Below are 115343 nucleotides of genomic sequence, written 5' to 3' on the forward strand. Positions count from 1 at the left end.
CGAACGAGGAACTCGCGAAATTCACCGAGGCGACCGGCATTCCGGTGGGCAACACGCAGGCGGGCGTCGGAGTGCTGCCGTGGGACTCGAAGTACTCGCTGGGCGCGATTGGCTCCACGGGCACGACGGCGGCCAACGCCCTGGCAGCGGAAGCCGACCTCGTCATCGGGATCGGCACCCGCTACGAGGACTTCACCACCGCGTCCCGCACGGCGTTCCAGAACCCGGACGTGAAGTTCATCAACATCAACGTCGCCCCGATCGACGCGTACAAGCACGGAACTACACTCCCGATCGTGGCCGATGCCCGCAAGGCCCTGGTCAAGCTCAACACGGCTTTGGGCGGCTACCGCGCCGGCGCGGACCTGGAACAGCAGGTGGCGGCGGAGAAGAAGCGCTGGAACGCCATCGTGGACGAGGCATTCGACACCCGGCACACCCCGCTGCCGGCGCAGAACGAGATCATCGGTGCCACCAACCGGGCCATGGACGCCCAGGACGTGGTCATCTGCGCCGCGGGTTCCCTGCCCGGTGACCTGCACAAGATGTGGCGCGTCCGCGACCCGTTCGGTTACCACGTCGAGTACGCGTACTCCTGCATGGGCTACGAGATCCCGGGCGGGCTGGGCGTGAAGCGCGCAACCCTGGATGAGGCCAATCTGAAGGCCGCCGCAGGCGGCGACGACGGCAAGGTGCGCGACGTCGTCGTGATGGTGGGGGACGGCTCCTACCTGATGATGCACACCGAGCTGGTCACCGCCGTCGCCGAGGGCATCAAGCTGATCGTGGTGCTCATCCAGAACCACGGCTACGCCTCCATCGGCTCGCTGTCCGAATCGCTGGGCTCGCAGCGCTTCGGCACCCAGTACCGGGTCCTGGACAAGGACAAGCACAGCTTCGACGAGGGCGACAAGCTGCCGATCGACCTGGCCACCAACGCCGAGTCCCTCGGCGCTAAGGTCATCAGGATCGAACCGGGCGAGAAAGTAATCGCCGAACTCGAACAGGCTATCCGGGACGCCAAGGCCGCGCCGGAAGGCACCGGCCCGATCGTGATCCACGTCGAATCCGACCCGCTGCTGGACGCGCCGAGCTCCGAATCCTGGTGGGACGTGCCCGTCTCCCAGGTCGCCGAACTGGACTCCACTAAGCAGGCCTTCCAGACCTACATCGACCACAAGTCCCGCCAGCGCAAGCTGCTGGGCTGACCTCCCGGGCAAACTTCAGCTACAGAGCAAGGAATCATAGATGACAACGTCAACGTCGACTGCCACCACCACTATCAACCACTTCATCAACGGCGCAGAGACCCCCGGCGAGGGCGACCGCACCCAGCCCGTGTACAACCCGGCCACCGGGCAGGTCACCGGGGAGCTGCGCCTGGCCAACAGGTCAGACCTGGAAACCGCCGTTGCCGCGGCGAAGAAGGCCGCGGAGAAGTGGGGCGATATTTCCCTCGCCAAGCGCACCGCGGTGCTGTTTAAGTTCCGCGAGCTTGTCGCCGCGCACGTGGACGAGCTCGCCCAGCTGGTGACCGCCGAGCACGGCAAGGTCCTCTCCGATGCGAAGGGCGAGATCGGCCGCGGCCTGGAGGTCATCGAGTTCGCCTGCGGCATCCCGCAGCTGCTCAAGGGTGAATACTCCGACCAGGTCTCCACCGGCATCGACGTGTTCTCCTTCCGCGAACCGCTGGGTGTGGTGGCGGGTATCACCCCGTTCAACTTCCCGGTGATGGTGCCGCTGTGGATGGCCCCGATGGCCATCGCCACGGGCAACGCGTTCATCCTCAAGCCCTCCGAGCGGGACCCCTCCCCGTCGCTGCTGCTGGCCAAACTCTGGAAGGACGCCGGCCTGCCGGACGGTGTGTTCCAGGTCCTGCACGGGGACAAGGAAACCGTGGACGGTTTGCTGACCCACCCGGACGTGGACGGCATCTCCTTCGTCGGGTCCACGCCGATCGCCAAGTACGTCCACGAGACCGCCACCAGGCACGGCAAGCGGGTCCAGGCCCTGGGCGGGGCGAAGAACCACGCGATCGTGCTGCCCGACGCCGACCTGGACAACGCCGCCGACCACCTGGCCGCCGCCGCGTTCGGTTCCGCGGGGCAGCGCTGCATGGCGATCTCGGTGGCCGTCGCCGTCGGGGACGCCGCCGAGCTGCTGGTGAAGAAGGTCGAAGAACGCGCCCTGGCCGTGAAGGTCAACAACGGCACCGTCCCCGGCGCGGAGATGGGCCCGGTCATCACCCCGGCCTCCAAGGACCGCATCCGGAAGATCGTCACCGACGCCGCCGAGTCCGGTGCCGCGCTGGTGGTGGACGGCCGCGACCTGGTGGTCCCCGGACACGAGGAAGGCTTCTGGGTAGGACCCACCGTCCTGGACCACGTGAAGACCGGAATGAGCGCCTACACCGAGGAAATCTTCGGCCCCGTCCTGGTCGTGGTCCGCGTGGACAGCCTGGAAGAGGGCATCAAGCTCATCAACGCCAACCCCTACGGCAACGGCACCGCGATCTTCACCTCCTCCGGCGCCGCGGCCCGGAAGTTCCAGCGCTCCGTCACCGTGGGCATGGTCGGCATCAACGTCCCGCTGCCCGTCCCGGTGGCCTACCACTCCTTCGGCGGCTGGAAGAACTCCCTCTTCGGCGACAAGCACATCTACGGCCCCGAAGGCGTCTCCTTCTACACCCGCGGCAAGGTCATCACCTCCCGCTGGCCCGAAACCCACCACGCCTCCGGCGCCTCCTACAACTTCCCCTCCCACGCCGACGACAGCCACGCCGTTCGCCACGACGGCATCGCCGAAGGACTCCCGGACGAACTGCACGGGGGAGAAGACACCGTTCCTGGACGCGCCGACGACGAATCCGAAGGCCGAGGACGCCGCGACTAATCGCGGTCCAGCGGGCCAGGCAATCGACCCAGTGCACGTCGACAAGAGAAAGACAATGCTGTCATGACTGAAGTAGAGAACAAGCTGATCATCGGCACGGCCCCCGACTCCTGGGGCGTGTGGTTCGCTGACGACCCCAAACAGACGCCTTGGCAGCGCTTCCTCGACGAAGTGGCCGAGTCCGGCTACAAGTGGATCGAGCTGGGCCCGTACGGCTACATGCCCACGGATCCTGCGCGGTTGGCCGAGGAACTGAAGCAGCGCGACCTCAAGGTCTGCGCAGGTACCGTCTTCACCGCCTTCCACCGGGGTGCGGACCAGTACGACATTGCCTGGGAGCCGGCTCGCAAGGTGGCCGAACTGACGGCCGCAATGGGTGGCGAGCACATCGTGGTCATTCCGGCCATGTGGCGCGACGACGTCACTGGAGAGGCGCTGGAGAGCGGCCAGTTGAACGACCGTCAGTGGGCGGATCTTTTCGCTGGCCACAACCGCATGGGCAAGGTCCTCCTCGAGGACTTCGGCCTCAAGCAGCAGTTTCACTCGCACGCTGACTCGCATGTGGGCGCCCAGGAGGACATTGAAACGCTCCTGGCGTCCACGGACCCGCAGTACCTGAACCTCTGCCTGGACACGGGCCATGCGGAATACTGCGGCGCCTCGAGCCTCGAACTGATCAAGAACTACCCTGACCGGATTGGCTACCTGCACCTCAAGCAGATCAACCCAGAGGTGCTGAAGAAGGTCAACGAAGAAAACATGACGTGGGCCGCAGCCAACCTGGCCGGCGTCATGACCGAACCGCCAAGCGGCCTGCCGGACCTGCGTGCCGTCATCGAAGCCGTGGAAGGCCTGAACCGGCCGATCTTCGGCATCGTGGAACAGGACATGTACCCGGTAGCGTTCGATGTGCCTATGCCCATCGCAAAGCGCACGCGCAACTACCTGCTCTCCTGCGGTTCCCGCACCAGAGTTCAGTAACTCGGGCCCACTAGCCAAAGCCGAATTTTCAAAGGACAAAGAAGACCATGACTGAAACACTCCGCGTTGCTGTCATCGGCGCCGGACGTATGGGTGCCGACCACATCAAGCGGCTCCACACCCGCATCCACGGCGCTGAAGTTGCCGCCGTCGTCGATGTTGACCTGGCCCGCGCCCAGGCGGCTATCGAGGGAATTGAAGGCGCCGTGGCGCTGGCAAGCGCCGAAGAAGCCCTCAACAACGGCGACGTGAACGCCGTGCTGATCGCCACCCCGGGTTTCCTGCACGAAGAGATTCTGTACAAGGCCCTTGAGAAGGACATCCCGATCCTCTGCGAGAAGCCGCTGACGCCCGATGCCGAAAGCTCCTGGAAGGTAGTCCAGGCGGAGGTCGCACTGGGACGCAAGCGCATCCAGGTGGGCTTTATGCGCCGCTTCGACGCTGAATACGCATCGCTGGGTTCGGTCATTCGGGACCAAGAACTCGGTGAACTGCTGATGCTGCACCACCAGCACCGCAACCCAAGCACGCCGGCCGGCTTCACCAACGAGATGCTGATCAACGACTCGGTGGTACACGAATTCGATGCCATCCGCTTCTTCACCGGTGAGGAAATCACGTCCGTCCAGGTCCGTCTGGGCAAGCCGACCAGGAACGCTCCCGAAGGCCAGCACGATCCGCAGCACGTCCTGATCGAGACCGAATCCGGGGTCCTTGCCGACGTCGAGATCTACGTGAACGCCAAATTCGGCTACGAGGTGGCCACGCAGGCCAGCTTCGAGGACGGAATCGTTAGCATCGGCGGCGACGGCGGTCCGTACGTCCGTTCGGCAGGCCGTTGGGGCGGAAAGGTCACTCCCGGCTTCGAGGAACGTTTCGGCGCGGCTTACGACGTGGAAGTCCAGGCATGGGTGGATGCTGCCCGTCGCGGCGAGATTGGCGGCCCGACCGCGTGGGACGGCTACGCCACCGCAGCCTGCTGCGAGGCCGGCGTCGAAGCCCAGAAGTCGGGCGAGAAGGTCAAGGTCCAGTTGAATTCCAAGCCGGAACTCTACGCCTAGGAGCCTCCAAATGAAGATTGCCCTGGATCCCACACCGTTCCACCACAGCCACAGCCTCCTGGAATTTCCCCGCGTGGCTGCGGACCTCGGCTACAAATACCTGCAGATGACTCCGCATGCGGACTTCATCCCGTTCTTCAACCACCCGAAAGCTGACGACGAGCTGGTCGGCCAGCTGAAGAAGGCATGCAAGGACGCCGACGTCGAGATTGCATCGGTGCTCCCTGTGCTGCGCTGGTCCGGGCCCGACGAGGATGCCCGCGAAGCTGCAGTCCGCTACTGGAAGCGTGCCATCCAGATCACCGTTGACCTCGGCGTGAAGACCATGAACACCGAGTTCAGCGGTCGGCCGGAGAAGGCGGAGGAATCCGAGCGTGCCTTCTACCGCTCCATGGAGGAATTGCTGCCGATCATCGAGCGCGAAGGACTGGATGTCCTGATTGATCCGCACCCGGACGACTTCGTGGAAGACGGCCTGGCCGCGCTCCGTGTGATCCGCGGCGTGAACTCGCCCAACATCGGGATGGTGTACGTTGCCTCGCACACCTACCACATGGGGAACAAGCCACTGGAAATCATGCGGGCTGCAGGCGACAAGCTGCGGCTGGTCCACGTTTCCGACACGATGAACCACCACGCGTCCCATGGCCTGCGCTATATCACCAACCCGCCAGGCAATGCTGTCCGCGTGCATCAGCACCTCAAAATCGGCGACGGCGACGTCAACTGGGACGAATTCTTCGGCGGCCTGCATGAGATTGGCTTCCTGGACAAGGAGAACACCGTGATGGTCTCCAGCGTCTTCGCCGAGAATGAGAATAATGAAGAAGTCTCGCGGTACCAGCTGGAAACCATGAACCAATACATTCGTAAGGTTTCTGCATAACGCAACACCAGATAATGGCCGGCGTCGGGCCCCTATTTCCCAAAAGAAATGTAGGGGCCCAACGTCGGCCGTTTTTTTACATTTGTTCCACCCGGTTTACATTCCGGCCATATCCCTGGGGTAGCGTCGCCTTACGACAAACAACTGAATGGGGGCACTATGCGCAAGGCAGTAATTCCGGTAGCGGGTCTTGGAACCCGGTTTCTCCCGGCCACCAAGGCCACTCCCAAGGAAATGCTGCCGGTGGTGGATAAACCCGCCATCCAATACGTAGTGGAAGAAGCTGTCAGGGCGGGCCTGCGCGACGTACTGATGATTACGGGACGGAACAAGCGTCCGCTCGAAGACCACTTTGACCGTGTGCCGTTTATCGAACAGACACTCGAAGCCAAGGGAGACCACCAGAAGCTCGCGGCGGTTCGGGAGGCTTCTTCCCTGGCAGACATCCACTTTGTGCGACAGGGCGACCCGAAAGGGCTGGGACACGCAGTGCTTCGGGCCCGCAGCCACGTGGGAGACGAACCGTTCGCTGTGCTGCTGGGCGACGACCTGATCCACGAGGAAGATGAAGTCCTCGCCACAATGACCCGCGTCCAGGAGGAGACGGGCGGCTCCGTCGTGGCGCTTATGGAAGTTTCACCGGAGGAAATCAGCGCCTACGGCTGCGCCGACGTCGTTTCCGTAGGGTCGGGCGATTACGTGAAGGTCCAAGGGCTCGTGGAGAAGCCTGAGCCCGGGTCGGCGCCGTCCAATCTGGCAGTGATCGGCCGGTACGTGCTGCACCCAAGGATCTTCGACATCCTGGAGGACACGCCTCCGGGCCGGGGAGGGGAGATCCAACTTACCGACGCGCTACAGGAACTCGCGGCTTCGCAGGGCGAGGGTGCTGGCGTTTACGGCGTCATTTTCCGGGGACGGCGTTTCGATACGGGCGACAAGCTCAGCTACATCAAAGCCGTGATTACCATCGCCCTGGAACGGCCCGAGCTTGGCGACTCGCTACGCGACTGGCTGGACGATGTGAAAGCTCCCGCGCTGTAGCCGCACGTTCGCGAAGCCGGCTAAAAAACTAGGCGGGCTCCGTTGGGGGAGCCCGCCCAGTCATTCGCTTTCTAGCCGGAGAACGGCAAGCGCGCGTCGATCTGCTGTGCGTCCCAGGACTGACGGACCCAGCCATGGTGAGGATCGTCGCTGATGAGCCACTCGCGGACAGGGCCCGGCCCCGCCATAACGTTCAAGTAGTACATGTCGTATCCTGGCGCAGCCATCGCGGGCCCGTGCCAGCCGTAGGGAACCAGCACAACGTCGCCGGTGCGGACTTCCGCGGCGACGTCAATGGGCCGCTCGTCTGAGGCGTAGACGCGTTGGTAACCGATCGCGTCCGCATCGGCCGGGGCACCCGATTCCTCCGCCACGCGTGTCTCGAAGTAGTAGATCTCCTCCAGCTGCGTCTCTCCGTCCTTCTCCTCATCGTGCTTGTGCGGCGGGTAGGACGACCAGTTCCCGGCCGGCGTCAGGACCTCGCACACGATGAAACGGTCTGCCTCCAGGGTGGCTGGGGTACCGAAGTTATGGACCTGTCGCGAGCAGTTGCCCGCGCCGCGCAGCTCCACAGGAGTTTCGGCCGCACTGACCAAGCGGGTTGGGTAGGCCTCCTTGGCCGGAGCCGTCGCGACGGCCACCCTACCGCCGTCGGCGGAGGAAATGGTGACGGCCTTTCCAACGCCGCTGTACAGGACGTCGCTCGGCCCATGGAAAACGGACTGCCGTCCGGCAAGCTGGTGCTTGACGCCGTCGACCTCCACCGTGAAGGCGCCATTGAGCGGCACTACGATCCGCTCTTCGGTTGCTGCCGGGAGTTCGACGGCGGCGCCGGCACTTAGCGTGGCGACCTTCAGCCCCGTGTGGGCCCAGCCGTCAACGGCGAGCGCGGAGTCGGAGGTTCCGAGCGAGATGTCCCAGTCGCCGTCGGCTGCGGTTCCCAAGGGATAGACCCAATTGGCCATAAGTGCTTATTCCTTACTGTTTAGCGACTGTTTAGCGCTATTTCCCTATTGTTTAGCGCTGTACAAGTGTCATTTCGAAGCTGTATTGGTCGGCCCGGTAAACATGCTGGCCAGTTTCCACCAGGCGTCCCGTGTCATCCACAGCGGTGCGTTCCATGGTCACAAGGGCAGAACCCACTTCCGTTTCCAGCAGCGGCGCCTGGTAATCGTTGGCGATCATGGCACCGATCCGCTGGGTAGCGAGGCGGAAATTCACGCCGCCGCGCCGAAGGATGGAGTACATGCCCTCTTGGGAGAGCATGTCCTTGTCCATTTGGATGATGTCGTCCCGGACCCAGTTCTCCATCAGGGCCAGCGGCTTTCCACCCACTTTGCGGAGCCGGGTGAAGTGGTAGACCGTGGCGCCTTCCGGCAGCTGCAGGGCGGTACGGGTGGCCGCATCCGCAGCGACGTGGTCAAAGCTCAGCACTTCTGTGGTGGGCTGCTTGCCGTTGTTGCGGAGGTCGTCGTAAAGGCTGGACAGTTCCAACGGCCGGCGGACCTGGCTGGAAACAACCTGAGTTCCGACGCCGCGTTTCCGGACCAGGAGGCCGCTGCGGACCAGCTCATCCATCGCCTTGCGCATGGTGGGCCGGGACAGGTTGAACTGTGCGGCTAGGTCGATCTCATTGTCCAAACGGCTGCCGGGTTCCAGCAGTCCGCTGTGGATGGCTGCTTCGATGCCCTGGACGACCTGATGATAGAGCGGCACAGGGGAGTTGCGATCGATATTGAGACTGAATTGATTCGCCATGGGCTCTCCCTAGTGCCTGAGGCGGCGTGCGCGGCTGATCGCCGTGGTAATGCCCTCCGCGCCGCCTTTGTCCGCTATTGTACGTTTGATAGGACATACTGCCTTTTTGATCATAGCAGTGCCGCGTGCCCGGTCAAGGGCACCACGCCTCGGGGAAAGACAGAGCCCGACGGCGGAAAGGGCCTGAGTGCCAGAGGTGGCCGCTACATCCGTTCCCGGCACGCGTCGACAAACGCGGCAAACGGTTCCACTCTCTGCGCGGCTGATGGCTGCGCTGCTTCAGGGTGCCACTGCATGGTGACCACCCACCGCTCCGGATCCTCAAGGGCTTCCACGGTGCCGTCGTCCGCGACTGCCGTGACCACCAGGCCTGGCCCGACGTCGTCGACCGCCTGATGGTGGCCCGACGCGACGGTGACGGTGAGGCCGCTGTCCAGCCGGCGCTTATAGAGGCCCGCCATGCGGGACCCTGCGGAAAGTTCGACGTCGTGCCACGCCCAGGTGTCCTTGGTAGCCTGCATGCCTGCCGCGGGTGAGCCCGGCGGGGGGCTCCTGTGCACCACGCTGCTTTGGGGGATGTCCTGGATCAAGGTTCCGCCGTAGAGCACATTGACGAGCTGATGTCCGCGACAAATGCCCAGCAACGGCACGTCCGAGCCGAGCGCCGCACGGGCCACCGCGAGGTCCAGTTCGTCCTGCTTCGGATTGACGTCATAGCAGGTCTCCACAGGCTCCTGGCCGTAGAGCCTCGGATTCAGGTCGCCTCCGCCGGGAAGAAGCACGCCGTCGAGTCCTTTGACGGTGGCCTGAAGCTGCCCGTTGTCCGCCGGACCTCCAAGCGGTACCGGCTCCGCTTCGACATCGCGCACCAGGTCCACAATGGCACTGAACATCCGGTGGGCTTTGCCTACCCGGGCGTCGGCGCCCTCAGGATTGCTGAGCCGGACGGGGATGCCGATCCGGGGAATCGCGGCCATAGGTACATTCTGCCGTGGTGGCTAGTCTTGGTCCATGAATCCGTCCGGCGCACTCAATCCCAGCCCCCGAACCCTCGACGTCGAGAGCGTGGAACATTTCGACAGGCTGGTCGGTGCCGGAGCATGGTCGATGCACGGATGGCATGCCCAGTCGCTGGATCTCCGAGGCCGGACCGCCCAGCTTAATAACCTGGATGCCCAAGGGGCCATTTTTCTCGGCTGCACATTCGACGACGACGCCGTTGAGGACTCGCTGCGCAGCCGTGGGGCGTTGATCTTCCCCAAGCTTAGGGGCATCCCGTTCAACCCTTACCGCGGCAGCCTCTACAGCGCGGCCGAGCTATACACGGACATTCGCGCGAAGGAGTACGAATCCACTCCCGACGCAAGGGTTTACCACTGGAGCATGTTGCCTGGGCAGCGGACAAGCCTGGACGCCACGCTGGCCGCGGCACTACATGATCACGCTATTGGTAATGCCCTCGAGGAGCTCCTTGGGAACGGCTGGGCTGGAGCCCGATTGGTGGGAGTCATGGGTGGGCACGCGGCACCGCGCGACAGCGGCGACTTTGCTGCCGCAGCCTGGCTGGGCAGGCTATTGGCGCTCGCAGGGTTCACGGTGGCCACGGGTGGTGGCCCCGGCTCCATGGAAGCAGCGAATGCAGGGGCCTATCTCAGCGTCCTGCCCGAAACCGAGTTCCGCTCGCAGTTGGTGGAGCTCTCCGCGGTGCCAGGCTTCAGGCCGTCGGTGACTGCCTGGGCGAGGACCGCTGAGCGCGTGGTGGAACGGTACCCGGGCGGGACGGAATCACTGGGAATCCCCACCTGGTTCTATGGGCACGAGCCACCAAACCTCTTTGCCTCGCACATTGCCAAGTACTTCGCCAACTCCGTTCGCGAGGCGATCCTACTGCAGCTGTGCAATGCCGGAACCGTGTTCCTTCCCGGATCGGCGGGAACGGTGCAGGAGATCTTCCAGGACGCGTGCGAGAACTACTACGGTGCGCCGGAAAAGATCACGCCGATGGTTCTGGTGGGGAAGGAGCACTGGCAGCAACGGTATCCGGCGTGGCCCATGCTGCAACGACTTGCCGAAGGGCGGGACATGGCGGACCGCATCTTCCTGGTGGACAGCGTCGAGGAGGCGCTGGAGGTCGTGGCCGGATAAGAGCCGGCTATGAGGTTGAGTACAGCTTGTATCCCTAGTGTGGGGCGCGGCCGCCCAGCCGCTGTGTGACGTTGCGGGCGGCGGCCACGCAAGCTTCGGCCAGGGATTGCAGGGTTTCCGGGGAGACCCGGAAGCGTGGCGCCGGAATGAGCACGGCCGCCACAACGTTGCCGCGGTGGTCGTACACCGGAGAGGCAACGCCAACTTCGTCAAGCGACGTCTCGCCGTAGTTGACCGCCCAGCCCCGCTGGGCAACCTCCCCCAACCGCTGCAGGTATGCGTCCAAACCGGCATCGTCCAGGCCCGGCATACTGATCGCCCCACTGCGAAGGAGGGCCCGCACCCTGTCCGGATCCTCGGCGGCAAGGAACACCTGCACCGATGAGCTGAGCGCCTCACGGTATCGTGCTCCCAGCGGGGCCGTGTGCTTGACCTGATGCCGGCTGGGGATTTGCTCCACGCACATGGACTCGTTGTTGTTCCACACCATCAGCGCGCTGGTTTCCCCGGTCCGTTCACTCAGCTCGCGCAGCACTGGATAGGCGACGCGACGCTCGTCCAGCTCAGCAAGCAGGGGCCCGGCCACAGCGATCAGGCCAAGGCCCAGCCGGTAACGGCGGGTTTCCGGGTCCCTTTCCACAAGGTTTTCCTGCTCAAGGGTAGCGAGGATGCGGGACACACTGCTCTTATGCATCCCGATCCGACCCGCAATCTCGGTGACGCCCAGCAACGGCTCCTCACTGGAGAAGCTCCTGAGGACAGCAATGGCATTCACAATGACGGACGCGCCCTTGGTATCGCCCTGGGCGGCTGGGATGTCTGTGGTTTCTCGGGGAGTCATAGTGCCCACCATCTTTCCTCATGGACGGCCCCAGGTTTGCACCTGTGGCGCCATCCCCTGGGACCCGCCATGGCGGAGGAAGGCCCGACGACGGCCGGCAGCTGAGGTGCCGTCCGCCGTCGGGCCGTTACTGATGACCGCGGCGCTAGGCGCCGATGATGTTGTGTTCCGGGCCGAACGGGAACTTGGTGATGTTCTCGGCTCCGTCTTCACCAACCACCAGGATGTCGTGCTCGCGATAGCCACCCGCGCCGGGCTGGCCGTCCAGCACGGTGATCATCGGTTCCATGGAGACCACCATCCCGGGCTCCAGGACGGTGTCGATGTCCTCGCGCAGTTCGAGTCCGGCCTCGCGGCCGTAGTAGTGGCTCAGGACCCCGAAGGAGTGGCCATATCCGAAGGTGCGGTTGGCGAGCAGGCCGTGGGAGACGTAGATCTCGTTGAGCTCCGCGGCGATGTCCTTGCAGACGGCGCCCGGTTTGATGAGTTCGAGTCCACGTCGGTGCACTTCGACGTTGATGTTCCACAATTCCAGCGAGCGGGCATCCGGTTCGCCGTAGAACAGGGTGCGTTCCAACGCCGTGTAGTAGCCCGAGGTCATGGGGAAGCAGTTCAGCGAGAGGATGTCGTGCTTCTGGATTTTCCGGGTGGTTGCCCAGTTGTGGGCGCCGTCGGTGTTGATGCCGGACTGGAACCAGACCCAGGTGTCGCGGATTTCCGAGTCCGGGAAAGTCCGTGCGATTTCGTGCACCATGGCTTCCGTGCCGATGAGGGCCACTTCGTATTCCGTGATGCCTTCGGCAATGGCGTTGCGGATGGCCTCGCCGCCCAAGTCGCCGATTCGGGCGCCGTGCTTGATGACTTCGATCTCCTCGGCGGATTTGATCATGCGCTGCCGCATGGCCGCCCGGGCAACGTCCACCAATGCCGCGGATTCGAAGGCCGCCTGGATTTTGTTGCGGTTATCCAGCGGGAGGGAGTCGTCCTCGACGCCCAGGCGGCGAACGTTCACGCCCCGGGAGCGCAGGGATTCCTGGATCGCGTGGATGAAGTTGTCCCGCCGCCAGTCGGTGTACACCAGATTGTCCCCGTAGCTGCGGCGCCAGGGCATGCCGGCGTCGATGTTGGCCGTGATGGTGACCGTGTCCTCAGCGGTGACCACCATTGCGTATGGGCGTCCGAAGTAGGTGAAGAGGAAATCGGAGTAGTACTTGATGGAGTGGTAGCTGGTGAGGACAACGGCGTCCAACTGCTTTTCGGCCATGATGCGGCGAATGCCTGCCAGGCGGCGTTCGAACTCGGCGTCGGAGAACGTCAGCGGCAGCTTCTGTCCGTTGTGGAGCACCTTGAGGCGCTCGAGGCGGGAAACGTCTGCGGCTTCGTTCTGGGGAGTTGTGTCGACGACGGTCATGGGGTGTGTTCCTTTCAATGGGTGTTGCGTGGATTCAGTCTTGTTGCAGGGGCTTGCGGGATGTTTCCGCGGTGAACAGGACTGCGACAAGGGAGATCAGGGAGGCCGCCACGAGGTACCAGCCCGGCGCGAGCTTGGACTGCGTGAGGCCGATAAGCAATGTGGCCATAAACGGTGCCGTTCCACCGAAGAGGGCGTTGGAGAGGTTGAAGCTCACTGCAAAGCCGGTGTAGCGGACGGTGGTGGGGAAGATTTCGGCCAGGAAGCTGGGGAGGGTGCCGTCATTGAGCGTGAGCATTCCGCCCAGGAGGACCTGCACTAGGACAATGACGGCGAAGCTTCCGGTGTCCAGCAGCATGAACGCGGGGACCGTCAGCGCCATGAAGAGAATCGACGCCGTGATAAGCATGCGCTTGCGGCCGAACCTGTCCGAGGCAAGGCCCGTCAGGAAGATGAAGCCGATGTAGCTGGCCAGTGCGATGGTGGTGGCCAGGAACGACTCGGCTGCGCCGAAATTGAGTTCTTCGGACAGGTACGTCGGCATGTAGCTGAGGATTACGTAGAAACCGACGGCGTTGAGCAGTACAGCGCCCGCCGCGATGATGAGCTGCTTGCGGTACGTGGTAAACATGGCCAGCGTGGGGACCTTGACCGGTATGTCCTGCTCGGCGAGGGACCGGAACGCCGGGGTGTCCTCAAGTTTTGTCCGAATGTACCGGCCGATCAGGCCCATGGGGGCGGCGAGGAGGAACGGCAGCCGCCAGCCCCAATCGTGCAGCTGTTCGCTGCTCAGCACACTGCTGAGCAGCGCCGCCAACAGCGAACCGAGCAGCAGTCCGGCTGCCGTACTGGCAGGTACGACGGCGGCATAGGCACCACGGCGGTTGGCCGGAGCGTACTCCACCAGGAAGGCGGAGGCTCCGGCATACTCGCCGGCTGCGGAGAAACCTTGGACCACGCGGACCAGCAGCAGCAACAGCGGGGCGAGGAAGCCGATGGTCGCGTAGCCGGGTATCAGGGCAATGCAGAACGTGGCGACCGACATGATGACGATGGAAAGCGACAGTGCTTTCCGGCGGCCCAACCGGTCGCCGAGATGTCCCCAGACGAAACCGCCCAAGGGACGGATAAAGAAGGAGATGGCGAAGACGCCGAAGGTGGCCAGCAGAGCGGTCTGGCGGTCCGACTCAGGGAAGAAGACGGAGGAGATGATTCCGGCCAGGTATCCGTAGACGGCGTAGTCGAACCACTCAACGAAGTTGCCGATGAAGCTGGCCATGATGACCCGGCGCCGGGTGTCCTTGCTGGTGGCCGTCGTCGGATCCGGAGCGATGTGCCTGTCCACGATGCGATCATGCGGCATATGTTCTGGCGCGACGCTGCTGCCATCGACGATATGTGACTCCGCTGCCGAGGTGCCTGCAAGGGCTGAAGGGGAGGAAGTTTCGTTACTCATGGTATCCACCAATGATTCTTAGGGTTGCAAGGAATGCAACATGGTTGCTTCAGATTAGGTGGTGATGCCAGCCACAGTCAATGGTTGTTTTAGAAGCCCGCCCAGGCGCGCGCGAGATGGCATTTGATGGCAATGTTTCGCCGAAACATTGCCATCAAATGCCATCTCGCGAGGGGTGGGGACGGTGGATGGGGCGTGGGAATGGTGGACGGGATGGTGGACCTCGGCCCCGTTGGTAAGTTGAAGCTGCGCTCTAGTTGCATTTAGCACAACTCAGTTGTGATTTTTACTGTACTGTCCGGACGAAATGCCGTTTCGTCTTGCTGGACGAATCTATTGACACTCTGCTGTGACGACTGTCATATTCATTAGTACGCGCCATGCGCACCGCGTTGCATATAACGCAATCGCACGCCGAGGGCAAAACCGAACGCGGTGCACCCCAACGAGCTTCTCGAAAGGGACCTGCCGAGTCAGACCGGTGGGTTCCTCACGATGTACAAGGAGACCTTGCAGCATGACAGAAACCAGCTATGACTACGTCATCGTAGGAGGCGGCAGCGCCGGTTCCGTTCTGGCCAACCGCCTGAGCGCCGACGGAACGCACAGCGTCCTGGTTCTTGAAGCGGGCCGCAGCGACTTCCCGTGGGATCTTTTCATCCAGATGCCCGCGGCCCTCACCTTCCCCAGCGGCAACCCCTTCTATGACTGGCGCTACCAGTCGGATCCCGAGCCGTACATGCACGGACGTCGGATCGCCCACGCCCGCGGCAAGGTCCTTGGTGGCTCGAGTTCCATCAACGGCATGATCTTCCAGCGCGGAAACCCCCTCGACTACGAGCGGTGGGGAGCGGATCCAGGCATGGAAACCTGGGACTTCGCCCACTGCCTTCCCTATTTCAACCGCATGGAGAACGCGCTGGCAGCCGATCCGGACGACGAACTGCGTGGTCACTCGGGTCCGTTGGTGCTCGAGCGAGGCCCGGCCACCAACCCGCTTTTCCAGTCCTTCTTTAGGGCAGCCCAGGAAGCCGGATTCCCCCTGACGGACGACGTCAATGGCTACCGGCAGGAGGGCTTTGCGGCCTTCGACCGCAACGTCCACAAGGGCCAGCGGCTCTCCGCGTCCCGTGCGTACGTTCGCCCCAACTTCGGCCGGCACAACCTTGAGGTCCTCACCCGGGCCTTCGTCACCAAGGTCAAATTCAAGGGCAACGTTGCCACGGGCGTCACTTACCGCCGCAACGGCAAGCTCCACACCGTCAACGCGGGTGAGGTCATTCTTTCCGGCGGCGCCATCAACACCCCGCAACTGCTGCAGCTCTCCGGCGTGGGCGACGCCCAGCACCTGAAGTCCCTCGGCATCAACCCGGTGGTCAACCTGCCCGGCGTCGGCGAGAACCTGCAGGACCACCTCGAGGTGTACATCCAGCACGCCTGCACCCAGCCAGTGTCCATGCAGCCGGCCCTCGACGTCTGGCGCATGCCGTGGATCGGCATGCAATGGCTATTCGGACGCAAGGGACCCGCGGCCACCAACCACTTCGAAGGCGGCGGCTTCGTCCGCTCCAACGAGGACGTGGCCTACCCCAACCTAATGTTCCACTTCCTCCCGGTGGCTGTCCGCTACGACGGCCAGAAGGCCGACGCGAAGCACGGCTACCAGGTGCATATCGGACCCATGTACTCTGACGCCCGCGGCAGCCTCAAGATCAAGTCCACGGATCCCACTGTCCACCCGTCCATGATCTTCAACTACCTCTCCACTGACCAGGACCGCCGCGAATGGGTGGAAGCCATCCATATCGCCCGGGACATCCTCGGCCAGTCCGCCATGGCCCCGTTCAACGGCGGCGAGATCTCTCCCGGCCCCGGTGTCCGGACGGACAAGGAAATCCTCGACTGGGTGGCCGAGGATGCCGAAACCGCACTGCACCCGTCCTGTACCGCCAAGATGGGGCCGGCGTCCGATCCCATGGCCGTGGTCGACCCGCTGGACATGTCCGTGCACGGCACCAAGGGCCTGCGCGTCGTGGACGCCTCCGCGATGCCCTACGTCACCAACGGCAACATCTACGCCCCGGTGATGATGATGGCCGAGCGCGCCTCGGACCTGATCCTTGGCAAGACCCCGCTGGCCGCACAGCACACCGAGTTCTACCGCCACGGAATCTCCCCGCTGGAGAGGGACAACTCAGTGCGCGGCAAGTCCGCAAGCGGCCAGGCAGTAAGGGGCTAAGGCGATGACCATAACGGAAACCGAGACGAAGACCGTCCGCGGCATCTTCATCGACGGTAGTTGGCAGGAAGCCTCCGACGGCGGCACGACAGTCGTGCGCTGTCCGGCGGACGGACGTGAGGTGGCTGTTGTTGCCTCCTCCACCGTCGAGGACGCGGAGCGGGCGATAGCCAGTGCCCGGGCCGCGTTCGACGGCGGCCCGTGGCGCCGGATGACGGACCTCGAACGCGGTGAGGTACTGCTCCGCATCGCCGGGCTGCTTGAGCGGGACAAGGCGATTTACGCCCGGGCCGAGTCGCTGGACACAGGCAAGCGCCTTGTCGAGGCCGAATACGACATTGACGACATCGCCGCGTGCTTCCGCTACTACGGCAAGGTGGCAGGCCTTGATGCCGGCCGGGTCATCGACACGGGCCGGCCGAATGCCATCAGCCGCGTGGTTTACGAACCGCTCGGTGTGTGCAGCCTCATCGCGCCGTGGAACTATCCGCTCCTCCAGGCCGCCTGGAAGGTGGCTCCGGCTCTCGTCGCAGGAAACTCCTTCGTGCTAAAGCCCAGCGAGCTGACGCCGTCGACCTCCATCCTGCTGATGGAAACACTGGCAGAGGCGGGGGTTCCCGCCGGTGTCGCGAACCTGGTCACTGGAAAGGGTTCCAAGGTGGGGCCGGTGCTGAGCTCGGACCCGCGGGTGGACCTCGTCTCCATGACTGGAAGCCTGGCCACTGGACAGACCATCATGGCGGCCGCCGCGGACACGGTGAAGCGCGTCGCGTTTGAGCTCGGCGGAAAGAACCCGAACATCGTCTTCGCGGATGCGGACTGGGACGCCGCCGTCGACAACGCCCTGACCGCAGTCTTCCTGCACTCCGGCCAGGTCTGCTCTGCCGGGGCCCGGCTGGTTGTCGAGGAAGCCATCGCGGAGCGCTTTGTTACCGAGGTAGTGGAACGGGCAAAGAAGATCCGGATGGGCGGCCCCTTTGATCCCGAGGCAGAAACTGGCCCGCTCATTTCGGCCAAGCACCGTGAGCAGGTCCACGCCTACGTCCAGGCCGGCATCGCGGAGGGTGCCGAGCTGCTGTGCGGCGGCTACATCCCCGAGGACGGCGTGCTCGCGGACGGCTTTTTCTACCCGCCCACCGTGCTCGGGAACTGTCGCTCGGGCATGAGCGTGGTGCGTGAGGAGTCCTTCGGTCCGGTGCTGACCGTGGAAACCTTCCGGAGTGAAGCCGAGGCCATCGCAATCGCCAACGACACGGAATACGGCCTGGCGGGGGCGGTCTGGACCGCGGATGCGTCGAAGGCGCAGCGCGTCGCGGGCGCCCTCCGTCACGGGACGGTGTGGATCAACGACTACCACCCGTACGTACCGCAGGCGGAGTGGGGCGGTTTCGGCAAGTCCGGCATTGGCCGTGAACTTGGCAGCGCCGGCCTCAACGAATACCGCGAGGCTAAACACATCTGGCAGAACATCCAGCCTGCGCCCAGCGGCTGGTTTGGCTCTTCAGCGTCGGGCACGACGCACGGCTAGCTCGGGTATTACCGGCTAGGCACTACCAAGGGGGAAAACGGCCGGGTACGCGCACATACCAATGGGTGCGCGTTCCCGTCCGAGGACCACGCCCGCCCCATGGGGGCGGGCCACCATCGTGCTATTCACTTCAGGAGCTCAGATGTTAGAACCCAGAAAGAGTGCTGATTCCAGCGGAATGGACGAGTTTGGCTATGCCCAGACTCTGGACCGCAGCATCGGCAAGTTTGCCAGTTTTGCCGCAGGGGTCAGCTACATCTCCATCCTCACCGGCGTTTTTCAACTGTTCTACTTTGGTTTTTCCACTGCCGGACCGGCCTACGCCTGGTCCTGGCCCATGGTTTTCGTCGGCCAACTTATGGTCGCGCTTTGTTTTGCTGAACTCGCTGGCCGCTACCCGGTGGCCGGCTCCGTCTATAACTGGGCCAAGCGGCTTGCTTCCGGTACCTGGGCCTGGCTGGCGGGATGGCTGCTGCTGATCTCGTCCATTGTGGCGCTCGGGTCAGTTGCCCTGGCGCTGCAGATCACCCTTCCGCAGCTGTGGTCCGGATTCCAGATGGTGGGGGACGGGACCGGGCAGTTCGACTTCGCGATGAACGGGGTCCTGCTGGCCAGCATCATGATCGGCATCTCCACCCTCATCAACGCATTCGGCGTGAAGCTGATGACCATGATCAACAGCATCGGTGTGTTCGTGGAACTGATAGCCGCGGTGTTGCTGATCGTTGCGCTCGTTTGGAATGCCGTGCGCGGCCCTGAAGTCCTGCTCGACACCACGGGCTATGGGGAGGAAAACCCCATGGGCTTCCTGGGAGTATTCCTTATCGCCGCCATGGCCTCTGGCTACGTCATGTACGGCTTCGACACCGCCAGTTCTTTGGGCGAAGAAACCAAGGATCCAAAGCGCACTGCACCGAAGGCCATCATCCGTGCCGTCACGGCGTCCTTCCTCCTGGGCGGGTTGCTCCTGCTGGGTGGCATTCTGGCCGCTCCGGACCTCAGTGACCCCAAGATTGGAGCTGCCGACGGCGGCCTGCAGCACATCGTGCTCTCCGTCCTGGGCGGACCTTTTGGCAAGGCGTTCCTGGTCTGCATTGTTGTGGCCGTGGTGGTCTGCACGCTGGCAGTCCACGCCGCCGCAATCCGCATGATGTTTGCGATGGCCCGGGACAACAACCTCCCGTTCAGCCGCCAGCTCAGCAAAGTGGACCCCGTCCGCCGGACACCCACCGTGGCTGCGATCGTTATTGGTGTCCTGGCCGTTCTCCCGCTCATCGTCAATGTCATGCAGCCGGCCATCTTTACCATCGTGTCCAGCATCAGCATCGTCCTGATCTACCTGTCCTACCTGCTGGTCACGGTGCCGCTTCTCCGTCAACGGTTCCTTAGGAAGTGGCCCATCCGCGACGGCTCCTCCGAGGAGGGCTTCAGCCTGGGCAAATGGGGAGTGCTGGTCAACATCCTCGCCGTCCTGTGGGGCGGGGGCATGACGCTGAACCTGATCTGGCCGCGGCAGGAAATCTACAACTCCGTGCCGCCGTTCGAGTGGTACCTCCAGTGGGGCGGCGTCCTCTTTGTCGGAGCAGTCGCAATTGGCGGGGTCCTGCTTTACCGCCTCAAGATCCGGCACCAGACCGGCGTCCTAGCCGAACATGCGGCATCCGTCGCGGCCCACCAGGCCTCCGGCGATTCCGGAGACTACGGGGACTCCGGAGACTTTGGGCGGGAAACCCATCCGGCCACTGTTTCGGCAACCATCGGGCGGGAAAGCCAGCCCGCCGCCGTCGGGTTTGAAAACCGCGGTGCCGCCGTCGGCCAGGGAAGCCAGCAGCCCGCCGTCGGGACTTCGGAGAAGCCCGGGCGTCATGCACCTGTTCGCTCGGTGGACTGAGAAGGCAGCACCCAAACCGGTCAGCTATGGTGGCAACGGGTGTTGTTGCCGAAGGGCCTTGGGGTCCACGAAAGGAACACAGCAAACATGGTTCACAAAGTTCAAGCGGTCGTCGCCAGGGAGAAGAACGCTCCCGTTACGGTGGAGACCATCCTGGTGCCGGAACCTGGTCCGGGCGAAGCCTTGGTGGACATCCTCACCTGCGGTGTGTGCCATACGGACCTCCACTACAAGCTGGGTGGAATTACAGACGATTTCCCCATCCTGCTGGGTCACGAAGCGACCGGTGTGGTCAGCGCCGTGGGGCCGGACGTCACTGAAGTGGCTCCCGGCGACCGCGTCATCCTGAACTGGCGGGCTGTCTGCGGCCAATGCCGCGCTTGCGCCAAGGGGCAGCCGCAGTACTGCTTCAACACGCACAACGCCACCCAGAAGATGACCCTCGAGGACGGCACCGAGCTGTCGCCGGCGCTGGGTATCGGGGCCTTTGCGGAGAAGACACTGGTGGCCGCCGGGCAGTGCACCAAAGTGGACGACGAGGTGGACCCGGCCGCCGTCGGCCTGCTCGGCTGCGGTGTGATGGCCGGCATCGGTGCGGCAATCAACACTGGTGAGGTCAAGCGTGGCGAGTCCGTGGCCGTGATTGGCTGCGGCGGTGTGGGCATCGCCGCGATCGCCGGCGCCAAGCTGGCCGGCGCCACCACGATCATTGCCGTGGACATTGACGACAACAAGATCGAGATGGCCAAGAACCTCGGTGCCACGCACGGCGTCAACTCCCGCGAGCAGGACCCGGTGGAAGCCATCCGGGCCCTCACCGGCGGCAACGGTGCGGACGTGGTGATTGAAGCCGTGGGACGTCCGGAGACGTACAAGCAGGCCTTCTATGCCAGGGACCTGGCTGGCCGCGTTGTGCTCGTGGGTGTCCCGACGCCGGAGATGAAGCTCGAGCTGCCGCTGCTGGACGTTTTTGGCCGCGGTGGCTCGCTGAAGTCCTCCTGGTACGGCGACTGCCTGCCTTCCCGCGACTTCCCGATGCTGGTGCAGCACTACAAGCAGGGCAACCTGGACCTCGACGCCTTTGTCACCGAACGCATCGGCATCGACCAAGTGGAGGAGGCCTTCGAAAAGATGCACGAAGGCAAGGTCCTCCGCTCCGTTGTGGAGATCGACCCGGCGGTGGTGCAGTAATGGGCGCCACTATTGAAAACCTGGTCACCTCGGGCACATTCTCGCTCGACGGCGGCACCTGGGATGTGGACAACAACGTCTGGATTGTGGGCAATGACGAGGAATGCGTAATTATCGATTCCCCGCACGACGCCGAGGCGATCATCAACCAGGTCCGTGGCCGCAAGGTCCTGGCCATCCTGATGACCCACGCCCACAACGACCACATCGGGGCTGCCCGGGCAGTGGCGGATGCTGTGAATGCTCCCATCTACCTGAACCCCGCAGACCTGGTCCTGTGGGAGCACGTCTACCCGGACACTGCTCCGGATCGCGAACTGGCAGACGGCGACGAGTTCGAAGTGGGCGGGACTACGCTGCGGGCCATTCACACACCGGGACATTCGCCGGGCTCCACATGCTTCTATGTGGAGGAATTGGGCACGGTCTTCACGGGCGACACGCTCTTCAATGGTGGCCCGGGTGCGACGGGGAGGTCCTACAGCGACTACCCGACAATCCTCACGTCCATCCGCGAACGGCTGCTGACTCTGCCGGAGGACACCGTGGTTCGCACCGGACACGGTGAGAACACCACCATTGCGGCAGAGCGGGAAACCCTGGCCCAGTTGGCCAGCTAGGGCGGTTAGTGCGGCCAGTTGGCCGTTACCACCTTCTATTGAATAGAGAACGACGGCGGCACTCCGGATGGGGTGTCGCCGTCATTCTGTGCCCGTACAAGGTCCTTTGGACCTTGGCTTGCGACGCGGCGGAGCCTGTGCAGATCTTGCCGGAATCCTGTGCCAACCTTGCGCCGACGTTGATCCTCCTTGGCGACACTCGAAATGAGTAGTTCAGGGACGGCGGTCTAAGCACCGGGCGTCCCACGGCAGGGGAGCGGCTGGGGGCCGTGCCGGGAGGCGGTGCACACCATGGAAAGAATTCATATCGGGCGAAGGTTGTTGGCCATAGGGTCAAAGACCCGGGCACTCTTCGGATGGGGTGTGCGCATCGTCAAACCCACGCCCCAGCGACACAGGGACCTGCAGTTGGTGGAGCACTCGCGGAGGATCCACGCCCTCGCCAAGGCACTGGCAAAAGCACTGGATGAGTGCCACAGGGCGTCGAGCTGGCCGGGCGACAGGCTGCCCGTCAGCCACGAGGCCGCGGAGAAAGTGGAGCGGCTCACCCGGCGGATCCAGCTCGAGACGGAAGCGTACCTCCGCGTCCAGGCCCGGCTGCTGCCGGCGACATAGCAGTCACGCCTTAGCAGTCACGCCTTAGCAGTCGCGACATCGCAGTCCCGCCGGACTGACGCCACTTCAACTACCGGCCGGCCAGGCGGCTAATCCGGCCTAGTCACGGGCCTAGTCACGGCTGCGGAGTGCAGGCGCGGACCCGCCCGTCCCTTTTACATGGATGCCGCCGGCCAGGATCCACCAATACGGGTCGTTGGCACCCAAACGCCGCCTGAGGATCCGGTGGCCTTGGTCCCTGGCACTAGCGCGGCGGCTCAGCCACCACGCGGCATGCCGGACGAGTGCCCGCCAACCGCCTGCGACGGCCATCAGGATTCCCGTCCGTTTACCCTACGATCGTCCACCAGCCGTCCGTCCACCAATCGAGCCACCCCCAAGGGATTCTCTTCGCGCAGGGCCTCCGGCAGGAGGTGCTGCGGGAAGCCCTGGTAGGCCACGGGGCGGAGGAACCTTTCGATGGCAGCGGTTCCTACCGAGGTGCTGCCGGCTGCCGTTGTGGCGGGGTACGGGCCGCCATGCTGCTGTGCGTACGTCACGGATACGCCCGTTGACCACTGATTCCACAACACCCGGCCTGCCTTGCGGGTTAGCACTTCCACCAGGTCCTCCACGCTGCAGGATTCGGTTCCCTGGATGGTTGCAGTCAGCTGCCCCGCAAAAGTTTCGGCGAGCGCCGGAAGCTGGGACTCGTCGTCGTACGTCACCACTACGGAGGTGGGACCGAAGCACTCGGTTTGGAGCGCGTGCGGTTCGGCGAGGACATCGGCGGCTGTGGTGAGCAGCAGAGTCGGGGAGGGCGGGTCCGCCAAGGGGTCCTTGCCTTGCGCCAGGACGGTGATGCGCGGGTTGGCGGCCAGTTCCTGCAGGACCTCGGTGTAGCCGGACTGGATCCGGTCATTGAGCAGTGGCGCAGCGGACGGCAGCGCGGCTTCCCGCAACGCTTCTACGAGGTCCGAGCCAGCCGGGACCACCAGCGTGCCGGGCTTTGTGCAAAATTGGCCTGCGCCCATGGTGAACGAGCTGATGAAACCCTCAGCAATTTCCTTGCCCCGTTCAGCTGCTGCGCGTTCGGTCACGAAAACGGGATTGTTGCTTCCGAGTTCGCCGAAGAAGGGGATCGGCTGGGGACGTGAGCTAGCGATGTCGAACAGGGCCCGCCCGCCGGGGATGGAGCCGGTGAAGGAACCCGCTTTGACCCTGGGATCGCGGAGCGCGGACGCTCCTGCCGCTGTTCCCGTGATGAGTGCGAAGGTCCCGTCAGGTGCGCCGGCGGCTGCGAGGGCCCGGACTACGACGTCGGCGGTCAGCTTGGACAGCGCGGGGTGGCCGGAGTGGGCCTTCAACAGCACGGGAGAGCCTGCCGCCAAGGCTGAAGCTGTGTCGCCACCGGCAACGGAGAATGCGAAGGGGAAATTACTGGCGGCGAAGACAACCACTGGTCCGAGCGGTATCAGCATGCGCCGAAGGTCCGGTCGCGGCGCTCCCATGGGCCAGTCCGCGTCCGCGTGGTCGATCCTGGCGCCGAGGTAGCTGCCGTCGTGGAGCACTTCGCCGAAGAGGCGCAATTGGAAGCTTGTGCGTTTGAGCTCGCCACGAAGACGCGCTTCGGCGAGTCGAGTTTCGCGTTGGGCAACAGGAACCAGCTGGTCTGCGGCAGTGTCGAGGCCATCCGCGACGGCGTCGAGCAGCTTGGCGCGTTCTGCCGGTTGCAGGGCGGCAAGTGGCGCCGCTGCGGATTGCGCAGCCGCCAGGAGGGTTTCCAGCTCAGCGTCGGTGGTGGGACTTGGGGCGGTGTTACTTGCTGTGGCGGTATGGGTGGTCGCGGTCATTGCGATCTCCTTCCGGGTTGGTGGGGAGTTAGTTCTTTTTCGTTTGGAGGTTCGTTTCCGCAGGCTCTGCGAGGGCAGTCAATTCACCGATGGCAACGGGCGCAGCGAGCGGTCGCTTGGCGGAACCGGCGAGGGACCCGACGCTTGGCGCGGCCCCCTGGTTTCCGGTCCCTTCACCAAGGCAGGCCGTGGCGAAGCCGCAGACGCGGCCTTGGCACCAGCCCATTCCCGCACGGGTGAAGGACTTGAGGCTGCGTGCGTCCCGTGCGTCCAGCAAGTCGCGGGCGTCCGCGATCTGGCCAGCTGTGACTTCCTCGCAGCGGCAGACAGCGGTGTCCGGCGTGAGCCATTCCTGCCAAGACGGCGGAATCGGGTGGGCCTTGTGCATGGCTTGGGCAAATTTCCTGTGCCGCCACATTGTTTTGGAGCTGCTAAGTGCCCTGCCGCGGGCTGCCGCCGTTCCGGCAGCGAGTCCTTCCAATACGGCCAGGGACGCACCGCCGACGCCGGTCACCTCCCCGGCAAGGTAGAGGCCCCGCACGCTGGACTGCTGATGCTCGTCGACGACGCCCACCAGCGAACCGTCCGCATCCAGACGGGTCTCCGCGCCGAGGGACAACGGGAGCTCCATTTGGGGCGTGAAGCCCCAGCCGAAGCCCACCACGTCCACACCCTGGTAAATCCGCTCCGTGCCGGGGCGTACCCGGCCAACCGAATCGACCTTGGCTGTGCGCACGCCGGTCACGTGGTTGGTGCCGAGGACTTCCGTGACGATGCTGCGTTGCCGGTAGGGAATGCGGTGGCGGGCAAAGATTGATGCGTACTCGGCGCCTTCCAAGGCCTTGCCCGGCACTCCCGCCGCGGCACGAAGGTGTGGCAGCCAGGCAGAGCCGGAGGATGACTCGAGCACGGCAAGCACCTGTCCGCCGGCCTCGGCGACACCTGCCGCCACGGGCAACAGAAATGGTCCGGTACCGGCGATGACGAACCGCTTCCCGGGCAGCGCAGCGTTGCCTTTGATAAAGGCTTGGATCCCGCCAGCAGCCATGGCGCCCGGCAGTTCCCAACCAGGGACGGGGAGCTGGCGGTCGTAGCCGCCCGGGCAGAGCACCAAACGAGGCGCGACGACGGTACGGGCGACACTGGAGCCATTGTCCCGCGGGGGAACCCCCGCTACGGTGGGCGTCGTGCGCAGCGTGAAGCCGCCGTCGTAGTTTTGGGCCATCCACACCTGCAGGCCCGGCAAGTAGGTGATCCGGCCGGCGGCCCGGGCGGCATCAAAGCGGCTCCGCAGGTCCACGTAGGTTCGCCAGCCGTGGTGCCCACGGCCATCCGGTTCGGGGACGATCGTCTCCGGCCGGTGTCGCCAGAACTGGCCGCCCGGCTGGGAACCGGCGTCGACGACGGCGACTGCGGCACCGGCCTCGGCAGCTGCGACGGCGGCGGCAAGTCCGGCGGGACCGGCGCCTACCACCGCGACGTCAGCGTTCACGCCGTCGTTGCCAGGGCGGTTGCCGGCCGGGCTCACGCCTGGCCCCTTTCGTTCTGTGGGTAAGTGCCAATGATCTGCATGCCGTCGCAGGCTTCCACCAGGCAGGCGCGCTGGTTCGGCACGTCGTCCACCTCTACCAGGCAGTCGAAGCAGACACCGATGCCGCAGAACAGCCCCCGGGGACGCCCGTTTTTCCTGGTGCTGCGCCACGCCGTGATGCCGTTGGTGGCCAATGCGGCCCCGACGCTCTGGCCTGGTGCAGCCGTGAGGACACGGCCGTCGACCGTCAAGGTTACGGCGTCTTCAGCGCTGCTGGGCGGCGAGGCGTTATGGTGTGCGTTCATGCGGTGGCCTCCTCTGTGTGCTCTGTAACGGTGGTCGACGCACCGCTGAATTCCTCGCCAAAGCGGGCCGGTGCGAAAGGGGTCAGGTCAAGGTCCGGGGACTGGCCAGCCAATGCCTGCGCCAGCAGCTTGCCCGTGCCGGCCGATAGTCCGATGCCCGCCCCTTCATGCCCGGCCGCGTGCCACAATCCGGGAGCACGGTCGTCGTGGCCAATAACCGGCAGGTGGTCCGGGCAATAAGGGCGGAATCCGTGGTAATGCCGGATCGCCTTGATGCGTTCGAGGAACGGGAAAAGCGACACGGCGTTCCGTGCCAATAAGCCCAGGGCCTCAGTGCTCACCGTTCGGTCGAAGCCGACGCGCTCGCGGGTGGAACCGATCAGGATGGTGCCGCTGGGGGTGCCCTCAACTACCGGAGAGGCCTGCAAACCGGCATCGGAGCTGCCCACGTTGTCGATGTATTCTGCGGCATACACCTTGTGGTGGACCATGGGCGGCAGCGGTTCGGTGACCATAACGAAGCCTCGCCTCGGCAGGACGGGGACGCTGACTCCGGCCATGGCGGCGAGTTCTCCGGCCCAGGTGCCCGTGCAGTTCACCACCGCACCGGCCGAGAAGTCTCCCCGCGGCGAGCTGACACCGGTGACGCGGTCGCCGTCGCGCAGGAATCCGGTGACGGGTGCGTCGGCCACGAAGCGGGCACCGGCCTGGCGGGCCAGCCGGACCAGATGAGCCGCCACGAGCATCGGCTGGACCTGGCAGTCCTCCCGGTAACTCGCCCCGCCCAGCGCCTCGGGAGAAATGTGCGGTTCGGCTTCGCGGAGCGCCTCGCGGTCCAGTTCCTCGACGTCGACGCCGTAGCCGGATTGCGCGGACATCACGCGGTGCAGGGAGGCTAGGCTGCTCTCGCGGGAGGCAACGATGATCCCGCCCTTGGCCTCGAACTCCCACAGTTTCTTGTACTCCGCAAGGTCGTTGTGCCAGACGCCGAGGGAGTAGCGGGTCAGTTCCAGTTCGGGGCCCAGTTCCTTGTCCGAAACCAGGATGTTCCCTTCGCAGGACGAAGACGTGCCGCTTGCCGGCAGGCCTTTGTCCAGGACAGTGACCGTGAGGCCCTGCTGCGTGGCGAAATAGGCTGTGGCAGCACCGATCACCCCGGCGCCGATGACCAGCACATCGCTGGCTGGGGTCATGTCTTTTGCTTCCTGTTGGTGGTTTGCGAGCCAGCGGGCGGTGTCTCCTGCTCGCCCGTTGCCCAGAGACCGCGGGCGTGGCCGATGTGGCGGTGCATCAATTCCTCAGCCGCCGGACCGTCACCGGCTTCGATAAGGTCCAGCAGGACGTGGTGCTCCTTGGCCGAATCCGCCAGGCGGTTGCTGTCACTGAGCGCCTTGAGACCGTATAACCGTGTGCGGGTCCGCAGGGATGTTGCCAGCTCCACAAGTTGGGCGTTGCCTGAGTGGCGCAGGAGCTCGGCGTGGAAGTCACGATCCGCGGCAAGGTACGCCGCCAAGTCGCCTTCCCGTGCGGTGTCCACAATGTTGTCCGCCATCCGGCGGAGCACGGCCATGCCCGACGGCGGAACGGTGCCCGCGACGTCGCCCACCACCGGCGGTTCCAGAAGCTGCCGGATTTGGGCGATTTCGTCGAGTTCACGATCGCTCATGGTGGTGATCCGGAAGCCCTTGTTCTTCACCGTTTCCACCAGTCCTTCGCGCGTAAGGTCCATCATTGCCTCGCGCACAGGAGTGGCCGATACGCCGAAGGCCGCCGCCAGCGCCGGAGCCGAATACAGTGTGCCCTCCGTGAGCGTGCCGGCGATGATCGCTGCCCGAAGGGACTCCGTCACGGATTCGCGGAGGCTGTGCTGGCGGCCGAGCGGGGCGATCGGGAGCTGGTTGTTGGTTGGCACGGTGAGCACTCCTTGGCCGGAATTCATGGTCTGGTGCCTCCTTCATACACCAATGCAGCAGTCACAAGGTCCTCCCATGCCATGCCCACGCCCGCGTAAAGGCAGGGCTTGCCGGGGGTACGTTGCAGCTTGCCAGCCACAAGTTCTCGCAGGTTGACCGGACGAATCGCCTCCCATTCTTCGGCGCTCCGGGCGGGGATGAGGTCGCCGGCTTCACGCAAAGCGGACGCACGTCCTTCCACGACTACGTCGCTGCGCCGCACCAGGGTGGCGTCCACTTCGCGCGCGTCGAGGCCGTGCTGGCCGATCGCGGCCACCACCGCGCCGGGGGCGACCAAGCCGCCGTCGAAGAGCGGGGTGCTTGACGACGTCGCGCAAATCACGACATCGGCAGCCGCCAGTTCTTCTTGGGTCCCGTCATCATCCTCCGCCTCAGCGGCGCGGACCACGACTCCCTCTGCGGCGAGCTGCGCGATGAGGTTCTCCACACGGTCCCGCCGCCGGCCAACGACGGCGAGACTCGCCCCGGGGAGCACCGCGCTCGCCGCCCGAAGGTGGTTGACGGCCTGGATGCCGGTACCGAAGACGAGGACCCGCGGGTTCTCCACGGCACCGCCAGGAGCGGCGGCCAGGATGTGCTTGACCGCGAGAAGTGTGGTGGCCGGAGTACGGACCGCTGTGAGTTCATTGCCGTCGATAGTTGCGAGCGGGGCCAGGGTGTCCGAATCGAAGAGGATATAGACGCCCTGGATCTTTTCCAACCCGCGGGAAGGGTTGCCCGGTGCCACAGTCAGGGCCTTGACTCCGCTGTACCGGCGGCCACTGGCGGGCATAAGCAGGAATTCGCCGTCCGGGGCAGGACTGAACAGTCGTCGGCCGTCTTCCTCCGGGTCCACATCGTCAAGGAGGGCGCGCTCCAAAGCGGCCACCGCCGTCGTCCACGGAGCCGCCGAACGCACCCTCGCGGCGCTGAAGAAAGGCAGCTTCACGTTCTCCGCTGTCATAGCAGGAACCCCGTGGGGAACGGGTCGGTGGGATCCAGGAAATACTGTGCAGTTCCGGTTAGCCAAGCTCGTCCCGTTACGGTGGGGATGACCGCCGGACGGCCAGCCACTTTGGTCTCCTCCACCAGGCGGCCGACGAAGCGAGAGCCGATGTACGACTCGTTAATGAAATCGGTGTTGAGCGTGAGTTCTCCCCGGGCATGCAATTGGGCCATGCGCGCACTCGTACCGGTGCCGCAGGGGGAACGGTCGAACCATCCCGGGTGGATCGCCATGGCATGCCGGGAATGCTGCGCCGTGGAACCGGGAGCCTTGAGATAGACGTGGTGGCAGCCGCGGATGTCGTCCCGTTCCGGATGGACCGGCTCATCTTTGGCGTTGATGGCGTCCATGACCGCCAGCCCGGCTTTCAGCAGATCGTCCTTCCGCTTGCGCTCAAAAGGCAGGCCCAAGCTGTCCAAATCCACGATCGCGTAGAAGTTGCCACCGAAGGCAAGGTCATAAGGTACCGTGCCGTGGCCAGGGACCTCTACCGAAGCATCAAGGCGGTCAACGAAGGACGGAACGTTGCGAATGGTGACTGACTCCGCGTGCCCGTCCTTCACTGCCACCTCGGCAATGACCAGCCCGGCCGGCGTGTCCAGCCGGACCGTCGTGACTGGCTCAGTAACCTCCACCATGCCGGTTTCCACCAACACAGTCGCGACGCCGATGGTCCCGTGCCCACACATCGGTAGCAACCCGGACACCTCGATGTACAGGACGCCAAAGTCGGCGTCCGGCCTTGTTGGTGGTTGGAGGATTGCACCGCTCATCGAAGCGTGGCCACGGGGTTCGTACATGAGGAGCGTGCGGATCCAATCGCTGTTCTCCATGAACCATAGTCGCCGCTCAGCCATCGTGGCGCCGGGGATCGTGCCGACGCCGCCCGTGATGACGCGGGTTGGCATGCCTTCGGTGTGCGAGTCCACAGCATGGAATATGCGGCTGGTTCTCATCGAGTGCTCCTTTTCTGATCGGTTGTGTTGGCTGCCGGGGCTGAGTTCGCCGGGGGAGCGGCCCTTAGGTGGGTGGCCCTGGGCGGCTTCGCCGGGCGGGCGGCCGTTGCGTGGGCGTCCGTGGCGGCTTCGCCGGGCGAGCGGCCCTTAGGTGGGTGGCCCTGGGCGGCTTCGCCGGGCGGGCGGCCCTTCGACGTCGCTTAGACACGGTCAAAATGCGCCGTTCCGGTCGCTGAGCGACCTCCTCGGCGCGTTTGACCGCGATGCGCTCCTTTTCGAAGGGCCGACGCCCGGCTTGTTGGTCCCTCACCTTTGGACGACTGGTCAATGGCTGATGGCGGCTTTGCACGTCCGTCACTTTTGATCGTCCTCCTCAGCGCGTTCGGCCGCGATGCGCTCCTTTTCGAAGGGCCGCCCGGCTTGTGGGTCTGTCACCTTTTTGTCGAACGTCAGCGCCCGCATGCTCATCCGTTCACCTTGATCGTCCTCGGTGAGCGGGCCTGGGGGTAGGGGTAATCGTGCGTGACGAGTTCCCCACCGACCCAAGCTCGCCATGGACCATCTTCCTACTTGTAGCCCTTGGCTAGGGCTGCTTCTGTGTCTCGGGTGACTGCTGCTCGGGCTTCGGGGGTGAGGGGGCCTCGGGGTGGGCGGCAGGTGCCTCCTCGGAGACCGACAATATCCATGGACAGTTTGATCGACTGGACGAACTCGGTCTTGCTGTCCCAGCGCAGGAGGGAGTGCAGGTCGCGGTAGATTTCGCGGGCGCGCTCCAAGTCCGCTACGTCGCCGGAAGTCGAAAGACGGTAGAGCTCCAATGTCGATTCCGGGATGGCGTTGGGGTAGCCAGCCACCCAGCCCACGGCTCCGGCCAGGCCCATCTCCACCACTGTGTCGTCGGTGCCGATCAGCAGGTCTACTTCCGGGGCCAGTTCCTTGATCTCGTAGGCCCGGCGGACGTCACCCGTGAACTCCTTGACACCAACAATCAGGCCTTCGCCGTGGAGGCGGGCAATCAGCTGGGGAGTGAGGTCCACCTTGGTGTCGATCGGGTTGTTGTAAGCCACGATCGGCAGCCCGGCGGAGGCGGCAAGGCGGTAGTGTTCCACCACTTCGTCATCGCTGGCGCGGTAGGAGTTCGGGGGCAGCAGCATCAAAGCCGATGCGCCCGCCTCTGCTGCCTGCTCAGCCCACCTTTGTGACTGGAGACCGCCGTAGGCTCCGACGCCGGCCATCACCGTAAAGCCTTCAGGGGAGACTTCGACGGCGGTGCTGATGACGCGGGCGCGTTCCTCCTCGCTCAGGGTCTGGTACTCGCCCAACGAGCCATTCGGTGCCACGCCATCGCAGCCGGCATTCGCCAGGAAACGGACATGCTCGGCAAACGCGTCGTAGTCAATGCTGAGGTCATCCTTGAAGGGCAACGCAGTGGCAACGAGTACGCCATGCCAGGGTTTGCGGGATTCGTTCATCTTGGGGTCCTTTCGGTTGTGGCACACGCGGCGCCGTCATTGCGACCGTGAGGTACCTCACGGCCAATTTACCATGTGACATTGCACAGAGGGGTGGGAGGGGCGGAAAAACTTTTGGTGCGATGGGGTCAGCTTGCGGGAACCACGTACTGCTTCTCGGCTACCTTGCCGAGTCCCTCCGACAGTCCGGCGCCGGTCAGGAGTTTGGTGATGGTGCCGTCCTTGCGCTGGGCAACAATTCCGGCGTCCAGGGCTTCCTTGAGGCTCGTGTTGCCCTTGGTCAGCGGGAAGGCGGCTTCAGGGGCGTTCTTGATGGCGCCGACACGCGGGTCGGGCTTCTCGTTGGCCAGGGCCACCTTGACGCCTGGGATGTCCTTGAACTGAAGTACCTGTACACCGTACGCGTCGACGTCGGCATCCAGCCGTCCGGCGTCGAAATCTGCTTTCAGTTCCACGCTGCTGGGGTAGGTGACCAGGCGATCGCCGAGGATCTTCTTCAGGTCCTCAACCCACAGGTAACCGTCAATGGTTCCCACTTTGTTCATCTTTTCCAGGTCCGCCACCGTGGTGGCGCCGGTCTTGGACGCGATGCCCATGCCGTCCAGGTAGGTGGAAGCTGAGAAGTCCACTGCCTTGAGCCGCTTTTCGGTGGCGTCTATGGTCCCGAGCGCCAAATCGATGTTTCCGCCGGAAATGGACTGGACGGCATCGGCGTAAGTGGCCTGCTGGTAGACGGGAGTGAGGCACTCGTCCTTGGCCACCTTGTTGACGATCTCGATGTCTATGCCGGCCGGCTTGCCGCTGTTGTAGCTGCTGAAGGGTGGAATATCGATGACGCCGACGGTCAGCTTGCCCTGGGAGACCGTCTGAATGCCTTGGTGCTTGGGCGTGCAGCTGGAATTGCTGGCATCCGAGGCGCCGCCGCAAGCAGAGAGTCCGACGGCGATGGCGGCGGCGGCGGTGAGGATGCCGACGCCTTTGAGGCGGTTCGTGTTCATACTTCCTCCTGTGGGAGTTGGGTGTTGGTGTGGTTGGGCGGTTAGGTGTGCCGGGCCATTCGCTTCTCGAAGAAGACTGTGATCCACGTGGCCGGCATTGAGATGACGGCGTAGCAGAGGCCCGCGAGCGTGAAGATCTGGAGGTAATTGAAGTCCTGGCTGCCAATGTTGTAGGCGGATTTCATCAGTTCGGGGACAGCGATGGCATAGGCCAGCGACGTGCCCTGGAACATCTGGATGGCAACGCCCATCAGCCCGGGAATGGCCGAGCGCATGCCCTGGGGGAGCACCACCCTGAAGAACGTGTGATGCTGCGCCAGGCCGAGGGCGCTGGAGGCTTCGAGTTGGCCGCGGGGTACGGACTGGATGCCTGCCCGCATGATCTCGCTGGAGTACGCTGCCGCATTCCAGATCAGCGCCAGGCAGGCGGCCGTGATGCTCTCGAAGGCAATGCCGAACTTTGGCAGGCCGTAATAGAAGAGGTAAAGAATCACCAGCGCAGGAGCTCCGCGGCCGATTTCGACGACGGCCAAGCCCAAGGTGCGGATGGCCAGGTTCTTGGTGGACACCATAAGGCTCAGCAACAGCCCAAGGGGGTAGCCGGCCACGATGGATACCCCGGCAATCAGCAGGCTGACGCCCAGGCCGGACATCATTTGCGGGAGGTAGGCCGCCCACTCTGCGAGCCACGTCATGCGTACACAGCCTTCCTCATGCGGGAGTCGAGTCGACGGGATATGTAAGCCACCGGCAGGCTGAGCGCGATGTAGATGACGCCTACCAGGATGTAGGGCAGGATCCCTTCAACCGTTGGATGCTGGCGGGCGAACGCCTGGGACTGGAAGACCATTTCCGTGACGATGATGGTGGAAGCGATCGAGGAATCTTTGAGCAGCCCGGTCAGGTAGGTAGCGATGGAGGGAGAAACGATCCGGAAGGCCTGCGGCACCATGATGCTGTAGAACGCAGTTCCACGAGTGAGGCCAAGGGCATCCGCCGCTTCACCCTGTCCGCGGGGCACAGCCTGCAGCCCACCGCGGTAGATCTCTGCGAGGTAGGCCACGGACACGACGCCCAGGCCGACAATTGCGGCGCCCACCGGATTGAACTTGAACGTGCCGATCTGGATGCCGAACTTGAGCAGGAACAGCCACACAATGATCGGAACGCCCCGCACAAAGTCGACGAAGAGGCGGGAGGCGAGCCGGATCGGAAGCTTGGGCGACGACAGTCCGACAGCAACGGGAATTGCTCCGACGATGCCGATCGCAAATGCGCTGAGTGTCAGCGTGATCGTCATGGGCAGCCCCTGCAGGACTGCGGAGAGTGCATCCATCTCAGCGCTCCAGCACTGCGCGGAGGAAGCGGCGGGTGCGTGTTTCCTGGGGATCACTCATGATGGCCCGCGGATCGCCCTGCTCGATGATCCGGCAATCGGCCATTACCACCAACGTGTCGGAGACGTCGCGGGCAAACTGCATTTCGTGGGTCACCACGATCATGGTCATTCCGTCGGCCGCGAGCTCCCGCATGACAGCGAGCACCTCGAGCCCCACTTCAGGGTCGAGGGCGGACGTCGGCTCATCGAAGAGCATGATGCCGGGATTGAGCGCCAGGGCCCGTGCGATGGCAATCCGCTGTTGCTGCCCGCCGGAGCACCTCGAGGGGTGCTGGTGCGCCTTGTCCTTCAGCCCCACGCGTTCAAGAAGCTGCATCGAACGCTCATCGGCCTCTTCTTTGCTGCGTCCAAGGACCTTTTGTTGCGGAAAACTGATGTTCTTGAGGGCGGACATGTGCGGGAAAAGGTTGAAGGATTGGAAAACCATGCCCACCGTGCGCCTCAGCGCGGCAAGATCGCGGCTGTTGACGTCTTTACCGGGCTGGATGGTGTGTTGTGCCACCTGGATGGTCCCGGAATCAGGGCGTTCCAAGAGGTTGATGCATCGGAGAAATGTACTCTTTCCGGCGCCGGAAGGCCCGATGAGGGCCGTGACTGTCCCGGGTTCGACATGTAGGGAAACGTCGTCGAGGACGACGTGGTCGCCGTAGCGCTTTGAGATGTTGTCTAGCTTGATGCCCAGACGGGGCGCGAGTTGGCCATCCGCAATTTGTGCAAGGGTCATAGCGATCTTCCATGTATGGAGCGAGGGACCGACGTGGACCGACGGAAACGATCAAAACCAAAAAGTGATCTACGTCATGTGATATGTGCAATGGTACATGTCACTAGAACCCGTGGGAAGACCCAATTTTCTGAAGCCTCACACCGCCGAAGTTCTGAGCCGAACAGCACAGGCGTTGACGCCAACAATGATCAGAATGCCCGCCCACTGAATGGGATTCAGGGCCTGTCCCAGGAAAAAGGCACCGATCAGGGCGGCGTACACGGGATTTACGCTCATCAGGATTCCGAAGAGGTTGGCCGGCACCTTTCGAAGGGCCAACAAATCTGCGACATACGGAATCACCGAGGCCAGGACACCCGCGCCTGCAGCGTACAAAAGGGACAGGGCATCGGGCGCGTGGGTGGCAAAAACGACGACGGCGACCGGCAGGAACAGGGCCGCAGAAACGCCCGTGGCAGCCGCGGTGCCTTGGACTCCGGGGATCCGCCGACCCACTGTGCGGTTGAGGAGAATGTAGCTGGCCCAGCAGAGGGCGGCCACAAGGCCCAAGCCAATTCCGGGGTAGTCAGTCGAGGCGCCGGGCTGGGTAACGCTGATGACTCCGATCCCCGCAGCAATAGCGCAGGTAACACCGGCCCAGCGCTTGAAGCGACTGCCGCCGCCGTCGACGTTTCTGCCCTGCAGAAGCGCGATGGAGAGCGGGCCCAGGAACTCAAGCGTCACCGCAAGTCCGAGGCCCACGCGCTCAATTGCCGCGTACAGTGTGAGGTTCATGGTGCCGAACACCACGGCCAGCAGGATCACCGGCCACAATTGTTGCCGCGTAAAGCTCCGGTACCGGGGGCGCACGACGGGCAGGAGGACTGCGGCGGCGATCAACTGCCGGACGGCAACAACGCCCACCGGACCCATTACGGGAAATGCCAAGGATCCGCTTGCCGCGCCCACCTGATTCGACAGGGAACTGGCCATCAGCGTGGCGACGCCCACCGCTCCATCGGCTTTTTGCTTGCTCATGGAAGAAGTGTGGGACCGTCGGCAGGCGTTCTCACAATGCACGGAACGCGCTATTCATGCAAGAAACGCATGAATAGAATCGCATCGTGAGTATCGAATTGCGGCAGTTGCGCTCCTTCGTTGCCGTGGCGGAAGCCGGCACGTTCACGGATGCCGCAATTGACCTGGGGCTCTCGCAGGCCGCGGTCTCCCGAAGCGTGGCGGGCCTTGAGGCCACGCTTGGCGTTCGACTGATCCATCGCACTACCCGCAGTGTGTCGCTGACGCCGGCAGGGGAGCGGGCCATCGCTTACGCGCGGCGGGCGATTGCCGCCGTCGGGGATCTGGAAAAGGCGGCGCGCGAAGGGGCGGGCACGATTCGCCTCGGTTATGCGTGGTCGGCCTTGGGCGGCCACACCGCCGAGCTGCAGCACCGATGGGAACAGGAATCCACGGACACGGAACTCCTCCTGGTGAAAAGCAATACCCCGACGGCGGGACTCCAGGAAGGTGCCAGCGACATGGCAATCCTGCGGAGGGTGCCGCAGTCCGGCGCCTTGGCATACGAGCAGGTGGGTGTTGAACGACGCTTCTGCGCCATGGCCTCGGATGACGTACTGGCTCGACGGCGGACGGTCACCCTTGCGCAGATCGCCGGCGGAGCCGTGGCTATCGACTCCCGGACGGGCAGTGCCACCGTGGAGCTCTGGCCGGAGGGCGGTCCCCCGGCGAAGATCATTGAGATCCATGACATCGACGATTGGCTGACCGTCATCGGCAGCGGAAGGGCCCGCGGAGTCACCGCAGAATCGACCACTCACCAATATCGGCGGCAGGGCGTGGTGTACCGGCCGGTTCGTGACGCGCCGGCGATTCCGGTAAGTGCGGCGTGGCGAAAGGGCGAGTTCCCCGCATCCGGAGCCCTGCTGCTTGGCCTGCTTAAAAAGCTGTACGGCGGGCTGGAATAATCCAGCCCGCCAGCTTTTTCGTGATCATGTCACAGGGGGTCAACTGCTAGGCGGTTCCTTGCAATCCGACCGTTGGCCATGACCAACTTCAAGTGTTCTTCCGGCTTGGCGAGGACGCTGATGTCGTCAAGCGGATTTCCACTGACCAGGATCAGGTCGGCGAAAGCGCCGGGAGCTATTTCGCCGATTTGGCCAGGCATGTTGACGAGTTCGGCACCCATCAGGGTTGCAGAGCGGATCACGTCAATGGGCTCCTGGACCTTGGCACGAAGCACGAATTCCATGAGCTGGTACTCATGGCCCTTGCCGTGCAAGTCGGTGCCGTAGGCGATCTTGACCCCGGCCTTGCTGGCCCGGATCAGGGAATCGAGTCCTGCCTCGAGGACTCCGGAAAGTTTGGCCCGCTTGTCTTCCGGAAGTGCGCTCAACTGTGGTTCCTGTGTGAGGTACCAGAATGTGACCAGGGTGGGGACGTAAAAAGCATCCTTCGCCAAGAATAGGCGAATGCTTTCATCGTCCAGGAAATTGCCGTGCTCAATGGACCGGATCCCGCAATTCAGGGCCCGATTCACCGCTTCGGCTGTGTAAGCGTGGGCCGCGATGTAGCGGTGGGCCATGTCCGCTTCTTCCACGGCTGCCCTCAATTCGGCTTCCGTAAAACCCAGGGACTCCATTCGCATTTTGGAAATCACGCCGCCGCTCACAGTCAGCTTGATGTGGTCCGCGCCGTCGCGGAATTCCTTGCGAATTCCGCGACGCAATTCCACCTCCCCGTCAACTACTTTGGTGAGCGCATGGCCACCGGTCGGAGCGAAAATGGGGCCGCCGAACTTGAGCCGGGGCCCTTCGACAAGTCCTTCTTCGATGGCCCTCGCGATGCCTGCGTCAGCTCCACCCATGTCCCGTACCGTGGTGAATCCCCGGTGCAGCATGTCCCGAAGGACCACCGATGCCCGGGCACCCACGTAGTACGGAGACCATTCCAGGAGGTCGTTGAAATTGCCGGAGACCTGCATGGGGTGCGAATGGGAATCGATGAGGCCCGGCATCAACGTCATTCCCTGGGCATCAATAACCTGCGCGCTGCTTGGAATTGAGCTGTCATCTGCCACGGCCGCAATGCGGCTCCCCTGAACCACCACGGTTTGCCCCAAAAGGAGTTCACCTTGCCTCACGTCCAGGACGGCGGCGTTGCGAACGGCGATCGGCGAATTCTGCTCTTGCGTGAAGGTCATTGAGGAAACTCCGTTATCGGTCTGCGTATTTCTGGGTCGTTGGTTTTGACGGAGACTGAGATGGTGGCGTTGCGTCCGTCTGCGCTATTGCCTCAGGATTCCCGCCCCCAGCTGATGCCATCGCCTGGTCCTTGTTGATGTCCTCCAACGTGCGGCCCTTGGTGCTGATGCCGAAGATCAGGACGCCCAACGCTGCAGCGAGCAACACCGACGTCACCATGGCGAAGACCCCGCCGAAGCCCAGCTGTGTGTAGCTTGCTCCGATGATGATCGGGGCGCTAATGCCGCCGATGCGACCCACTGCGGATGCAGTGCCCATGCCGGTTGCCCGAAGCTTTGTTCCGTAGAGCTCAGGCGTGTAGGCGTAGAGGCCTGCGTAGCAACCATTCATAAAGAAGGAGAGCATGCAGCCGAAGATCAATACCTGGGTGTTGTCCTGGGCATTCGACAGCAGGAATGCAGAGGCGGCGCCGCCCGCCAGATAGAAGGAAATGGTGAATTTACGTCCGACGCGCTCGTTGAGGTATGCCGCGCTGTAGTAACCCGGAATTTGGGCGATAGTGATGATCAATGTGTAGGTGAAGCTCTTGGTCATGGTCATCCCGTTTGCCACCAGCAGGGAAGGAATCCAGACAAAGAAGCCGTAGAAGGCAAAAGTGACGGAGATCCAGAGAAGCCACAGGACAGCAGTTGTTCGCGCGTGCCCTTCTTTGAAGAGCTGGACGAACTGGAACAACTTGGGCTTTTCCTGACGTGCTGTTGCGGTTTGCTCGCCAGCGCCAACCTCGCCAGCGCCAACAATGCGCCTTCCCGAAACCGGCTTGAGCTGGCCTTGCTCCAGGCTCGTGACTACGTCTTCAGCGTCTTGGAGTTGCCCGCGGCTCATCAACCAGCGCGGTGATTCGGGCAGGGTGCGCCGCCACCAGAGGAGAAGCAGGATGGGCATGGCGGTGACAAGTTGGCCGAACCGCCAGCCTTCGGGGTGTCCCGCGACCACGAACGTTCCCAGGAGTGCGGCCGATACATAGCCCAGGGAGAAGAAGCCTGCCACGGAACCGACAAAGAGGCCGCGCTTTGATGCAGGGATGAATTCCGCAATGAATGTGGGGATGATGGCAGCTTCGGCGCCGATGCCGATACCTGCGATGACCCGGCAGACAAAGAACATCTCCCAGTTTTGGGACGTAGCCGCGGCAACCGTCGCCAGGGCATAGAGGGCCAGGGAGTACATCATGACCTTCCGGCGCCCAATGCGGTCACCGGCCACGCCAGCTACCAGGGCACCGATCATGATGCCGATCAGCAGGGAACTTCCGATCAACCCGGTCTGGGCGCCTTGCAGCTTCCAGAGTGGTGTGATCACCGGAAGGATGTAGGAAACCAGCGAGCCGTCCATGCCGTCGAAGAGCAGGCCCAGGCCACCTATCAAGGCAAGCTTGTAGTGCGGTTTGGAAATGGGCATGTTCTCCATGCGGGAGATGACGCTTTGTTCGGTGGTGCGATGCATTATCTAAATCTCCACTTCGGGGAGGGACGAACTAGGAAAAGTGCGTCGAAGAGGCGAAAGCAATAGGTGTTGGGATGGCAAATCTTGGTTAGATTCCTTGCCGCCTGGCCTGAGACGAGGTGTCAGCCGGCTAGGAGCTGTGTCAAGCGGTGTGGTTGTGACTTCCACAACATGTTTTGTATACCAAACAGCTTAGAACCGGAGTTTGCTCTCTGTAAACCCCTAAATCTTTCGATTTTTGGTATACGAAAATTAAGCCCTGGCTTATGGCGACAGGGTCTCGCGCCTAAGTGGCAGGCATCCCGGCGTAATACCCGCGTCCGCAAAGGCGGCGGCTGGGGCAGCAGGCGGTATGAGGCCATTAAGCTTGCAGTAACCATCGATAAGTCGGGGCGGATTTTGGGTGTGGAACATGCAGGCCGCCCGAGAAGCCGCCCCGAGGCCGCGTGAAATGGAGGCACTGTGAGCGAGGAGTCAGCTGCTCCCTTTGAGCCGGAGGCAGACCGGATTGCCCGTGAGTTGCGCCGCCAGATCATCGATGGCGAGCGGACCCCCGGTTCGAGGCTGGTCGAACGGGAAATTGCCGCCGAAATGGGCGTCAGCAGGGTGCCCGTTCGTGATGCACTCAAGAAGATCACCGCAGAGGGACTTGCAGTTGCCCGACCGCATTCTTGGGCAATTGTCCGCGAATTCACTGAGCGGGACATTGATGAGCTGATAGAAGTTCGCTACGCCTTGGAGACGCTGGCCTTTCGGCTCGCCGCCGAGACCGCGGACAAGGAAGGCCTGCGATCGCTGGAGGAGCAATTGGATCGCCAGCGGCAGGCCGCACACCACGGCGATGTCATCGAAGCGCGCCACGCAGCAGCAGACTTCCACAGCGCGGTGACCCGCTTGGCCAATAACCGCTTGCTGGACGAATTGTTCCAAGTGACGGACAGCAGGATGCGGTGGCTTCTTTCCCAGCATGACGATCTGGAAGCGATGTTGGCCGAACACGAGCGTCTCTATGAAGCCGTGGCTTCAGGCGACGGCACTATTGCTGCCCACCTGGCCGGCAAACACGTCCGCGCCAGCCGGATGACCGCCGTCGGGAAGGTCTCCGAGCACTAGGCATCGCTTGGCGTCAGCGCCCTCCTGCCCTGTCAGCTTTGACCGCGGACCGACGGCGACACGCCCCCAAAGGGCCTATCGCTTCGCGTCAGCTCCCTCCTCTCCTGACCTCGTTAACCGCGGACGACGGCGACACGCCCCAAAAGCGCCTGTCGCTTCGCGTCAGCTCCCTCGTGCCCTGACCGCTTTAACCGCGGACGACGGCGACACGCCCCCAAAGGAGCCTGTCGCCGTCGTCGTGATGTTGAAAAGGGTCAGGGGCTCGCTGTGGAGTCCGGGAACTAACCCCGCAACCGCAGCATCCCGGGGTCGAACAGCGGCTCAGCCGTGACCGTGGCCGGGATGCGCTCGCCGAAGTACTCGATCTCCACGGGATCGCCTTCAGCCACGTCTGCCGGCAGCCATGCGTACGCGATCGGCTTGCGGATGGAATAGCCGTAGGCGGCGCTGGTGACGTAGCCCGACGCTTGGCCGTTCGCGTACACGGGTTCCTTTCCAAGCACCATGGAGGTCCCGTCGTCGACGGTCAGGCAGCGCAGTACCTTATCCGTCACCTCTTCTTTTCGGGTGGCCAAAGCCTCGGCCCCGATGAAGCCCGTCTTGTCCTTCGCAACGGCGAAGCCAAGCCCGGCCTGGTAAGGGTGGTGCTCGGAGGTCATGTCGGTGCCCCACAGCCGGTAGCCCTTCTCAAGCCGCAGGCTGTTGAAGGCGCCGCGGCCAGCGGCGATGATGCCGTGCTCCTGCCCGGCCTCGAAGAGAAGGTCCCACAGCTTGAGGCCATACTCCGCCGTGGTGTAGAGCTCCCAGCCGAGCTCGCCCACATAGGAGAGCCGCATTGCGGTGACGGGGATACCGCCCACGCTGACCTCCTTGGCGCGGAAGTAGCGAAGGCCGTCGTTGCTGAGGTCGTCCGCGCTGACCTTGGCAATCACCTCCCGGGCAAGCGGCCCCCACAAGCCGATGCAGCACGTGCTGCCCGTAATGTCGGCCACGTGCACCCATTGGGACGGGTTCGCCGTCGACTGCTTCCTGGCCTCAACACGCAGGTAGTCGAAATCGACGTTGCTGTTCACTCCCAGCTGGAACGATTCCTCCGCGAGGCGGGCGACGGTAACGTCGCTGCGGATGCCGCCGTCGGGTGCCAGCAGAAGGCAGTACGTCACCGCGCCAGCTTTCTTGGCGATGTTGCCGGTGCTGAGGCGCTGTAGGAGGGATAGCGCGCCGGGGCCGCTGACCTGGAGCCGCTTGAGCGGCGTCATGTCATAAAGCGCGACGGCGGTACGCGTCTTCCAGGCTTCGGCGGCGGAGATGGGGGAGTGGAACATCGCGGACCACGAATCACGTTCCGGCGCCTGCCACTCTGCCGGCAGTTCGGCCAGCAGACCGCGGTTTGCTTCGAACCAGTGCGGGCGTTCCCAGGCGGCGGACTCCAGGAAGAAGGCGCCGAGTTCCTTCTGGCGTACGTGGAACGGGCTGACGCGGACATCCCGCGGCGATTCCTTGGGCTGCAAGGGATGCAGGACGTCGTAGATCTCCACGAAGTTCTGCTGTGACGTCTCGCTGACGTACTCGTCGGTGGTTTGGACCTTCTCGAAACGCGTGAGCTCGCAACCGTGCAGGTCAGTGTGCGGCTGGCCGTCGACCAGCAGCTCGGCCACAGCTTTGGCTACGCCCGCCGAGTGGGTGACCCAAACGGCTTCCGCTACGAACAGTCCGGAAAGGTCGGGAGCCTCGCCCACCAGCGGGCCGCCGTCGGGGGTGAAGGAGAAGATGCCGTTGAAGCCGTCCTCCACGTGGGCACCGCGCAGTGCCGGGAGCAGGTCCTGGCTGTCCTGCCACGATGGGAGGAAGTCCGAGGCCGTAAAGTCCAGCCGGGACGGCATGCTGTGCTCGGACATCTGGTTGGCACTGAACCTCGGGAGCGTGTCCATGTCCACGGGCATCGGCCGGTGGGCGTAGCTGCCAATGCCGATTCGGTCGCCGTGCTCGCGGTAGTACAGATCGCGGTCCTGGTAACGGAGGATAGGCAGCCGTGCGCCGTTGGGCATCTCGTTGACGCCGTGCAGTGTTGGGAGGGAGGAAGTCTTGGCGTATTGGTGGGCGAGCGGCAGCAGCGGCACTTGCAAGCCTGCCAGCTTGCCCAGTTCGCGTCCCCAGAATCCTGCGCAGGACACCACAATGTCTGCCCGGATGATGCCGGCAGACGTCTCCACCCCGGTAACCCTGCCCGCCCAGTGAGTGATGCCCGTGACGGTGGTGGAGCCCAGGTACGCCACTCCCGCCTCGCTTGTGCGGCTGATCAGCAGTTGGACGGCGCGGGCTGCGGAGGCCAAGCCGTCGCTGGGGACATGCAGGCCGCCCAGGATCCGGTTTCCGTTGGCGAGGGTGCCCATGTTCAGCAGCGGGTAGTGCTTCTCGCACTCGTCCGGGTCGATCACGCGGGCTTCGACGCCCCAGGAGGCTGCATATCCCAGCTTGCGCTTGAGGTCTTGGAGGCGTTCCTCGGTAGTGGCCAGCTCCAGGCCACCGAGTTGCTTGAAGCAGGAGACTCCGTCTTCGCTGAGGGAGAGCAGCTTGTTCACGGTGTAGCTGGCGAATTCCGTCATGGTCTTGGACGGATTCGTCTGGAACACCAGCCCGGGCGCGTGCGACGTCGAACCACCCGCAAGATGGAGCGGGCCCTGTTCAATCACAGTGATATCGGTCCAGCCGCGGCTGACGAGTTCGTCGGCGAGGTTGGTGCCGACGATGCCGGCTCCGATGATGACGACGCGTGGTGATGCGCTCATGTGTGGTGTTCTCTCCTGGGGATTGGCGTTAAGGACGGGTCGCGCTGGGTGGACCTCGCTTCAGCGCGTATGGCGGTGTCTTAGGCGCCGGACACGTGGCCGTTGACAGTCAAGCCGGGAGGAAGGTTGGGGGCTTCACTGGATTCGATGACCACGATGTCACCGTCAATGACCTTGACTTCGTGGACGCGGACCGGAAGTTTGGCCGGGGGTGCGTCCACGGAACCGGTATGCAGATTGAACTTGGATGCGTGCAGCGGGCACTCGACCCAGCAGTCCTCCACATAGCCGTCCGCCAGGGAAGCATCCTGGTGGGTGCACGTGTCGTCGAGGGCAAAGAGCTCGCCTTCCTCGGTGTGGAAAACGGCGATGGGCGGGGCGGTGTCCAACCGAATGGCGTCGCCGGGAGCGAGCTCACTGAGTGGGCAGGCCTTGTGCATGATGGACCCTCTTTTTCGTTCAATCTCGTATGGTGCAGTGCATCCGCTGAAGCCGATTCTCTGTTCCAAAACACGCAACAACGTTCGCTATTAGCAACAGCGTGCTCCAGCTCACAGTTGTTGTCAAGGAGTTGCTATTTGTTGAGATGGCCTTTTGCCCTTGACGCTGATCGTGGCAAGCATCACGCTGTTGCATATAACGCTTCCTGTTGCGTAAGAAGCAATTGAAGATGGGTGACAGCAATGCAGACGCGTGGGGCTCGTGGGAGCCTCCCTCGCCGGACTTTCGGGCCTTCACCTGGCTAATGGCATTGACCTGGTTTCCAGCGCCGTTAGCTCGGCGGGTATTAGTCTTGTGCCTTCATTAGGTGGCGCATTTCGCCGATTCCGCGGACGTACGTGACAAGCTCGTCTCCCGGGGCGAGGAATCGTTGGGGTTTTCGTCCCACTCCCACTCCGGGCGGCGTGCCCGTGAAGACGACGTCCCCCGGAAGTAACGGCGTGATTTTGGATAGGCGGGCAATAATCTCTGGGACCGGAAAGACCATGTGTGAGGTGTTGCCCTTTTGGACTTCTTCACCATTGATGGTGCAGCCCAGTTCGATGCTGTTGGGGTCTTCGAATTCATCGGGGGTAACAAGTAAAGGACCTACTGGCCCGAATCCGGGGAACGACTTTGCCAGGCTGTATTGCGGGGCCGGACCTGAAGACTGCATTGCGCGCTCCGAGAGGTCCTGCCCCACGGACAGCCCAGCCACGTGGCTCCACGCCTTTCAACAGGGATATGCTGGCCGCCACTACCGATAATTGCCACAAGTTCAACCTCCCAGTCCACGGTTCCCGGTGGGAGGGCAACGGTTCCATATGGCCCGGCGAGTGCAGTGGCGAATTTCGTGAAGACAGTGAGGTCTTCAGGTACAGCAAGGCCGGCCTCGGCAGCGTGGTCTGCGTAATTGAGCCCGATGGCAAAGATTTGCCGTGGCTGGGGTGCCGGGTTCCCGAATTCTTCGTGGGGCGCCTCGGACAAGGGTTTACCCCGTACACCTTGTAGCGTCTGAATGAATTCCCGGAGTTCGTCCCAGTGTTCGTAGCATTCCTGAATTCGCGGGCTGAAGCGACCGCTGGATGCCTGCGAGATATCGATAAGTTCGCTTCCACGGGTGACGAACATTAGCCGATTGGAAATATTGGCCAGGCGCATGCGTGGTCCTTTTCTTGAACAGCCTCGAAAACAGGGAGTTAGTGCGAGGTGTGTGGCTGGCCCCTGATAGGGGCCGGCCACACACCTCGCAATTGGCCTAGCGGTGCCGTTGGGGGTTGCCGTCAACAAGCCGGTTGACGTTCCAAGGGTTTGCGTCCTGCAGGGGAGCTGGGCGCAATTGTTCGGGGAAGTTTTGGTAGGCGACGGGGCGAAGGAACCGGTAGATGGCCAAGGTGCCCACGGAGGTTGTCTTCGAGTCGGAGGTTGCCGGGTAGGGGCCGCCGTGAACCATGGCGTTGCCAACTTCCACGCCGGTAGGCCACCCGTTCACGATGATCCTGCCCACTTTCCGTTCCAGGGCCGGAATGAGTGGCGACGCCACAGCGTAGTCATCCTCGGTCACGTGCAAAGATGCCGTCAACTGCCCGTCCAGCAGGCGGGTGGCCTCAACCAGGTCCTCAGCCGCCTTGTAGCGAACCACCAGGCTGGCTGCACCGAAAATTTCCTCGTGCAGGACCCGGTTGGATATGAACACGTCCAGATCCGCCTCAAAGACAGCGGGGGCGGGCGAATTCTCGGTGGGACCGCTCTTCCCGCGTCCGATCAGGTCCACGTCCGCCACCGCCTCGAGGGTGTTGTAGCCGTGCTCCCAGGCAGAGGCGATCCCGCCGCTGAGCATGGTCTGTCCGGAAAGAGCGGTAACCGCGTCCGTGACGGCGGCAGTGAATCGGTCGCCTGCCTCGCCTACGGGAACAAAGACTAGTCCGGGTGAGGTGCACAGCTGGCCGGAGCTGCCAGTAACGGACGCGATGTACTGGTGGGCAAGTGCTTCAACGTCGCCGCCGAGCGCACCCGGGAAAACGTACACAGGGTTGATGGAAGACATTTCGGCGTAGACCGGGATGGGTTCCGGCCGTGCAGCAGCGGTGCGCATCAGTGCGGTGCCTCCCGCCCGTGATCCGGTGAAGCCCACAGCCTTGATGGCCGGGTCGGCAACGAGCTCCTGGCCGATACTTGCGCCCGAGCCATAGACAAGGGAGAAGACACCGGGGTGAAGGCCGAGGTCCGTGACAGCCTTGACGATGGCCTGGCCGACCAGTTCGGCGGTCCCGGGGTGGGCGTCGTGGGCTTTGACGATCACGGGGCAACCCGCCGCGAAAGCAGAGGCTGTGTCGCCGCCCGCCACGGAGAAGGCAAGCGGGAAGTTGCTGGCACCGAAGACGGCCACGGGGCCCAGCGGAATCTGGCGTTGCCTGATGTCCGCCCGGGGGAGGGGCTTGCGGTCAGCTTGGGCGGGATCAATGCGGACGCCGCGGAAGTCTCCCTGCCGGACGACGTCGGCGAAGAGGCGCAGCTGCCCCGTGGTGCGGGTACGCTCTCCGCGGAGCCGTTCCGTGCCGAGGCCGGTTTCCGTGGAGGCTCGCTCGATGAGCTCGTCACCGATGGCATCGATGTTGTCCGCAATGACTTCCAAAAACCGTGCGTGTTGTTCGGGTGCCAGGCTGCTGAAGGATTCGAAAGCGTCGTCGGCGGCGTCCGTGGCCGTCTTGAGTTGCTCGTCGCTGATCAGGCTGTAGGCCGGTTCCAGCTGTTGGTTGGTGGCGGGGTTGATCCCGTAGGTATTGCCGGTGGTTCCAACAGTGGTTTTCCCGGCGATGAGGGAGTGTCCATTGAGAGTCATTGTGGCGCCTCCTGGGCGGTTGAAGTTCTGTTTAGCCGTTGCCGTTGCCCAGATGCCAGATCCCCAGTGCTGAAAGAAGTGCACGTGGATCCCAGACGACCCCATTCCTCGACGAGTTTGCCGCCGTCGAACCTCAGGAAGGAGGCCCCTGTGACGGTGACGCGTCGGCCGGTGGCCGGCACGTCCATAAAAGTTCCCTGATGGGTTCCCTTTGTTTGCCAGTGGATGGCGGCGGTTTCACCATCCTCAACAATGTGAAGGATGTCCGTTGTGGAATCCGGGAACGCCGCGTGCATGGCTTCGATGGTCTTCCGCAGGCTCGAGTAGTCTTCGCTGCCCGATTTTGAGCGGCGGACGTAACCAGGAGCAATCAGCTGCTCGAACGCTCCCAGGTCCCCCTCGCCCCACGCGTTGTTCCACGCAGTGAGAATGGTGTCGCGACGGCTCATGATGCGTTCCTTGCTGATACGGGTTCCGGGGCCGCCTGCGCCGCTGCCTCCGGTGCCGGCACCTCGATGGGCTGGTACTGGCCGAACTTGCCGCCCCTGAAGAGCAGGGCGTCGCCGGTTCCTTCTTCCATGTTCGTCACGGCGCCGACCACCATGTAGTGGTCGCCCACAACAACTTCCGCGGTGACGACGCAGTCGATGTAGGCGATGGCTCCGTCCAGATGCGGGGTTCCCAGAGGGCCGGTGCTGTAGGGCAGGTCGTCGAATTTCCGGGGTCCCTTGCGGGATAGTGACCGGCAGACGTTGAGCTGGTCGTCGGCGAGGATGTTCGCAGTGAAGTTCTGGAGCTTGCGCAGTTTCGGCCAGGTGGAGGACGACTTGTCGACGCAGAACATCACCAGCGGCGGCTCCAGTGACAGTGACTGGAAGGTGCCGACGATCAGTCCGAGTTTCTCGTCGTCGTCGTTGACACCGGTGATGGCCGTGACGCCAGTGGGCAGCTTACCCAGGATCTGGCGGTAATAGGCGGGAGTAATCTCGGCCACTGGAGTGGCGGAAGAGGTGATATCCATGTCAGTGATCCTCGATCAGGGTGGTTGGGTTAGGCAGTTTCGCGGAAGCTTCCAAAGCGCCCGCCGTGGAAGATGAGGGGTGTTCCCTCACCGGACGTCATTTCCCTTAAGCTCCGCCGAGACGTTGCGGCCGGCGCGGAGGCCGCTTTCGATGGCGCCGTCGAAGAAGCCGGCCCAGATGTTGGCGATGTCGCTGCTGGCGAAATGGAGTGCGCCTTCGCTGGCCTGCTGTGCGGCGTGGTACTTGGTGAGCTGGCCGGGACGCTGGATCTGCCAGGTCTCCTCGGCGTAGGGATCGGACATCCAGTGGTGCCCAGCCACCTCCAGGACTTCGAGGTCGTCGCGCCACACTTTGATGGCTTCCTGGACCTGTTCCATGTCCGTCACGTCGATCCGGGTCGAGTCGGCACCAAAACCGACCAGGACGGCGTCGTCCTCTCCGATGAACTCGGTGCGGATCACGGACAGCGGCTTGTCCTGGGCGGAGTAGGCGAAGAACGGCTTGATGGGGCCACGTGCTCCCCGACGACCGACCCGGATCCAGGCCTTGACGCCCTGGGACGCAGTCCTTTCCCGGCTGGCGGCAAGCTTGCCCTCGGACAGGGCCGGCTGGACGTCCAGCTTGTGCAGCACGTTCTGCGGGAGCGTGATGACTACTTTCTTGGCCTGGATTTCCCGGCCATCGCCGAAGGTGACTGTGGCACTATCCGAGTCATGGCGCACCGCGGTGACCGGAACGCCCAAGCGGATGTCGGCGTCGGCATCCTCGGCGATCGCCTTCACCAGCGTGTCATTGCCGTTCTTCAAGCGGAAGATCGCCGAAGCCTCATGCATCAGGTGCCAGTGGCCGGAGGATCCGGCGGTCCAGCGCAGTGCGTTGACGTAGGCGCACTGGTCCAGGGGAGCGTTGAAGTGGCCCACCCAAGCTGCTTCGTTGGCGTTGCGCTCATCCTCGGAGAGGTCCAGCTTGTCCAGAATTTCCTGCAGGTTGTACTGGTCCACCTCGGCCAGGTTCTCAACCGTCAAGGGTGCGTCTGGTCGGGGCAGCCACTTCATGGTGTCTTCCAGCAGCCGGGTCATGCCAGGATCGATGAGTTCCATGAAGTCCTCCAGCGTGCCGCGGCGCACTTGGTTGCCAGCCAGCCAGAACGTTTCCTCCGAGCGCGGGCCACGGGAAACTTCGAGGCCGTAGCGCGTCACTTCGGCCCAGACGTGGGGCTGGGTCCAGTGCAGCCAGTTGCCGCCGATTTCCAAGTTCTGGCCCAGGCGGCGATCGGTCCACAAGCGGCCACCAAGACGATCGCGGGCTTCCAGGACAACCACGTGGTGGCCGCGGTTGCTCAGCTCACGGGCGGTGACCAGGCCGGCAAGACCGGCACCGATGACGACTACGTCGGTCTGTTCAGTCATTGAAGTTTCTCCGTTGATGTTTCTGTTGTGACGGCGCTTAGCGGCTGGCACCGCTGAGGCGCCGAGCCCGGTATTGTGCGGCGGGGTGGGCTTCCAAGGCGTATTTGTGGCCCGGGAAGAGCTTTTCGCGCAGCGTCACCGGTTCCTGGTCCTCTGTGGGCGCCTGGGCCACGAGGCCCTGGGCGCGCAGTTCCGGCAGGGCAAGTTCAATGAAGTCTTCCCAGCCTCCGGGCTTGGTGATGTAGCTGAGGTTGACGCCGTCGACGTCGGCCTCGTCGCGCCAGCGGCGCAGTTCGGATGCGACGGTCTCTGGCGAGCCGACGATCGAGGAACCGGTGCCACCGACGGCAAGGAATTCCGCGATCTGCCGCGGCGTCCAGTCCCGGTCCGGGTCGGCCTTGGAGAACATGTCCACCATGGACTGGCCCGCCTTCGTTCCGACGGACCGCAGGGGGATATCGAGTTCGTACTCGGACATATCAATGCCGGTCCAGCCACTGAAGCGTGCCAGGATGCCATCGATGGGTGCCGTCTCCACAGCCTTTTGGTACTTGGCTTGGGCTTCTTCGTCGGTAGGCGCGACGACGACAGTAAGAAGGATGACGATCCTAACGTCCTGGGGGTCGCGGCCAGCTTCGGTCACCGCCTGGCGGAGCTTGGCACCCGTACGCTTGGCGCCCTCCACGGAGGTGCTTTGGATGAACACCGCCTCGGCGTGCTTGCCGCCGAAGGCCATGCCCCTCGAGGACGACCCTGCCTGGAACAGCACCGGAGTGCGCTGCGGGGAAGGCTCGCAGAGGTGGAAGCCCGGCACGCTGAAGTGTGTGCCGGCGTGGTTGATCGGGTGAACCTTGTTGGGGTCCACGTAGGTGGCCGATTCAGTGTCGCGGACAACAGCGTCCTCTTCGAAGGAGCCCTCCCAGAGCTTGTAAACCACGTCCATGTATTCGTCGGCCAGGTCGTAGCGCTCCTCGGGAGTCAGCTGCTGCTGCTTGCCGAGGTTCCTCGCGGCGGCCTCTGAGTAGGAGGTCACGATGTTCCAGCCCACGCGGCCCGAGGTGAGGTGGTCCAGGGTAGTGAACTTGCGGGCCAGGAGATAGGGCGGCTCATAGGTTGCCGAGCAAGTGACGCCGAACGTGAGGTGCTTGGTTACTGCGGCCATGCCACTGATAAGCACCGTCGGGTCATTGATGGGAAATTGTGCTGCATCGCGAAGCGCAGCGTCCCCGTTTCCACGGAACACATCGTGATAACCGAGGTTGTCGGCAAAGAAGATGCCGTCGAATCCGGCCTTCTCAAGCATCTGGGCAACGCCCGTCCAGTACTGCAGATCGGTATAACGGTGGCCTTGATCGCCTTCGGCGCGCCAGGATCCGGAGGTCAGATGGGCGGGAGCAAAAAACGTCAAACGCAAACAGGTTTAGCGGAGCATTCTTCATGGCGGCGGCTTCCTTGAACTCGTGCCGCTCAGCGCGACATCTTCATCTACAAACGTTCAGTTTGTGAACACTATGTTCAATTTAAGATGTTAGCCATCTCACTGTCAAGGCGCAGGGTGAGTCTTGCCAAGTTGAGCAGGATGTGTTGACGCTGAATGTGTCGCATGCCATATTTTGATCATCACGTTCGAAAAATGAACGTCACACAGAGTGTCGACACTCCCGCCTTTCATCCCGCCGAGCACGTACTTGCCGGCATGTTCAAACACGTTCGAAATAGCGCGATCTACAAGGAAGTCCATCGTGAGTACACCTGTTACACCGGCCACTGGGCCGTCGCTGCGGTCGTCAACGGAACAGGACCCGCAAAAGAAGAGGTTCCTTTACAAGCTCAGCGCAGTGATCGCTGGCGGCATGTTTATCGACGGCTTCATCCTGGGTGGCATCGGCCTCGTTATGCCTGCGCTGACTTCAGATCTGAGCCTGTCTGCCACGTGGCAGGGCCTGATTGGCGCCTCGGCGCTGATCGGTATCTTTTTCGGGGGACCCATCGGCGGCTACTTCGCTGACAAGATCGGCCGCAAGCCGATGTTCATTGTGGACCTGGCCATCTTCCTGCTTGGCTCGGCGGCGCAGTTCTTCGTTGCCGATGCATGGCAGTTGTTTTTAATCCGCCTGCTCATGGGCATGGCGATCGGTGCCGACTACGCCATCGGCTGGCCCCTGCTCGTGGAGTTCTCTCCGGCCAGGTTGAGGGGCAAGCTCATGGCCTTCCAGGAAGTGGCCTGGTACGTCGGGTACCTTGGCTCCTACGCCCTGGGCTACTTCCTGTCCACCTCGATCCACGCAGACTGGCGGATCATCCTGGGCATGAGCACAGTTCCTTCCCTGATCGTCTTCCTGCTCCGCCTCGGTACACCCGAATCCCCGCGCTGGCTGGTCAGCAAGGGACGGATCGACGAAGCGCTCGCCATTGCCAAGGAGCACATGGAAGAGGCCGATGTCAGGGACCTGGCAAACGAGAAGCCTGTGCGTCCCGATTTCCGAAAGCTCTTCTCCCCGCAGTACCGGAACGCGACGATCTTCGTCTGCATGTACTGGGTTTGCAATGTCACGCCGTACTTCGCCATCGGCACGTTTGCGCCTATTGTCCTCGAAAGCCTGGGTGTTGAAGACGGACTGACTGGGGCATTGTTGCTCAATGGTGTTGTTGTCGCCGGTTCCCTGGCGGCGATGTTCCTCATCGAACGGGTCGGCCGCAGAAAGCTGTCCATTCCGCCCATGTGGATCAGCGCCGTGGCCCTGGTTGCCATCGGTCTACTGGCCCATGTTTCGCCGGTCATTATCCTGGTCAGCTTTATCACAACGCGATCTCCACCGCCCTGACCGGTGTGTATCCGGGTGAAGTCTTCCCGACGGAAATCCGCGGTGCGGGCGTCGGATTCGCCACCGCGTTCTCGCGCATCGGCGCCGCAGCGGGAACATTTATCCTCCCGCTATCGGTTGACGGCCTGGGCATTGGGACCACGATGCTGATCGCCGCCGCCATCTGCGTGGTGGGTGCCGTGATCTCCCAGTACCTGGCACCCGAAACCAAGGGCCTTAGCCTGAGCGACACTTCAGCTCCTCTGGCAAAGGCTGCGGTGAAGTAGTTCCCGGACAGCCCTGGAAAGGAACGTGCCCTGCCGGTCCAGACCGGCAGGGCATCGTGCCGATATCGCCCGCCGATCCATTTGCAACTGGCATCACACCCGGCATCACGCAGGGGGAGCCCGGACTGGCCGAAACGATGCTTGCCCTCGGTTTCCGGTTGTGCCCATTGCTACTGACACCCGTCTTCTGGCAGTTGCTGCGCGCAGTACCGATTCGGCGGCAGAAAAGCTGGTGACGGGCATTGGACGCTGCCGCTGCCATGAGTTAACCCTGTGAGCACACAAGTCCCGCCGCGCACTATATTGAACACTCCGTTCGCCAGTTGACAGCCTAGGATGGGAAACGCAAACAAAATCAGTGGCCATCAGGCCCTGAACCGACGTGAGAACCGGGAGCGGAAATGGCAGCGGGACAAAGCGCGGCGGTGGAGGCGGCAGAAGCTGCCACCGAAGAAGGCGGCGACCTGACCAATAAATCGGTGGTCAAGGCCACGGTCTTGCTCAGCGAACTCGGTCGCCACCGGCAGGGAATCACCGTCACCGAAATAGCGCAGGCAGTTGGGATGACCCGTCCCACGGCTTTCCGGCTCCTGCTGACCCTGGAACAGACTGGCTTTGTGGACCGTGTAGATAACCGGTACATGCTTGGATGGCAGATGGCCCGACTTGGCCGGCTGGCGGATCCCTACGCCGGAGCTGTTGCCAGGATTCAGCCCGTCCTGGATGAATATGCAGCCAAGCTCAAAGAAGCCTTCAGCTTTGCCATGCTACGCGGCGAATTGGCTTACGACGTGATTGCCGAAGCATCAGCCTCCCGCTACCTAAATGTCACCCACATGTTTGTTGGTGGAACATACCCCCTGCATGCCAGCGCCACAGGAAAGCTCCTGCTCGCCGAACTGAGCGACGAACGGATCATCAAGGAACTGCCCGCGAAACTGGAGTCCTACACAGCTCACACCATCACCAGCCGCGGCGCGCTGCTCAAGGAAGTGCACAAGGTCCGTGAGCAGGGCTACTCAGTCATCGACGACGAACTTGAAGAAGGACTCTTCGCGGCGGCTTGTCCTGTGCGTGACAGCGCTGGGGAGCTTCTGGGGATTATTGCCATCCAGGGACCCATCCAGCGGCTCAAGTCGGAGCGACTGCCCAAAACGATCGATCAGTTGCACCAGGCCGCGGAGGATGTCGCCAAAGCTTTGGCCTAACTGAGCCGCTTCATCGCCTCGCGGGCGCTCGGAAGCTTCGCTACTGATGGTTCCGCGCACTAGGTGACGGCTCAGCGCGCTATGTGGCCGCCCGTGCGTAGATGACGGTTCGGCGCTCTAGGTGAAGGTTCAAGGCTAGGCGCTGGCCATGGCGACCAAAGTTTCACGGGACGGGTACATCCAGCGCACGTACTGGACTGGCACTCCAGCACGGTCGGCAACCACCGTGTGCGTCACGGCATCCGGACCTTCTGTGCTGCTCACATCCTTGATGCTGGCGATGAGGGCCGCCGTGCGTCTTTCGTTGCGTTCCCGGAGGATGTCGGAGACCGGCTTGGGGGCTTTTGGCTTCGGCTTCTGGCGCCAGTGCGTCATAACTTCACCTCTGATGTTTCTTGCTGGACCGGGGTTATCCCGCCATGTCCGGGAAAAGCGAGTCCTCGTAGTCCGTGGGCGGAGTTTGAATGGGTTCACGCTGAGGCTGCTCGGCCAGGGGCAGTATGGCCGGCGAACGGTGCCGGCTTCCTTCAGTGGACCTTTCTCGTCGTGTCATTCCCATCAACTCCACGCATCTTCAGCGGCAGGCCGGGCCTAGGCCGCGTCAGCATTTTCGAGGTAGAGTCCCGCCCACGGTGAGCAGCTCAGTTCACCGGCGCCGTTCACCGCGAGTGACGGAACTTGGGCGGGAACTGCAGCGTGGCCAGCCCGTACTGTGCGGCGCATCTGGCGGAAGGCATTGGCGAAAACGCGATGCATTGTGGACATCTCAGGCTCCTCGCTTTCGAAGGGAGCCTCAAGGGCTCCGGTGATTGACGTGTTCGTTTCTCTGGGAGCCGCCTTTGGCTCGATGAGAAATTGAACGTTGCGTTCATACTTCGAACGTGCTTCTATTGTGTCCCTCCTCACGTCGGATTGCAAGATTTTTGGGCAATATTTTGAACGCAATGTTCATGAGCTGAACGCTGCGTTGTGGCGCGCTGAGCGACGCCCTCGAAATCGACGCCCGTGGTGACGCGGAATTACCGGGGCCGGTACCCCATCTTTGCGCTAATGCGCAGTCCTGCCTCGGTGATGGCCTCGACCAGTCCGGGCACTTCTTCTGGTTTGAAGCGGAAAGCCGGGCCCGAAATGCTGACGGAGCCGATCACTTCGCCCAGATGGTTGTAAACCGGCACAGCCATGGAGTTCAGGCCAATCTCGAACTCTTCCAACGTCACGGCGTAACCGTTATGGGCAACGTCGATTAGCTGCTTCTCCAGGATCTTGCGGTCCGTAATGGTACGGGGCGTCCTACCCGGAAGGCCTGTTTCTTTGAGGATCCGCGTTCGTTCGTCGGCAGGCAACGCAGCGAGCAGGACTTTGCCACTGGATGTGGCATGCAGGGGCGTTAGGCTGCCCACCCAGTCAAAGGTGGCGAGCGTGGATGGTCCCATTGCCTGGTCCACGTTGACCGCATAGTTGGATCGCAACACAGCGAGGTTGACGGTCTCTTTCCATTCTTCGGCCAGGTTCTCCAGGAAAGGCCTGGCCTCACGAACCAGGCTAAGGCGGCCGGGGATGGAACTGGCAAGCCGCAACACACCGAAACCGAGTTGGTATTTTCCGCGCTCACTGTTCTGGTGGACTATTTCCCGGGTCACCAATGACCCCAGCAACCTGGAAACTGTGGATTTGTGCACGCCCATTTCCTCGGCGATCTCACTCACGCCGGCGTGTCCGTCCCGTGCCAGGATCTCCAGGACCTGGAGGGCCCGGTCCACTGACTGCACGCCGCCTTGCTGACCGCCTTCAGCTTCGACGTCGGCCTCAGATTCGTAGTTGACGGTCATGATCCATGCACCCATGTCCATTCCAGGGCCCGCAAGCCCTCCACAAGGTTCGGAGCGTCCTATCGTTTAGCTCCACGTTTCTGATCCTAGACCGGTAAATGTGACCCAGCCGACATTGCGTTAAGGCGCGTTAAGAGAGTTCAGGCCAATGGGAGCCGCATCAACACGCGCGGAAATCCGTTCAGCACGGAATCGGTGTCAGCCGCTTTGTTAAATCCTGCTTCTTCAAAGAGCTTCCGCGTGCCAACGTACGCCATCGTGAGATCCACGCGATGGCCATGGTTATCCACAGGGTAACCTTCGATGGCGGGTGCCCCGTAGCTTCGGGCAAAGTCCACCGCACCCCGAAGCAGGTGGTGGGAAATGCCCTTGCCGCGATGGCCGGGCCGTACGCGAATGCACCACACAGTCCACACGTCGAGATCGTCCACATGCGGAATCTTGCGGTTGCGGGCAAAGCTGGTGTCCGCGCGCGGGTGGACAGCCGCCCACCCAACTACCTCGTCGCCGTCGTACGCCAGCACCCCGGGCGGCGGGTCGGCCGCCACCAGTTGTTGCACGAGCTCTCCACGTTCCGTTCCGCGCAGTGTGACGTTCTGCTTGGAGCCGATGCGGTAGCTCAGGCACCAGCACACGGTGGCATCGGGCCGCTTGGGCCCCACCATCGTCTTGACATCGTCGAATCGCGTTGCCGGGCGAACTTCAATGGCCATCCGGGCAATACCCCCTTCGCTAAGCCAGCATTCCAGATCTACCGCACGCCCTTGCCCTGCGCCATGGCGATTGCTTGCTAACTACCCGTTCGGGTAGGAGAAACCGTCCTTTGATGGCGTTTTGCCTATCCTTTTTGCCCATCAATATGGAATTCAACAGCTTTTTCCGAAGGAGGATTCCATGAGTGTCATCGCAGATACCGATCCGGTGGCGCTGGCGGACACCGCCCAGTCCATTGCCGGCAATCTGCTTTTGATCCACGACGAGATCGGCCGCACGGCTGCCGCCGTCGACCCGCACCAGGTTGCCGCACTGACCACGGAACTCAAGGCCGCTGAGCGGATTTTCGTCACGGGTGCGGGCCGCAGCGGACTCGTCCTCAAGATGGCCGCAATGCGGCTGATGCACCTTGGCCTCAGCGTCCACGTGGTGGGCGAGGTCACCGCACCGGCTATCCGTGAAGGTGACCTGCTGCTCGCTGCGTCGGGCTCCGGCACCACTTCCGGCGTGGTCAAGGCAGCGGAAACGGCAGCCCGCCAAGGCGCCCGCGTCGCCGTCTACACCACCAACCCGGAGTCCCCGCTCGCCCAAGTTGCGGACGCCGTCGTACGTATCCCTGCCGCACAGAAGACCGACCACGGCTCCACCGTCTCCCGGCAGTACTCGGGCAGCCTGTTCGAGCAGGTCCTTTTCACGGTGACGGAATCTGTGTTCCAGAGCCTGTGGGACCACGATGCGTCAGCGGCCGAGGATCTCTGGCTGCGGCACGCGAACCTCGAGTAACCACCTCCACAAGTCAGTACCAGTAATAACCAAAATAGAAAGTAGAGTTCCCCGTGAAACTGCAAGTCGCTATGGACGTCCTCACCGTCGAAGCTGCCCTTGAACTTGCCGGGCAGGTCGCCGAGTCAGTTGACATCCTGGAGCTGGGCACCCCGCTCATCAAGAACGCCGGCCTCTCCGCCGTGACCGCCATCAAGAGCGCGCACCCGGACAAGATCGTTTTCGCCGACCTGAAGACCATGGACGCCGGGGAGCTTGAAGCCGAGCTCGCTTTCGGTGCCGGCGCTGACCTGGTCACCGTCCTCGGCAGCGCCGACGACTCCACCATCGTCGGTGCCGTCAAGGCCGCCAAGGCGCACAACAAGGGTGTTGTGGTTGACCTGATCGGCGTGGAGGACAAGGTTAGCCGCGCCCAGGAAGTCCGCGCCCTCGGTGCCAAGTTCGTCGAGATGCACGCAGGTCTGGACGAGCAGGCCAAGCCGGGCTACAACCTGAACGTCCTTCTGAACGCCGGCGAGCAGGCACGCGTGCCGTTCTCCGTGGCTGGTGGCGTGAACATCTCCACCATCAACTCCGTCCAGCGCGCCGGCGCCGAAGTCGCCGTCGTCGGCGGCGCTGTCTACAGCGCCGAGGACCCCGCACTGGCAGCCAAGGAGCTCCGCGCCGCGATCATCTAGTCGCCCGCATTAGGTACGACGGCGGCCCGCGCCTTCCGGGATTTTCTCCCGGAGGCGCGGGCCGTCGTCGTTGTTGTGGAGTTTGACCGGGGCAGGGTTGCATTAGCTGGTAAGCGCTACAGTGCGGAAGCCGCAATTGCCGCTGGAAGAATCCGGAGTGTTGGACGTCCGCGCTGCAACGCGGTAGCGGTTGCAGTAGGAGTCGTGACATAGGTAAGAGCCGCCCCGCATCACCCTGCCGGCTCCGATCGAGGGGCCTTGGGGATTGTCCTTGGGGGAGTTGCGGTAGTACTTGGGTAGGAACCAGTCGGCGCACCACTCCCACACATTTCCCGCCATTTCGTAGAGTCCATAGCCGTTGGCCGGGAAGGATCTCACCGGGGCAGTCCCCACATAGCCGTCGTCCTGGCTATTGCTGGTGGGAAACTTGCCTTGCCAGATATTGCATCGGTGCTGCCCGTCCGGAGTGAGGTCGTCGCCCCACGCGTATCGCTTGTCGTGAAGGCCTCCGCGGGCGGCGAATTCCCACTCGGCCTCGGTGGGCAGGCGACGCCCCGCCCAGGCGCAATAGGCCAGGGCATCGTGGTGGGTGACGTGGACCACGGGATGGTCGGGTATCTCTTTCCAGTCTGAAGAGCGGCCGGCTGGATGGGCCCAATCAGCGCCCTTGACGTTGAGCCACCATGGGGCTCCGGCCGCGGCGCCAATGATGTGGTCCTTGGGAGCTTTCGCAAGCAAATGGAACACTGCGGAGCTGCCGTACTGCTCGGCTTCGGTCCGGTAGCCGGTGTCCTTAATGAAGCCGGCGAACATTTCATTGGTTACGGCGGTGGCGTCTATGCGGAATGCGCCCAAGCGAACCGGATGCACCGGAGTTTCGCCGTCCGACGCATAGCCCTCATTGAAGCCGTCGCCCATCAGGAACTCACCGCCCGGTAGCAGGATGTCGTTGTGTTGTGTATTTGGGCCAGGGGCGACGGGCAGGTTCTTGTTGTCGTGGCTTGGCTTGAGCCCCAGTTCGAGCAGATTGTCTCCTGGGGTCGATTCGCTGTACCCGGCGCTGCGCGTAAAGGCGCCCTTTGATGCTGAACAGCATCCTTCAGCATGCGGCGTTGGCATCCCTTGCATGATCACCTCGTTGTAAGCCTCCAATCGAAGACCCTCTCTATTAAGCCAGAGGGGAATTCGGGTCCTTGGGAGGATTCCATTTGTGTCATTGACAGAGTACTCCACTTGTGCCATCCTCGGAAGTAGAAAACGTGACGCGGGTCACGGAGAACTAACAATGGAGTCAGCGATGAAGCTGGAGCACATCCTTCTGGGCGTCCTGCTGGAACACCCGAGCACTGGATACGACCTCAAAAAATACTTGGATACGCATGGCCGCTTCCTACGGTCCAACACCCAGATGAGCCAGGTCTATCGCTCGCTTGGGACCATGGAAAAGCAGGGCTGGGTCACGCATGATGTGGAACCACGGCCGGGGGCGCAGGATGCCAAGACCTACCGCGTGACCGAAGAAGGTGCCACGGTGTTCCTCGATTGGCTTACCGGGCCTTACCACCCGCCAACGCGCTTCCAGGATCCGGAGCTTGCCGTGCGGCTGACGTTCGCAGGCTTTATGAGCGCCGAGCAACTGCTCCGGATCTTGGACACGGAGATCCAAACGCGCCAGGACGAAATCGCCCGCTATCGCCACCGCGACCGGCGGCAACAGTGGGCGGCAACGATTCCCTTTGACACTGAACTCGCTGATGCGCTGGGGGAGCGGCTGCACCAGTTGGGTGCGGCAGCCATCGATACCCACATGGCAGCCATGATCGAGCTCCGACGCGACCTCCTTGACGGGAAGCTGTCTTCCCGCTCGCTGACAGCCATTCCTGGCGAAATCTTGCCCGAGCGGTTGTCCTGATATGCCGCGCCCGGCCCTAGCCCCGGGCGTTTCTCAATGGACACCACGCCATATCTGATTTCTCGTGAAAGGACCCGCATGAGGGCCATCATCCTTATGTTCGACAGCCTTAACAGGCACATGCTTTCCCCCTACGCGGCGAACACCATTGTTAACGCGCCGAACTTCGCCCGACTTGCTGCGAAGTCAACTACCTTTGAAAACTTCTACGCCGGTTCAATGCCGTGCATGCCCGCCCGCCGCGAAATGCACACTGGGCGCTACAACTTCCTGCACCGCAGCTGGGGTCCGCTGGAGCCCTTCGACGATTCGATGCCGGAGATGCTCAAGAAGGCCGGGATCCACACCCACTTGGTGTCCGACCACCCGCATTACTGGGAAGACGGCGGCGCCACCTATCACCCCCGCTACAGCACCTGGGAATTCTTCCGCGGCCAGGAAGGCGATCCCTGGAAAGGTGTCGTCTCCCCGGCGACGGGCGACGGCGGCGACTGGCGCTCAGGAATGAAGCGCCAGGACCTCATCAACCGTTCCTACATGCCCACTGAAGCCGAGCATTCGCAGACCCAGACGGTGGATGCTGGCCTGCACTTCATCGACGTGAACCAGGCCGCGGACCAGTGGATGCTTCAGATCGAACTCTTCGATCCGCACGAGCCCTTCTTCACGCACGCCGCGTACAAGGCGATGTATCCGCATCGCTACGACGGACCTGAATTCGACTGGCCCGGCTACCAAAAAGTCACCGAATCCCCTGACCAAGTGGAGCACGCCCGCTACGAGTACGCGGCACTGGTGTCCATGTGCGACAAGTCCCTTGGCCGGGTTCTGGATGCGATGGACAAGTACAACATGTGGGAAGACACCCTGCTGCTGGTCAACACGGACCATGGCTTCCTGCTGGGCGAGCACGGCTGGTGGGCCAAGTCCGTCCAGCCCTGGTTCAACGAGCTGGTGCACTTGCCGATGTTCCTCTGGGATCCACGCACGGCAGGCCGTGACACAAGGCGCGGCGCGCTGGCGCAGACCATCGACATCGCACCGACCATGCTGCGGTACTTCGGGCTCGAGCCGACGCCGGACATGCAGGGCCGGGACCTCGCTGCAGTCCTCGACGACGATACACGGATCCGTGAGGCGGCACTTTTCGGTATCCACGGTGGCCACGTCAACGTCACTGACGGCCGCTATGTCTACATGCGCGCCGCCGTCGACTCCTCCAATAAGCCGCTGGAGGACTACACGCTCATGCCCACCCACATGCGGAGCCGTTTTGCGGTCTCCGAACTCAGCGAGTGGGAGCCAGGCGAGCCGCTCAGCTTCACCAAGGGCCTTCGCACCATGCGTATACAGACTAAATCGTTGATGAACCCCTGGGTCCACGGAACCCTGCTGTTCGACCTCGAAAACGATCCCGAACAGTTGCAGCCGCTCCTGGACGACCAGCAGGAACTGCGGATGCTCCGGCTCCTGGCGCGACTGATGCACCAGAGCGACGCACCGCTCAGCCAGTTCGAACGGCTTGGCATCCCGTTCGATTCCGAACCCGCAGAGGAGCACCTCCTGGTCCGGTCTCAATCCGAAAGGGCCGGCAACGCCCTGGAACCTCTGCCGCCGCTGGAGAGCTTCCCGGACAACGGCGCAGCCCTCACAATCCCCGTACTGGAGCTGCTCCAGAATGACGCCGCCCGGGAGATCCTCAGGCAACACCTGCCGCACCTCGTCTCTACCGAACTCATCAACATCCCGGCCCAACTCAGCCTGTACCAGCTGGCCGCAGTCAGCCCGGTACCGCCAAGCGCACTCCGCACAATCGCCGACACCATGGCCGCCCTCCCCACGGCCTAACCCCAGCACCCTGACAACGCAGACAGGACCTCACATGACAACGCACCCCAGCACACCCACGGTGGCCGAACCCAACCACGTTGAAGGCTCTGCCGAGGCCCGCCACGTTCCGCACCGGTGGCGGAACCTGGCAGTCCTCACCGGCGTCACCGTTGTCGACAACACGGAGGCCGGACTCAGCGCCACTTTGTTCCCGACCATCGCAGCGGCACTCAAGCTGCAAAGCAGCCATCTGGGTCTATTGGCCGCGCTAGGCAAGCTCATCGCCGTCCCTGCAGGTCCGGCATGGGCGTGGTTGGCTGGCCGGATCGGCCGGCGGAAGGCCCTGGTCGCTACAACCTTCGTCGGCGGAGCGTTCGGCATCGCGGCTGGGTTTGCTCAGGACTTCGTCCAGCTCCTGATCTTCAACACCCTAATGTCGGCAGCGATCATCGGCGGAAGCCCCATCGCCAACGCCATCATCGCCGACTCCTTCGATGACAGCCAGCGGGGCAAGGCCGCCGGCTACTTCTACGGGTTCATCAGCTTGATCAGCTCCTTCGTAGGCCCGGTCATTGCCCTCTTCACCGGACTGTCCGACGGCTGGCGCTATGGCATGTGGGCCATCGGCGCCATCTGCATCGTGGCGGGCGTTGCTGTCGCCGCGCTCCTCAAGGATCCCGGCGTAGGAGCGTCCGAGAAGCAGCTCGCAGATCTGGCGGGTCGCGAACGGCTCACACCTAAAGTCACAGTCCGCTCCGTGATGTCACTGTTCCGCATCCCGACCTTCTCCGTGATGATGATGTCCCGCCTGCTCTCCGGACATCTCCTGATCGCCATCTTCGGCATCCAGTTCCTGGTCGCAGAGCGCGGCTTCACCAACGCAGTCGCAGCCATTGTCTTGCTTCCCTTTGGCCTGGGCTACTTCGCCGGTACGGTCGGCGGTGGCTGGCTGGTTGGGCTTCTGGACCGCGTCTTCCCCCACAATGGCCGCGTGGCTTACCTCCAGGGTGCCCAGGTGCTGTTTGCCGTCATCGCGTTCGTTGCCACACAGTTCTCCTACAACACAATCGCGGTCTACGGCATCTTCTGGGCTCTGATGGGCTTTGCGCAGGGCGCCAACCCGCCAGTCAACCGCCCGATCGTCGCCGCCGTGATCCTTCCCGAGTTGCGCGGCCAGGCGTTCGCCATCTTCCTGACGGTCTTCGAAACCATCGGCTGGGCCGTGTTCTCCCTCGGTGCAGGTGCCCTGGCATCCTCGCTGGGCATCCAGACCGTGTTCCTTTGGACGCTGGTCATCCTGATGCTGGTGAACGCGCTGGTGCTCACTGTCCTCCACCGTTTCTATCCACGCGATGTTCGCCGGGTGGTCGACGAGCTGGAACGCCGCCGAGCCGAAGCTGCGGTGAGCTAGGGCCTCATCTGCCACATGCTCCGGAGGGGCTGCCCATGGCATGGGCGGCCCTTTTGGCGTTTTGGCCCTCTCGACTCTTCCGTGGGGGCGCGTGCTAGGGAATGCTGGGTGCCGGGCACCACATTTATGGAGGGCTACGTGATCAACATAGAGAACTACCTTCGCTTCGAACGAGTGGACGACGTTGAAAAGACCGACGCCGGCCTGCTGGCCAGGCTCCATGGCGAACAGTTACGGATTGAAACGGTCCGGGACGACGTGGTGCGGCTCAAGATCAGTCGCGGCGGAGTGTTCGACGACGGCCCGACCTTTGCGGTGGTTGCTGACACGTCCGTGGGGGCTGAGTTCAGCGTTTCCATCGATGAGGAGTCCGCGGTCCTCCGGACAGCTTGCCTGGTGGTCACCTTGGGGTTGGATCCGTTCCGGATCGATGTGCATCGCCCCGACGGCAGTACCGTGCTCGAATCGGCCCGCGACGACGAGGGGTACCTGAGCTACGCGACCCTGAACGACGCCTTCGCCGTCGCGAGGACTTGCCTTCCCGAAGACGCCATTTACGGGCTCGGTGAGAAGACCGGTCATCAGGATAGGAAGGGAAGGGACTTCACTCTCTGGAATACGGATGTCCTTGACCCGCACGCAGCAGGAGAATTCACCAAAGGGAAAGCGGTGGATGATCCCCGTGGTGACTTCACCAGCACCGAATTCGATCCGTATTATGTGTCAATTCCATTCTTCTATCACCAGAACCAGCTCTCCGGGAAAATGTCGGCGTCCTTTATGGACAACGGTTATCGCGGGAACTACGAATTCTCCGATCCGGAGCAATATCGTATCCATTTCTCCGGCGGCCAATACACTGAGTACATTTTCGCCGGACCCGGCATGCCGGAAATCCTGGAGGCTTACACCTGGCTGACCGGACGCGCCGCATTACCGCCTTTGTGGTCACTGGGTTATCACCAGTGCCGCTGGTTCAAATACACGCAGGACGCAGTGGAAGCGATGGCCAAGCAGCACAGGGACCACCAGATTCCCTGCGATGCGTTATGGCTGGACATCGACTACATGGACGGCTACCGCGTTTTTACCTGGAATGCAGAGTCCTTTCCGGACCTGGAGAGTTTGACTGCAAACCTCAGCTCCATGGGATTCCGGCTGGTGACCATTGTGGATCCCGGGGTCAAATATGATCCGGGATATCGCGTCTTTGACCAGGCCGTCGACCGGGATGTTCTCTGCCGGACCGAGGGCGGCGACATTTATATCGGGCAGGTCTGGCCGGGAAAAACCGCATTCCCCGACTTCGTCACGGAAGAGGCCCGCGAATGGTGGGGCGAACTGAACGCCGAGCACGTGAAATCGGGCGTGGCCGGAATCTGGAATGACATGAACGAGCCCGCCACGGGGGCCATCCCGCCGTCGAGTATGCGCTTCGGCAAAGGCGAGTATTCGCACGAGCGCTACCACAACCAATACGCCCTGCTGATGGCCATGGGCACCACCACCGGACTGCTGGAAGCGATGCCGGAACTCCGGACTTTTGTCCTTTCCCGGGCCGGATTTTCGGGCATCCAGCGCTACGCAGCCAATTGGATGGGCGATAACGTAGCCCGCTGGGACCACCTGTGGATGAGCATGCCTATGGCTGCAGGTTTTGGAATTTCCGGCCAACCCTTTGTTGGTGCTGATATCGGCGGCTTCGCGGAGAACACCACTCCCGAACTGTTCCTGCGCTGGATGCAGTACGGCACGCTGACCCCGTTCTGCCGGAACCACTCAATGTCCAAGAACTACCAATACGCGTGGGTGTTTGGCGACACGGTCCTGAAGCATGTCCGCGAAGCGATTCGCCTGCGTTACCGCCTCATGCCATACATCTACTCCAGCTTTGTCCGGGCGGGCGAGACCGGAGAGCCCGTGCAACGTCCGCTGGTTTTCGACTACCAATACGATGCCACCGTCACGGCCATAGACGATGAGTATCTGTTCGGGCGTGACCTCCTGGTGGCACCCGTCCTGGCGGCCGGTACAACGTCAAGGCAGGTCTACCTTCCCGCCGGGCGATGGTACGACTGGTACAGCCTTGCCGCCATTGACGGACCCCAGCACGTCATAGCTTCCACGCCGATGGACCGCATACCGCTTTACGCCCGCGGAGGCGCCGTCGTCCCCATGTGGCCCGAAGCGCCGGCGTCGACGGCCGGATACTTTCCCGACGTCGTCGAACTTCATTTCTACGTTCCGGAGGACGGCCACGCCGCACACCACTCGCTGCTGCAGGAAGATGACGGCATCACGTTTGCGGCCAACGACGGCGATCGCCTGCGGACAGAATTCACGGCCTCGCGGTCCGGCTACATCGTCACCCTGCGTGGAAGGGCAACGGGCAACGGCTATCCCGAGTCACTCCGCCAAGCCTTCCTGCTGCTCATCCACGGCGCTTCGCCCAACACCGTTAGGATCGACGGCGAAACTGTTGACGTCGGGAAATCGGGCGGGTTGGCCAGCGTGGAAATTCCCAACACGGGACAGTCGTTTACCGTGGAATTCGCAGTGCCATAGCCTCCCCTGTGAATGTGTGGCCTGCTTTCACAGCCTCCTGACAGTTTCCGAACAGGCCTGCCCGAACTTCGGAACGCATTGTGGTGTGTGAGGGGGTGCAGACAGGCGCCTCCCCTACGAAGCCGTTACCGAACGGCAGATCGAGGAGACACCACATGTCACGAACCAAAAGAATCACGCTCGGCATCGCCGCCGGTGCTTTAGCCCTGGGCGCTGGTCTTGGCGTCACCAGCATGGCAACCGCCGCTGAGACGCCCACCCCGAGCCTCAGCGCCACGTCGTCCGCGGGCAGCACCGCGCCAGCCGACGGCCAGGGACACCACGGGCATAAGGGTGACCGTGGCCAGCTCGCCGCGGAGCTCGCCACCAAGCTCGGCGTGGATCAGGCCAAGGTGACCGAAGCACTTCAGGCGTTCCGGGATGCCAACAAGCCCACTACGCCGCCGGCTGAAGGCACCAAGCCTGACCGTACCGCCATGGAGACGGCGCTGGCCAAGTCCCTCGCCGAGAAGCTCGGCATTGAGGAGTCCAAGGTCACCACGGCTCTCCAGGAGATCCACGCAGCGGAGCAAGCGGAACGTGCGGCTGCTTTGAAGACCAGGCTGGACAAGGCGGTCACTGACGGCAAGTTGAGCCAGGCCGAGGCGGATGCCGTAACCAAAGCCGTTCAGAACGGCGTGATCAGCGGTCACTAACACCGCTTGATCTTTTTCGGGCGAAGGCCCGAGCGAACGGTCCCCGGAAGTTTCCTGGGGGCCGTTCCGCGTCTGACGCGTCCGACGCCGGTGACGTCGCCGCTGCAGGCACCTCACCGCCGTCGGGCGTTCAGTTATTTGGCGCGGGCGGCGCGGTGGAACCGCGGATCACAAGGTGGGGCATGCTGCTGCGATCGACGACGGGCGCGTCCGGATTCAGCAGCCGGTCCAAGGCTGCGGTCCCGGCCGCTCGGCCAAGCTCGACGGCGTGCAGGTCAACCGAGGTCAGGTCGATTCCGTGGATCCGGGCGATTCTGGAGTTGTCGTAGCCCACAAGCGATAGGTCGTCAGGAATGGTTAATCCCCGCGCATAGGCAGCTTCGCGGACGCCCAGGGCGAACTGGTCGTTGTGCGTGAAGACAGCAGTCGGCCGGTCCGGGCCCTCCAGCAGCGATGCAGCCGCCCGCTCGGCCGCCTCCTGTGAATAGTCTTCGGCCGCCACAACCTGCGGGACCAGGCCCGCCGAACGCATTGTTTCCTCGTAGCTTTGACGGCGACCCTGGTGCCCTTCGTACAACGGACCGGCAATGTGTGCGATGCGTGTGTGGCCGAGGCCAAGCAAGTGCTCCGTCGCCGCGCGGGCTCCGGCGCGGTCGTCCGAGTACACGCTGTCCACGCCCTCAACCCGCCGGGCGACGCAGACAATGGGCACCGTGCCGGCCAGTTCGCGGACCTCGTGATCGGGATTCAGCAGCGTGGCAGCGATGACGATCCCCACCCTGGCTTCGATCAGTGAATCCATGGCCACATGATCAACAATGCCGGTGGAGTGGGACACGCTCAGGATGAGTCGGTTGCGGTTTTGGGGGATTGCCAGCCGCACGCCGCTCAGGATGTCCGCGTAAACCTCGTTGCGGAGGTCAAGCAAGTAAAGCCCGACGGCGGACCGCCGCTTGCTTGCCAGATCGGCGGCGACGGCGTTGGGTCGGTAGCCTAGACGCCTGGCTGCATCGAGGATTGCCTGCTTGGTTTCGCCGCTTACTCCGGGCGCTCCGCGGAAGGCGAAGGATACGAGGGTCCTGGAAACTCCCACTTCGCGTGCCACATCCGCCTGGGTGACAGGCCGATGTGGCCCCTGCGCCGGCGGAGTCATGCCTCCATCCTCCCACTGCCTTTGTCAGAACAAAATTAAACTGTTTGTCAGTTTGACCTTACATTTAAGACTTTCGCGCGTTAGTCTTGTTCAAGCGCGGCACACAGTGACCGCTCCAGACGACAAAGGAGTCCTTATGTCTGCAACTCAAGCGCAGCGTTCGGGTACGGAAACCCAGCTTCCGCCGCTCACCGACGGACCGCATCGCAAGCGCCTTGGGCTTGTTGCCCTGATCGCCACGTTCGGCGGCCTGCTCTTCGGCTACGACACCGGTGTTATCAACGGCGCACTCCGTCCGATGACCAGCGAGCTTTCACTTACTCCATTGACGGAGGGCGTCGTGACCAGCTCGCTGCTGTTCGGCGCCGCCGCTGGTGCGGTCGCTGGTGGCCGCCTCTCCGACACGTGGGGGCGTCGGAAGACGATCATCCTGCTCGCTGTTCTGTTCCTTGTTGGCGCACTCGCCTGTGTATTCGCGCCGAACTTCGAAATCATGGTGGTCGGACGCGTAATCCTCGGCCTCGCCGTCGGCGGTGCCTCCTCAGTGGTACCTGTCTTCCTGGCCGAGTTGGCGCCTTTCGAGATTCGCGGCTCCCTTGCCGGCCGCAACGAGCTGATGATCGTTATCGGCCAGCTGGCCGCGTTTGTGGTCAACGCCATCATCGGCAATGTATGGGGTGAATTCGGTGGCGTTTGGCGCATCATGCTCGCCGTCGCCGCACTGCCGGCCCTGGCGCTGTTCTTCGGCATGCTGCGGATGCCCGAGTCACCACGCTGGCTCATTTCGAAGGGCCGTACACAGGATGCCCTCGCGGTCCTCAAGACCATTCGTTCGCCCGAACGCGCTGAGGCGGAGATGGCTGACGTCAAGCACCTTGCGGACGAGGAAAAGGACATGAACCTGTCTGGCTGGGGCGCACTGAGGAACAAGTGGCTTCTGCGTATCCTGCTTGTTGGCATCGGCCTGGGTGTGGCTCAGCAGCTCACCGGTATCAACTCGATCATGTACTACGGCCAGAACGTTCTGGTTGAGGCTGGCTTCGACTCCAGCGCCGCCCTTATCGCCAACATCGCGCCCGGTGTTATCGCCGTCGTCGGTGGCGTAATTGCCCTCAGCATGATGCAGCGTGTCAACCGCCGCACCACCCTCATCACCGGCTTCACCCTGACCACCATCTGCCACTTCCTCATCGGCATCGCATCCATCGCATTGCCTGTTGGCAACCCGGCGCGTCCGTTCGTGATCCTGTTCCTGGTTGTGGCCTTCGTTGGTTCGATGCAGACCTTCCTCAACATCGCCGTGTGGGTGATGCTCTCCGAGATCTTCCCGCTGCACATCCGTGGCTTCGCGATCGGCGTCTCCATCTTCTGCTTGTGGATCGCCAACGCCATCCTGGGCCTGTTCTTCCCGTCGCTCGTTGCCGCGGTGGGGATCACGGGCACGTTCTTCCTGTTCGGCGTGGTGGGCATCCTGGCCCTGATCTTCATCTACACACAAGTTCCCGAGACCCGCGGCCGCACGCTGGAAGCGCTTGAGGAGGATGTCACCACAGGCGCCATCTACGTGGTTCACAAGAAGTAGCCTTTAGCCGCTTCAATTGCCTGGCGCCCCGCCCCGCTCTGTTGTCCGGAGCGGGGCGCTTTGCTGTCTGTTGCTGCCGAGAGGAACGGGCAGGATATTGCCGGTTTACCTTCTTTTGCTGCCTTTATCGCCCTGAAAATGCGATTTCGGCAGAATGTTGCCGAAAAGCTCATTTTAGGTCTCTGTCTGCTGCACGAGCCATCAGACTGGAGGAATCGCCTTTCGAAGGATCTGTGCTCCGGGCGCCCACAGGGAGCTCCGATTCCGGGGTGCTGCGCTTGAAGGCTGAGCTAACCGGCAACGGATGAGGGCGGGTTGCGCCAGCGAATCGCACGGCCATGTGGAGGGCGGCCAACTTTCCACCCCATCCACAAACCCCATCGGGTGGGAGTTAGAAATTCTTGCTGCAGGGGCCTGTGCCCAGCTTTGCCAGGCCGGCCAGGTCGCCCGCCGCGAAGTCGTGCACTGACGAAGCCTCGTCGTACATCAACTGCGTCGGATCGTCCACGTGGTCCAGGCCCAGCAAATGGCCGAGTTCGTGCATCACTACGGCAGCTCCGACGTCGCGCCCGTTCCAAGCGGTCAGCACCTGCCGGAACTGCGCGGCATCAAGCGACAACGTCCCCGTCACGTAGGCCTTGTACCCGTTGCTGAGCCCGATCGAAGAACTGCCGCCGAGTCCGATGGTCTGGCCCGCCAAGCGCGGAACCACCGCAGGCGACGTCCAAGCGATGAGGACGGGAGCCCAGCGGTCGCCGTACTTGTCCGGCTGATAGCTGGCACGCCCATCTGCCGGGAGTTCGTCGGTGGTGCCGTCGTAGACGAACTTCAGCCCGGTTGCCTGGCTGACCTTACGGACGGCGTCATCAATGATCTCCCGCCCGGCGGACGGAGCGAGCGCGTCATTGATGACGTAATGGATGGGTCTGCAGGGGGAGTAGCTCACGGGTTGGCCGTCGGCTTTGACGGTTAGGAACTTGTACGAGTTGCTGAAGTACTGGGGCGCCGGCGGGTACCCGAGTGGAGAGTTTCCTTCCTCGAAACCGGGGTGCGGTTCGTGGCGCTGGCCGAATCCTTGGAAAGAAGGGGATGGCGCACCGGAGACCGCGCTTCCGGGCAGAAGGTGGAACTCGCCGCCAACGTAGGCGGCGGCGCACAATGCCGTGATCAGTGACAGCAGGAACGCGACGGCGGCCCAGCTGCTCTTCTTGAGTCGTGCGGGTCGCAGGGCGTGTTGCTTGGCTCCTAGGGCGGGCTGGCTTTCGGGGGCCGTTGCCCGCTGTTCCGCCAAGTTGCCCGCCGGCCCGGCGTCTAGTGGCGCAGGGCTGGAAGGCCCGACGTCGGACGGCGCCGGGTTGGCGGGCCCGACGTCTAGTGTCGCCGGGTTGGCGGGCTCGACGTCGGACGGCGCGACTTCGCGTCCGGCGTCTAGTGTCGCCGGGTTGGCGGGCTCGACGTCGGACGGCGCGTCTTCGCGCCCGACTGCAGGCCGCAATGGATCCAGCCCCGGATATTCCAAGCCGGTACGTGCCAAGCGCACGTGCTCCGCCTTTACCTGGCGCAGATGCCGCTGGCGGACCTGGTTGTTGTGGCTGGCCGCATGCCGTGGGCCCACACGGCTTGGCCGGATGGCGGCATGGGCCGGGGCATGGGGTGCTTCCTGGATGTTGGTACGACGCATCTGCGCGCTGGAAGATGGATCGTCCGGCCACGCCGGAGACGGTCTAGGTTCCAATTGAACCCCCTGCCACGGCTACTGTGCCACGGGCTGAGACCTTCTCCGTCGGCGTCTTGTGGGACAGCTTAGATCGGGTGCGTCGGTCAGTCCACAACCTTCGCCGGTTAATTACGCCAATGCGGTGCAACAAAGCGAGTGGGCGAGCTCAGACTGTGTCGGCTCAGAGGTCTTTCCGGCAGCTTGCCTTGCTGAGCTTGTAGAGGCCGTTGAGGTCCCCGTCGGCCAGCCCGTCGGGAGCACCGATTTCCGGGTACATGAGCTGCATGGGGTCGTCAACGTGGTCCAGGCCCATTACATGGCTCAGTTCGTGCTGGATCACCGCGGACACGAACGCACGGCCGCCCGATTCCTGCAGCAACTCCCGGATCTGGGGTGTGTCCAGCTCCAGGTTCCCCGTTACGTAGCTCTTGGGACCGTTGCGGAAGCTGTACATGGTGCTGCCGCCCGTCCCGATGACGTCGCCTGCAAGCGCTGGCGCGCTGTCCGGCGTCGTCCAGGAGACAAGCAAAGGCGCCCAGCGCTGGCCGTAGGCCCCAGGCTGGTAGGCCGGGCGATCCTCGCGTGGTTCTTCGTCGGTGACCCGATCAAACACAAAGTGGATCCCCGTGGCCCGTGAAATCTTGGCCACGGCGTCCTCAATCAGGCCGTCGGCGGCGGCCGGCGCAAGCTTGTCGTTCACGACGTAGTGCAGCGGCCGGCAAGGGGAGTACCCAACCGGAGTGCCGTCGTCGTTCATTGCCAGGAACGCGTAGGAATTGCTGGCCGTCCGCGGCGCCACCGGATGCCCCAACGGCGCGTCCGCCTCTTCCACCCCGGGCGGCGGGGCTTCGCTGCCCGACGCGTTATCGCTTTTGGCAGCAGGCTGCCGAACGGTTTGGTCAGCATGGCCCGGGGCCGAACCCGAGGGAACGGAAATGAAACCGTGCCCGGAGGCGAGACCTGGCAGGAGCGTTGCCAGCGGCCCGCTTTGCCGAAAAGCCAAGAAGAACAGCGAGGCTGATACTGCGGCCACAACGAAGATCACATATCGCCAATTGCGTGGCTTTCGACGGGCCCGTCGACCCGGAGTATGTTCGCCTATTTGCGGCTCCAATAAATGCTCCCTGTTCGCGTGCGTCACGTTCAGGGGCGCCTCCGCACGGAGATGGGCGCCGTGGATACGTTAGTGGGCTAAAGCTTTGTCGTCCATTTTTGCGCCGTTTGCCTGCTATTTGACGCTGGTTTGGCACCCGACGGCAGCCTCAACGGGATGTTTTAGCCAACTACCGAACCGAACGCCATGCCCAAGACGTAGGTGGCCGCGGCCGCACCCAGGCCGATCGCCAGCTGGCGCAGCCCGCGCGTGAGCGGTGAGGTACCGGAAAGAAGTCCGACGACGGCGCCGGTAGCCAGCAGCGCGACGCCCACCAGGACACCTGCCGTGACCAGCGCGGCAACGCCGGTCAAGCCGAAGATGAACGGCAGGATCGGCACAATGGCACCGGAGGCGAAGAAGCAGAAACTGGAGAGGGCGGCGCCCCATGCGGTGCCGATGGTTTCGTGCTCTTCGGCAGGCTCTTCCTTCTCCGGCTGCAGCGAAAGGCTGGGGTCGCAGTCGCAGTTGAAGACCCCCATACGCTCTGCCGCCCGGTGCTCTGCCGCTTCGTGGGACATACCGCGGGCCAGGTACACGAGGACCAGCTCGTTGTGGTCGATGTCCAGGGAAGGTGCCGCCGTGAGGGTGGCCTGCGTGGGGCGGGTGGCACTCAGCAGTTCGCGTTGTGAGCGCACAGACACGTACTCGCCGGCGCCCATCGACAGCGCACCGGCCAGCAGGCCTGCAATGCCGCTCATGAGCACCACAGAGCTGCCAACGCCCGTGGCCGCCATGCCCATAACCAGCGAGAGGTTGCTGACCAGGCCGTCGTTGGCTCCGAAGACGGCGGCCCGGAATGTGCCGGACAGCCGGTTGCGTCCCCGGGTAGCCAGTCCGCGTACCACTTCTTCATGGATCTGCTCGTCGGCGGCCATGGCGGGGGTGGCAGCAGGATCGTCGGCGTAGGGCGAGCGGGCTTCCGCGCGCTGGGCGAGGGCAAGGACGAATACGGATCCGAAGTGCCGGGCCAGGAAACCCAGTATTTGGCTGCGAATTGATGCGGGCCGGGCCTTGTCCGCATGTTCGCCAAGCAGGGCCAGCCAATGGGCCTCATGCCGGCCTTCCGCTTCGGCCAGGGCCAGCAGGATTTCCCGTTCTTCGCCGTCGCGCCGTTGGGCGAGTTCCCTGTAGACCGCCGCTTCAGCGCGTTCGTCCGCCAGGTATTGGCGCCAGCGCTTGAGATCGGCCGGGGTGGGGCTGGGAGTCGCTGAAGGCACTGTCACTGTGTTGTCCGCTTCAACCTGCTGTGGCGTTGCGGTGTCCCTGGTGGGCGCGGGAATTTTATGGTCTTCGGTGTGCTGCTGCACCGTTTCTCCTGGGCTTGATGAGGCTTGGTCCGGCGCCATTGCATGCCCACTGTACCGCGTATTTCCGCGGCTTTTTGGCCGGTAGTCCTCACCCGAAAGTTTCGGGATCCCTCAAATTTTCCGCTAAATTTGCCATGGTTCGGCGGGGTCCGGCCCAGGAGTTGGGCCGGGTTCCGGACCTGGCCGCGGGAAGGGCGGTTCGGGTGGCGGGAATGGTCCCGGTTCGGGCCCAGGTTCGGGAAACGGCGGCTCAGGAGCCGGGAAAGGAGGAGGCGTGGGGAAGGGATCCGGTGACGGCTCAGGGGTGGGGCCGGGAGGATTGGGTTCCCGTGGCGTGTCCTCGGGGCCATGGTTGCGTGGCCCGGATTCTGGGAACGGATGCGTGGCGGTGCTCGGGAGTGCTGTGTGCGAGTCGTGCTGGTCCATGGTGTGCGCCTTTCCCCTTGCTTGACCTCTCCTTCCATGCTGATGCCGGGCAAAGGCGCAGTCAACGGCACCCGTACCTCGGGTCCCAAGGCGAGTGCCGCCGTCGTTCCCCCACCCTTGACCCGGCACCCGCCCGGTGTTGATATGGGAACTGTTCAAACGGTTTGCAGGGACGGGACAATCCGGCTCCCGTCTCATCGAAGCGGACCCGCAGGGCCCGTATGGACGGAGGTGGCAAGGATGGACCGCACGGAATCGCACGCCAAGCACCCAGACCGCCCAACGTTGGAGGCGGACCCCCCTTACGACTACGCAGAGGACGAGGAAGTCGACGAAGCCTGGGAAGAGCGCGACGATGACATCCTGGTCGGCGACGCGGAACGCATAGTGCCGCTGGACGACGACGAGAAACCCGCGGCAGGCGGGGCCGAATAGCGTCACCTGACCTTGTTGGAACCTGAATAACGACGACGGCGACGCCTCACCGAACGTGGTGAGCCGTCGCCGTCGTACTTTTGGCGGGATGCCGCGCGTGGCGGCCTGTCAGCGTTAGCGAACCGGAACCTGCTCCTGCTCTTCGCTCAATTTCGTGCCGGCCACCCGGTCATTCCACGCGGCCATAACAATGTTGTCCGTTGGCCTGCTCAGGAAGGACACAACGATGTAGACCACGGCTGACGCCGCAAGGCCGTAGTAAATGGGCTCGTTGGCGTAGATGCCGTCCAAGGGCTCCTTCGCGTTGATTTCCAGGACAATCATGGTGGTCAGGGTGACCACGGATCCGACTGCCATGGAGGCCGCTGCGGCGATGCCCGTGCCACGCTTCCAGACGAGGCCGCCGATAATGGCGACCAGCAGACCGCCCACCAGGATGTCGTAGGCAATGGTCAGGGCTGCCACTACGTCCTTCGTACTAATCGCAATGGCAATTGCCACGATCCCGAGGCCCAGGACCCAATAGCGGTTGGCCTTGACGTCGTGCTCCGGGTTGTCTGAATCGGAGGTTTCCACCTTCTTGCCGAACCAGCTGGCCACAAAGGGTGCGACGTCGGCCCGTGCCACCGTTGCGGCCGCGATGAGGGCTCCGGACGCTGTGGACATCATGGCGGCGACGGCAGCAGCCAGGACCAGCCCGCCGATGCCGATGGGGAGCAGGTGGGTGGCTACCTCGGCGTAGACGTCATCCTTGGCTTTGATCTGGACGTTGGCGAGGGCAACCTTGGCCGCCATGCCGATCAAGGCACCGGCCAAGCCGTAGAAAATGCAGTAAATGCCAGCCGTGGCGCCGCCCCAGCGGGCAACTTTGGGAGTCTTTGCCGTGAAGACGCGCTGCCAGATGTCCTGTCCGATGAGCAGGCCCAGTGTGTAGACCACGAAGTAGGTGATGATGGTCTGCGTTCCGATGCCGTCGATCTGGAAGAAGCTGGCTTCGACGCGGCTGCGGATGCCGTCCAAGCCGCCCGCGGCGTTGAGGGAGAACGGCAGCATCAGGACAAAGATGCCCATGGTCTTGATAACGAACTGGACCTGGTCGGCCAGCGTGATGGACCACATGCCGCCGATGGTGGAGTAGACGAGCACGATGGCACCGCCAATAGCAATGGCAACGGCACGGTCCCAGCCGAAAAGCACCACGAAGATGGTGGCGTAGGCGCCGGTGGACGTGGCGCAGAGCATCAAGGTGTAGGCCAGCATTACGATGCCGGAGGTCTGCGTTGCCTTGCTGCCATAGCGAAGCGTCAGCATCTGGGACACGGTATAGATCTTGAGTTTCTGGATGGTTCCGGCGAAGAGCAGGCTGAGCAGCAGCACGCCGGCGCCGATCGCCACCACCAGCCACATGCCGGAGATGCCGAACTTGTAGCCCAGGCCGACTCCGCCCACGGTGGAAGCGCCGCCCAGGACCACTGCAGCCATGGTCCCCGTATAAAGGAAGGGACCCAGCCGACGGCCCGCCACTAGGTAGTCGCTGTTGTTCTTGGTGCGGGATTTACCCCACCACCCGAAAGCCAGCATGGCCAGCAGATAGACCACGACGATGGCGATATTGATGAAGCTAGAGTCCATAAGGGGCTCCTCGGAACTGATGTGCGGGCGTATGGTGGCCGTGCTGCTTGCCTGGAGGCGGGCGACTCCCCGGGTGATCGCCTGGGCTGGCTGAGCCGGCCGACCGTTTCGTCCGCACATGATCTGGAACGGAGAGGGTCAGCGAGGAACTTGCTCGACGAGTCGACCGAAAGAACCTGCCGAAATTGCCTTGTAGGCAACCTTTGTTGCACATAAGGTTAGAGAGTGATCGGCGTAACAGTCAAGACGTGCGGTTCACAGTCCCCGGGCTGCTGCTGGCTGGGTGGTTACTATGTCAAGCAGTGATGGGCCGGACTGGGGGCCCGAAAGGTGCGTGAATGAAGGCTCTACCTGTTGAACCGAGCAATGCGCCAGTTGCTATTGGTTCTCGAATCCGTGCTGCCCGCCAGGCCCAGCGCCTGACGATCGAGCAGGTTGCAGATGCCACGGGCCTGACAAAGGGATTCCTGAGCCGCGTGGAGAGGGACCTGACCTCACCGTCGGTTGCTTCATTGGTTACGCTGTGCCAAGTCCTGTCTGTATCTGTAGGGGACTTGTTTGCCGCGCCGGAAACGCACCTGACGCGGGCAGGCACCGGGCCAAAGATCTCCCTGGGCGGCGAGGGCATTGTTGAACGGCTGCTTACAGCCCGTTCCGAGCGCAGGCTCCAGATCATCGAGGCCACCATAGAACCTCGCGGCCGTGGCGAGTCGGAGCTGTACGCCGTGGATTGCGATGTTGATGTGCTCCACGTGGTCAAAGGCCAACTCACGCTCATCCTCACCAACCAGCAGTTTGATCTCCACCAGGGCGACACCCTTTCCTTCCCCGGCCGCGAACCGCACACCTGGGTCAATCCGACGGATGAGCCTGCCGAAGTGCTCTGGATCTTGGTTCCGGCTGCGTCGAGGTAGGCCTTAGCGTCGCTGTTCCTTCCCGTTACTCGCCCGTCCCACCCGCCTTGCCCGGCAGATCCCCGGAATTCCGCCTGTGCCGTTCGAAGCTGGCGGCAAGGAATCTGGGAGGTCAGGATCCTTAGCCGACGTGAACCCAGGGCCTCCGAGTCACGTCGGGTTCGGCTTCACGCAGGACTTCCCGGGTTACGGGGGCGATCTCGCCCTCGCCGAAGAATAGGTACTTGCTCAGGTTGGCGATGGGATTGCCCTCAGTCCACCGGAAGTAGATGTGCGGCATCAGCCCGGTGACATCACGGATGTGCAGGAGAACTGCGGCCAGAGTATTGGGCACGTTGTTGCCCGTGACTTCCAGGACCCGGTAGCCGTTCCGGATCTTACCCTCCACCACCAAGGCCTGCTCAAAGTCGGAGCTGTCTTCGACGATGACCTCGATGAAGATCGCCTCGGAGTCGGCCGGCAAATGGTTGGCCTGGCGTGCGTGGGCCAGTTTGTCGCGGTATCGCTCGGCACTGAATACCTTGGGCTCGTGCGAAATGAGGCGGATGGGACCTTCCTCGCTCGCTGCTGTGAATTCGAGGGCGGCCTGGTCCATGGTGATGTGGGTTGCCCGGAGTTCAAAGGAACGGCGGATTCGGGAGGCGAAGCTCACCAGCACAATGCCCAGGATGAAGAGTGCCGCGATCCTGATGCCGTCCGGCCGTTCCACCACGTTGACCACGGTTGTGTACAGGAACACCAGGGCCACCGCGCCGAAGCCCAAGGTACGGACTGTCTGGCCCTTTCGCCGCGCGGACAGTGTCACTGCAATCGAGGCCGAGGTCATGAGCACAAGCACACCAGTGGCGTAGGCACCGCCCTGCGCATCCACGTCCGCGCGGAACACGATGGTCACCAGGAAAGCGATGGCAGTGAACACCAGGACCAAGGGTCGAACCGCGCGGGTCCACGTCGGAGCCATGCCGAATCGTGGCAGGTAACGCGGAACAAGGTTCAACAGTCCCGCCATTGCGGAGGCCCCGGCAAACCAGAGGATGGCAATCGTGCTGATGTCATAGACCGTGCCGAAACCATCACCCATGTAGAGGTGGGCCAGATAAGCCAGGGCCCGGCCGCTGGCCTTCCCGCCGGGTTCGAACTCTTCGGCGGGGATGAGGAACGTCGTCACAAAGCTGGACGTGACCAGGAACGCGCTCATGATCAGCGCGGCCACGGTCAGCAGCTTGTGGGCACCCCGGATACGGCCAACTGGATTCTCCTCGGTGTCCCCGTCAGTTCCCCGAATCTGCGGCATCACGGCAACACCTGTTTCAAAACCGGATAGGCCCAGGGCGAGTTTTGGGAATACAAGCAGGGCCACAGCGATCATCATCAACGGATCACCGTGCTGCACCGTAAGGGCTGCCCACCAGTCGCTGACCACCTGCCCGTTTGAGGCGACGTGGGCCAGGCCCACAGTCACCACAACGGCATTCAGCACCAGGAAGACGCCTACCAAGAGGACGGCGACGTTGATGGCTTCCTTGAAACCACGGAGGAAAACGACGCCGAGCGCAGCAATGAGCGCAAGCGTGATCACAACTTCCTGCCCGTGCATCCACTCCGGAGCAAAGGGGTTCTCGATGGCGTGGGCACTTGCATCCGCCGCGGACAAGGTCATGGTGATCATGAAGTCCGTAGCGGCAAACCCCAGCAACGCCAGGACGAACAACTTGCCACCCCAGCGTGGCAGCAGCCGTTCAAGCATCGCGATTGAGCCTTCGCCACGGGGACTTTCCGCTGCAACGCGACGGTAGACCGGAAGAGCGCCCAGCAGTGTCACTGCCACGAGAACGATGGTCGCCAAGGGGGACAGAAGGCCTGCGGCGAGGGCCGCAATGGCGGGCTGATAGCCCAAGGTCGAGAAGTAGTCGACGCCGGTCAGGCACATTACTTTCCACCACGACTGAGGCGTGTGCCCGGCGTCGGGCCTTCCGTGCGGGCCTTGCCGTTTTCCGGACGTTTCCGGCATGCCTTCCAAGAGCCAGGTCCGGAAAGGCGCCTGCTGCCGCCGCCGGTTCGAGGGGTCCGCTGGCGGCCTCGTCAAAGTGGTCACAGTGTCCTTCGCTCCTTCCGCGGCAGCGGAGAATCGCTGCTTCCGGAATGGAGCTTAGGGGTTCAAAATCGCCGAACTTCCGGGCTTTAACGGAATCTTTACGTTCGTGTGAGGTGGCTCTCAGGCGGCAATTCGAAAACTAGAGCGCCCGCAATATGCCGCCGAAAGGAACAAGGTGAGGTCCGTGTTACATGCCGGAAATATTGAAGTAATCGCTCGGAAACTCAACTGTGAAATACGTCACACGCCTGTAACTGCCGCGGACTGTCGCTGAAACGTGCTGTGGCTAGCCTCGGCTATGGGGGAAAAGGTCTCGCCACTTCGTTCAATCTCGCCGTTTTAGGCGTCGCAAGCGCCTCGAGCCGAGGAGGCTCCCAGATGAACACGCTAGCAATCACTCCAATGGACGTAGACCCAACAGCACTGGACCCGGGAGCTACTGCCTGGATGCTCGCAGCATCCGCCCTGGTCCTGTTGATGACACCGGGTCTCGCTTTCTTCTACGGCGGCCTCGTCCGCATGAAATCCGTTTTGAACATGATGATGATGAGCTTCGGCGCCATGGGTGTGGTCGCCGTCGTTTGGGCCCTGTGGGGCTATGGGATCGCATTCGGCCCCGATACTCTGGGTGGCCTGAGTGGTGATCCCTTTGCCAACTTTGGCCTTAACGGTCTGAGCAGTGTCATTGGCGGCAAGGCGGCCGGTTTGCCGGACTTGGTCTTCGTCGGCTTCCAGGCAACCTTCGCCATCATCACTGTCGCGCTGATCTCGGGGGCCGTGGCCGAGCGTGTCAAGTTCGGCCCATGGCTGCTTTTCTCCGCCCTGTGGGTCACGCTGGTCTACTCGCCTATCGCCCACTGGGTCTGGGGTGGCGGCCTGTTTGGTCCTGAAGGCCTGATCGGTAGCCACATCTCCGCGCTCGACTTTGCCGGCGGCACCGTGGTGCACATGAACGCCGGTATGGCCGGTTTGATGCTTGCTGTGATCCTTGGCAAGCGCCTCGGTTTCATGAAGGATCCGGCCATCAAACCGCATAACCTGCCGTTCGTGATGTTGGGCGCCGGCTTGCTGTGGTTTGGTTGGTTCGGTTTCAACGCTGGTTCGGAACTCGCAGCGGATGCCACCGCCGGCCTGGCCTGGACCAACACCCTCCTGGCCACGAGTGCGGCGCTGCTCGGCTGGCTGCTCGTGGAGCGGATCCGTGACGGGAATGCCACCTCGTTGGGTGCAGCATCGGGCGCCGTGGCCGGTCTCGTGGCGATTACGCCCGCGTGTGGTTTCGTCGACCCCATTGGTGCGATTGCCATCGGTGTGATCGCCGGCGTCGTCTGCGCACTGGCGGTCTCCTTGAAGTACCGCATTGGGCTGGACGACTCGCTCGACGTGGTGCCGGTCCACTTTGTCGGAGGGCTCTGGGGCACATTGTCGCTGGGCTTCTTCGCGGTTCCCTCCGCCAAGACTGAAGGCGGCCTCTTCTATGGTGGCGGCCTCACCCAGTTCTGGCCACAGATCCTTACTGCGTTGATCGTTACGGCCTGGACAGCCCTCATGACCACGATCATCGGTTTCGCCATCCATAAGCTCATGGGCATGCGCGTCTCCGAAGCTGACGAGACTTCAGGTATTGACGTCGCCGAGCACGCCGAGACGGCCTACGAGCTGATCATGGTGGGCGGCAGCTTCCATCCGGGGGAGCCGCATGGCAACGATTCCAACCACAAAGTTGAAGCGCAGCGAACGGCGGCAACATGAAGCTGATTACCGCCATCGTGCGGCCGGAGCGTATCGACGACGTGAGGGATGCACTGGAGGCCTATGGCGTCAACGGAATGACCGTCAGCCAGGCCAGCGGTTACGGCCGCCAGCGGGGCCATGTGGAGGTCTATAGGGGTGCGGAATACGCCTCGGACCTCCTCCCGAAGGTTCGTGTGGAGGTCTTGGCCGCCGACGATGCCGTTGACGGGATCGTGAGCGCCATCGTTGGGGGTGCCAGCACCGGGGGCTTCGGAGACGGCAAAATTTGGACTGTCGCCCTCGCCGAGGTGGTTCGGGTCCGGACGGGGGAGCGGGGAGTCGCCGCGATCAATTGATTGACCGCCCGCCGTCGATATTGAGGCCCGACGGCGGCAGTCACGGGGGTGCCGAACCGGCCCGACGGCGGCAGTCACATCGGTGCCGAACGCCCGTGAGCGAGCCGTTCGCCGTCGGCCATCACCTTCTGCACACGTTCACCGCGATGCTCCCGCACTCATGTGCGGGAGCATCGCCATTTTTTGCCCGGGTGGGACATGGGCACCCCAGCCAACGGAACTTAAGAAAAGAACAGTGCATGTAAACACCTGATGCATATAAGACAACTTTGAGTGTATGATGGGTCACAACAAGACACCGACACTCGAAGGAGAGCCGCACTGTGGAAGAGCTGCGCATCGAGGCCAATGGCAACATCGGCCCCATAGATTCCTCCCGCATCCCGCGTTATGCCGGGGCCGCTACCTATGCTCGCCTGCCGCGGCTGGACCAGGTTGCCAAGGCCGACGTCACAGTGGTCGGCGTCCCCTTCGATTCAGGCGTGTCCTACCGCCCCGGCGCGCGCTTCGGGGCCAACCATGTCCGCGAAGCCAGCCGCCTGCTCCGCCCGTATAACCCTGCGTGGGACGTCAGCCCGTTCGAGAACATCCAGGTTGCGGATGCCGGCGATATGGCCGTCAATCCGTTCAACATCAACGAGGCCATTGAGACCATCCAGCAGAACGCCCTGGACCTCACGGCAAAGGGCAGCAAGCTGGTAACCCTCGGTGGCGACCACACCATCGCATTGCCGCTGCTGCGAGCCGCCGCAGAGCGCGCCGGTGAACCCGTCGCGATGCTTCACTTCGACGCCCACCTGGACACTTGGGACACCTACTTCGGTGCTGAGTACACTCACGGAACTCCCTTCCGCCGTGCGGTGGAGGAAGGCATCCTGGACACCGAGGCGATCAGCCACGTAGGAACCCGCGGGCCGCTTTACGGCAAGAAAGACCTCGACGACGACCACCGCTTTGGCTTCGGCATCGTCACCTCGGCGGACGTCTACTACCAGGGCGTCGCCGAAGTCGTGGCCAAGATCAGGGACCGCATCGGAGACCGTCCGCTCTACGTCTCCGTGGACATCGATGTGCTGGACCCCGCCCACGCTCCAGGCACCGGAACGCCGGAGGCCGGTGGCATCACCAGCCGTGAACTCCTGGAGATTATCCGCGGCTTCCGTGGCATGAACCTGGTGGGGGCGGACATCGTGGAAGTTGCTCCGGCTTACGACCATGCGGAAATCACGGGCGTCGCCGGGAGCCACGTCGCCTACGAGCTGGTCACCCTGATGGCGGACAACGCTGTGGAGGGCAACCGCCACGGTGCGCCCACTGGCTACGCCGCCCAGGCGCTTGACGCCCGTCTTGCGGAACTCGCGTCGGGAACCAAGCGATGATTGATTTCGATCCGGGTACTGCGGCGCCAACAAAGGGGAGCAGCCAGCGCAACGGTGGAGACCTCGTCGTCGAGACGCTCGAAGCGCTCGGCGCGAAGACCGTTTTTGGTATCCCGGGACAGCATGCGCTGGGCCTGTTCGACGCCATGGGCCGCGGCAACCTGAAGTTCGTTTCCAGCCGTGTGGAGAACAACTCCGCCTTCGCAGCAGACGGGTATTCCCGGGCAACCGGCGAGGTGGGCGTGCTGTTCCTCTCCACCGGGCCGGGTGCGTTGACCTCCCTGGCCGGGCTGCAGGAAGCCTATGCCACGGGTGTGCCGATGGTTGTTGTCGCCAGCCAGATCCCGCTGGAAGGACTGGGCGCCCGGCGTAAAGGCATGTTGCACCAACTCGACGACCAGAAGGCATCGGCCGCCAACGTCACCAAAAGCCAACGCCTTATCCAGCATGCTTCCGGCATACCGTCGGCTATCCAGGACGCCTGGACCGAGGCCATTTCTTCGCCGCAGGGCCCCGTGTGGATTGAGATCCCGCAGAACGTGCTGTTGGATCCGATAATGGTCCCTCCTGTTGAGGACGCGCTGGCCGAGGCTGCGGATAACCCGCCCAGGGTCGAGCTGGTCCGGGAGGCGGTGAAGTGGCTCTCGACGGCGGAACGTCCGGCAATCATCGCCGGCGGCGGCACGCGCCGCGGCAAGGCAGAGAAGGCGCTGCTGTCCATAGCGGAGAAGCTTCGGGCGCCTGTGATCTGCACACCGGGTGGCAACGGGGCATTCCCGTGGAACCATGAGCTGAGCCTGCAGTCCTGGATCGAGGACCGGTATATGACGGACCTCCTGGAGGACGCCGACGTGCTGGTGGTCATTGGCTCGTCCCTAGGTGAGGTGACCTCCAACTACTTCACGTTTGAACCGCGCGGCAGGATCATCCAGATCGACGCCGAACCCAGGGTTCTCGAGTCCAACCGTCCGGGCTTGGGGATCCGGGCTGACGCCGGACAGGCGCTCTCCGCCTTGGACGAGGCACTGCCCGCGACGACGGCCGCGCCGGATTGGCGGGGGAGCACACCTGAGCAGCTGGTCGCCGAGACGCTTGCAAAAGTCCAGGCTCGGCTCGAATCCCAGGACCTGGCCAAGGAACTGAAGTTCATGGCCGACATCCGTGAAGCCGTCCCGGCCGACATGCAGACCTTCTGGGACATGACCATCTCCGCTTACTGGGCCTGGAGCTGCTGGGACTCCCGTGAGGGGCAGTTCCACTCCGCCCAGGGTGCAGGTGGCCTGGGGTTTGGCTTCCCCGCTGCAATCGGTGGTGCCGTGGGCTTGGAGACGGCCGGCAAACCTGGCCGCGTGCTCGCGGTATCCGGCGACGGTTCCGCAATGTACTCCATTTCGGAACTCGCCACGGCCCGGCAGCACAACATCCCTGTCACGTGGCTCATCGTGGACGACGGCGGTTACGGCATCCTGCGTGAGTACATGGTGGGCGCCTTCGGCAAGGCGACCGCTACCGAGCTCGCCCGTCCGGACTTCGTCAAGCTCGCGGAATCCTTCGGTGTCCCTGCCCGCAGGGTGGCCCCGGAGGAAGTGGGGGACGCGCTCAAGGCGAGCTTCGCCGCTGACGGACCTAACGTCGTCGTGGTTGAAACCCTGCTAAAGATGTTCGGCCCAACGCACCTGGCCACCTAGTTCACCACTTCCCGCAGCGCGGACCTGTCCCAACAGGCCCGCGCTGCGCCGTTTAAACCCCACCCGCGGACCCCTCTACCCCCGCGCGAGATGGCAATAAATGCCCATGTTGCGCGCAAACATGGGCATTTATTGCCATCTCGGCGCAGCAGTTTTGCGAGTCGGCGGGGATGTCGCTTTCGTTAGTTGCCCAAAGTAACCAATACGTATATAGTTGCTTTAGGCAATCAAAGAGGAAGTGTAAAGCCCATGGCTGTTGCTCCCACGACGGCAACCGATCTTGTCCACCAGATTTTCGATCTTCAACGGGTACTCCGCTGCATCTCCACCGCGCATCTGGCGCGGGGAGGCAGCGGGAAGGTGGGGTTCGCCCTCCATGGCGTCCTTCGCTTCATAGGTGAGGGCGAGGCCCGTGCCACCCACTTCGCCGCGCAGTTGGGGGTCACGGCTCCGGTCCTTAGCAGGCATGTCGCCGAACTGGAGGAGATGGGGCTGGTGGTGCGGCGGCCGGATCCCAACGACGGCAGGGCTCAACTGATCGCCCTGACCGAGGCCGGGGAGGCTGCACTCCAGGCGTTCGAGGATGAACGCACCGCCAATTTGCAGGCATATTTGGCGGACTGGAGCGAAGACGACGCCCTCGAGGCGTCGCACATTATCAGGAAACTGGCGGGGTCCCTCCGGGACTCCATCCGGGCAACGACGGCCGGCGCCACTCACACGACAACAACCGTTTAGGAGTAACGCATGGCCACTCACACTCAAGCCGCAGCAATGCGGCCATCAAGCGCAGAAGCAACCGGCGCCAAGGAACCAATGACGCACCGCCAAATCATGGAGGCGCTCACCGGGCTGCTGGCGGCTTTCTTCACCGCCATCCTGAGCAGCACCATCGTTGCAAACGCGCTGCCGACCATCATGTCCGAGCTGCATGGAACGCAGACCGACTTCGCGTGGGTAATCACGGCAGCGCTCCTCGCCAACGCGGCTACCACGCCCCTCTGGGGCAAGCTGGCGGACCTCTTCAACAAGAAGCTGCTGGTCCAGTTGAGCATCGTGCTCTTCGTGGCTGGCTCCATCATGGCCGGACTGTCGGACAGCATTCCGTTCATGCTGGTGGCCCGCGTTGTCCAAGGCATCGCGATGGGAGGTCTCACGGCTCTGGCGCAGGCAATCATTGGGACCATGATTCCGCCGCGTGAGCGGGGCAAGTATTCCGGTTACATGGGCGCAGTCCTGGCCGCAGGCACCGCTGGCGGGCCGCTGCTCGGCGGCTTCATTGTGGACAGCCCGCTCGGCTGGCGCTGGACGTTCTTCGTCTGCGTGCCGCTCGCCGTCATCGCGCTCATCCTGCTCCAGCTGACGTTGAAGATCCAGCATGTCAGGCGTCCGGCAAAAATCGACTGGCTGGGCTCCGTCCTCTTGACCGCTGGCGTGAGCCTGCTCCTGATCTGGGTCTCCTTCGCCGGCAACCCCGACTACTACGACTGGATTTCCTGGCAGTCCGCAGCCATGGTGGGCGGCGCCGTGGTGCTCCTGGCCCTGCTGATCCTGGTCGAGTCCAAGGTGGCCGAGCCCATCATTCCCCTCAAGATCATCTCCGAGCGGACCACCGCGCTGGCCATCATCGCATCCGTGGCGGTCGGCATCGCGATGTTCGGCTCCTCGACGTTCCTCGGCCAGTACTTCCAAGTGGCCCGCGGTGCCACGCCGACGGAAGCCGGCCTGCTGACGCTACCCATGATTGTGGGCAACCTGTTGGGTTCCGTGATCTCCGGTCAGCTGATCAGCCGCTTCGGCAAATGGAAGAAGTTCCTGATCGCCGGCTCGGTCCTGCTCATCGCCGGCCTGGGGATGGCGGGCACAATCGACCACACCACTGAGCTGTGGCAGACCTCCATCTACACCTTTGTCTTTGGTCTGGGCGTGGGCATGCTCATGCAAAACCTGGTCCTCGCGGTCCAGAACACAGTCCGCGCCTCGGACATCGGCACGGCCAGTGCGTCCGTCGCATTCTTCCGCTCCGTTGGCGGCGCGATCGGTGTTTCCGTGCTCGGTGCGGTGATGTCCAACCATGTGAAGGATCTGGTGGTTCAGGGCCTCGCCGCGGCGCATATTCCGGTTTCGGGTGGCTCCGGCGGCGGAAACATGGACATCGTGGACCTCCCCGCGCCCATCCGCGACATCATGCGCGCGGCCTACGGTGACGCGACTGCGCAGATCTTCCTGATCGCGGCAGCCATCGCCGTGGTGGCACTCCTGGCCGTCCTCTTCATCAAGGAGGTGCCGTTGCGCCGCACCGTGGACGCGGCGGCCCCCGCCGGGACCGACGGCGGAACGTCCGACGCCGGCAGCCAGCCTTCCGCCGTCGTCAAACCGGCAGCGGGATCCGAGCAGCAGGAGTCCGGGAACGACGACCCGGCTCCCGTAAGGACCGATGCGGCCGGGGCGGGTATTCCCCGGGATGCCCACCACCTGGATGCCGAAGATCTCGACATGGAATTTGCCAGGATCCTGACGCAGGAAAGGACCGTCGTGCCCGCTGGGCTTCAGGAAATCCAGCAGGAGTTGGCCCGCACGCAGCGCCTACTGTCCGAGCAGCAATTGCAGTTGAGCAGGGCCCACAGTGAACTGCAGGCACGGCAGCGTGAGCAGCAGTTCCTGGCCGAGCAGCAATCCCGGACCGCGGCTGAGCTGGCCATTCTGCGCAAAGAGCTCAAGAAGGAGCGTAAGCAGCAGGAGCGGGCCGCAATAGCGCTGCTGCACGGAGCGGAGGCAGCAGGACTCCTCCGCCAGGAGCGATCTGCCCGGACCGCTGAGCCGGGCCGGCACGCCGGCTAGCTGACTTCATGGCACGCCCGTGCCGGTCGGCCCGCACATTGGGCGGGCGGGCTGGCGCACGGCAAGGCAATCGGCCGGCTGGTGCACGGCAAGGCAATCCGGCCGGACCGGCTGGCGCACGGCAAAGCAATCGGCCGGACCGGCTGGCGCACGGCAAAGCAATCGGCCGGCTGGTGCACGGCAAGGCAATCCGGCCGGACCGGCTGGCTCACTGAAAAGCAATCGGCCGACGCCGGCCGGAACCAGGCCGGCGTCTGGCAAAACAAGGTCCCGCCGGCCCCCGGTGGCCAAAATCGCCGTTATTCCGGCCTCGAATACTCCCCGGGGATGATATTTCCCCGGGGTTGTTTCGCTGAGGCAACGGATTTCGTAAAGTTGAGTGTCTAAGTCTGTCAGACCCTGCTGTTTTGATGTTTCCATCACTTTTTCGCGCTCTGTTTTCTAAGGATTCTCTGGGCATGCTTGTCAAACTCATACGGCAATACTCAAGGCCGTATTTGCCATACATTCTGGCCGTCCTTCTCTTTCAGCTAGCTTCCACAATCGCAACGCTGTACCTGCCCAGCCTCAATGCCAAAATCATTGACGAGGGCGTTGCCCACGGTGACACGGACTACATCTGGCGCACTGGCGCCATAATGCTGGCCGTCGCCCTGGCCCAAATCCTCACCGCCATCGCGGCGGTATATTTCGGTGCCAAAACCGCCATGGCCTTTGGCCGCGACCTCCGTCGCAGTGTTTTCCGCAAGGTGAGCAGTTTCTCGGCCAAGGAAGTGAACCGCTTCGGTGCGCCAACACTGATCACGCGTGGAACCAACGACGTCCAGCAAGTCCAGATGCTGATGCTGATGGGCCTGAACTTCATGGTCTCCACGCCCATCATGTGCATCGGCGGCATCATTATGGCCGTGCGGGAGGACCTGAGCCTCTCTTGGCTGGTGTGGGTATCCGTTCCGGTGTTGGTAGCCGTAGTTGGCTACCTCGTCGTGAGGCTGATGCCGTTGTTCCGCTCCATGCAGGAAAAGATCGACGGGATCAACGGCGTGCTACGGGAGCAGATCATTGGTATCCGGGTTGTCCGTGCCTTTGTGCGCGAGCCCTACGAAGCCAAGCGCTTCGGCAGCGCAAACCAGGACCTCACCAATGTTTCCGTGAAGATCGGCAACCTGTTCGTCTTGATGTTCCCGGCCATCGGCATGATCCTGCACCTATCCACGGCCGCGGTGCTCTGGTTCGGCGGCCAGCGCGTTGACAGTGGAGACATGCAGGTCGGTGCACTAACTGCCTTCCTGCAGTACCTCCTGCAAATCCTCATCGCCGTCATGATGGGCACCTTCATGGCCATGATGATTCCGCGTGCCTCTGTCTGCGCGGACCGCATTGGCGAGGTGCTCGACGTCGAACCGACCATCCACGATCCGGAGAGCCCGGTCGTCCCCGCCCAGCGGCGGGGCCACGTCGAATTCCGCGATGTCACCTTCAAGTACCCCGGTGCGGAGGAGCCTGTCCTCAGCAACATCTCCTTCAGCGCCGAACCCGGCCAGACTTTGGCCATCATCGGATCCACCGGTGCAGGCAAGAGCACGCTGGTGTCGCTGCTGCCGCGGCTTCACGATGTTGCCTCCGGCCAGGTGCTGCTCGACGGCGTCCCGGTCACCGAACTGGACCGCCAAGAAATCACCAAGCGTGTAGCCGCTGTGCCGCAGAAGCCGTACCTGTTCTCCGGGACAATCGAGCACAACCTGCGCTTTGGGAAGACCGACGCCACGGACGAAGAACTCTGGGAAGCCCTGGAGACCGCCCAAGCCAAGGGATTTGTCGCGGAAAAGTCGGCGGGCTTGAACCGGCGCATCGCGCAGGGAGGCACCAACGTGTCCGGTGGCCAGCGGCAGAGGCTTTGCATCGCCCGGGCGCTGGTCACCAAGCCCAAGGTGTACGTGTTTGATGACTCGTTCTCCGCACTGGATGTGGCTACCGATGCACGCCTGCGCCGCGCGCTCAAGGAAAAGACCCGGGACGCCACGGTCATCATCGTCGCCCAGCGGGTCTCCACCATCGCCGATGCGGACCAGATCCTAGTCCTGGACAACGGCCGCATTGTGGACCGCGGCACGCACCAGGAACTCCTGGAAACCTCGCCCACCTATCAGGAAATCGTTGAGTCCCAGCTGACACCGGAGGAAGTGGCATGAGCGGCCAGACAGACGGCCATAACGAGCAGAAGCGCGGTTGGGCTGCCCGGGCGGAAGCGGTAAAGGCCGCCAAGCTTGATGCAGCCAAGGTGTCTGCTGCTGACGAAGCTGCCCTCACAAGCCTCCCGGATGGTGAGGACTTGGAGGAAGAGGAGTACCGGCCCACGGAAGCCGACGGCGGCATGTTCGGCCAAATGCCGGCCAAGAAGGCCAAAGCGTTCGGCCCTTCCGCCAAGCGATTGATGGGCCTGCTGAAGCCCGAGGGGCCCGGCGTCGTCCTGGTGATCGGACTGGTTGTGGTGTCCGTTGTGCTGAACGTTATTGCCCCCAAGGTCCTCGGTAGCGCCATGGACGTGATCTTCGGTGGCATCATTGGCAAGCAACTTCCGGCCGGTGTCACCAAGGAGCAGTTCGCGGAAGGTCTCCGCCAGCAGGGCCAGGACAATTTCGCGGACATGGTCGGCAAAATGGACCTCAGCAACGGGATCGACTTCCCTAAGCTGACCTTCCTGATTTCCATCGTGCTGCTGATGTACTTCGTGGCCAACATCTTCCTGTGGGCCCAGGGCTACATCCTCAACCGCATCGTTATGAAGGTCATCAACAGGCTTCGTAACGATGTCCAGACCAAGCTCAACCACTTGCCGCTGAACTACTTCGACACTCGCCAACGCGGCGACATCCTGTCCCGCGTGACCAACGACGTGGACAATGTCCAGCAAGGCCTCCAGCAGGCGTTCGCCCAGTTGGTCAGCTCGGTCCTGACGGTCCTGGGCATCATCGTGATGATGTTCATCGTGTCCTGGGAGCTGGCACTGATCGCCCTGATCGCACTGCCGCTGTCCGGCATCGTGGCAGGTGTGATCGGCTCCAAGAGCCAGAAGCTCTTTGCCGCCCAGTGGAAGAACACCGGGGCGCTGAACGGCCAGATCGAGGAGTCCTTCTCCGGGCATGACCTGGTGAAGGTCTTTGGTCGGGATGCGGACATGCTCGAGCGCTTCGATGAGCGGAACGAGGAGCTTTACCGGGCTTCCTTCGGTGCGCAGTTCGTCTCCGGTGTGATCTTCCCGGCCATGAACTTCGTCTCCTACCTCAGCTACGTTGGCATCGCCGTGGTGGGTGGCTTGCGCGTGGCCTCCGGTTCCATGAGTCTGGGCGACGCGACGGCGTTCATCCAGTACTCCCGCGAATTCACCCAGCCGCTAGGCCAGATTGCCGGTATGGCAAACATGCTCCAGTCCGGCGTGGCTTCGGCCGAGCGCGTGTTTGAGTTCCTGGACGCGGATGAAGAAGTGCGGGAGAACGCCACTGGCCACCTGCCAGCCCGCACCGATGGCCACGTCGAGTTCAAGCATGTCTCCTTCAGCTACGTGAAGGACCGCCCGCTGATCGAGGACCTGTCCTTCAGTGCAGAGCCCGGCCACACGGTGGCGATCGTCGGGCCTACCGGCGCGGGCAAGACCACGCTGGTGAACCTCGTCATGAGGTTCTACGAGCTCGACGCCGGTCGAATCACCCTTGATGGCGTAGACATCATGGACCTCAGCCGCTCCGAGCTCCGGTCCAAGGTGGGCATGGTCCTCCAGGATGCCTGGCTGTTCGGCGGCACCATCTACGACAACATCCGCTACGGCAACCTGGACGCCACTGAGGAACAGATCATGGCAGCAGCCAAGGCCACCTACGTGGATCGCTTTGTCCGTGCCCTGCCCGACGGATACCAGACGGTCATTGACGAGGAAGGCAACAACGTCAGCGCGGGTGAGAAGCAGCTCATCACCATCGCACGAGCGTTCGTCTCCGATCCCTCCTTGCTGATCCTGGACGAGGCCACCAGCTCTGTGGACACCCGTACTGAGCTTCTTCTCCAGAAGGCCATGGCCGCGCTGCGCACGGACCGCACAAGCTTTGTCATCGCCCACCGTCTGTCCACCATTCGCGATGCCGATACCATCCTGGTTATGGAAGAAGGCAAGATCGTGGAGCAGGGCAACCACACCGAACTCCTTGCCCTCGAAGGGGCGTACTACCGGCTGTACAGGTCCCAGTTCGCCGGTGAGGACGCCGAAGAGGTTGCGGTTGACGATTCGACGGCGGTACACACCTGAGCGCCGTAGACCCGGGGGTCGCCTTGGGCCAGGACGCACCCCTGACCCAGACTGGCCCTTCCGGAAAAGTTACTGTGCAGGTGCCCATGCGTTGGGGCGATATGGACGCCTACGGGCACATCAACAACGTGCAGATCGTACGAATGCTGGAGGAGGCCCGAATCGCCGCGTTCGGGCCTCCCCGCGGTGCCGGCCTGCCCGGGGTCGAGCCGCCCGTGTCACTCTTCAACGAAGTTGGCGAAGGCGTTATGGCCTTGGTGGTGGAGCACAAGGTCCGCTATGTGCGAACACTTGAGTACCGCAACGTCCCTGCCACCGTGGAGATCTGGGTAGGTGCCGTGAAGGGTGCCAGCTTTGACCTTCACTACGTGGTCATGGACCCCATCACGGGTGAGCAGTGCGTGAAGGCCACCACTCATTTGGCGTTCGTGGATGAGGGTTCCGGGCGGGTTCTCCGGTTGACTCCGGAGCAACGCGCGCGGCTGGAGTTGCACCAGGATCATGCTTCCTAGGACGTGGAGCCACTGTTCAGGGAAACCATGTAAGTTAGCTAGGTGACTCCCACCCCAAAGCCTCCCATGCCCCCTGCCGGTCCCACCGTCGGGGCTGCCGCAAGCGCTTCTGGTACGTCAAGGCCTGCCGGTGTCTCCAAGGAGATTGAGGACGCCGCATGGTTCGTCCTGGGGGCGGCGCTTAACGGGAAACCCTCCGCATTTGACGGCCTGACGCCAACGTGGACGGCCGATGCGGCAGAGGAGTTGCTGGAGCGGCTGGAGCGCGGCGTCAAGGACGCCAAGGCGCCCATGATGACCAACCTCCGGCAGAATCTCGACGGCGCCTCCCGCGAGGCGAGGCTCCTGGCCGTCGAGCTGCTCTTCCTGCAGTCGCTCCCGCTGGCACATGAGGTCAAATCGCTGCGGGTCAAGCGAGCCCGTGTGGCTGAGGCGGCGTCATGGATCGAACCTGCCGTGGTGTTGCCGGACGAGCTCTACCAGGGCATGACGGACCACGGCGTGATCAGGGACCGGACGGCCGAATTCAACTGGACCATCTGGGACCACCTGAAGTGGCTTTCGCGCTTTGTCCGTCACGTGGACCAGCAGCCCCCCAAGGTCATTGCCAAGGCACTCAAGGACCCGCTCGCGTTCCATGCCCTTGCGGCAGGAACGCCTGAGGACCAGCCGGCCATCCGACGGAGCATCGAGTATCTGGCCTGGCCCAGTTACTTCGAACCGGTGGTTGCCGACGTCGAACGCCGGGAAATCAGGGACGCCTTCGCGTCCCTGGTGGGCGGCGCCAAGGGCGACACGGAAGAAGACATTACGGCTGACATCCACCGGATCCGGCTGCACCTCGACGAACTGGCCGGTGAGCGCATCGATTGGTACTCCCGCCAACTCGTCAGCCAGTGGCGGAAGGTCGGGGACCCCGGCCGGCGAGCATGGCTGTTGCGGACCCACCAGGACAATGGTGAGTTGCTGGCCACGTGGCAGTCCGAGGAGAAGGCGACCCTCGACGTCGAACATCTCCGTTCGCTGGACGCCGGGGTGACCGCAGGCGCAGTCCAACACGCGGTTGATGAAGACTACAAGCACCTCGGCTACGTGGAGCGCGAGGACACTAAAACGGCGGTCTTCGCATTCCTGAGCGTCATGAAACCGGGCGACCTGGCCCTATACCAGCACGGCGGCACGGTGCGGATTGGTGTTGTCCTGGGCGAACCCGAACAGAACGACCGCAGGCTGCGCCGCAAGGTGCGCTGGCTGGACGAGGCCCATACCAGCACCGAACTTCCCCGGCACGTGCAGCGGCAGCTGTCCACGCCCGGGATCATCGTGGATGTCACTAAAGTCATTTCCGCGTTGCAGGCACTGTTGCCCCCGGAAGCCGAAGCGGACGCAGAGGATGAAGCCGCGCCGGAGACGGTTGCGATCCCGCTGATCCAGGGTTTCCGCCCTCTCACGGAAGAATTCGCGGCGAGCCTGCATATGCAGCTGGAGCCACTGCAGGAGATCGCCGGGCTCCTTCAGGAGAACCGTCAGGTGGTCCTGTACGGCCCTCCCGGCACCGGCAAGACGTACCTGGCTAAGCATCTGGCCGCTGAGCTGGCGGCCGATAGCACCGACGAGCGCGTGAAGCTCGTTCAGTTCCACCCGTCCTACGCCTATGAGGACTTCTTCGAGGGCTACCGACCGGACAAGACCGACGACGGCCAAGTGTCGTTCAAGCTGGTCGCCGGTCCGCTGCGGAGGCTCGCCGAGGAGGCCGCCAAGCCGGAGAATGCCAGCAAGCCCTATTTCCTGATCATCGACGAGATGAACCGGGCCAACCTGGCCAAGGTCTTCGGCGAGCTGTACTTCCTGCTCGAATACCGGGACGACCGGATCTACCTGCAGTACAGCCCCAACGAGCCCTTCAGCCTGCCGGACAACCTCTACATCATTGGCACCATGAACACGGCGGACCGTTCCATCGCCATGATGGACGCCGCCATCCGTCGCCGCTTCGCTTTTATTGAACTGCACCCGCAGACGGAGCCGGTGCGTGGTTCCCTGCGGCGATTCCTCGAGGCCCGCGGCTTGGACAGCCTCAATGCCGACCTCCTCGACGAGCTGAACAATTCTATTGACGAGTGGGACCGGGACCTGATGATCGGCCCGTCATACTTTATGAAGTCCGCTGCCCACACCCCTTCCGGCCTGCGCAGGATTTGGAAGTACGAGCTGATGCCACTGCTGGAGGAGCACTACCACGGCCAGTTGAACCGCGCGCAGCTGGAGGAACGCTTCGGCCTGGACCAGCTGCTGGAGCGACTTGGGCGCCGTTAGGCCTCCACGAGCTGTTGGCGGTCAGCGTCCTGCCGGCGCCTCCCAATCCGGGGGCGGGCGCCAGTCCACCGGCGGACAATCGACCGTCCGGCACATCGTCTTGGACGAGGCTTCCCGTGGTGTGGTGGAGCGGCTGGATCCTGCAACGGCCGCCATCCTCAACACGAGCGGCCTGGTTTCCGCGTCCCCGATGGGCATGGGCCTGTACCGCATCGAGCCTGTCGGCAAGGTGGGCTCCGTCCGCACGTCCACCGTGCAGCTCGATGTGCGCCCCAAAGGCCGCCTGGGGCTTTCCCGCCTGCTGTTCCTTCTCAGCTATGCAGGAGAGCAGGGCTTCCGTGACCAGCCGGTTGACGCCGTCGAGCATGAAGACTTGTGGAGCGCCCTGGCCGAGTCCTTAGCCCAACTGGCTGAGCGGGCGCTGGGCCGCGGCGTGCTGCAGGGTTACCGGACCGTGGACGAGTCGCTGCGGACCGTCAAAGGCCGCATCCGGATTTCGGAGCAGATCTCCCGACGTCCCGGCCTGTTGGTTCCGCTGGAAGTGTCCTACGACGAGTTCATGGAGGACATCCCGGAAAATCAGATCCTGCGGGCCGCACTGGAACGCATGGGCCGGGTGCCCGGCGTCCGCACGGATGTCCTGAGCCGCCTGCGGCAGCTCACCGGAAAGCTCGACGCCGTCACCCGCCTTCAGCAGGGAGCGCCCCTTCCCGCGTGGCGGGCCAGCAGGATGAATCTCCGCTACCACCCTGCCCTCAGGCTGGCGGAGGTGATCCTCCGGAACGCTTCGGCGGAGTCCGGTGAAGGCCTCCAGCAGTCCGCGGCCTTTGTTGTGGATATGGGCAAGGTGTTCGAGGACTTTGTGGGTGCTGCCCTGCGCCACGCTCTTGCTGCCTTCCCTGGTGAGTTGCGCCTGCAATACGGAGCACTCCTCAACGAAGCCGTGCGGGATTCCGATCGTTTGACGGTCCGGCCGGATGCCGTGCATTTCCTGGGTGGTCGGCCTGTGGTGGTGTACGACACCAACTACAACGCGGGCAGCGACGCCGGAGCAACCCTGGACGCGGACCATTACCAGATGCTGGCGTACTGTACGGCGTTGCAGGTTCCGACAGCCTGGCTGGTCTATGCGGGGCAAGGGGAAATGAAACTGCGGCGCATGCTCAATACGGATATCGACATCATCGAGTACCCTTTGGACCTGTCCCTGCCGCCATCACAGCTGCTGGCCCAAGTGGCCGATTTGGCCGAACAATCGTGGGGGGAAGTGCTCCGCGCCGCACGGGGTTAAGTGGAATTCACCGGTACTGGCGGGTGCAGGCCTCGGCTGGCGGACCGCCTACGGTGGATGCCTGTTCAGGGGTGGCAGCATCCACTAGCCTGAGGACAGACCCACTGTCCTGCAGCAGCCAGAGGAGGCCGTGCCATGGGTGGAAAGATGCGTCGTCAGAAGAAGACCTGGAAGGACATGACCCAGGGCCAGCGGATCGCCACCATCGTGATCGGCTCGATTCAGATTGCGCTCTTCGCCGCGGCGCAGCGCAGCATCTCGAAAACCCCGGCCAGCAGGATCCGCGGCAGCAAGGCGATGTGGCGGGCTGCGTCGTTCATCAATACGCTCGGTCCGTTGAGCTACTTTGTGTTCGGCCGCCGTCGAGAAACTGTGTGAGTTCTTCCTCTAGTTGGGATTGGTTGCGGAGTTCGCATTCCCAGACGGTGAGGACTTCCCAGCCTGCTTCTCGCAACTGCTTCCGTTGAAGCACGTCCCGTTCCAGGGTTCGTGTGCGCTTCGCTGACCAGAATTCGGCATTCGCAGCCGGGGCATGCTGTCCTGCCTTGCAATCGTGCGAATGCCAAAAGCAGCCGTTGATGAAGATGACTTTGCGTCGTCCAGCGAATACCAGATCCGGGTTGCCGGGGAGCCGACCCCCGGCAGCCTGGCCGTGGAGGCGGTAGCGGTAGCCCTTGGCGTGCAGGAGCTTACGGACCAGCAATTCGGGTTTGGTGTTTTTGCCCCGGATCCTGGACATGTTCCGGCTGCGCTGCTCCGGTGTGAGGGTGTCCCGGCTCTCGGCCATGGATCCAGTCTAGGCAGGAACGGTAAACGTGAACGTCGTCCCGTGGCCGGGTTTGCTGTCGAGCGAAATGTTGCCGCCGTGGGCCTCGATGATTGCCTTGGTGATGGGAAGTCCCAGGCCCACGCCGGGGATCTTGGAGTTTCGCACGCGGCCGGCGCGGAAGAACTTGGTGAAGGCTTCGGCTTGGTCCTTTTCGTCCATGCCGATGCCGCTGTCGGCTACTTGGCAGACCACTTTTCCGTCCTCCGCCCTAAGGGTCACGGTGACGTCGCCGCCGTATGGGGAGTACTTGATGGCGTTGGAGATGAGATTGTCCAGGACTTGCCCTATCCGGCTGGGGTCAACGTGTGCTTCCAAGCGCTCGGGTGCCGAAACGAGAAGCCGCACGCCGCCGTCGTCCGCTTTGGGGCGCGCAGAATCCACGCTGTTCCTGACAAGATCGGTGACATTGACTGCGTGCGGTAACACCATCACTTGGCCCGCACGTGTGGATAGCAGGTCGGTGACCAGGCTCAGCAGCCGCTCGGCGTTGCGTCGGATGATCCATAACTGCTCCAGGACGTCTCCGGGGATCTCATCCTGTTCTTCGAGCATCAAGTTGATGTAGCCAAGGATGGAGGTGAGCGGCGTGCGGAACTCGTGGGACACGTTGGCCACGAAATCGTCCTTGGCCGCCAACGCATTCACCAGCTCGGTGACGTCGCTGAAGACGATCACCGAGCCGGCAAAGTTGCCGTGCGTGTCCTTGATGGAGCGGGCGCTGGTGGTGATGGCTCGTTGGGCGGGTCCCTGTCCCAGCCAGACCAGGTAGTCCGTGAATTCTTGCCCGAGCACGGCTCGCCGGACGGGCCTCTCCTCCGGCGGAACAGGGGTGGTACGGTCCAGGTCGAACACTAGGAGTTGGGATTCGTTGGGGTCGTCGATTTCCTGCGGTGAGGCCAGTTCATGGTTCTTGCGTTGCTTGCGGTTCATCAGGACGTCGTGGCCATCGGCGTCTACGGCCAGGACACCCAGGTGGACTGTTTCCAGGACTGTGTTGAGCAGCTGACGCTGTTGCTGGCTTTCGGAGAGGGCTTTTTCGAGTTGCTCGTCCCGTGACTCCAGGTCACGCTGCTGCTGCATCATGCTTTGGGTCAGGACACTCACGGACACGCCGATGCCCAGCATCATGATCGGCAGGAGCAGGGAGCGGGAGAGGTCCTGGGGCGTGACGGATCCGTGGACGAACAGCGGGATCCAGATGATGGCCAAGGGGGCGAAGAAGGAAGCGGCAATGGCCAAGCGTGGATACAGTCCAGAGGCACAAAGCCAGATGATGGGAAGCACAGCCATGAGACTGATGCCCGTCAAGGCATCCGAGCCACCTTCACGGCCAATACTGATGGAGACCAGGTCCAGGATCGGAATGGACAGGAAGCTCGGATAGGGTAAACGATCCCAGGGAACGGCGTAGCACAGGACCAGGGCCAGCGCTTGCAGCACCAGGAAACTGATGAACAGAATGTTGGACATGGTGGCCGGAAAGAAAGCCGCCACCAGGAGTGCCGTGATGCCCGTGGTGACCGTTAGCGGGAGCTGGCTCAGCACCACTCGCTGGGTGAGAGTGTATTCGTGGAAGGCCCGGCGGAAGAACAGAACCTTGCCTGAACCTATGTTCCAATCAACTGGTACCTTCATCGGCCCCATTCCGACATTTATTAAGCCCGCTGATCATACGAGCAGGATACCTGCCTGCGGATATACTGCTACGAGGTGAGCGGGCTGAGGGGGCTAGCGATGAGCGAATCACGTGTTGGTCTAGTCATTGAAGACGACCACGATATCCGCGAACTGGTGCGTGTGGTTCTCACACAGGCGGGTTTCGAAGTTCACGTGGCCACCACTGGGTCCGCCGGTGTCGCCGCCGCCCGTGCGCTGGACCCCACCGTTATCACCCTGGATTTGGGCCTGCCGGACATCGATGGCTATGAAGTTGCACGTCAGGTGAGGCAGTTCTCCGACGCGTACATCGTGATGCTGACGGCCCGGGCGGAGGAACTGGACACGCTGATCGGCCTTGAGTCCGGCGCCGACGACTACCTCACCAAGCCATTCCGTCCCCGCGAGCTGCGGGCGCGCGTGGCGGCCATGATGCGGCGCCCGCGTGGCGGTGGCGCTGCGGATCCCGCCCCCAAGGCAGGGGGTTCCGACGCCGGTCCTGAGCATGAGGGCAACTCGCTGTACAAGCACAACGGCTTGGAATTTAACTACGACACGCGTTCCGTTTCCGTGGACGGCGAGGATCTGCAGCTGACTCGAACAGAGTTCGATCTGCTGTACGCCCTACTCCAGGCCGGAAGGGTAGTGCGCACCAAGGCAGATCTGGTGCGCAGGCTTCGCAACGAGCCTTACGACGTTGGTACTTACACGAGTGAGGCAGACGAGCGGTCCATCGAGGTCCACATGGGCAACCTGCGCCGGAAGCTCGGAGACACGGCACAGAATCCCCGTTGGCTGCAGACAGTCCGTGGGGTGGGCTACCGTTTGGCACCCGCGCAGAACGCATCAACGCAGAAGCCCCAGCGGGAGAGCTAGCCGCAACGGTTAGGCTGCTGGCCGGCGTACTTGCCGCCAAGACCGGGCGTTAGGCTGCGGGCTCCTGCATGAATTGCTCCACCGTTTCATGGCTGCATTGGTCTATCAGGTCCCAGAGCTGATCGTGCTCACAGAGACGGGGTAGCTCCGTGCTGTGTTCACTTTCCGGAATCGTTCGAAGTTGTGTTTCAAGTTCAGAGGCGAGGGAGCCCAAGCACACTGCGCCCACCATTCGGCTGGATGTTTTGAGGCTGAGGACCGCATCCATGGCGGCGTGGGAATCTGCGGAACAAAGAGCGCTGTGAAGCCTATTGATACGGACGGGCAATTGATGCACATAATTGCTGAGGAAAGTGTCCGTGTAGTCGGCGTCGATTCCGAGATCGTCACGCAGGCGGCGGAGGACCCTCCGGTCAACCAGGGGGAGCCGACCACCACAGGTTTGTCCCACGGCACCGCCTCCCACTCACTAAACTGGACCGATTGATCATTCGATTCCCAGCCACGGTCGAAGACCCTTCATCACAGGTTAAGTCCATTTGGTGTCGGTAGGTTCACAATCAGCTCAATATTGAGCGAATCTTGAGCGGTGCTTAGCCTCGTGTTATTGGCCCGTCACGAGTACTATTTGCGGAGCCTGAAATGAGAGTAGACGCAACCATTCAGGAACCTCCCCGGCCAACCGTGCTTGCTGTATTGCGGCGGCTGCTTCTTGAATTACGACGGCGGCCTCAAGCTCCGCGAGTTTGGCCCCGAGGCAGCGGTGGACACCCGAACCAAAGGCGAGGCTATAGTCGGTGGCCCGTGTTCCGCCGTCGGGCGTTTTGTGGTTCCCGGTCAGCTCCAGCAGGATTTCCGCTCCGGCGGGAATCAGCTCGCCGTTGAGGTGCGTGTCCCGCGCTGCGACGCGCCGCCAGGTGGGGACGGAGGATTCTCCGGCCAGCACGTGCCGCACTGCGGCGCGTGCCGGGCCCTGTGCCGCTGCGTCCTGCCATGTCACAGGGCAGTTCCCCTCGGCGAGGCGGTACAGAACAGTGCTGATGAGCTGGGTGGTAGTTTCTTGTCCAGCGATTAGCAGGAAATAGCCCAACGAGCAGATTTCCGGAAGTGTTAGCCCGTGCTGATCCAGGGCGGCGAAGAGGTTTCGTTCCTGGGATTGCGTGCAGCGCCGCACCAGGCCCCTCAACCAGTCGTAGAACTCCGCCGCGCTGTGGGCGAGCTCGAGTTGACGTTCCGGCTCGGGCCAACCCCAGAAGAGTTCCAAGGAATCCACGCTCCACGCCTTCAAAGCAAGAAGTTCATCGTGGCTGATGCTGACTCCCAGGAGTTCCAGCATGATCTGAGCGGGAGGTAGGGCGGCCACCGCGTTCACGAGTTCCACGGTGCCGGTGGCCTCAAGCTCCAGGGCAGCAGCGTGAGCGGCTTTACGCGCAAGTTCACGGATGCGCGGCTCAATCGCCTGGACCGTGGCAGGGGTGAAGAACCCGGCAACCACTTTCCGGATCCCTGGATGAGTCGGGGAATCGTTGCTGGCAAGGATGGGCGGCAGGGCGAAGGCGGCCTTTTGGAGGACCCGGAGCGAGCGCCCGCTGAGCGGGGTGACGGCCACCAGTGCGTTGGCTGGGCTGAAGTCGTCGGGTCGGTGGAGGACGTCCCGGACTACTTTGGGGTCGCGCACCACGTGGAATGGGGCTGTGTGGTTCATGGTGCGGCTCATGCGGTGGCTCCTGCTGGGATGGCGGGTTCCGGACTGGATGTGACTTCCGTTGCTAGCGCTCCAAGCCAGTCTTTGGCTTGGGCCTGGAAGTTGTCCGGCGGCAGCTGGCTTGCTCCGGCAGGGATGGCGCCGAGCATTGCGGTCATGCCGTGTCCTGGCAGCTGGCCGCGGCCGAAGATGGCTAGGTTGTCGAGTTCTGCTGGTCCCGGATGGTCCTGTGTGGATCCCACAACCAGCCCGAGAACCGGCAGTCCGCGATGCGCCAAAGCTTCCATCGTCAGCGAAGTGTGGTTCAGTGTCCCGAGGCCGGCGCGTGCCACCACAACGAATCCAAGTTCCGCGCCACGTCCCATCAGCTCCAGCGCCAGGTCGGCCAGCGTCCCTCCGTCCTGATCGAGCTCCACCAGAAGGCCGCCTGCTCCTTCCACCAAAACATGGTCATGGCTCGTGGCCAGTTCCGTGATCCGTGCGATGTGATCCGTGACAGAGGGCAGTGTGACACCGTCGACGGCGGCAGCCGCCTTGGGTGCCAGCGGCTCCTGGAGTACGGAGCCGGCCTCGGACGTTAGCGCTCCGGACAGTCGGGTGATCTCCGCGATGTCCGAGTCACCGATCGCGGCACCGGTTTGGCAGGGCTTATAGATAGCGACCCTGCCGGGGCTGGCGGCGTTGGGGTAGTCGCCGCGCAGAGGGGCTGCGTTGGGGGCGGCGTTGGGGTGGCCGCCGGAGAGGTTGGCTGTGTTGGGGTGGTCGCCGGAGAGGCTGGCTGTGTTGGGGGCGGCGTTGGCGTGGTGGCCGGGGAGGCTGGCTGTGTTGGGGGCGGCGTTGGCGTGGTTGCCGGAGAGGCTGGCTGCGTTGGCGTGGTGGCCGGAGAGGCTGGCTGTGTTGGGGGCGGGGCTGTGCGCGGCGGCGCGGTTCACGCCGTCGTTCGGGTTTGGTGTTCTCAGGGGCGCGGAGAGCACCGAGGCGAGTGCCGCCGTCGTGATGGTTTTTCCGACGCCGGTGTCGGTGCCTGTGATCATGATGATCGAAGGGAGGTTCATAGGTTTCCTTGGATAGCCGTTATGTCAGCACGCTGAGTGACCGCCAGGATCTGGCCAAGCACGGCGCAGGCGCGATCGATGTCGCGGGGTGTGAGCCCCGCGTGGGCGGTGAGTCGGAGGCGGGAGATACCGTCGGGGACTGATGGCGGACGGAAACAGCCAATCCGCACGTTTGCTGCAGCCGCTGCCGCCGCGGCACTTGCGGTACCTGCCGGCGTCGGCATCGGGATGGACAGCACCGCACCGGCGCATTCAGGGCCGTTCTGTGCACCCAAGCGTTCGGCGAGCTCCACGGCGTTTGCCCTAACTGCCTCGGCACGCCACGGTTCGTCCCTTACGATGTCGACCGCTGCCAGTGCCGCGGCTGTTGCCGGAGGGGCCAGGGCGGTGTCGAAAATGAATCCACGCGCCCGGTTGAGGAGATGCTCACGGATCAGGCTGCTGCCCAGGACTACGCCGCCCTGGCTCCCAAGGGCCTTGGACAGCGTCGCCGTCACCAGCACATGTGGATTCCCCGCCAGCGACGTGGCTGCCACGGATCCATGCCCCAGCGACCCCCCGCTGCCCGAGACTCCCAGGCTGTGCGCCTCATCCACCAGCAGCATCGCGTCATGCGCTTCCGCCGCGTCCAGGAGTTCCGGCAGAGGGGCCGCGTCGCCGCCCACACTATAGATGGATTCGACGGCGACCAGCGCCCGCGGTTCGGTGCGCTCCTCGAGGTGACGGACGACGTCGTTCACGTCGTTGTGCGCGAACGTCACCACGCGGGATCGGCTCAGCCGACAGCCATCGACGAGTGAGGCGTGCGCGTGCTCGTCGAGAAGAATCAGGGTGCCGGGGCCGCCGAGGGCCATCACTGCGCCCATGTTTGCCAGGTAGCCCGAGGAGAACACGAGGGCGGATTCCATGTCGATCATGGCGGCCAACGCTGCTTCGAGTTGCACGTGCATCTCCGTCGTACCCGCAACCAGGCGGGAGGCAGTGGCGCCGGTGCCCCATTGCTTGGCTGCTTTGGCGGCGGCCTCCGCCAAGCGGGGATCGCGGGCGAGGCCGAGGTAGTCGTTCGACGCGAGGTCGATGGCTGCGCTGTTTGCCTGCCGGGCCTGTGGTCGCCGGACCCATCCCCGGCGCTCGCGGACCGTGGCTTGCTGTTCCAGCCACCGGGTCATGGAATGGCTCATGGCGCGCCGTGCACTTCCGCCACCGCAGCCACCATCCCAGCCGTGATCTGCTCGATCTCCGCTGATCTGGTGATGTAGGGCGGCATGGTGTAGACGAGGTTGCGGAAGGGTCGGATCCAGACGCCGTGACCGATCGCTGCTCGGGTGATGGCTGGGACGTCCACGTCGTGCGCCAGTTCGATGACGCCTACCGCGCCGATGGTCCGGACGTCTTTAACTGCGTTGAGGCTACGGGCTGTTGCGAGTCCATTGGCGAGGCCGTACTCGATCCGCGCGACATCCTCCCGCCACGCCCCGCCGTCCAGGATGCTGAGGCTCGCGTTGGCCACCGAGCAGGCCAGTGGGTTGGCCATGAACGTTGGTCCGTGCAGCAACGCGCCGGCGCCTTGCTTGGATACGGTACGGGCAATATCACCGGTGCAGAGCATGGCAGCGAGTGTGAGGTAGCCGCCGGTAAGCGCCTTGCCGACGCACATGATGTCCGGGACCACGCCAGCGTGTTCAGCAGCGAACATTTCCCCGGTGCGGCCGAAGCCGGTGGCGATCTCGTCCAGAATGAGGAGGAGCCCGTGCCGGTCGGCTATTTCCCTTAGGATGCTTAGGCATTCCGCGGGGTAAGCGAACATCCCGCCGGCGCCCTGCAGAATGGGTTCTGCGATGATTGCGGCGAGCTCGTTTTCGTTTTCTGCCGCGAGTGTTTCCACCGCCTGCCGCCATTGCAGTATGGCCTCGGCATCTGCTGGCACGGCGGGCGGGCGCGGGGCGAAGACGTTCTTGGCGAGCAGGCCTTGGAAGGCCGAATGCATTCCGTCCACGGGGTCGCACACGGACATGGCACCCGTGGTGTCCCCGTGATAACCGCCGCGCAGGGCCAGGAATTTCTGCCTCCCGGGTCTCCCGACGGCTGATTGGTACTGGACCGCGAGTTTCAGCGCCACTTCCACGGACACAGACCCCGAGTCCGCCAGGAAGACGCGCTCAAGAGCCGGGCGGTCCGGGGACGACGGCGCCATCGCGGTTAGCCGCTCCGCAAGTTCGACGGCGGGCTGATGGGTTAGGCCGCCGAACATCACGTGGCTGAAACTCGCCAACTGCCGCTTGGCTGCCGCGTCCAGGAGAGGGTTGCGGTAACCGTGGATGACGGACCACCAGGAGGACATGGCGTCAAGGACATGGTGTGCTTTGGCGGGGGTGTCGCTGCTGTGGCCACGGAGGGTGAGCGTCGCGCCCTGGGCGTCCACCACCTCCCACAGGGGAAGGGTGTCCGACGCCGGGGCGTACGGATGCCACAAGCATGCCCGGTCCCGGTCCACGACATTGGGCTTCGCTTTGCCTGCTGGGGTGCCGTTCACGACGTCAGTGCTCCATGCCGTGAACACTCCGCCGTCCAGCCGAGCGGCGTGACTTGCACCTTCATGCGGCGCCGACACTGCCGGCAGTACCGCGGCGGCTCCATCTTCAGCCGCTCCCGGCACGCTCGGTGAGGCTCGTGGGTGGCGTTGCCGGCGTCCGTTTGCTGAGTGGCAGACGTCGGGTGGGTGTCCGGCGTCGGGTGGGTGTCCGGCGTCGGGTGGGTGTCCGGCGTGGGGTGGGTGTCCGACGTCGGGCCCTCCGGTTCGCCGCACAGGCCGCAGTACGCGGCCGTTTCGCCGAGTAGCTGGCTGCTCATAGCGTTTTCTGGAGTTCCTTGATGGGCATGTTCAGCTCGACCAGCAGGTTCAGGTCGGCTGTCGCGGGCCGGCCCAAGGTAGTGAGGTAGTTGCCCACGATGACGGCGTTGATGCCGCCCAGGAGGCCTTCGCGAGTGCCAAGGTCTCCGAGGGTGAGTTCGCGACCGCCAGCGTAGCGGAGGACGGTGCGGGGCATGGCGAGACGGAAGGCGGCGATTGCGCGAAGGGCGTCCTTCCCCTCCATGATCGGCTGGTCCTGCAGTGGGGTGCCGGGTCGCGGGTTCAGGAAGTTGAGGGGAACTTCGTGCGGTTCAAGAGCGGCTAATTGGGCTGCGAGTTCGGCGCGCTGCTCCACGGATTCGCCCATGCCGATCAGGGCGCCGCAGCACAGCTCCATGCCGGCGTCCTTGACCATCTGGCAGGTTTCGAGCCGCTCCTCGTAGGTGTGAGTGGTGACCACCTCACGGAAAAAGCTTCGGGCGGTCTCCAGGTTGTGGTTGTAGCGGTGGACACCCCACTCAGCCAACTGGTCCACCTGCCGCTGGGTGAGCATTCCCAGCGAACACGCGATGTTGATGTCCACTTCTTCGTTGATGCGGTCGATCGCGAACTTGATCTGGTTCATGAGCTTGATGTCCGGCCCGCGGACGGCTGCGACGATGCAGAATTCGGTGGCGCCGGTTGCCGCGGTTTCTTTGGCGGCCTTCACCAATTCGGGGATGTCCAGCCAGACGCCGCGGACAGGGGAGTCGAACAGGCCTGATTGGCTGCAGAAGTGGCAGTCCTCGGGGCAGCCTCCCGTCTTGATGGAGATGATGCCCTCCACTTCGACTTCCTCGCCGCAATGCCTGACGCGGACCTCGTGGGCCAGTTGGAGTGCGGCCGGGATGGCCTCCTCCGGGAGCGTCAGGATTTCGAGAAGCTGGGCTTCGTTGAGGCCTTCGCCACCCTCCAGCACCTGCTCGCGGGCGATGTCCAAGATGGCGTAAGCGGTGGATTCGGCTGATTCGGCCGTTTGTGTGCTGCCTGATTCAGCGGCTTCGGTCAAGGTGGTCATCTTTGTTCCTCCAAGATTGTTGCCTCCACGTGCGTGCGACGGGATTTCCGGGGTCTGTCCGGGCTCCTTCCCGACGGTATATGGGCGCGGACGGGGCGTTTTTGTGCGGTGCCTACAAAGGAGGAGCGGTGGCTTTTGGTCACTTATTGCAGGCCTGCTCTGAGCGTGAGGCGGCATTTCCGGCGCCCAGGGCCGGGAAGTTACAGGCCAGAAACACGGCCGGAATACCCCGGTTGCCTGCCGTCGGTAGCGTCGAGGGCGGTTTGTTCCGACGACGAAAGTGAGCTGGGGATGGCTGAGATGTCGAAGACCATAGATTTGCTGGAACAACGGGAGACGGTGAGGTCCGAGGCAGCGGCGAACGCCGCCATCGACTCTTCCGAGCAGTCCGGCGTCGCCTCGGGGACATTGGCGGGAGGGGCGCCGGCAGCCAGTGGCGACGCGCTCAGCGCGGCGAAGGAGAGCTTGGAGGATTACACCCTCAGGTTCGCGCCAAGGTCCTACCGTAAATGGAGTGCTGGGGTGGTAGCCACGAGTGCGCTGGGCGGAATCGCCTACTTGGCTGACTTTTCCATCGGTGCGAATATCGGGATCTCCTACGGCACCGTGAATGCAATCCTGGGAATTCTGGTGGCCGCGGTGGTCATTTTCGCCACCGGATTTCCACTCGCGTACTACGCTGCCCGCTACAACATCGACTTGGACCTGATTACTCGTGGTTCAGGGTTCGGCTATTACGGCTCCGTGGTCACGAATGTCATTTTTGCGACGTTCACCTTTATCTTCTTCGCCCTTGAGGGCTCCATCATGGCGCAGGGCCTTCAATTAGGCCTCGGAATTCCGCAATGGCTGGGTTATGCGGCGTCAACGGTGATCATCATTCCACTGGTGATTTATGGAATGAACACCTTGGCCAAGCTGCAGGTTTGGACCACGCCGTTGTGGCTTTTGTTGATGGTTGTACCGCTCGGCTATTTGCTCGTCTCACATCCGGAAAGCATTGATTCGTTCTTCGCCTACACGGGTTCTTCGGGTGGCTCGGGCACCAATTTGGCGTCTATCATGCTGGCCGCCGGTGTGTGTCTGTCGCTCATGGCGCAGATCGCTGAGCAAATTGACTACCTGCGGTTCATGCCTCCCAAGACTGCCGAAAACCGTGGTGCCTGGTGGAGGGCTGTGATCCTAGCCGGCCCGGGCTGGGTCATTTTCGGCGCTATCAAGCAAATTGTTGGCTTGTTCATCGCCGTTTACTTGATCGCCACGCTCGATCCGGCGGCGTCTGCCCATGCGAATGAGCCTGTGCATCAGTTCCTCGGCGTGTATCGGGAAATGATGCCTGCGTGGCTGGCGATGTCCCTGGCAGTTGTATTGGTAGTTATTTCGCAGATCAAGATCAACGTCACAAATGCCTATTCTGGTTCGTTGGCCTGGACGAACAGCTTCACGCGCATCACTAAGACGTATCCCGGCCGCATGGTGTTTGTGGTGGTGAACCTACTGATCGCCCTGGTGCTGATGGAATCGAACATGTTCGATTTCCTGAACACCATTCTGGGGTTCTACGCCAATTGCGCTATGGCATGGGTGGTGACGGTGGCGTCCGACATCGCAATCAATAAGTACGTCCTGAAGATTTCGCCGAAAGTGCCGGAATTCCGCCGCGGCATGCTTCATGCCGTGAATCCCGTGGGTTTTGTGTCCATGCTGGCTTCTGCCGGAGTATCGATTGCTGTGTTCTTTGGGGCATTTGGTGAAGGGGTCCAGCCCTATTCGCCCATCTTCGCTGTAGCTTTGGCCCTTGTGCTGCCGCCGGTACTGGCTGTACTGACTCGGGGCCGCTATTACCTGCGGCGTACCGACGATGGCATTGACCTGCCAATGTTCGACGCCGATGGGAACCCCAGCAGCGATCGGCTGCTCTGCCACGTGACCGGCCTGGAGTTCGAGCGTCCGGACATGGTGCGCTCAGCGCAGGACGGGCCCGACGGCGAACGCCAGTATGTTTCGTCGCTCGCCCTCTCTACCGATAAGACGGGGGAACTGCTGCTGCCAGCCCAGAAGTAGCCCTGTGACCAAGTTTTGAAGGCCCGCGGGCTCGCCTGTTTTGGCGGTGTCCGCGGGCTTCTTTTTGCCTTGCGATGGTGGCGGCCGGCCTTGGGTCTGCGGGCTGTGGATAACTTCCGAGGGGTTCTGGCCGCTTGGAATAGGCTGGCGATCTACGTGTTTGGGACCAACTATCGGGGGATTAGCTGCCCATGACATTTCTTTTTTGTGCTGCCCGACGGCGGCAATGGTTGCCGGTCGCCGCGGCCGTTCTGGTGATCTGGATGGCCGGATGTTCCGCAGAGGCGACGCCAGAGGCCTCGGGCTCAACGATTGGCTCGGTCTCTCCTTCGGCCAGCGAGACGCCGACTCCAACTGTGACTCCGAAATACAAGCCGGCGGACGCCAAAGGCAGGGCCGAGAACGTGCCTGTTCCGGTGCTGCCGGAGGCTGCGAAGGCGGAGACGAAGGAAGGGCTTCTGGCTTTCGGCCGCTATTGGTTTGATCAGTTGAATTATGCGTACGAAACGGGCGATGTGACGGGACTGAATGCGGTTACTTCGCCTACCTGCGAATTCTGCGTAAGACTTTCCACTAGTTTGAATGCAAACTACACCCAAGGCGTATGGCTCAGTGGGGGGAAGCTGAGAACACCGTCATTAAGTTCTACTTACAAATTAGATCGTACGGGGAACTTTCAAGTTATTGTTCAGGTTCAACAGGACCGAATTGATTACCATTCGATGAACGCTCCGAACTATAAACTTACGCCTCCATCTGATACCGGAAACGTGATGTTAGTCGTCTTCAAAGATGGCGGCTGGTATTTGAACGATCTCCATCCAATTCGATGACTTGGAGTTTGAACTTTCGGTACATGGCAATTCTTGCCTTCGTGGTGGTTCTACTGTCTGCAGCGCCATCCATAGGGCATTCCGCTCCCGCTCTGGCACCAACACAACCGCTGCCTAACATTGATACAGGCTTTGGTGACCACGGCTTGGATATAGGGGCGTGGGAACATGATCCCGAGGCAGGGGAAGTCATTGAGAAGCCTCCCGGCACTCCTCCGGACGATCCGTTCCAGTACAAATACGACGTACAGTGCGGTCATGGCGGAGCCGATGATATTGGCTGCTTCAATTCACGAATTCGCTGCGATGATTCGACCGATGGACGCCAGGGACTTCCAATTGTGTGGTGGCGTGCCCCAGCAGGCGTGCCCGACCCGGAGTGGACCTTCCATTCGGGCCCGACGTGCCTATACGAGCGGCGACCGGAAGACGTACTACCGCGAATCGCTGGAATGATCCAGAGCGAGTTCCAGAAGCTACCCATCAATGCCGGTGCGGTTGCTTCTCAGCCGTCTCCGCATACTCTGCGGGGCGCTGAGACGAATTTCTATGCCAATACGGCCGAGCAGCAGTTTGATGTGACGATTTTGGGGCAGAAGGTCCATATTGTGGCCACCCCGGTTGAGTTCACATGGAATTACGGCGACGGGACGGTCCTTGGACCGCAAACTTCAGCGGGCGGGGCCTTGCCCGAAGGGCAGTGGGGCGAGAAAACCAGGACCAGCCACGCTTACGCGCAGACCGGTGACTTCAACGTCGTCCTGACCAGCCATTTCCGTGGGACCTATTCGGTCAATGGTGGTCCACAGCTGCCAATCCCGGGGCAGGGCAGTTTCAGTTCGGCTCCGGTGACTGTGAGCGTGTGGCGCTCGGTCACCAGGAACTACGCCGACAACTGCCTGCAAAACCCGCAGGGCGACGGGTGTCGTGGCTCATTGGTCCGATAGAGGCGTTCCAAAGCCAACCATAGCTGCACATCGACGGCCCGAGTCAGCTGGATGTGAGCATCAAACGACTGAATCAACTTGGGGGATCAACTGTATGTACCTTCGACGTTCCTGGCCGCACCTGCGGTTTTCATATGTGAGTTGCGTGTTGTTCGCGGCGGTGATTCTGGGTGCGTGTGCCGGCGGACCAACGCCCGCGCCAGCCAGTACCAATGCCGAGTCGACCATTAGCGCCAGCCCGACGGCTTCCCAAACGAGCTCACCCACGTACAAGCCGGCGGACGCCAAAGGCAGGGCCGAGAACGTGCCTGTTCCGGTGTTGCCGGAGGCGGCGAAGGCGGAGACGAAGGAGGGGCTTCTGGCCTTCGGCGCTATTGGTTTGATCAGTTGAATTACGCGTATGAGACAGGGAACGTGGCTGGGTTTGCAGGAATCTCATTCGATACCTGCGAGTATTGCTCAAATCTGCGCAGGTCTTTGCAATCTGGATACAATTCTGGGCGATGGGTTACAGGGGGAAGGCTGACACAGCCATCAATAGAAACCAATTTCCTACCTTCAGATAATGGAAACTACGAAGTATTCGTTCAAGTTCAGCAGGAGGAAATAAAGTACTTCGAGCCCGGAGCGCGAGAATATCGGAAGCCGACTCCCAAATCGGACTCAGGCGTGGTTATGCTCGTAGTCTTCAAAGATGGTGCATTTCAACTCGTTAGCATGCACCCCCTTCAATGATTACTAATGCGGTGCGCAGATATTGGATGACGCTCTGTGTAGTCGGTCTTCTAACCCTCAGTCAATTGCTCTGCCCTTCGCTCGTTAGCGCTTCCGAAACTGAGTCTGATTTGGGGTTTCAAGAAAACGGTCTTGGTGTGGGAGGCCGTGTGCGGCATCCCGGAACCGGAAGAACTATTGCGGTTGACCCAAGAGAGCGATCGGATGATCCCAATCAGTACAAGGCCGAATTCTTGTGCAAGATAGATCAGCTTGGACGCGACGCGGCTTGTCGGGATTCTTTGACGAAATGTCCTCGGCGCGATGATGGCAAGGGCGGCTACCTGGCTGTTTGGAAGGTGGCGCCGAAGGGAATCGAGAATCCACGATGGGATGACTGGAAATCCACTGAGGCGGAACCTTTCTGCTTTTACGACGACCGTCCAGATGACGTGCTACAGCGGATTAGGGACCGAATTCTTAGTGATTTCCGGCAGTTACCCATCAATGCCGGTACGGTCGCTTCTCAGCCGTCGCCGCATACCCTCCGGGGTGCCGAGACGAATTTCTACGCCAATACGATTGAGCAGCAGTTTGATGTGACGATTTTGGGGCAGAAGGTCCGTATTGTGGCCACCCCGGTTGAATACACATGGAACTACGGTGACGGGACCGTCGTCGGACCTCAACCTTCCGCGGGCGGGGCCTTGCCCGAAGGGCAGTGGGGCGAGAAGACCAGAACCAGCCACGCTTATGCGCAGACCGGCGACTTCAGCGTTGTCCTAACCAGCCATTTCCGTGGGACCTATTCGGTCAATGGTGGTCCGCCGCTGCCAATCCCGGGGCAGGGCAGTTTCAGTTCGGCTCCGGTGACTGTGAGCGTGTGGCGCTCGGTCACCAGGAACTACGCCGACAACTGCATGCAAAACCAACAAGGCGACGGATGCCCAGCCGGACCATTCGAGAGATAGCTGAGCGTTTGTGATGCTCGTCTCACTGCGGTTCGCTGCGGAATAGTTGCACACGCGGGGCAGTTGGCTCTGGTGAACCTGCTTCTCCCACGAAAGGCAAACGCGAATGCTGTTTTCTCCCTTGACACTCGGTGAGCTTGAACTGCCCAACCGCCTGGTGATGGCGCCCCTGACCCGTGTGCGCTCGGGTGAGGAGGGCGTGCCCGGCCCATTGGTCGCTGAGCACTATCGCCAGCGCGCATCGATCGGGCTCATCGTGAGCGAAGGCGTCTTCCCGGTTCCTGCCGGCCGCTCCTATCCCGGCCAGCCCGGACTTGTAACACCCGAGCAGATCGCAGGCTGGTCAAAAGTCACCGAAGCAGTCCATGCGGAAGGCGGCCGGATCTTCGCCCAAATCATGCATGGCGGTCGCGTCTCCCACGCCGACATCACAGGCGGCCATGAAGTAGTGGCTCCCAGCGCCATCGCAATTGACGGTGAGGTTCGCACCCCGAACGGCAAGCAGCCCTATCCAGTACCCCGCGAACTGACCATCGACGAACTGCCCGTGGTGATCCAGGAAATCGTCACCGCATCCCGCAACGCGATCGAGGCGGGTTTCGACGGCGTCGAACTCCACTCCGCCAACGGTTACCTTCTGCATGAATTCCTTGCTCCGAACACGAATGTCCGCACCGACGGCTACGGCGGTTCGCCGGAGAACCGGGCGCGGTTCGTAATCGAAACCGTCAACGCGGTGGTCGCTGCCCTTGGTGCCAACCGCGTAGGCATCCGCATCTCCCCGGAACACAGTGTCCAAGGGATCGCGGAAACTGACCACGCCGATGTTCAGGCCACGTACCAGGTGCTGGTGGACAGCATTGCACCGCTGAATCTCGCGTACCTCAGCATCCTTCACCACGAACCTGCCGGTGAGTTGGTGCAGGATCTGCGCGCCCGATTCAAGGGCACGTTCCTCGTCAACACCGGATTCAGCGCCATCACCACACGGGAAGACGCCCTCGAACTGATCGACGGCGGCCACGCCGACGCCGTAGTCGTTGGCCGACCGGCCATCGCCAACCCGGACCTCGTCCGCCGCTGGCGCGACGGCCTGCCAGTTAACGAGCCGGATCCGACGACGTTCTACAGTGACGGCGCAAAGGGCTACACAGACTACCCCTTCCACGAAGGTTCGCTCAGCTAAGGTACTACCGAACGAGTCCAGGAATGCCCCGTTGTGTCACAAGAAGTGCCGCGACGGGGCATTCCTATAGGATTTGTGTATGTCTACTGCTCCCGCCGGAAACCGTTCCGGACGCTCCGTCAGCCGTCAGGTGCTGGCCGACCATGTGTATGAGGAGCTGCTCGCTTCGCTGATGGACGGCCGCCTGGAACCGGGCACCGCCGTCAGCATTGACGGTACGGCACGTGATCTGGACGTCTCGCCGACTCCTGTCCGGGAAGCCTTGGCAAGGTTGGAGCACACGGGCATGGTTCGCCGCGTTGCCCTGAAGGGGTACCGTGTTGCGCCCCTTTTCACGCGCGAAGACTTCGCCGAGCTTATGGAAGCACGGCTGGCAATCGAGCCGGTTAACGCACGGTTGGCTTGCGAGCGAATGACACCGGGCCAACTCGCCGAGCTCGAAGAAGCAGTTTCCGACTTGAAGAAGGCGCCGCGTGGGCCATCCTTCGCGGAATATCGGGATTACCTCGAAGCTGACGAACGGTTCCACCGGCTGATTGCAGAGCACACCGGCAACCAATTCATGGTTTCCGCCTACAGCGCCCTCGGTGGGCAGGTTCAACGCTTCAGGCTGTTCGGGGGAGTGGGCATCACCGACGCCGAATATGCCATCTCCGAACACCAGGCTGTGCTCGACGCGCTTGAAGCCGGTGACCCGGACGCAGCTGCCGAGGCAATGGCGGAGCACGTCCGGCGAGTCCGCGGGCGGGCTATCGCCGACGCTCCGGCAGACTAAATTCAACGCCAAAGCCTGGTTCCAGCCCCCGATAATCGCGGCCGAACAATAGCTTTTGGGTGATGTTTCCAACGAGTCCGCGGGCGGGCTATCGCCGACGCTTCGGCGGACTAAATTCAACGCCAAAGCCTGGTTCCAGCCCCCGATAATCGCGGCTGAACAACTGGCCTTTGGGCGATGTTTCCATAGAGGCAACGGCGGGGCGTGTGGCCGCGGTCGGTGAAGGATCCACCAAATTGAGTGACCCTCTTCACAAGCAAATGTAAGACATATAGGATCTTCGATGTCGCCCCAAATATGGCGAAAACCCGGTCCCGCCAAGGAGATGCAGTTGACAACCTCTCCGTGAATAATAAATCCTATAGGAAACAGGATTCCACGAAGGAGTGAAGAACATGGCTTACACAGCAGAGAACTGGCCGATCACAGCCGCGCTGTTGCAGTTCCCGGGCGTTGACGCGCAGGGTCGTCACATCAACGACGCCGACGCTGCCGAATGGGCCGAGGTGCTGCTAGAGGTCAAAGATGCAGGCTTCGCCAATGCAGACCTGACCGACAGCTGGGTCCGCCCGGGCGACCTTTCACCGCAGCGGCTCCAGGAGTTCAAGCAGACCGCGGACGAGGTTGGCGTCGGCGTACCCGTCATCTCCGCCATCCGCCGCAGCGTCATCGAAGAAGGCAAGTGGGAAGAAAACCTCGCCTACAGCCACCGCACCATCGATGCTGCCGCAGCGCTCGGATGTGAGGTTGTCTCCTTCGGCCTCCACCAGGCCATCACCCCGGAGCAGCAGAAGCAGCTTTGGTTCTGGACCGTCGAGGGGTACAAAGACCCTGCCAACAACAAGGAAGCCTGGAACAACGCCGTCACCCGACTCCGCGAACTGGGGGAGCACGCCGCGGAAGTCGGCGTCCTGGTATCCCTGGAAATGTACGAGGACACCTACCTCGGCACCGCGGACTCCTCCGTCCAGTTGGTGGAAGACATCGGACTGTCCAACGTTGGCCTCAACCCTGACCTCGGCAACCTGATCCGCCTGCACCGCCCCATCGAGGACTGGCGCGAAATGGTCCGCAAGACCATGCCCTACGCCAACTACTGGCACGTCAAGAACTACATCCGTGACGAGGACACAGCCTCCGGTACCTACGTCGCCATGCCCTCACCAATGGAAAGCGGGCTCATCAGCTACCGCGAAGCCTTCAAGGAAGCGCTGTCCGTCGGTTTCCAAGGCATCATCTGCACCGAGCACTACGGCGGCGACGGCCTCACCGTCACCGCGCGGAACCAGGAATACCTGCGCCGCTTCGTCCTCCCGAAGAAGGACGGCTACGCACTCGGCACCAGCCGCGTCGCCCAGGGCCGCCAGGTCCCCGGCCCCGCAAGGAGCCTGGATGCAAGCACGACGGCGGAACTCGCCGGAGTCTGACCGTCACCGCCCGACTTCACCGGACATACAAACGGATTCAAAGAGGAACCATGACCCAGATCTTCGACAATCCCGCGGATTTCGCGGATGAGGCGCTGGACGGCTTCGTGGCAGCCAACCGCGGCTACGTTGCCCGCGTGGATGGCGGCGTCGTCCGTTCCACCGAAGTGTCCCAAGGCCAAGTGGCCGTTGTCATCGGCGGCGGCTCCGGACACTACCCGGCCTTCGCTGGCCTGGTAGGACCGGGGCTCGCCACCGCATCAGCATGCGGCAACATGTTCGCGTCCCCCGCGGCCGGACAGGTCTACCGCGTGGCCAAGGCAGCCAACGCTGGCGGCGGCGTGCTCCTGAGCTACGGAAACTACGCCGGTGACGTCCTGCACTTCGGCCAGGCACAGCTGCGGCTCAACGCTGAAGGCATTGAAACCCGCACAGTCTTGGTGACCGACGACATCGCCAGCGCCCCGCAGGACCAGCTCGAGAAGCGCCGCGGAATCGCCGGCGACCTGACGGTCTTCAAGATTGCCGGGGCCGCGGCCGAGGCTGGGATGAGCCTCGACGACGTCGAGCGGCTGGCCATCAAGGCCAACTACCGCACGCGCTCGCTGGGAGTCGCTTTTGACGGCTGTACCCTTCCCGGCGCTGCCGAACCGCTCTTCCATGTCCCCGAAGGGCATATGTCCCTGGGCCTCGGGATCCACGGCGAACCCGGCATCTCGGACCACCCGATGCCTACCGCCTCCGAACTCGCCGAACTGCTGGTCGGAAAGCTCCTCGAGGACAAGCCGGACAACGCTGGAGACCGAGTGGTGGCCGTCGTCAACGGCCTCGGCACTGTCAAGTACGACGAACTGTTCCTGCTGTTCGGCAAGATCGACGCCCTCCTCACCAAGGCGGGCCTGACCGTCGTCGAACCTGAGTGCGGCGAACTGGTGACCAGTCTGGACATGTCCGGACTGTCCCTCACGCTCTTCTGGCTGGATGAGGAACTCGAGCAGCTGTGGGCAGCGCCAGCGAATACGCCGGCCTTCCGCAAGGGCAGCATGTCGCCTCGCGTGCTCCGCAGGGCCGAGTTGCTGGAAGCCTCGAGCGAGGCCGAGCAGGAAGCCACCACACCTGCGGCTACGGAACTCGGCGCGTTGGCCGTGGCAGTCCTCGAAGAAGTGCGCGCCACCATCGAAGAACACGAAGAGTCCCTCGGCAAGCTCGACGCGATTGCGGGCGACGGCGACCACGGCATCGGCATGCGCCGCGGGGTTGAAGCGGCCGCCGCAGCCGCGCTCGCAAAGCCAGGTGCCGGCGTCGGGCGTGTTTTGGAAGCGGCCGGTGAGGCCTGGAGCGAAAAGGCCGGTGGCACCTCCGGTGCCCTGTGGGGTTCCGCGATCATCGCGGCCGGGCAGGCGCTCGGCAACCGTGATGGTTACACCCGCGAGGACGCAGCTGCCGCAGTGCGAGCCTTTACCGACGCGATCACCAACCTGGGGAAGGCCGAGGAGGGCGATAAGACCATGGTGGACGCGCTGCTCCCGTTCCGGGACACCTTCCTCAAAGAGTTCGACGCCGGAGCTCCCGCCGACGTCGCGCTTGAAGTCGCCGCGGCTGCCGCATCGGCGGCGGCAGGGGCCACGGCGTCACTTCGTCCGTTGAAGGGCCGCGCCAGGCCCCTAGCGGAGAAGAGCCTCGGCCACCCCGATCCCGGGGCCGTGTCCTTCGGCCTGATCGCGGAAAGAATCTCAGCTTTTATCTCGTCCAA

Annotated in this window: 99 protein-coding genes and 2 pseudogenes (2 of these 101 running past the window's edge); 51 read left to right on the forward strand and 50 right to left on the reverse strand. The window is 63.0% G+C overall.

All coding sequences use genetic code 11. The annotated features are described in order from the left end of the window. From iolD to galU, 6 genes and pseudogenes are all read left to right on the forward strand, one after another. A protein-coding gene (iolD, locus tag LD110_RS13640) for a 3D-(3,5/4)-trihydroxycyclohexane-1,2-dione acylhydrolase (decyclizing) (protein ID WP_225499370.1) crosses the window boundary here: on the forward strand, positions 1–1208 show its 3' portion. The gene continues 763 nt to the left of window position 1, outside the view; the window shows 1208 of its 1971 coding nt (coding positions 764–1971); the start codon falls outside the window, past its left edge; its stop codon occupies positions 1206–1208. A 40-nt stretch (positions 1209–1248) separates the two neighbouring features. Then, a pseudogene (locus LD110_RS13645) lies at positions 1249–2763 on the forward strand (CoA-acylating methylmalonate-semialdehyde dehydrogenase); the annotation flags it as partial. A gap of 192 nt (positions 2764–2955) precedes the next feature. Further along, positions 2956–3873, forward strand: a complete 918-nt coding sequence (locus tag LD110_RS13650) for a sugar phosphate isomerase/epimerase (RefSeq protein WP_225499371.1) — start codon at positions 2956–2958, stop codon at positions 3871–3873. Positions 3874–3920: 47 nt separating this feature from the next. Next, the gene (locus tag LD110_RS13655; protein ID WP_225499372.1) at positions 3921–4934 is read left to right on the forward strand and encodes a Gfo/Idh/MocA family protein; all 1014 of its coding nucleotides are present in this window, start codon (positions 3921–3923) and stop codon (positions 4932–4934) included. Between the two features lie 10 nt (positions 4935–4944). Then, entirely contained in the window at positions 4945–5820 is an 876-nt protein-coding gene (locus LD110_RS13660) for a sugar phosphate isomerase/epimerase family protein (protein WP_225499373.1), read from the forward strand. 159 nt (positions 5821–5979) lie between these two features. After that, a complete protein-coding gene (gene galU, locus LD110_RS13665) occupies positions 5980–6861 on the forward strand; it encodes a UTP--glucose-1-phosphate uridylyltransferase GalU (protein ID WP_225499374.1) in 882 nt (293 codons plus the stop codon). 71 nt (positions 6862–6932) lie between these two features. Here the strand turns inward: galU and iolB are convergent, their stop codons facing one another. The 3 genes from iolB to LD110_RS13680 all read right to left on the reverse strand — a co-directional run bounded on the left by iolB (position 6933) and on the right by LD110_RS13680 (position 9596). Beyond that, positions 6933–7826, reverse strand: coding sequence for a 5-deoxy-glucuronate isomerase (iolB, locus tag LD110_RS13670; RefSeq protein WP_225499375.1), 894 nt, complete (start codon positions 7824–7826; stop codon positions 6933–6935). Between the two features lie 52 nt (positions 7827–7878). Next, on the reverse strand, positions 7879–8619 hold the full coding sequence (locus tag LD110_RS13675) for a GntR family transcriptional regulator (RefSeq protein WP_225499376.1): 741 nt from the start codon (positions 8617–8619) through the stop codon (positions 7879–7881). A gap of 203 nt (positions 8620–8822) precedes the next feature. Next, a complete protein-coding gene (locus tag LD110_RS13680) occupies positions 8823–9596 on the reverse strand; it encodes a gamma-glutamyl-gamma-aminobutyrate hydrolase family protein (RefSeq protein WP_225499377.1) in 774 nt (257 codons plus the stop codon). Between the two features lie 34 nt (positions 9597–9630). On the opposite strand from LD110_RS13680, the gene LD110_RS13685 reads away from it, so the two are divergent. Then, entirely contained in the window at positions 9631–10764 is a 1134-nt protein-coding gene (locus LD110_RS13685) for an LOG family protein (protein ID WP_225499378.1), read from the forward strand. A 34-nt stretch (positions 10765–10798) separates the two neighbouring features. Here LD110_RS13685 and LD110_RS13690 read toward each other — a convergent pair whose 3' ends face one another. The 3 genes from LD110_RS13690 to LD110_RS13700 form a co-directional block, all read right to left on the reverse strand. Then, positions 10799–11605, reverse strand: coding sequence for an IclR family transcriptional regulator (locus LD110_RS13690; protein WP_225499379.1), 807 nt, complete (start codon positions 11603–11605; stop codon positions 10799–10801). A 145-nt stretch (positions 11606–11750) separates the two neighbouring features. Continuing rightward, the gene (locus tag LD110_RS13695; RefSeq protein ID WP_225499380.1) at positions 11751–13016 is read right to left on the reverse strand and encodes an aminopeptidase P family protein; all 1266 of its coding nucleotides are present in this window, start codon (positions 13014–13016) and stop codon (positions 11751–11753) included. 34 nt (positions 13017–13050) lie between these two features. Further along, positions 13051–14379, reverse strand: coding sequence for an MFS transporter (locus LD110_RS13700; protein WP_225499561.1), 1329 nt, complete (start codon positions 14377–14379; stop codon positions 13051–13053). 610 nt (positions 14380–14989) lie between these two features. On the opposite strand from LD110_RS13700, the gene betA reads away from it, so the two are divergent. The 6 genes from betA to LD110_RS13730 all read left to right on the forward strand — a co-directional run bounded on the left by betA (position 14990) and on the right by LD110_RS13730 (position 22556). After that, positions 14990–16711, forward strand: a complete 1722-nt coding sequence (gene betA, locus LD110_RS13705) for a choline dehydrogenase (RefSeq protein WP_225499381.1) — start codon at positions 14990–14992, stop codon at positions 16709–16711. A gap of 4 nt (positions 16712–16715) precedes the next feature. Continuing rightward, positions 16716–18239, forward strand: a complete 1524-nt coding sequence (locus tag LD110_RS13710; protein WP_225499382.1) for an aldehyde dehydrogenase family protein — start codon at positions 16716–16718, stop codon at positions 18237–18239. A gap of 142 nt (positions 18240–18381) precedes the next feature. Continuing rightward, the gene (locus LD110_RS13715; RefSeq protein WP_225499383.1) at positions 18382–20130 is read left to right on the forward strand and encodes an APC family permease; all 1749 of its coding nucleotides are present in this window, start codon (positions 18382–18384) and stop codon (positions 20128–20130) included. Between the two features lie 87 nt (positions 20131–20217). Beyond that, entirely contained in the window at positions 20218–21321 is a 1104-nt protein-coding gene (locus LD110_RS13720; protein ID WP_225499384.1) for an S-(hydroxymethyl)mycothiol dehydrogenase, read from the forward strand. Further along, positions 21321–21941: an MBL fold metallo-hydrolase gene (locus LD110_RS13725; protein ID WP_225499385.1), complete on the forward strand. Its 621-nt coding sequence runs from the start codon at positions 21321–21323 to the stop codon at positions 21939–21941. Before LD110_RS13720 ends, LD110_RS13725 begins: the two co-directional genes overlap by 1 nt. Positions 21942–22232: 291 nt before the next feature. Then, positions 22233–22556 carry a hypothetical protein gene (locus LD110_RS13730; protein WP_225499386.1) on the forward strand — a complete coding sequence of 108 codons (324 nt, stop codon included), beginning with the start codon at positions 22233–22235 and terminating at the stop codon, positions 22554–22556. 311 nt (positions 22557–22867) lie between these two features. Here LD110_RS13730 and LD110_RS13735 read toward each other — a convergent pair whose 3' ends face one another. The 13 genes from LD110_RS13735 to LD110_RS13795 all read right to left on the reverse strand — a co-directional run bounded on the left by LD110_RS13735 (position 22868) and on the right by LD110_RS13795 (position 35751). Further along, positions 22868–24388 (reverse strand): aldehyde dehydrogenase (NADP(+)), encoded by a 1521-nt coding sequence (locus LD110_RS13735; protein WP_225499387.1) that lies wholly within the window; start codon positions 24386–24388, stop codon positions 22868–22870. 28 nt (positions 24389–24416) lie between these two features. Further along, on the reverse strand, positions 24417–25916 hold the full coding sequence (locus LD110_RS13740; protein ID WP_225499388.1) for an FAD-dependent oxidoreductase: 1500 nt from the start codon (positions 25914–25916) through the stop codon (positions 24417–24419). Next, positions 25913–26224 carry a (2Fe-2S)-binding protein gene (locus LD110_RS13745; protein ID WP_225499389.1) on the reverse strand — a complete coding sequence of 104 codons (312 nt, stop codon included), beginning with the start codon at positions 26222–26224 and terminating at the stop codon, positions 25913–25915. Before LD110_RS13745 ends, LD110_RS13740 begins: the two co-directional genes overlap by 4 nt. Beyond that, the gene (locus LD110_RS13750; RefSeq protein WP_225499390.1) at positions 26221–27417 is read right to left on the reverse strand and encodes an FAD-binding oxidoreductase; all 1197 of its coding nucleotides are present in this window, start codon (positions 27415–27417) and stop codon (positions 26221–26223) included. Before LD110_RS13750 ends, LD110_RS13745 begins: the two co-directional genes overlap by 4 nt. Continuing rightward, the gene (locus tag LD110_RS13755; RefSeq protein ID WP_225499391.1) at positions 27414–28163 is read right to left on the reverse strand and encodes a GntR family transcriptional regulator; all 750 of its coding nucleotides are present in this window, start codon (positions 28161–28163) and stop codon (positions 27414–27416) included. Before LD110_RS13755 ends, LD110_RS13750 begins: the two co-directional genes overlap by 4 nt. Beyond that, positions 28160–29140, reverse strand: coding sequence for an ornithine cyclodeaminase family protein (locus LD110_RS13760; protein WP_225499392.1), 981 nt, complete (start codon positions 29138–29140; stop codon positions 28160–28162). The genes LD110_RS13755 and LD110_RS13760 overlap by 4 nt, the downstream gene beginning before the upstream one ends. Continuing rightward, positions 29137–30138 (reverse strand): proline racemase family protein, encoded by a 1002-nt coding sequence (locus LD110_RS13765; protein ID WP_225499393.1) that lies wholly within the window; start codon positions 30136–30138, stop codon positions 29137–29139. Before LD110_RS13765 ends, LD110_RS13760 begins: the two co-directional genes overlap by 4 nt. A 566-nt stretch (positions 30139–30704) precedes the next feature. Continuing rightward, positions 30705–31610: a dihydrodipicolinate synthase family protein gene (locus tag LD110_RS13770; RefSeq protein ID WP_225499394.1), complete on the reverse strand. Its 906-nt coding sequence runs from the start codon at positions 31608–31610 to the stop codon at positions 30705–30707. 128 nt (positions 31611–31738) lie between these two features. Further along, on the reverse strand, positions 31739–32608 hold the full coding sequence (locus LD110_RS13775) for an ABC transporter substrate-binding protein (RefSeq protein ID WP_225499395.1): 870 nt from the start codon (positions 32606–32608) through the stop codon (positions 31739–31741). Positions 32609–32649: 41 nt separating this feature from the next. Beyond that, the gene (locus LD110_RS13780; RefSeq protein ID WP_225499396.1) at positions 32650–33303 is read right to left on the reverse strand and encodes an amino acid ABC transporter permease; all 654 of its coding nucleotides are present in this window, start codon (positions 33301–33303) and stop codon (positions 32650–32652) included. Next, the gene (locus LD110_RS13785; RefSeq protein ID WP_225499397.1) at positions 33300–33944 is read right to left on the reverse strand and encodes an amino acid ABC transporter permease; all 645 of its coding nucleotides are present in this window, start codon (positions 33942–33944) and stop codon (positions 33300–33302) included. The genes LD110_RS13780 and LD110_RS13785 overlap by 4 nt, the downstream gene beginning before the upstream one ends. A gap of 1 nt (position 33945) precedes the next feature. Continuing rightward, positions 33946–34731, reverse strand: coding sequence for an amino acid ABC transporter ATP-binding protein (locus tag LD110_RS13790; protein WP_225499398.1), 786 nt, complete (start codon positions 34729–34731; stop codon positions 33946–33948). Positions 34732–34869: 138 nt separating this feature from the next. Next, positions 34870–35751: a DMT family transporter gene (locus tag LD110_RS13795; protein ID WP_225499399.1), complete on the reverse strand. Its 882-nt coding sequence runs from the start codon at positions 35749–35751 to the stop codon at positions 34870–34872. An 86-nt stretch (positions 35752–35837) separates the two neighbouring features. On the opposite strand from LD110_RS13795, the gene LD110_RS13805 reads away from it, so the two are divergent. After that, positions 35838–36698, forward strand: coding sequence for a LysR family transcriptional regulator (locus LD110_RS13805; RefSeq protein WP_308012440.1), 861 nt, complete (start codon positions 35838–35840; stop codon positions 36696–36698). Between the two features lie 29 nt (positions 36699–36727). Here LD110_RS13805 and LD110_RS13810 read toward each other — a convergent pair whose 3' ends face one another. Together LD110_RS13810 and LD110_RS13815 are read right to left on the reverse strand one after the other, a co-directional pair. Next, positions 36728–37933, reverse strand: a complete 1206-nt coding sequence (locus tag LD110_RS13810; protein ID WP_225499400.1) for an amidohydrolase family protein — start codon at positions 37931–37933, stop codon at positions 36728–36730. A gap of 13 nt (positions 37934–37946) precedes the next feature. Then, positions 37947–39440, reverse strand: coding sequence for an MFS transporter (locus LD110_RS13815; RefSeq protein ID WP_225499401.1), 1494 nt, complete (start codon positions 39438–39440; stop codon positions 37947–37949). 462 nt (positions 39441–39902) lie between these two features. Between LD110_RS13815 and LD110_RS23920 the strand changes: the two genes are divergently transcribed. Further along, positions 39903–40553, forward strand: coding sequence for a GntR family transcriptional regulator (locus tag LD110_RS23920; RefSeq protein ID WP_225499402.1), 651 nt, complete (start codon positions 39903–39905; stop codon positions 40551–40553). A gap of 281 nt (positions 40554–40834) precedes the next feature. Here LD110_RS23920 and LD110_RS13825 read toward each other — a convergent pair whose 3' ends face one another. The 9 genes from LD110_RS13825 to LD110_RS13860 form a co-directional block, all read right to left on the reverse strand. Next, positions 40835–43342 carry an FAD-dependent oxidoreductase gene (locus LD110_RS13825; protein WP_225499403.1) on the reverse strand — a complete coding sequence of 836 codons (2508 nt, stop codon included), beginning with the start codon at positions 43340–43342 and terminating at the stop codon, positions 40835–40837. 80 nt (positions 43343–43422) lie between these two features. After that, positions 43423–43782: a bifunctional 3-phenylpropionate/cinnamic acid dioxygenase ferredoxin subunit gene (locus tag LD110_RS13830; protein ID WP_225499404.1), complete on the reverse strand. Its 360-nt coding sequence runs from the start codon at positions 43780–43782 to the stop codon at positions 43423–43425. A gap of 347 nt (positions 43783–44129) precedes the next feature. Continuing rightward, positions 44130–44540 (reverse strand): fumarylacetoacetate hydrolase family protein, encoded by a 411-nt coding sequence (locus LD110_RS23690; RefSeq protein WP_308012441.1) that lies wholly within the window; start codon positions 44538–44540, stop codon positions 44130–44132. After that, positions 44432–44983: a fumarylacetoacetate hydrolase family protein gene (locus LD110_RS24075; protein ID WP_374200342.1), complete on the reverse strand. Its 552-nt coding sequence runs from the start codon at positions 44981–44983 to the stop codon at positions 44432–44434. Before LD110_RS24075 ends, LD110_RS23690 begins: the two co-directional genes overlap by 109 nt. Positions 44984–45080: 97 nt before the next feature. After that, positions 45081–46664 (reverse strand): aldehyde dehydrogenase (NADP(+)), encoded by a 1584-nt coding sequence (locus LD110_RS13840; protein WP_225499405.1) that lies wholly within the window; start codon positions 46662–46664, stop codon positions 45081–45083. Further along, a complete protein-coding gene (locus LD110_RS13845; protein ID WP_225499406.1) occupies positions 46661–47113 on the reverse strand; it encodes an ester cyclase in 453 nt (150 codons plus the stop codon). Before LD110_RS13845 ends, LD110_RS13840 begins: the two co-directional genes overlap by 4 nt. Next, on the reverse strand, positions 47110–47685 hold the full coding sequence (locus tag LD110_RS13850; protein ID WP_225499407.1) for a flavin reductase family protein: 576 nt from the start codon (positions 47683–47685) through the stop codon (positions 47110–47112). Before LD110_RS13850 ends, LD110_RS13845 begins: the two co-directional genes overlap by 4 nt. Before the next feature lie 87 nt (positions 47686–47772). Continuing rightward, positions 47773–49095, reverse strand: coding sequence for an NAD(P)/FAD-dependent oxidoreductase (locus LD110_RS13855; protein ID WP_225499408.1), 1323 nt, complete (start codon positions 49093–49095; stop codon positions 47773–47775). A gap of 37 nt (positions 49096–49132) precedes the next feature. Beyond that, positions 49133–50503, reverse strand: coding sequence for an LLM class flavin-dependent oxidoreductase (locus tag LD110_RS13860; RefSeq protein WP_225499409.1), 1371 nt, complete (start codon positions 50501–50503; stop codon positions 49133–49135). Between the two features lie 334 nt (positions 50504–50837). On the opposite strand from LD110_RS13860, the gene LD110_RS13865 reads away from it, so the two are divergent. From LD110_RS13865 to LD110_RS13875, 3 genes are all read left to right on the forward strand, one after another. After that, complete coding sequence (locus LD110_RS13865; RefSeq protein WP_225499410.1) at positions 50838–51920, forward strand: MFS transporter; 1083 nt, start codon at positions 50838–50840, stop codon at positions 51918–51920. 5 nt (positions 51921–51925) lie between these two features. After that, positions 51926–52186, forward strand: coding sequence for an MFS transporter (locus tag LD110_RS13870; RefSeq protein ID WP_225499411.1), 261 nt, complete (start codon positions 51926–51928; stop codon positions 52184–52186). Positions 52187–52587: 401 nt separating this feature from the next. Next, positions 52588–53394, forward strand: coding sequence for an IclR family transcriptional regulator (locus LD110_RS13875; protein WP_225499412.1), 807 nt, complete (start codon positions 52588–52590; stop codon positions 53392–53394). A gap of 135 nt (positions 53395–53529) precedes the next feature. On the opposite strand, the gene LD110_RS13880 is transcribed toward LD110_RS13875, so the two are convergent. From LD110_RS13880 to LD110_RS13895, 4 genes are all read right to left on the reverse strand, one after another. Beyond that, the gene (locus LD110_RS13880; protein WP_225499413.1) at positions 53530–53769 is read right to left on the reverse strand and encodes a hypothetical protein; all 240 of its coding nucleotides are present in this window, start codon (positions 53767–53769) and stop codon (positions 53530–53532) included. Positions 53770–53985: 216 nt separating this feature from the next. Next, entirely contained in the window at positions 53986–54159 is a 174-nt protein-coding gene (locus tag LD110_RS13885; RefSeq protein WP_225499414.1) for a hypothetical protein, read from the reverse strand. Positions 54160–54413: 254 nt separating this feature from the next. After that, entirely contained in the window at positions 54414–55223 is an 810-nt protein-coding gene (locus LD110_RS13890) for an IclR family transcriptional regulator (protein ID WP_374200347.1), read from the reverse strand. Between the two features lie 140 nt (positions 55224–55363). After that, a complete protein-coding gene (locus LD110_RS13895) occupies positions 55364–55936 on the reverse strand; it encodes a GNAT family N-acetyltransferase (protein ID WP_225499416.1) in 573 nt (190 codons plus the stop codon). Positions 55937–56117: 181 nt separating this feature from the next. Here LD110_RS13895 and hxlB point away from each other — a divergent pair, with 181 nt between their 5' ends. Together hxlB and hxlA are read left to right on the forward strand one after the other, a co-directional pair. Continuing rightward, complete coding sequence (gene hxlB / locus LD110_RS13900; RefSeq protein ID WP_225499417.1) at positions 56118–56720, forward strand: 6-phospho-3-hexuloisomerase; 603 nt, start codon at positions 56118–56120, stop codon at positions 56718–56720. 53 nt (positions 56721–56773) lie between these two features. Then, positions 56774–57397, forward strand: a complete 624-nt coding sequence (gene hxlA, locus LD110_RS13905) for a 3-hexulose-6-phosphate synthase (protein WP_225499418.1) — start codon at positions 56774–56776, stop codon at positions 57395–57397. Between the two features lie 102 nt (positions 57398–57499). On the opposite strand, the gene LD110_RS13910 is transcribed toward hxlA, so the two are convergent. Next, positions 57500–58516, reverse strand: coding sequence for a formylglycine-generating enzyme family protein (locus LD110_RS13910; RefSeq protein WP_225499419.1), 1017 nt, complete (start codon positions 58514–58516; stop codon positions 57500–57502). 178 nt (positions 58517–58694) lie between these two features. Between LD110_RS13910 and LD110_RS13915 the strand changes: the two genes are divergently transcribed. The 5 genes from LD110_RS13915 (at position 58695) to LD110_RS13935 (ending at position 65810) form a co-directional block, all read left to right on the forward strand. After that, positions 58695–59309 carry a PadR family transcriptional regulator gene (locus LD110_RS13915; protein ID WP_225499420.1) on the forward strand — a complete coding sequence of 205 codons (615 nt, stop codon included), beginning with the start codon at positions 58695–58697 and terminating at the stop codon, positions 59307–59309. A gap of 78 nt (positions 59310–59387) precedes the next feature. Beyond that, a complete protein-coding gene (locus LD110_RS13920; protein ID WP_225499421.1) occupies positions 59388–61157 on the forward strand; it encodes a sulfatase in 1770 nt (589 codons plus the stop codon). Between the two features lie 34 nt (positions 61158–61191). Further along, positions 61192–62550, forward strand: a complete 1359-nt coding sequence (locus LD110_RS13925) for an MFS transporter (protein WP_225499422.1) — start codon at positions 61192–61194, stop codon at positions 62548–62550. A gap of 108 nt (positions 62551–62658) precedes the next feature. Continuing rightward, complete coding sequence (locus LD110_RS13930) at positions 62659–65115, forward strand: TIM-barrel domain-containing protein (RefSeq protein WP_225499423.1); 2457 nt, start codon at positions 62659–62661, stop codon at positions 65113–65115. Positions 65116–65270: 155 nt separating this feature from the next. Further along, entirely contained in the window at positions 65271–65810 is a 540-nt protein-coding gene (locus tag LD110_RS13935) for a hypothetical protein (RefSeq protein ID WP_225499424.1), read from the forward strand. A 130-nt stretch (positions 65811–65940) separates the two neighbouring features. Here LD110_RS13935 and LD110_RS13940 read toward each other — a convergent pair whose 3' ends face one another. Beyond that, positions 65941–66963, reverse strand: a complete 1023-nt coding sequence (locus tag LD110_RS13940; RefSeq protein WP_225499425.1) for a LacI family DNA-binding transcriptional regulator — start codon at positions 66961–66963, stop codon at positions 65941–65943. A gap of 136 nt (positions 66964–67099) precedes the next feature. On the opposite strand from LD110_RS13940, the gene LD110_RS13945 reads away from it, so the two are divergent. After that, positions 67100–68545 carry a sugar porter family MFS transporter gene (locus LD110_RS13945; RefSeq protein WP_225499426.1) on the forward strand — a complete coding sequence of 482 codons (1446 nt, stop codon included), beginning with the start codon at positions 67100–67102 and terminating at the stop codon, positions 68543–68545. A gap of 391 nt (positions 68546–68936) precedes the next feature. Here LD110_RS13945 and LD110_RS13950 read toward each other — a convergent pair whose 3' ends face one another. The 3 genes from LD110_RS13950 to LD110_RS13960 all read right to left on the reverse strand — a co-directional run bounded on the left by LD110_RS13950 (position 68937) and on the right by LD110_RS13960 (position 72725). Beyond that, on the reverse strand, positions 68937–70226 hold the full coding sequence (locus tag LD110_RS13950) for a matrixin family metalloprotease (RefSeq protein ID WP_225499427.1): 1290 nt from the start codon (positions 70224–70226) through the stop codon (positions 68937–68939). A 217-nt stretch (positions 70227–70443) separates the two neighbouring features. Then, positions 70444–71295 (reverse strand): matrixin family metalloprotease, encoded by an 852-nt coding sequence (locus LD110_RS13955; RefSeq protein ID WP_225499428.1) that lies wholly within the window; start codon positions 71293–71295, stop codon positions 70444–70446. A gap of 242 nt (positions 71296–71537) precedes the next feature. Then, a complete protein-coding gene (locus LD110_RS13960) occupies positions 71538–72725 on the reverse strand; it encodes a VIT1/CCC1 family protein (protein ID WP_308012442.1) in 1188 nt (395 codons plus the stop codon). Positions 72726–73391: 666 nt separating this feature from the next. Here LD110_RS13960 and LD110_RS13965 point away from each other — a divergent pair. Next, on the forward strand, positions 73392–73586 hold the full coding sequence (locus tag LD110_RS13965; protein ID WP_225499430.1) for a hypothetical protein: 195 nt from the start codon (positions 73392–73394) through the stop codon (positions 73584–73586). A 114-nt stretch (positions 73587–73700) separates the two neighbouring features. Here LD110_RS13965 and LD110_RS13970 read toward each other — a convergent pair whose 3' ends face one another. Then, entirely contained in the window at positions 73701–75218 is a 1518-nt protein-coding gene (locus LD110_RS13970) for a sodium:solute symporter (RefSeq protein WP_225499431.1), read from the reverse strand. 338 nt (positions 75219–75556) lie between these two features. Here LD110_RS13970 and LD110_RS13975 point away from each other — a divergent pair, with 338 nt between their 5' ends. Next, positions 75557–76132: a helix-turn-helix domain-containing protein gene (locus LD110_RS13975; protein ID WP_225499432.1), complete on the forward strand. Its 576-nt coding sequence runs from the start codon at positions 75557–75559 to the stop codon at positions 76130–76132. Positions 76133–76253: 121 nt separating this feature from the next. Here the strand turns inward: LD110_RS13975 and LD110_RS13980 are convergent, their stop codons facing one another. Continuing rightward, entirely contained in the window at positions 76254–78227 is a 1974-nt protein-coding gene (locus tag LD110_RS13980; RefSeq protein ID WP_225499433.1) for an amino acid transporter, read from the reverse strand. 378 nt (positions 78228–78605) lie between these two features. Here LD110_RS13980 and LD110_RS13985 point away from each other — a divergent pair, with 378 nt between their 5' ends. The 12 genes from LD110_RS13985 (at position 78606) to LD110_RS14040 (ending at position 95022) form a co-directional block, all read left to right on the forward strand. Beyond that, positions 78606–79979, forward strand: coding sequence for an ammonium transporter (locus LD110_RS13985; protein WP_225499434.1), 1374 nt, complete (start codon positions 78606–78608; stop codon positions 79977–79979). Further along, entirely contained in the window at positions 79976–80317 is a 342-nt protein-coding gene (locus tag LD110_RS13990) for a P-II family nitrogen regulator (protein ID WP_225499435.1), read from the forward strand. The genes LD110_RS13985 and LD110_RS13990 overlap by 4 nt, the downstream gene beginning before the upstream one ends. Positions 80318–80640: 323 nt before the next feature. Then, a complete protein-coding gene (gene speB, locus LD110_RS13995) occupies positions 80641–81696 on the forward strand; it encodes an agmatinase (RefSeq protein ID WP_225499436.1) in 1056 nt (351 codons plus the stop codon). Further along, positions 81693–83384: a thiamine pyrophosphate-binding protein gene (locus tag LD110_RS14000; protein ID WP_225499437.1), complete on the forward strand. Its 1692-nt coding sequence runs from the start codon at positions 81693–81695 to the stop codon at positions 83382–83384. The genes speB and LD110_RS14000 overlap by 4 nt, the downstream gene beginning before the upstream one ends. A gap of 249 nt (positions 83385–83633) precedes the next feature. Next, positions 83634–84122 carry a MarR family winged helix-turn-helix transcriptional regulator gene (locus LD110_RS14005; RefSeq protein ID WP_225499438.1) on the forward strand — a complete coding sequence of 163 codons (489 nt, stop codon included), beginning with the start codon at positions 83634–83636 and terminating at the stop codon, positions 84120–84122. 9 nt (positions 84123–84131) lie between these two features. Beyond that, positions 84132–86225, forward strand: coding sequence for an MFS transporter (locus tag LD110_RS14010; protein WP_374200343.1), 2094 nt, complete (start codon positions 84132–84134; stop codon positions 86223–86225). A 458-nt stretch (positions 86226–86683) separates the two neighbouring features. Next, positions 86684–88417: an ABC transporter ATP-binding protein gene (locus LD110_RS14015; RefSeq protein ID WP_225499439.1), complete on the forward strand. Its 1734-nt coding sequence runs from the start codon at positions 86684–86686 to the stop codon at positions 88415–88417. Continuing rightward, on the forward strand, positions 88414–90525 hold the full coding sequence (locus LD110_RS14020) for an ABC transporter ATP-binding protein (RefSeq protein WP_308012443.1): 2112 nt from the start codon (positions 88414–88416) through the stop codon (positions 90523–90525). The genes LD110_RS14015 and LD110_RS14020 overlap by 4 nt, the downstream gene beginning before the upstream one ends. A gap of 86 nt (positions 90526–90611) precedes the next feature. Then, entirely contained in the window at positions 90612–91037 is a 426-nt protein-coding gene (locus tag LD110_RS14025; RefSeq protein ID WP_225499440.1) for a thioesterase family protein, read from the forward strand. 66 nt (positions 91038–91103) lie between these two features. Beyond that, positions 91104–93353, forward strand: a complete 2250-nt coding sequence (locus tag LD110_RS14030) for an McrB family protein (protein ID WP_225499565.1) — start codon at positions 91104–91106, stop codon at positions 93351–93353. Positions 93354–93453: 100 nt separating this feature from the next. Continuing rightward, the gene (locus tag LD110_RS14035; RefSeq protein ID WP_263855246.1) at positions 93454–94644 is read left to right on the forward strand and encodes an McrC family protein; all 1191 of its coding nucleotides are present in this window, start codon (positions 93454–93456) and stop codon (positions 94642–94644) included. 135 nt (positions 94645–94779) lie between these two features. Next, positions 94780–95022, forward strand: a complete 243-nt coding sequence (locus LD110_RS14040) for a hypothetical protein (RefSeq protein WP_225499441.1) — start codon at positions 94780–94782, stop codon at positions 95020–95022. On the opposite strand, the gene LD110_RS14045 is transcribed toward LD110_RS14040, so the two are convergent. Then, a complete protein-coding gene (locus LD110_RS14045; RefSeq protein ID WP_225499442.1) occupies positions 94964–95431 on the reverse strand; it encodes a very short patch repair endonuclease in 468 nt (155 codons plus the stop codon). The two genes, LD110_RS14040 and LD110_RS14045, sit on opposite strands and share 59 nt — an antisense overlap. Before the next feature lie 9 nt (positions 95432–95440). Next, positions 95441–97108: a cell wall metabolism sensor histidine kinase WalK gene (locus tag LD110_RS14050; protein ID WP_225499443.1), complete on the reverse strand. Its 1668-nt coding sequence runs from the start codon at positions 97106–97108 to the stop codon at positions 95441–95443. A 99-nt stretch (positions 97109–97207) separates the two neighbouring features. Between LD110_RS14050 and LD110_RS14055 the strand changes: the two genes are divergently transcribed. Beyond that, positions 97208–98005, forward strand: a complete 798-nt coding sequence (locus tag LD110_RS14055) for a response regulator transcription factor (protein WP_225499444.1) — start codon at positions 97208–97210, stop codon at positions 98003–98005. Between the two features lie 49 nt (positions 98006–98054). On the opposite strand, the gene LD110_RS14060 is transcribed toward LD110_RS14055, so the two are convergent. Beyond that, positions 98055–98342, reverse strand: a complete 288-nt coding sequence (locus LD110_RS14060) for an Hpt domain-containing protein (protein WP_225499567.1) — start codon at positions 98340–98342, stop codon at positions 98055–98057. On the opposite strand from LD110_RS14060, the gene LD110_RS14065 reads away from it, so the two are divergent. Beyond that, entirely contained in the window at positions 98307–98492 is a 186-nt protein-coding gene (locus LD110_RS14065; RefSeq protein ID WP_225499570.1) for a hypothetical protein, read from the forward strand. The two genes, LD110_RS14060 and LD110_RS14065, sit on opposite strands and share 36 nt — an antisense overlap. A 117-nt stretch (positions 98493–98609) precedes the next feature. Here LD110_RS14065 and LD110_RS14070 read toward each other — a convergent pair whose 3' ends face one another. From LD110_RS14070 to bioB, 6 genes are read right to left on the reverse strand one after another with little or no spacing between them, the layout of a single operon-like run. Next, positions 98610–99722: a cytochrome P450 gene (locus tag LD110_RS14070; protein WP_225499445.1), complete on the reverse strand. Its 1113-nt coding sequence runs from the start codon at positions 99720–99722 to the stop codon at positions 98610–98612. Further along, positions 99719–100765 (reverse strand): AAA family ATPase, encoded by a 1047-nt coding sequence (locus LD110_RS14075; RefSeq protein ID WP_225499446.1) that lies wholly within the window; start codon positions 100763–100765, stop codon positions 99719–99721. Before LD110_RS14075 ends, LD110_RS14070 begins: the two co-directional genes overlap by 4 nt. Next, entirely contained in the window at positions 100762–101946 is a 1185-nt protein-coding gene (locus LD110_RS14080; RefSeq protein WP_225499447.1) for an 8-amino-7-oxononanoate synthase, read from the reverse strand. Before LD110_RS14080 ends, LD110_RS14075 begins: the two co-directional genes overlap by 4 nt. Next, on the reverse strand, positions 101943–103298 hold the full coding sequence (locus tag LD110_RS14085) for an adenosylmethionine--8-amino-7-oxononanoate transaminase (protein ID WP_225499448.1): 1356 nt from the start codon (positions 103296–103298) through the stop codon (positions 101943–101945). The genes LD110_RS14080 and LD110_RS14085 overlap by 4 nt, the downstream gene beginning before the upstream one ends. Continuing rightward, positions 103295–103615, reverse strand: coding sequence for a hypothetical protein (locus LD110_RS14090; RefSeq protein ID WP_225499449.1), 321 nt, complete (start codon positions 103613–103615; stop codon positions 103295–103297). The genes LD110_RS14085 and LD110_RS14090 overlap by 4 nt, the downstream gene beginning before the upstream one ends. Continuing rightward, positions 103612–104673 (reverse strand): biotin synthase BioB, encoded by a 1062-nt coding sequence (bioB, locus tag LD110_RS14095; RefSeq protein ID WP_225499450.1) that lies wholly within the window; start codon positions 104671–104673, stop codon positions 103612–103614. The genes LD110_RS14090 and bioB overlap by 4 nt, the downstream gene beginning before the upstream one ends. Positions 104674–104964: 291 nt before the next feature. On the opposite strand from bioB, the gene LD110_RS14100 reads away from it, so the two are divergent. The 9 genes and pseudogenes from LD110_RS14100 to dhaL form a co-directional block, all read left to right on the forward strand. Continuing rightward, on the forward strand, positions 104965–106737 hold the full coding sequence (locus tag LD110_RS14100; RefSeq protein ID WP_374200344.1) for a cytosine permease: 1773 nt from the start codon (positions 104965–104967) through the stop codon (positions 106735–106737). Between the two features lie 191 nt (positions 106738–106928). After that, complete coding sequence (locus LD110_RS14105) at positions 106929–107570, forward strand: DUF6318 family protein (RefSeq protein WP_225499451.1); 642 nt, start codon at positions 106929–106931, stop codon at positions 107568–107570. Positions 107571–108022: 452 nt separating this feature from the next. Further along, complete coding sequence (locus tag LD110_RS14110; RefSeq protein ID WP_225499452.1) at positions 108023–108517, forward strand: hypothetical protein; 495 nt, start codon at positions 108023–108025, stop codon at positions 108515–108517. Positions 108518–108611: 94 nt separating this feature from the next. Continuing rightward, positions 108612–109252: pseudogene (locus LD110_RS24080) on the forward strand (DUF6318 family protein). Further along, positions 109249–110202 carry a PKD domain-containing protein gene (locus LD110_RS14120; protein WP_225499453.1) on the forward strand — a complete coding sequence of 318 codons (954 nt, stop codon included), beginning with the start codon at positions 109249–109251 and terminating at the stop codon, positions 110200–110202. Before LD110_RS24080 ends, LD110_RS14120 begins: the two are co-directional and overlap by 4 nt. 106 nt (positions 110203–110308) lie before the next feature. Further along, on the forward strand, positions 110309–111388 hold the full coding sequence (locus LD110_RS14125) for an alkene reductase (RefSeq protein WP_225499454.1): 1080 nt from the start codon (positions 110309–110311) through the stop codon (positions 111386–111388). Between the two features lie 79 nt (positions 111389–111467). Continuing rightward, positions 111468–112163, forward strand: a complete 696-nt coding sequence (locus tag LD110_RS14130) for a GntR family transcriptional regulator (RefSeq protein ID WP_225499455.1) — start codon at positions 111468–111470, stop codon at positions 112161–112163. A 395-nt stretch (positions 112164–112558) separates the two neighbouring features. Then, complete coding sequence (locus tag LD110_RS14135; RefSeq protein ID WP_225499456.1) at positions 112559–113590, forward strand: sugar phosphate isomerase/epimerase; 1032 nt, start codon at positions 112559–112561, stop codon at positions 113588–113590. Between the two features lie 50 nt (positions 113591–113640). Beyond that, positions 113641–115343: the 5' portion of a dihydroxyacetone kinase subunit DhaL gene (dhaL, locus tag LD110_RS14140; protein WP_225499457.1), read on the forward strand. Its footprint extends 52 nt past the window's final position; the window shows 1703 of its 1755 coding nt (coding positions 1–1703); the start codon lies at positions 113641–113643; the stop codon falls past the right edge of the window.

This window comes from Arthrobacter sp. M4, assembly GCF_020251205.1.
GTDB lineage: Bacteria > Actinomycetota > Actinomycetes > Actinomycetales > Micrococcaceae > Arthrobacter.

What these genes read in the sequence shown, in the direction of transcription:
- LD110_RS14070 (WP_225499445.1), bottom strand. Translation starts at nt 99,722, where the DNA reads ATGAGCCGCACCATGAACCACACAGCCCCATTCCACGTGGTGCGCGAC.
- LD110_RS13650 (WP_225499371.1), top strand. Translation starts at nt 2,956, where the DNA reads ATGACTGAAGTAGAGAACAAGCTGATCATCGGCACGGCCCCCGACTCC.
- LD110_RS13685 (WP_225499378.1), top strand. Translation starts at nt 9,631, where the DNA reads ATGAATCCGTCCGGCGCACTCAATCCCAGCCCCCGAACCCTCGACGTC.
- LD110_RS14120 (WP_225499453.1), top strand. Translation starts at nt 109,249, where the DNA reads ATGATTACTAATGCGGTGCGCAGATATTGGATGACGCTCTGTGTAGTC.
- LD110_RS13715 (WP_225499383.1), top strand. Translation starts at nt 18,382, where the DNA reads ATGTTAGAACCCAGAAAGAGTGCTGATTCCAGCGGAATGGACGAGTTT.
- LD110_RS13655 (WP_225499372.1), top strand. Translation starts at nt 3,921, where the DNA reads ATGACTGAAACACTCCGCGTTGCTGTCATCGGCGCCGGACGTATGGGT.
- LD110_RS14105 (WP_225499451.1), top strand. Translation starts at nt 106,929, where the DNA reads ATGACATTTCTTTTTTGTGCTGCCCGACGGCGGCAATGGTTGCCGGTC.
- LD110_RS14010 (WP_374200343.1), top strand. Translation starts at nt 84,132, where the DNA reads ATGGCCACTCACACTCAAGCCGCAGCAATGCGGCCATCAAGCGCAGAA.
- LD110_RS14000 (WP_225499437.1), top strand. Translation starts at nt 81,693, where the DNA reads ATGATTGATTTCGATCCGGGTACTGCGGCGCCAACAAAGGGGAGCAGC.
- LD110_RS13885 (WP_225499414.1), bottom strand. Translation starts at nt 54,159, where the DNA reads ATGTCCACAATGCATCGCGTTTTCGCCAATGCCTTCCGCCAGATGCGC.
- LD110_RS13755 (WP_225499391.1), bottom strand. Translation starts at nt 28,163, where the DNA reads ATGAATTCCGGCCAAGGAGTGCTCACCGTGCCAACCAACAACCAGCTC.
- LD110_RS13950 (WP_225499427.1), bottom strand. Translation starts at nt 70,226, where the DNA reads ATGCGTCGTACCAACATCCAGGAAGCACCCCATGCCCCGGCCCATGCC.
- LD110_RS13845 (WP_225499406.1), bottom strand. Translation starts at nt 47,113, where the DNA reads ATGAGCCGTCGCGACACCATTCTCACTGCGTGGAACAACGCGTGGGGC.
- bioB (WP_225499450.1), bottom strand. Translation starts at nt 104,673, where the DNA reads ATGACCACCTTGACCGAAGCCGCTGAATCAGGCAGCACACAAACGGCC.
- LD110_RS13915 (WP_225499420.1), top strand. Translation starts at nt 58,695, where the DNA reads ATGAAGCTGGAGCACATCCTTCTGGGCGTCCTGCTGGAACACCCGAGC.
- LD110_RS14100 (WP_374200344.1), top strand. Translation starts at nt 104,965, where the DNA reads ATGGCTGAGATGTCGAAGACCATAGATTTGCTGGAACAACGGGAGACG.
- LD110_RS13745 (WP_225499389.1), bottom strand. Translation starts at nt 26,224, where the DNA reads ATGAACGCACACCATAACGCCTCGCCGCCCAGCAGCGCTGAAGACGCC.
- LD110_RS14020 (WP_308012443.1), top strand. Translation starts at nt 88,414, where the DNA reads ATGAGCGGCCAGACAGACGGCCATAACGAGCAGAAGCGCGGTTGGGCT.
- LD110_RS13880 (WP_225499413.1), bottom strand. Translation starts at nt 53,769, where the DNA reads ATGACGCACTGGCGCCAGAAGCCGAAGCCAAAAGCCCCCAAGCCGGTC.
- LD110_RS13770 (WP_225499394.1), bottom strand. Translation starts at nt 31,610, where the DNA reads ATGAACGAATCCCGCAAACCCTGGCATGGCGTACTCGTTGCCACTGCG.
- LD110_RS14055 (WP_225499444.1), top strand. Translation starts at nt 97,208, where the DNA reads ATGAGCGAATCACGTGTTGGTCTAGTCATTGAAGACGACCACGATATC.
- LD110_RS14015 (WP_225499439.1), top strand. Translation starts at nt 86,684, where the DNA reads ATGCTTGTCAAACTCATACGGCAATACTCAAGGCCGTATTTGCCATAC.
- LD110_RS13975 (WP_225499432.1), top strand. Translation starts at nt 75,557, where the DNA reads ATGAAGGCTCTACCTGTTGAACCGAGCAATGCGCCAGTTGCTATTGGT.
- LD110_RS13725 (WP_225499385.1), top strand. Translation starts at nt 21,321, where the DNA reads ATGGGCGCCACTATTGAAAACCTGGTCACCTCGGGCACATTCTCGCTC.
- LD110_RS14080 (WP_225499447.1), bottom strand. Translation starts at nt 101,946, where the DNA reads ATGAGCCATTCCATGACCCGGTGGCTGGAACAGCAAGCCACGGTCCGC.
- LD110_RS13760 (WP_225499392.1), bottom strand. Translation starts at nt 29,140, where the DNA reads ATGACAGCGGAGAACGTGAAGCTGCCTTTCTTCAGCGCCGCGAGGGTG.
- LD110_RS13825 (WP_225499403.1), bottom strand. Translation starts at nt 43,342, where the DNA reads ATGAGCGCATCACCACGCGTCGTCATCATCGGAGCCGGCATCGTCGGC.
- LD110_RS13970 (WP_225499431.1), bottom strand. Translation starts at nt 75,218, where the DNA reads ATGGACTCTAGCTTCATCAATATCGCCATCGTCGTGGTCTATCTGCTG.
- LD110_RS13990 (WP_225499435.1), top strand. Translation starts at nt 79,976, where the DNA reads ATGAAGCTGATTACCGCCATCGTGCGGCCGGAGCGTATCGACGACGTG.
- LD110_RS13940 (WP_225499425.1), bottom strand. Translation starts at nt 66,963, where the DNA reads ATGACTCCGCCGGCGCAGGGGCCACATCGGCCTGTCACCCAGGCGGAT.
- LD110_RS13790 (WP_225499398.1), bottom strand. Translation starts at nt 34,731, where the DNA reads ATGACCCTTGCACAAATTGCGGATGGCCAACTCGCGCCCCGTCTGGGC.
- LD110_RS14130 (WP_225499455.1), top strand. Translation starts at nt 111,468, where the DNA reads ATGTCTACTGCTCCCGCCGGAAACCGTTCCGGACGCTCCGTCAGCCGT.
- LD110_RS13700 (WP_225499561.1), bottom strand. Translation starts at nt 14,379, where the DNA reads ATGCCGCATGATCGCATCGTGGACAGGCACATCGCTCCGGATCCGACG.
- LD110_RS13680 (WP_225499377.1), bottom strand. Translation starts at nt 9,596, where the DNA reads ATGGCCGCGATTCCCCGGATCGGCATCCCCGTCCGGCTCAGCAATCCT.
- LD110_RS13735 (WP_225499387.1), bottom strand. Translation starts at nt 24,388, where the DNA reads ATGACCGCGACCACCCATACCGCCACAGCAAGTAACACCGCCCCAAGT.
- LD110_RS13815 (WP_225499401.1), bottom strand. Translation starts at nt 39,440, where the DNA reads ATGCATCGCACCACCGAACAAAGCGTCATCTCCCGCATGGAGAACATG.
- LD110_RS13795 (WP_225499399.1), bottom strand. Translation starts at nt 35,751, where the DNA reads ATGAGCAAGCAAAAAGCCGATGGAGCGGTGGGCGTCGCCACGCTGATG.
- LD110_RS13925 (WP_225499422.1), top strand. Translation starts at nt 61,192, where the DNA reads ATGACAACGCACCCCAGCACACCCACGGTGGCCGAACCCAACCACGTT.
- LD110_RS14045 (WP_225499442.1), bottom strand. Translation starts at nt 95,431, where the DNA reads ATGGCCGAGAGCCGGGACACCCTCACACCGGAGCAGCGCAGCCGGAAC.
- LD110_RS14040 (WP_225499441.1), top strand. Translation starts at nt 94,780, where the DNA reads ATGGGTGGAAAGATGCGTCGTCAGAAGAAGACCTGGAAGGACATGACC.
- LD110_RS14090 (WP_225499449.1), bottom strand. Translation starts at nt 103,615, where the DNA reads ATGAGCAGCCAGCTACTCGGCGAAACGGCCGCGTACTGCGGCCTGTGC.
- LD110_RS14030 (WP_225499565.1), top strand. Translation starts at nt 91,104, where the DNA reads ATGCCCCCTGCCGGTCCCACCGTCGGGGCTGCCGCAAGCGCTTCTGGT.
- LD110_RS13945 (WP_225499426.1), top strand. Translation starts at nt 67,100, where the DNA reads ATGTCTGCAACTCAAGCGCAGCGTTCGGGTACGGAAACCCAGCTTCCG.
- LD110_RS13830 (WP_225499404.1), bottom strand. Translation starts at nt 43,782, where the DNA reads ATGCACAAGGCCTGCCCACTCAGTGAGCTCGCTCCCGGCGACGCCATT.
- LD110_RS13710 (WP_225499382.1), top strand. Translation starts at nt 16,716, where the DNA reads ATGACCATAACGGAAACCGAGACGAAGACCGTCCGCGGCATCTTCATC.
- hxlB (WP_225499417.1), top strand. Translation starts at nt 56,118, where the DNA reads ATGAGTGTCATCGCAGATACCGATCCGGTGGCGCTGGCGGACACCGCC.
- LD110_RS14125 (WP_225499454.1), top strand. Translation starts at nt 110,309, where the DNA reads ATGCTGTTTTCTCCCTTGACACTCGGTGAGCTTGAACTGCCCAACCGC.
- LD110_RS24075 (WP_374200342.1), bottom strand. Translation starts at nt 44,983, where the DNA reads ATGCGCCTGGCCAATATTTCCAATCGGCTAATGTTCGTCACCCGTGGA.
- LD110_RS13895 (WP_225499416.1), bottom strand. Translation starts at nt 55,936, where the DNA reads ATGGCCATTGAAGTTCGCCCGGCAACGCGATTCGACGATGTCAAGACG.
- LD110_RS14075 (WP_225499446.1), bottom strand. Translation starts at nt 100,765, where the DNA reads ATGAACCTCCCTTCGATCATCATGATCACAGGCACCGACACCGGCGTC.
- LD110_RS13935 (WP_225499424.1), top strand. Translation starts at nt 65,271, where the DNA reads ATGTCACGAACCAAAAGAATCACGCTCGGCATCGCCGCCGGTGCTTTA.
- LD110_RS13840 (WP_225499405.1), bottom strand. Translation starts at nt 46,664, where the DNA reads ATGACTCTCAATGGACACTCCCTCATCGCCGGGAAAACCACTGTTGGA.
- LD110_RS13675 (WP_225499376.1), bottom strand. Translation starts at nt 8,619, where the DNA reads ATGGCGAATCAATTCAGTCTCAATATCGATCGCAACTCCCCTGTGCCG.
- LD110_RS13695 (WP_225499380.1), bottom strand. Translation starts at nt 13,016, where the DNA reads ATGACCGTCGTCGACACAACTCCCCAGAACGAAGCCGCAGACGTTTCC.
- LD110_RS13855 (WP_225499408.1), bottom strand. Translation starts at nt 49,095, where the DNA reads ATGACTGAACAGACCGACGTAGTCGTCATCGGTGCCGGTCTTGCCGGC.
- LD110_RS13810 (WP_225499400.1), bottom strand. Translation starts at nt 37,933, where the DNA reads ATGACCTTCACGCAAGAGCAGAATTCGCCGATCGCCGTTCGCAACGCC.
- LD110_RS13785 (WP_225499397.1), bottom strand. Translation starts at nt 33,944, where the DNA reads ATGGATGCACTCTCCGCAGTCCTGCAGGGGCTGCCCATGACGATCACG.
- LD110_RS14025 (WP_225499440.1), top strand. Translation starts at nt 90,612, where the DNA reads ATGCGTTGGGGCGATATGGACGCCTACGGGCACATCAACAACGTGCAG.
- LD110_RS13910 (WP_225499419.1), bottom strand. Translation starts at nt 58,516, where the DNA reads ATGCCAACGCCGCATGCTGAAGGATGCTGTTCAGCATCAAAGGGCGCC.
- LD110_RS13775 (WP_225499395.1), bottom strand. Translation starts at nt 32,608, where the DNA reads ATGAACACGAACCGCCTCAAAGGCGTCGGCATCCTCACCGCCGCCGCC.
- LD110_RS14110 (WP_225499452.1), top strand. Translation starts at nt 108,023, where the DNA reads ATGATCCAGAGCGAGTTCCAGAAGCTACCCATCAATGCCGGTGCGGTT.
- LD110_RS13720 (WP_225499384.1), top strand. Translation starts at nt 20,218, where the DNA reads ATGGTTCACAAAGTTCAAGCGGTCGTCGCCAGGGAGAAGAACGCTCCC.
- LD110_RS13730 (WP_225499386.1), top strand. Translation starts at nt 22,233, where the DNA reads ATGGAAAGAATTCATATCGGGCGAAGGTTGTTGGCCATAGGGTCAAAG.
- LD110_RS13750 (WP_225499390.1), bottom strand. Translation starts at nt 27,417, where the DNA reads ATGACCCCAGCCAGCGATGTGCTGGTCATCGGCGCCGGGGTGATCGGT.
- LD110_RS14135 (WP_225499456.1), top strand. Translation starts at nt 112,559, where the DNA reads ATGGCTTACACAGCAGAGAACTGGCCGATCACAGCCGCGCTGTTGCAG.
- iolB (WP_225499375.1), bottom strand. Translation starts at nt 7,826, where the DNA reads ATGGCCAATTGGGTCTATCCCTTGGGAACCGCAGCCGACGGCGACTGG.
- LD110_RS13985 (WP_225499434.1), top strand. Translation starts at nt 78,606, where the DNA reads ATGAACACGCTAGCAATCACTCCAATGGACGTAGACCCAACAGCACTG.
- LD110_RS13660 (WP_225499373.1), top strand. Translation starts at nt 4,945, where the DNA reads ATGAAGATTGCCCTGGATCCCACACCGTTCCACCACAGCCACAGCCTC.
- LD110_RS14050 (WP_225499443.1), bottom strand. Translation starts at nt 97,108, where the DNA reads ATGAAGGTACCAGTTGATTGGAACATAGGTTCAGGCAAGGTTCTGTTC.
- LD110_RS13690 (WP_225499379.1), bottom strand. Translation starts at nt 11,605, where the DNA reads ATGACTCCCCGAGAAACCACAGACATCCCAGCCGCCCAGGGCGATACC.
- LD110_RS14005 (WP_225499438.1), top strand. Translation starts at nt 83,634, where the DNA reads ATGGCTGTTGCTCCCACGACGGCAACCGATCTTGTCCACCAGATTTTC.
- galU (WP_225499374.1), top strand. Translation starts at nt 5,980, where the DNA reads ATGCGCAAGGCAGTAATTCCGGTAGCGGGTCTTGGAACCCGGTTTCTC.
- betA (WP_225499381.1), top strand. Translation starts at nt 14,990, where the DNA reads ATGACAGAAACCAGCTATGACTACGTCATCGTAGGAGGCGGCAGCGCC.
- LD110_RS13920 (WP_225499421.1), top strand. Translation starts at nt 59,388, where the DNA reads ATGAGGGCCATCATCCTTATGTTCGACAGCCTTAACAGGCACATGCTT.
- LD110_RS13765 (WP_225499393.1), bottom strand. Translation starts at nt 30,138, where the DNA reads ATGAGAACCAGCCGCATATTCCATGCTGTGGACTCGCACACCGAAGGC.
- LD110_RS13780 (WP_225499396.1), bottom strand. Translation starts at nt 33,303, where the DNA reads ATGACGTGGCTCGCAGAGTGGGCGGCCTACCTCCCGCAAATGATGTCC.
- LD110_RS13890 (WP_374200347.1), bottom strand. Translation starts at nt 55,223, where the DNA reads ATGACCGTCAACTACGAATCTGAGGCCGACGTCGAAGCTGAAGGCGGT.
- LD110_RS13965 (WP_225499430.1), top strand. Translation starts at nt 73,392, where the DNA reads ATGGACCGCACGGAATCGCACGCCAAGCACCCAGACCGCCCAACGTTG.
- LD110_RS13850 (WP_225499407.1), bottom strand. Translation starts at nt 47,685, where the DNA reads ATGGATATCACCTCTTCCGCCACTCCAGTGGCCGAGATTACTCCCGCC.
- LD110_RS13875 (WP_225499412.1), top strand. Translation starts at nt 52,588, where the DNA reads ATGGCAGCGGGACAAAGCGCGGCGGTGGAGGCGGCAGAAGCTGCCACC.